The organism is Seonamhaeicola marinus (genome assembly GCF_008085455.1).
Window position 1 is genome coordinate 40329 of record NZ_VSDQ01000163.1, and the last position, 115343, is coordinate 155671.

A 115343-nucleotide genomic window follows, 5' to 3' on the forward strand; every position below is an offset into this window, starting at 1 on the left:
GTACATCATAATATCTAATTGGAGTATCACCCTCTCCTATTTCTATGGTGTAAGCTCCTAATTCTAATACTTTAGGATGGTATACTTTACCTTTAATTCTTAAAGAAGAAACCACCTCTCTATTACTACTTTTTCTAATAGTAACAACTTGGTCTTTTTTAGATATTTCTAGAATAGGTAATTGATAGAATTTTTTGGGATTAAAATTATCAAATTGTGATATTGTTATTGGCCAATCTTTATACTGCCTGTGGTTTGGATTTGATATATCGATATTTCTTGGCCAACACTCAAAAGTTATTGTTCTTTGCGGCTTATTGTATTTAATAACACCAAAACCAGCTACCCTAGTAGATAACTTACCGCCCTCACTAATCTCTTCACTTGAAGGATTTGCAACAGCTTTTACAGTTATTTTATTCTGAAATCCGTCATGAAAATCTCCAGTATAATATGGTGCTCCTTTTTGTCTATTTTTACCAGGCTTTTTAGGATCCCACCAACGCATCCAATAATTAGCAATAGCTGGTGTAACAAAAGAATATCCTGCATCTCCCCAATCATCAATTCCATGTTTAACTACTGTACCCAAATGCTGATCTCCACCAACCATAGTTGAGAAACTCTTTCTAATAACTGATAAAGCCTTATTCCTTCCAGATTGTGGCCAACCGTTAGTATCAAAATCGGCTATTATCTCTTTATCATGTTTGCCTGTGTAGTTATTAACCATAGCAAATACCGTTTGAGAAAGTACAGATTTCATCTCTGCATTGTCCCAATCTGTTGTCCATTCTTCCAAAAATTGTAATTGACGGTCTCCTAGCAGTTTGGCATTGGGAATATCTAATTTCCTTGTATCTATATCTGGATTAAAAAGCGCATCTTTTGTTCCGTTTGGAAAAATTTCTGGGGCATATTTTGGTAAATCAAGTAAACCAGATTTAAACTTTCTATCTTCTAAAATTGCAAAGCTCATTCCTCCCCATTTTAAATCTGTATAATACACGCCAATACCCTGTTCTATGGGTGTAGCATCATACGGGTCGGGTAAATGACTTGTTTGAGCTCTTTCAACTTCTTTTACATATTCTGTAGGCATGTAATATCCTCCTGAAATACCGCTTCTGGTTTCAGTTTTTTTTCCGTTAGCTCCCCAGATGTTTCCTTGGCCAACATCATGATCATCAGTTATACAAATTGTCGGTATATTACGCATAACGTCTCCAAAGTCTCTACCAAACTTAAGCCAATACAAATAATGCTGACTATGATCGTAAACTTGATCTCCTGAAAAGAAAATTAAATCTGGGTTTAATTTTTTAATATTATTAACCAAATCAGTCTTGGGTATATCTCCTCCATGTTGAGGATAAATTGAATTACATGTAAGTGCTGCTAAAACAAATTCATCTTTATCTTTCGGGTTTTTACGAATAATTCCTTCGTAAAAAGCTTTGTTATTATGAACCACTCTATAATTAATATTTGCAGAATCATTCCATCCTTCAACTCTAAACAACGCAGTATAACCTGGATATCTAATTGGAGATTTAACCATTTGTACCCATTGTCCATTTTCTTCAATTTCTAAAACTGCTTCAAAAGGTTCAAAGTTTTTAATTGGATAAAATTGTGCTGTAAGTTTCAATGTATTTTTATGAACAGTATACATAGTAAAACAAATTCTATCAGCAGGATTTATATTTTTTGGTAAAGAGATTAACTCTTGGCCTTGAATATGCAGAATTACTAATAGAATTATTAACAGACTAATACTTTTTTTCATTGTTATAATATTATGATTAAGATAGATGGAATTTACTCAAAACAGGCTATTAGATGTTAAAAACTGGACACAATACAGCTTTTTATTTATGCTTACTAAAAACTATTACTTTTTGGTCCAAACTCTTATATAATCCACATACATGGTTGTGGGCATACCAGAAAGTTGTTTTTTGGCTTGCTCATTTTCTAAAGGATTTACAGCTCTATTTGCATTATTAGAAAACTGCACAAAAGGTCGCCTTAAACCTAAAGAGGCTGTTACATTCATTGGTCTATACCAATCTGTATTAGGCTTGCTCGCAATTTTAACGCCATCTACATACCAAATAATCTCCTTTTCGTTTACCTCACAGCCATAAACATGATAATGTCTACTTGGGTCATCAGCTAACCTGTATTTATTCATTTGAGATGCTATATGCTTTTTAGGACGAAACCAAACGCTTTTACCATCAACCTTTTTAACCAAATGCAAGTTGTGATCCGAATCTCTAATATCATCTTGATGGCCTTTAAACCAATCGAACTGCTGCAATTCTACAACATCAATCTCGCAATATACTGTTTTACCATCCTCTGCTTCTCTATCAAAATCACTATACAACCAAAATGAAGGACAAACGCCCCAGCCGTTTTTAGGCCCAGGTACATCAATTACAGCTCCTTTTATTCTAGCTTCTATATACCCTGTTGTAAACGTACCTTTTGACTTAAGAATGCCAGATTTAAAATACGTTGCCTTATCACTTCTATTGTTTGTATTATGCTTCATTGTTAATTGCGCTTTTCCATCAACAAGACTCACATTCTCCTCATTATTCCAAAGCCACCCAGTGGTATTTGGTAAGTTGCTCTTTTTAAACCACTTTTTCCAATTAACAGATTCGCCCTCAAACTCATCTGAAAGCGCCTTTACCAACTTCCAAGAATCTGTTGTTTTTGATGTTTTTAAGGGCGATTGCCCGTTAACTTGAAAACCAATAAACAGTAATAAAATGTATACTTTAATTTTTGTCATAAGTGAAACTCAATTATTCTATTTCTAACATTAACACGCCACTTTTCTTAATAACAAATGTTGTACCTAATTCTTCTCCAGTCATCATATTGGTAACCGATTGAATAGTGTCTTTTTTTAGTTTAAGGTTTAATTTAGCTTCATTTTTACCAATATTTAAAATATTTACAATGTAGCCTCCTTTGGCATTTTTGGTAACACGCCATGTACAACCTTTTTGCGATGTACCATTTGATTCGGTTAAAATAAGATCTGAACGACTTTCTTTAACTTCATTTAAAGATTTAGTTGCAATAGCTTTTAAACTTATTCCTTTCTCTAAAGTTATTAGGTTTCCTTTGCCTTTGGTTAATATTGCTTTTCTATTTGCGCCATATTCATTTTTTAATAAGCTTTCGGCATCTGTAATCACGGTTCCTCCTTCAATTAAATAGTTTTGAAGCGCACTAAACTCTTTATCGGTAACATAAGGTGTTTTGTAAACTAAAATAGCATCCCAAGATGCGTTATCTTGTTTTGTAATAATCTTCTCTGTTGCATAGCCTAGTGGGATACCTTCAAAGTATAGCGATTCATATAAATCAAACAACTCCGTCATATGCGTTTTCTTATTAATGGCACTAGTTTCAGAATAGAAAATGCGTAATGGCTTTCTCTCGTCTCTCAAAGCTATTATTGCTTCAGACAAACTATTCATATCTAAAAAAACCTGCGCAATTTCATTTGCCATTTGTGGCTGCATGTTAGCAGAACCTGCATAGGCACCTCCCAATCCTGGGTCCCAAAAATCTAAATCGCCTTCTAATCTGTCTTCTGGCGAACCATCAGGATCTCTTGCCCAAAACCAAGACGTACTTGCGTCCATTCCGTGAAGTGTAGCAAGCCAAAAAACGCTTCTTACATAATCTACTGGTGTATTTAAATCTTTCCATCTTGAAAGCGACAAGAAATGCGTTTCTGAATTAAAATGAATTTTATTTGGTGCTACAGACTCCATGAAATCGTATGAAAAAGCGACCTCTTCCCAAGAGTAAGCGTAATGCTCTTCCCATGGCTCTGGATTTTTCCTTCCGAAAGTTCTACTTGATTGCGCTTTGGCATCATCGCCTATTATAGATGTTAATTCCGTTAACGTTTCAAAATCTAACCCATGAGAACGGTAATTTTCGGCAAAGTAACGTGGTTGCATCTTAATACTTGTAGGTGCCTCTGGAGCGTTGGTTCTTAGCTCATTTTGTATGTGGGTGAACCAATCTAAACTTCTAAACATAGCAAATCTACACCAGTCATACCATATAGGTTTTCCTCTATATTTCGTATCAATCGGAATTGTAATTTCAACAGCGTTAAAATCTTTAAACGCACTTTCCCAATTTTTGTTTAAAGCTGAAATATTACCATGATACTTTTTAGACAACCATGTTCTAAACTTGTTTTTAGTATGGTCTGAAATACTATTCATTTCGCCATAACGCTGGGTCCAATATCCTTTCTCTGCAAACCAGTGGGGTTCATTTGCTAAAACAAACCCAAGTTGGGTAACTTTTTTGCCATTGGTTAATGCTCCTGCTTTCTTTGCTATTTTTCCCCAGTGTGCCCGAACATTAGGATTATCTATATCTAGTCCCATAAATAATGATCGTCCTTGAGCTACCGTGGAGTCTTTTTTATGCAACCACTCAGGAAGTCCAGAATTCCACAGATATAAAAATCCAATATTGGTATCTGGAATGTCTGTTAGAAGCTTAAGTCTGTCTTGATCAAAAGTTCCATCTTCATTAAGTAACCAAGGATTAATTGCTCTGTCTTGATGTTCCTCATAAAGGTTTTCGCCTCCGTGATACATGTTTCCTAAGTAGTCGTTGTACACAGCGGAATTTGTTAAAGGCTGCCCTACTGTTTTAGAAAAATAGTCATGTAGAAATATAGGTTTGCCGTTGTTTAACAAGGCTTTATCTGTTACTTCGATATTTCCCCAATCTATCTTAGGCGCTGGTCTGCGTTTAATTGAACCATCAAGAACGCTTTGCAATTGTTTTATTCCGTTATCTAGAATTTCGTTGACTTTAGTTCTTTCATAATCTGGCAATTCGGCGGCATGTTTGGCAGCGTCTTTTTTATAGTGTCCATCGTACCCAAAAGCTTTTTCAACTTGTGCCATATTAGCTTCGTCCCAGTTCGCAAACTTTATAAACTCTTTAGAAAACCACAAAAGTGTTTCCTCTCTTGAAACATCAATAGACTTTGATTTTGCGTCTTGCATTAATGATTCAAGGATTTCAATTTTAGCTAAAGCCTCCTTTTCTAATGGTGATGTTAGCGTTTGTTCACAACTTATTATGCTTGTCATCAGAAGCATACTAGCAAGCCCTTTTAATATCAACTTATTTTTAAACATAATACGTTTTCTTTTAATGAACACTATTTAATTTATTTCTCCTTAACCTCAAGTAATAAGACCTCTTCTGAAGCTAACTTAAAACTCGATTCTATAGGGTTACTTGTCATTAAATTAGTAACTGTAACCTCTGATCCAGATTTTAGAGTCAGTTCGATATCAGCTGTTGTATTACCTACATTGAGCAAATTAACCAGGTATACACCTTTGTCTTTCTTTACAACACGTGAAATTGTTGTTTTAAAATCTTTACCGTTATTTGATGCTATTATTACATCTGGCATTTGGTTGGCAACTTCTGCTAATGCGGCCTTTTTAACTTCGTTTATTTCAGCATCTTTTAGAGCAATTAACTTTCCTTTTCCGGCATGTAGTTTTTTAGCTCTCCTTTTGCCATATTCATTCATTGATAAGCTCTTAGGTGAATCTATAACAACAGTTCCCCCATTATTTAAATAATTTTGAAGCGTCTTAAACTCAGCATCGGTTACATAGTTTGTTTTATATACTACAACGGTACTCCATAAAGCATTATCCTGTTTATCGATTATGTTTTTGGTTGCAAACCCTAAAGAAAGCCCTTCAAAAAATAATGACTTATACAATTTAGTTGTTTGTGTCATGTATTTAGGCGTATTAATGGCTGACGTTTCTGAGTAAAACAAACGTAGCGGACGCTCTTGCTTACGTAACTCAATGATTTCTTCTGAAAACGAATTTAAATCATACATTACTTGAGTAACCTCATTGGCTATATGTGGTTGCATATTATTTGATCCGGCATAGGCACCTCCTAAACCAGGATCGAAAAAGTTTAACTCACCCTCTAAACGGTCTTCAGGAGAACCGTCTGGATCTCTAGCCCAGAACCATCCCGTATTGGCATCCATACCCATTAAGGTGGCTAACCAGTATACACTTCTAACATAACTTGTTCTTGAGTCTAAGTCTCGCCACATACCAGAGGATAGAAAATGTGATTCTGAATTCACATTAATTTTATCTGGCGCAACAGATTCTAAGAAGTCATGTAATATGGCCATTCCATCCCATTTATATGCATATTGAGCAGTCCAATCTGAATTAATATGAGGTCTTATACTAGCGCTTCCCAAAGCTTTGGCATCATGACCAATCATAGTAGTTAATTCTGTTAGCGCTTCAAAATCCATTCCATGAGAACGCGAATCTTCATAGAATGTACGTGGAAATAGTTTTATATGCGTATCCGCATCAGGGTTTACGGAATGCAACTCATCTTGCATAAATGTAAACCATTCTGTACTTCTATGCATGTTATATCGATTCCAATCGTACCATTTTGGTGTACCTCTTAAAGCCGTGTCTATCGGAATTTCTATTTCAACCGTATTAAAACTAGCAAATGAGGTTTTCCAATTAGCATTTAGCTTAGCAATACTACCATTATATTTATTATTTAACCAAGTTCTAAACTTATTTAAGGTATACGATGAAATACCGTTCATCTCTTTGTACCTATAGGTCCAGTGATCTTTTTCAGAAAACCAGTGTGGCTCATTAGCAAAGACATAACCAAGTTCTGTAACTTTTTTTCCTTTGGTTAGTTTTCCTGTATGTCTTATGATTTTCCCCCAAACATCTCTAGCTAATGGATTATCAATATCGAATCCAGTAAATAAAGAACGTCCTTTTCTTATTTCTGGTTCTTTCTTTTCTACCCATTCTGGAATTCCCATAGACCAGTAGTATAAAAAGCCAATATTCGTATCTGGGATTCCTGTTAGCTCTTTCATTAATTCTTCATCAAAAGTTCCATCTTCCTTCAATAAAAAAGAATTGATGGCACGATCGTGATCCACAGGATACAAGTTCTCGCCTCCGTGATATAGAGCTCCTAAATGATCGTTATAGATAGCTGTATTTGTTAAAGGTTGGCCAACCGTTTTTGAAAAATAATCGTAAGGAAAAGATGGTTTTCCATTGCTAACGAACATATTGTCTTCTGCCTTGGCGTTTTGCCAATCTACTTTATTTACTGGACGACGTTTAATCTCGCCGCTTAACTCTTTCTTTAATTCTGCAATACCGTTATCTAGAATTTGGATGACCTTCTTTCGTTCAAAATCTGGCAGCATTTCAGCTAAAGAATCCTTGTGAGGCTCATAATAACGCTCGTAACCAAATAATCTAGTAATGGCTTCTTTATTAGCTTCATCCCAATTGGCAAATTTTATAAACTCTTTAGAAAACCACACTACAGTTTCCTCTCTAGCCACATCAATAGATTTAGCCTTTGCTTCTTCCATTAAAGCTTCTAACTCACTAATTTTACTAAGTGCGTCTTTCTCTAGTGAAGATACCGGACTCTCTTCTTTACAACTTACAATACTTGCAAGTAACGTAAAGCTTAGTATACATTTTACAATTAGGTTTTTCATTTGTTTTTTGTTTGAATTATCTTATTTGGTTTATTGTTTTTTATTTGTTTTACCTACTTGATAGGTTTTGTTCAAGGCTTTAATCTTAAAGTTTAAAGTCTCACCATTTGTCCATGTTATTTTGGCATTTTTAATTTTAGTTGCTTCCCCTAAACCAACATGTAAATAGGTGTCTAATCCTTGCGAATACGATGACGATGTTGCTCCTACCACCCTCTTATAAACCTTTTCGTTTACATGAAGTTCTAATACAGCACCAATTGCTGCCGCCTTTCCGGAAGGTGAATGGCCTACGTTAACAATTACATAATTGTTTTTTGACTTAAGATTATTTGTAAACAAATGCCACCTTCCTCTTTCGTTGCCATAAATTATATCTAAATCGCCATCTTTATCATAATCGAAAGCCTCTGCTCCCATTCCTGTACTACCTCGTTCCGTTCTAATAACACCATGGTTTTTAACAAGTTCAAAGCCTTTTCCCTGCTTATTTAAATAAAGTAGTTGTTCAATTATTGATGCCGATTTTTCATAACGTACTACGAAAAGATCGGACCAACCATCATTATTAAAATCACCAACCGCTGTACTTGTTGTTTGTTCGTTTATTAGGATACCAGATTGCGCTGTTATATCAACATATTTTCCATTTCTATTTTCCAGTAATTTAGCTGGAAGGGTTCTTAATTTTATGGTTTTAGGCGCTTCTATTACATTATGAATTACTGCTGTAGTTGGGGCATTTGTAAAACCACCAATACGCCAATACCCATTACCCAGATATCCAATATATAGTCCTTTTTTTGAAGTATCTTCTGGCCAACCTTTTGCTTCTTCTTGGGTAAGTGTTAAATCGTGATGTCCATGCTGATCTAAAGTGCGTTTAAATAATGTCTTTTTAGCACCAATACATACATCAAAGTGTGGGTAAGCCATTTGAAGGTTTTCAATTTTTAAATCACCTTCAACTTTTATACTATCATGTTGAAATGGTTTTCTTCTTGCCAGAAAATAAAAGGTTTTATCCTCGGAATTGTAGTCTGCTTCAGAATCAAATGGGTGTTTTGCTCTAGTTAGAAACAAATCGAAATCACCATCATTATCAAAATCAATTTCAGAAATACTACTCACTAAATTTGTTTTGGAACTATTACCCAAAACTTCTTTAGTTACATCCGTAAAGTCAAAATCTTTATTTCCTTTTACTGCAATAACCTTACTTCCTCCGTAAAAGAGAAAATCTTTAATGTTATCATTATTAAAATCGGTAATCGTAGTTCGCATATTAAACCTATCTGCATATGGTAAAAAACGACCAAATACAAAGGCTTCATTACTTTTATCTCTTTGATACAAAAAATGAGCTCTTTCATATTTTCCTTTAGCGGGAAAGGCAGATAAAATTAAATCCAGTTTGCTATTATTGTTGGCATCAAAAAACTTAACTGCACGCCCTCTACTTGCCTCAAAATGTTTAAACTCGTAAGGTTTTGTAATGGTTCTGTCTAGATTTACGGTATATGCTCTTAGCTTTCTTGGGTTTTTACCATCTCCTCCTCCTGGTTGTACTAGTACTTCTAGTAGGCCATCGTTATTATAGTCTCCAACTGTCATACCATGCGTATCTCCGAAAACGAATGGTTTCCCTAATTCAAACTTCCCCTTATTATTCCAGTATAATTCTACTCTGCGAGAGTGCTCTATTAAAAGTAAATCTAACCACCCGTCCTGATCTAAATCCGCAATAACAGCATTATCAAATTTTCTTCTAGAACGCTCTTCGAACTGAACAACTTCGGGATTCTCCGAAAAAAATAAGGCTTTAGTATCCTGAGCTTTGCTTGATAAACATATCAATGCAAAACCTAAAAATGAAATTTTATAAAAACAGTTTTTTTTCATTTTCTAATTAATTACAACTTTGGCCGAAGCTGAAGCATTATCGGATTGAATCTCAAACACGTAAACACCCGAAACTAAATTCAGACTATCTACTTTAGTGATTCTACTTTCTTTTTTAAATGTTTTAACCAAAACACCAGTTATATCAAAGACTTTTACTATTCCATTTAAAGGTGAATTAATGTGCAAAGCATCATGCGTTGGATTAGGATAAATGGAAAAATCTATGGTATTTGCCTTAGAGGTGCTTAATGTGTTAGCAAAGTTGATGTCATCTACATAAAATAAAGCTTGCGCTCCAGACACATCTGCCGACTGTAGCATTAATCTAATTCTATCGCCATTTGTAAGGCTTGTGTTGGACGCAGCACTTCTACTAAATGTTTTTGAAACTTCTACCCATTGCCCTTTTTGAACTCCAGAGACGTCAATATCCAAAACCGTCCAAGGATTTTCTAAAATCATTCTGAGTTCACTAATACTTGTGCTAGGGTCTATCCAGATTTTAAAATTAACCTGATTACTTCCTGCAGGTAAACTTAAAGAACCGTAGGGCGAAAATGTGGTGTAATTTCCTGAAAAGGTTCCTGAATGCTGAAATCTTATACTAAAATCACCTGAAGCAGGTTTTTCATTTTTTATGCGCCATTGCGCTGCTGGTCCGTTCCACCATGGCTGACTTCTACCTTGAAAATATGCTGGTCCTTCAAAACCTAAATAATCAAAATCTGGAGCGGTAATGTTCTTTTGCCAAATTCTAACATAATCTATTTTAAATTCGGCTGGCGTTGCCAAATCTGCTTGAGAAGGTAGTCCATACCAAGAAAACACCTCATTATCAAACCACAATTCTTGTGGGGTATCATGTCTCCATTGGTCATTTGCTTCTAATTCTGCTCTAGTAGCATGTCTAACTAAAACACCATCTAAATAAGTTTTAATATAATCTTCGTCCCACTCAAATCCATAAACATGATAAGCTTCGGCAAGATTTACATTCATATCATCTTCAACTTTCCAATTCTGATGATTAGAAGGAATATCTGGATCCCAATTTATCATATTTGTTCTATACCTTCTCCTTAAATCCGCAGGTCTATTTGTAGGGTTACCAATTGGCAATTTGCCCATTATTTCAATCATGTCTATTTCAGAATGATAACCCGTAGTCCAAAACGCAGACATTACTGGGGCATCTGCAAGTTTTGCTCTAATCTCCATATAACCGTACTTAAAAAACGTCTCACTCATCACACAGGCATGTGTTATTGGTTTGCTATTATCATCACTAGCACTGCCTCCATAATAGGTACCTTGATGAATTTCATTAGCAAAATTGAATGTGGGCTCCCACTGGCTAGTTAAAACTAATTCTCCTCCTTCAACTTTCACATTATGAGGTGCATATTGTCCTGGAGCTCTTCCTTTCCATTTATTTCTATAGTCACCATTTTCACCTAAAATCCACCATTTAGTTTTATCTAGTTCAGAGCCGTTAAACTCGTCGCTAATAGTAGTATTTAATGTCCACCCATCCGCATTAGTTGGGTCGGACATTGGATTCTGGCCAATTGTTGCGTTGGTTAAAAATATGGTTAGGAGAAGTATTTGTAGTTTGTTGGTTTTCATTTTCTTTTTTTACTGCGGAAGATTGCCCTTCCATCCCTTATTAAATTGTTCTAACAATTGGTTTACTAATTCCGGATTATCATCGGCTATATTTTTAGTTTCTCCAGGATCTGTTTGGTGGTCATACAACTCATAAAATAATGGCTCACTGTCTTTTTTTGTATAATCTTTCCACACAATAAATCTGTAATTTTCTGTACGCATTGCGTAACCCATAAGATTATTTTCAAATAAATCTCTATCCCATTTATCACCCATTTGTTTTTGTATTTTACCTTCAACTTCTTCAATTAAAGGTCCAAAATAGGTCTCCCTCATACCTTGGGACAGGGGATTTGCCGCCCATTCGCGTAAGGCTGGTGTTGGAAATTGACTAAACGCGGCTTTTTTCCACGCTTGGTTAGGGTCTTCTAACAATGGTGCAAAACTATACCCTTCAAGGTGTGCAGGTTTCTCGATACCTGCCAATTCACATAATGTAGGATACATATCTACTAACTCCACCAAAGCATTAGATTTTGTACCTCGAGTTTCTTTTAACATATCTGGTGTCCAAATCATTAAAGGAACTCTGGTTGCAATTTCGTAGTTGGTTGCTTTACACCAAATACCCATATCTCCCAAATGAAAACCGTGATCGCTCCAAATAATTATGATGGTATTATCTCTTAAACCTGCTTCGTCTAAAGCATTAATCATTTTACCTATTTGGGCGTCTATGTAACTCACACATGCTAAATATGCATGTTTAAGTGTTCTGGCCATATCATCATTAATAGGTCCTTTTTTAGGGATACCGTACCTAGCTCTTAATTCAAAGGAAGGGTGTAATCCCATTGTTGCTCCATTTTCAGGTGCTTCGGTTAATGTGGCAAGTTTTATATCATCTGGGTTGTATAAATCCCAATACTTTGCTGGCGCCATCCAATTTAAATGGGGTTTTTTCATTCCCATTCCCAAAAAGAAAGGTTTGTTAGGGCTTTTCTCTAACATATCTTTCATGGTAGCAATTGCCAACTCTGCGTTGTATCCGTCTTCGTAAAAGGTATCCTCTACATCTGCCTTTTCATAAGCTGGACCTTTTCCTAAGCCATTTCTAGGCGCATTTTTGCCGTATTTAGCAATGACCTCTGCTGTTGCTTTTTTTGAAAATTCTTGATTTTCTTTTAACGCATAGCCTCCCGGAACCTTACTTTTCTTAATAGTCATTTTATCATAAGCCGGTTCTCTACTCCATGATTTACCTTTATCTGACCATGCTTGCTTGTGATAGATTTTACCTGTATGAACGGTTTCATAACCGTTATTTTTGAAGTGTTGTGCTAGGGTTATTATATCTGGATTTGCCTCTCTAAAATATGTGAAGTTTTCAATGACATTGATAGTTTCGGGTCTGGCTCCAGTCATTAAACTTGCTCTTGAAGGACTGCAAATAGGTTCCTGACAGTAGGCATTATTAAACAACAAACCATCTGCAGCAAACTTATCTAGATTTGGGGTAACTGCTATTTCCGAACCATAAGCACCAATTTCTGGTCTTAAATCATCGACAGCTAAAAATAAGATGTTCGGTTGTTTTGTTGGTTGCTCCTCTTTTGACTCTTCCTTGGTCTTACAACCTACAAGAATAGAAATCAAAAGCACTATTTTCAGGAATCTCATAACTATTGGAATTTATTAAATAAATATCCTTCAAATTACGAAAAATTACAGCCTAAAAACAGTGCTTTAGTTATCTATTACTTATAATATTTTAACCTTATTAAAACAAGAATCCCGCTTGGGCATCAATAAAATTTATGCCAAAAGCGGGATTCTAAAAAATATGGTTTTTTATTTAATCTGAAGTGTTACTTCTTGTGTTTCAAATCCTTGAGATTTTGCTCTAACTTTAACCGTTCCTGCTTTTCTAACAGATTGTAAAATCATTAAAGCTCTACCTTTTGCACTTGTTAAACTACTAGATTGAAAATCTTGAATATTACTTCTTGCGCCGTTATCTACACCAAGAATTTTAGCATCTCCTTCTACTTCAAATTCAAATTTTGCATTTTCCGTCTTTACGGGTAACCCGTCTTTATCTACTAACTGTACAATAAAATGGGACACATCATAACCGTCTGCTTTTAAAGTAGTTTTATCTGCGGTTAATGTAAACCCAACAGGTTCTGATGTTGTTTTTAACTCTGTAGTTATCTTAGCATCTCCAAAACCTGCTTTTGCTGTTAGCGTACCAGCTTCAAAAGGGATAGTCCAACGGAATAACCTATCTGGACTTTCAGACATACTTCTACTTCCTAAAGATTTACCATTTAAGAACAATTCTACTATTGAATAATTTGAACACACCTCAACAACAACTTGTTCTCCTTCTTCATAATTCCAGTGCATGTTAGAATCTCTCCATTTGTAGGCATTACTGTTTTCAGGTAATTGTTGCCCTGAGATACTCGTTTGCTTAAAGCCTGATTTTGCAATTGGTAACGTTCCTATAGAAATATGAGGTTCATCTACCCAAATACTTTTAAAATAGTTCCATCCTTGATATTCAAATCCGGCTAAATCTAGTAAATCTCCCCAACCACTTTTTTCCGGCCAATCTCCATCACGCTCACCCATATAGTCAATACCTGTCCACATGAAAATACTGAATACACCAGGGTTTTCTAAAACTTGTTTCCAGTCATCCCAAGTACCAGGGTTTTCGTTTATGGTAATATGTCTTTCTGGCCAGTGTTTATTTGCCCACTCAATATCTTTATTTCTATAACTAAATCCAGAAATATCTACTGCATCTGCATAACCACTAACCATACTGGTCTGAGGTACAACCATATTAGTTGTAATAACTCTAGTTGGATCTAGCTCTCTGGTCCATTTTGCTAATTTATGTGCTGTTTCTGCTAGTATATGCTCTCCCTTTTCGGCTGCATCGTAGTTTGCTTTTATCTCCTCTGGAGTTAAGATAGGACCGCTTCCCCAATAACCACCCGAAGCCTGAGGTTTTTTAGGATCTTTCCAAAATCCTGTGTCAAATCTATAATGAAGATATGTCCATTCAATTTCATTTCCAATACTCCATTGGAAAACAGATGGGTGATTTCTATCTCGGAGCATGGTTCTTGTTAAATCACTTTGCGCCCATTCTTGAAAATGATTTACATAACCTTGAGTGATATAGTCAAAGCTTCTGTCATGATAATTCTTTCTTTTATCTTTTGCGTAGTCCCACTCATCAAAAAACTCATCTTGAACTAAAATTCCCATTTCATCACATAAGTTCATGAATTCTTCGGAATACGGATTATGTGCTGTTCTGATAGCGTTAACGCCACAAGCTTTTAATTTTTCAAAACGTCTTCTCCAAACGCCTTCTGGAACGGCAGCTCCAACTAAACCAGCAGCATGGTGTATACACACACCTTTGATATCGGTTTTCTTTTCATTTAAATAAAATCCAGATTTGTTATCAAAACGAAGACTTCTAATTCCAAATGGTGTTGTGTATTCATCTACCACTTTTCCATTTTTAACAATGGTTGTAATTGCCTTGTACATATTAGGCGCATCTAAATCCCATAGTTTAGGATTTGCAACCGAAAAGTTCTGTTTAAAAACATCTTTATCGTGTGCTATTAAACTTAACTTATCTTCTTTAGAAGCTACTTCTTTACCTTCATTATCTATAATTTTTGTGGTTAAGGTGAATTCACTGGTTGCATCAACCGTATTATTAACTGTAGTTTCTAATTGAATATCTGCTTTCTCCTTGGTTGCCACAGGAGTATTAATAAAGGTTCCCCAGATAGGAATATGTAGTTTATTTAAAGTTACTAATGTGACATTTCTATAAATTCCACTTCCAGTATACCAACGTCCGTCTGCATATCTGGAATGGTCTACATGCACCGTTAGCACATTCTCTTTATCTTTATTTAAAAATGGTCCTAAATCAAAATAGGTTGGCGAATATCCGTATGGGTTTTCTCCTAGCTTTTTACCATTTAACCAAAAGGTAGCATTGTTGTAAACACCATCAAAAAGTACAAATACACTTTTGTTTTCAAAATCCTCTGGGGAATCAAAGTGCTTTTGGTAGACACCAACACCTCCTGGTAGATATCCTGTACATCCTTCTAAATCTTCACTGAAAGATTGCTCTACACTCCAGTCATGAGGTAATCTAATGTCTCTCCAATCGGAATCTGCTAAAGGTAAATTAGTTGGCAGAATTGTATCTTTCTGCAGTTTAAATTTCCAGTCGAAATTAAAGTCTGTCTCTCGGTTAACTGCCGATTTTGTTTTACTTGTAGTTGTTTTTTCTCCGCAAGAAAACAAACAAATAACAAGTAAGAGGGTGGTAAAAAAATGCTTGTTCATTCTAAAATTTAGTTTAGAATGCAATTTACTTAACTATTCACACTTTTAGTAATTAAACGCAAGTAAAAATCTACTGTCTAGTTTATATATAGTCCTACGAAAATCAACATTTAATTATTTCTTGCACATATTTGAACATCTGTTACACATCTTTTATGCAAAAACTACTTTTGCCATATAAGAGGCAACCACACACTCATTTCGGCTAAACCTCTATTGCTCCAGGCAAAATATGGTACAAGTTGAATCGTTTTAGTTTCCCAATTAGTATTATTTAATTCTCTGTACATGGCTTGGGACTTATCTTTCTTTAATTTAACTTCTGCATTAATTGTTGTTACTCCGCCTAAAAAATCAGGCTTATGTGTAACATTTAATTTAGATTCTAAAGGCAGGTAAACATCTGTAATTTTTGTGTTTTCTGGTAAATCTGGAGATTCAGCACAATATACTACTGGTCCTCTTTTTATAGCCACTTGATTTCTAACTTCTTCTATCTGTGGATGCCCTTCGTACAATTTAGCTTCCATAGGCATGTTTATTGTAATAACATCTCCTTTCTTCCAAATTCTATGAATTACTGCAAATGTGCCAGCTTTTATTACTATATCGGCATGTTCTCCATTGATTAAAATTGAAGTGCCTTTTGCCCATTCTGGTATTCTTAATAAAACATCAAATGCTTTTTTCTTAGCCTGATCTATTGTAATCTTTACTGAACCTTTCCATGGATACTGCGTTTGCTGATGTAGCTTAAGCCTTGAACCATCTAACATTTTAGTATCTAATTTATTTCCGCCGTAAAGGTTTACTACTACACCATTATCTGTTAAACTATAGGCCCATCCGGATAACTTTGATATGGTGCGTACTAAATTTGGTGGACAACAAAAACAAGGAATGTAAGGTACTCTATTAGGATAATCTGTAATTCCCATATCATGACCTAAACTTCGTCTTAAGGGATTAGTATAAAAATAATTTACACCTTTTAAATCTATGCCCGAAAGTCCACTATTAAACATTACGGTTTCTATAACATCGGCATATTTAGACTCTCCATGTACGCCCAGTAATCTATAATTAAACATAGCGTTGCAAAGGTTTGCACATGTCTCGTTGTAAGAATCTGCATTATGCATTTGATAATCTAGAGTAAACGCTTCGTGAACAAAATCTCTATTGGAAGAAGCTCCATCATGTACCTGACCACAGGCTCCTGTTATATACATTTTCTTATCGACTATGTTATTCCAGATTCTGTCTAAAGCATCAATTAAAGGTTTCTCTCCAGTTTCAGCATATATATCGGCTGCACCTGCCCACATGTATAGTCCAAGAACCGCATGTCCCACAGCTTCCGTCTCCTCTCTTAAAGGTGTTCTTTCTTGAACCATATCTCCAATCATTCTATGACGCACTGTTTCATCTGGCACTACTTTAGATTGCCCTCTCATGTTTACAAAAATCTCGGCTAATTCTAAATAACGTTTGTCTTTTGTAGTTCTGTATAGCTCTACTAACCCCATGATTTGCACCTGATTAAAACCAAATCTTTTTAAATGTTCTGGTTGAGGTTCAAATGTTTCATATAGATTATTAGCGTGTTTTATTGCAATATCTAAAAAGCTCTTTCTACCTGTTACTCTGTAATAAATACATGCTGCTATATATAGATGTCCACTATTATACATTTCATGATACCTTCTATTTGAAAAAGGCTCAATCCCTCTAATGCTAATTTGAGTTTGAAGAAATCCATTAGGTTGTTGTGCTTTGGCTATTATTTGAATATACGCTTCTAATCTTTTTAAGAGTTCTTCATCCTTATTAATAGCGTAAACATAAGTAGCAGCTTCAATCCATTTATAAAAATCGCCATCATGCCAATGCATTCCTTTATGCTTCCCTTCTTTAAGGCCGGCTGCTATTTTAAAGTTATTAAGGGCATGCCCAACATCTCCTGTAAGCACCTGTTCCATATATGGCACCATAGACTCTTGAGCTATTTTAAATTTATCTGCCCAAAAACCTTCCGTCCATTGACAATCACCAATGTTAATACTTTTAAATTTTACATGGTTACTTTCTGAAGTATTTACAATTCCTTTTTCTTGAGAAAAAGAAACATTTACTAAAATTATACTGATAATGAATAAGATCTTAAGCTTCATTTTAAAAAGATATTTCTAAGTGATTTAAAAACTAACAGCACTAACTAACAACAAATTATAAAATCTCGCGTAGCTTGGAATAATAAAAATGTTTACCTCAGTTTATCAGCAAAACAACATACTGGTTTTTACCTAAAACCTAAACGCATTTACCTAATCCAACTATTTCCTTCCAACTGAGATTTTAGTATTCACAGTCTTAATGGTCTTTTTTAATACTTCTCCATTAGACCAAGTGATTGTTAATTTATTTGGACTAGAGCATTGAGAAATTCCAAAATGTACCAGGTTGTTATGCCCTTGAGAATATTGAGAATTGGTTGTTCCAATTCTATAGGTTTGCCTTGTTGAACATGAAGACAATTCTACTTTTGCTCCTAGTGGTGACATATTAGCCTTCGGAGATTTGCCAACTTCTATATTAATGAATTTGTTTTCTGTAGCTTCTTTTAACTGATTTTTAAACAAATGCCATTTACCACGTTCATTACCTATTACCACATCAATATTACCATCCTCATTGTAATCCATAACCTCAACAGCCATTCCTATTGCTCCTAGTTCTTTAGAAACCACACCATGGTTTTTCATCTCTTCGAAACCAGATTTCCCTCTATTTAAATACAGAATAGATTCGTTATCAAATACTAGTTTACCTCTTCTAATTACCAAAATATCATCTAATCCGTCATTATTAAAATCTGCCACCGCATTTGCCATAGTATGCTCTTTGTTTACTAAACCTAGCTTTTTAGTGACTTCTTTAAATTTTCCGTTGGTATTTTCTAAAAGAATATCATTAAATCCTTCTGGATGCTTAAAAGGCGCATAGTTCTTAACACCATGTACAACACCAGTTGAAGGCGCCCATAAGAAACCAGCAATTCTCCATTTTCTATTACCAACGTATCCAATATACCAACCTCTTTTTCCTTTATAATCTGGATTATCTGGAAAGCCTAAGGCATCACTATTTACAAGACGAATGTTTTTTCCGGAGTGTGTTTCTCCTTCAAATTCGTAATCGTAACCGGTTTCTCCAATAAAATAGGTGTCGTTATTTGGCCATTGAGATTGGAAATTCTCCATGTTTAACACATCTCCCACTTCTATATCTTCAAATTGAAATTGGCCTCTAGTGGTAAAGAACCCCCAGTCTTTAGTTTTGGGGTTGTAAAAATTTTGACCTTTTTTAAAATCTGTTCCGCGAGTAATGAATAGATCCAAATCCCCATCATTATCAAAATCTATTTCGCTTATACTTGTTGTTTCTACAATATCAAAAGGGAATACACTGTTTGTTACTTCTGTATACGTTAAATCTCCATTTCCTTTAAACGCCTTTGTTTTTCCCTGTCCGTACAAGACTATATCCAAAACTGCATCGTCGTTAAAATCTGTAATAAGTGTTTTTTGTCCGTTTGCTTTTACAGATGGCAATGTAGAATGTAATACAAGCTCTCCATTACCATTGTTTTCGTAAACATAACTTTCACTTGCTCCTTTTTTAGAACTATCTGGAAATGCGAAATTAAGTAGGTCTAAATCCCCATCATTATCAGCATCAATAAACTTAACTGTTCTTCCTCGCATTAAAGCTAATGGCTCTTTAAAATCTCCAAGAGGAATAAATTCTCTACCAACAACTCGGAACATTTTAGAGTTTCTAGCGTTACTACCAGATCCTCCTCCACGAGACATAATTACTTCTAAATTACCATCGTTATCTATATCTGCTATTGATACCCCATGTAAATCTCCCATTATGATATCATATGGTTTAGCAAACTTACCTTTATTGTTCCATTGTACTTGTATACCTAAACCGTGATCATTGATTAGTAAATCTTGATACCCATCTTGGTCTAAATCTGCAACTACAGGAGCATCCCATTTTCTTAGATTCTTTTCTAAACGTGGAAACTCTTTAAAAACCTCTACAAAGGCATTTACAGTTTTATTCTGTGCTTTTACGTCTTGAATTACAGTACTAAAGATTACTAGAACGTAAATGTAAAGGCAGATGCTATTGTTAACTTTCATGAAATTTTAAATTATACTTTTTGAAGATTTACAAAGTAAAATTCTATGCCTAATAGTTTACTTGTATATATTACCAAGAACCTATTTAATTTTATCTAAAATATACAAACAAAAAAACTGAGAACCTAAGTTCTCAGTTTTCGACTAAACTAAACTAAACAATATGATTTATGATTTTCACATGAATCTAATGCTTATTCTTAATACCCATCATTTTGAATAAGGGCAGCTGTTCTATCAATTTCGGATTGAGGAATTGGTAAATAATACATTCTTGGAAACCAAGGTCTTGTTACTACTGTATATTCCTCATGTGTTTGAGATCCATCAGCTTGGGTAGTCCATCTAAGACCTCTAATGTCCATACCTAAATGATCTTCAACCATCCAACGTCTTTCATCAAAGAAACTATGACCTTCAAAAGCTAACTCTACACGTCTTTCTCTCTTGATAGCCTCTTTCAACTCATCACCACTAGCAGTAATTGCAGGTAGCAATGCTCTTGTAGCTACTTTGTTTAAGTATGTTCTAGCTTCAGCATCATTTCCTAATTCAGCTTGCGCTTCTGCATAATTTAAATACACCTCTGCCAACCTGTATAAGATTAATGGTCTACCTGGTGTTGGATCTTGTAAATTACTTAAACCTTCATTCTGGAATTTACGAATGTTATAACCTGTAAAAGATGAATGTCTTACATTACCTAAACCTTCAGGAGAATCGTCTCCATGTGGGTAAACATCAGGATTTAAAGACAATGCATAATTTATAGGGTTACCTCTAAACTCAGCTCCTTGGAAGTTAATATTGGCATAATATCTCATTTCTCTACCATCATTTGGATTTGCAGCATCATAAGTTCCTCCGCTTGTAGTAGTTCCATCTGCCATATTATACTGTAGCACATAGTTATGCGTTGGTGAAGAAAGTCCCCAACCATCATCTCCGTTTGGAGATTGCGTTTTATCCCATAAAGAGTTAGCATCTGTACCAAAAGCTAAAATTGTTGCTCCAAAAGGTCTTGCAAATAGAATATCATCGTTAATTGATAAGAATAAATCTTGATATGCTCTTGCATCTGGTGTAGCTGTTAAATCACGTCCACCTACCATATCAATTATTTCTTTAGCTGCATCTGATGCATCTTGCCATTTAGAAGTCTTGCTATATGTATATAACTCTCTATTTGTGGCTTGCGGTGCTAAGGTTGCATCGTGTAAATCACTTGCGGCATACAACAATGTACGAGCTTTAACTGCCAAGGCAGAATATTTTGTTGCTCTACCAAACTCATCTCCAGATCTTGTATCTGGTAATACAGCTGCAGCAGCATCTAATTCACTTACAATAAAGTCTACACATTCTTCATAAGTATTTCGTGGAATATTGAAATCATCATCTAAAGTATGCGCTGTTGTAATTAAAGGCACTCCTCCAAAATACTTAATTAACTTACTGTATAAATTAGCCCTTAAGAATCTCATTTCTGCCATTAATTCATTTATGGCTTCTGGGTCTTGCTCCATTGCTGGGCTACCTTCAACTTGCTCAAAGAATAAATTTGCTTGTCTTATATAGGTGTAATACTTAGACCATTGGTTTCTAAAAAACCCAGGATTACCAGCAGTCCATCCAGCTCTTACACGCATTAAATCACGATTTTGAAAATTGAATTTTGCTTCAAAGGAAGCAGTTTCAATATTGAATCTTCTAGTCCACCAGATACTATTATCCAATCCCCAGTTTTCAGTACTATTATATGTTGAAAATAATAGTAGTTCTACTTGTTCAGGTGTACTTAAAACTAAATCTTCAGCAAAAGCACCTGTAACTTCAATATCTAAATCTTCGTCACAACTATTAACAGTACAGAATAGCAAGGCTGTTAACAGGTATACAAATTTTAAATTCTTTATATTTTTCATGTTTTTCATATTTTTTTAAAAGCTGAAATTAAGACCTACCGTATACGTTTTAAGTGGCGTATATGTTGCATTTCTAAAACTGTTATATCCAGTTGCTTCAGGATCTAATCCTAAGTCATAAATATCAGAGAACATTGTTAAAAGGTTAAATCCTCTTACAAATAGTTTTAAATCTCCTAAACCTATTTTATCTTTTGATAATGTGTAACCTATTTCCACTTCTTTCAATCTTAAGAAAGAGGCATCTTGGTACCATAAATCTGCACCTTGGAATCCACTGTTAGTAGCTGTTGCAGGCCCTTCACTGATTGGTGCATTTTGAGCATCACCTGGAGCAAAAGCTCTTGGGAAAGCAGCATTAGTATTGTTCGGTGTCCATCTGTTATTAAATACAAACTCAGGAACCGCACCAGGAGTTTCCGCAAAATATACAAGAGTTTCAGCTTCAGCCTGTCCTTGTAATAAGAAGTTAAAACTTAACGCTTTGTAATTGAATCCACCGTAAATACCATATTGTATTTGTGGAATGTTAGAAGATGCTACACGAACTCTATCTTCTGCGTTAATTGCACCATCTCCATTGCTATCTACATAATTGATATCACCTGGTTGTGGGTTTCCTAATTTTACATCTGTTGCATCAATTTGTGCTTGATCTCTGAATACTCCGTTTGTTCTATACATAATGTAAGAATCTATTGGAAGTCCTTGTTGTCTCATTAATGGAGATATGTTATCTCCTTCTGGTAATGAAATCACTTCATTCTTAGCTTGCGAGAAGTTTGCTCCTAAGTTATAACTAAAGTTATCGTTAAGTTGGTCTGCCCAAGATAATTCGAATTCCCATCCATAATTTTTAGTTGCTCCAATATTTTCTGGTGGAATTTGAGAATTTTGAAGCCCAACAAATGCAGGAATATTTCCAGATCTATTAACTAGTATACCAGATCTATCTTGGAAGAAGTAGTTGATATCTCCATTTAATCTACCATCAAATAAAGAGAAGTTTAAACCAACATTCTTCATTTCTGCAGTTTCCCAAGTAACATCTGTATTAGCAATTCTACTTAGTGTATATGTGTTATAGAAGTTTCCTCCATCACCAAACACATAATAATTAGGGAAAGCAGTATTTAAGTTAGTACTACCATAGTTGTATAATGATAAGAATTGGTTAGCACCAATACGGTCATTACCCATTTCTGACCATGATCCTCTTAATTTTAAGGAAGTTATCCAATCTACATTTTCTAAGAAAGCTTCTTTACCGAGCTCCCATGATAGTGCCACACTAGGGAATGTACCAAACCTTTTTCCTGGTCCGAAGTTACTTGAACCATCATGACGAATTGTAAAATCTATGAAATATTTCTTTTTGAAGTCATAAGAGAATGAACCAAAGTAATCTTGTCTAGCAAACTCAGAACTTTGCCCACTTGATAATTGTCTGTCATCATTATTTCCTTGGAATAACTCTCCTGTTGCTGGATTAGGGAATCCACCAGTTTTTTCAGCAAAAAATTGTCTTGTATTAGAATTTAATCTTTCGTGTCCAACAAAAGCACTTACACTGTGATCACCAAATGAATTAGAGTAGTGTAAACGAATATTATAGATTTGCTCATCAAATTTCCAGAAAGACTCACGTAATATTCTGTTTGTACCTCTTTGATTAGAACCTATTCTTGGCTCATACTCATCTCCTACTAATTCATAATAGGTCCATGGTGAATACCAGTTCTTAGTATCTGTATTCAATCTTCTTACCCCTGCAAAACCTTTTACACTTAAACCATCAACTAGTTTATTTAGGTTATAATCTATTGAAAATCTTCCTTGAAGGTTGTTGCTAATAGTTTTAACAAAACCAGATTCATTACTAGAAGTTAAAATTGGGTTACCTTCATCGGAACCTCTTGCAGGTAATCCATTAGGATATCTTCCTACTTCAATTGGCACTGTATTGAATATTAGTTTGTAAATATTGTTATCATCTACACCAGGTTGTCTTGTATTTCCAAATCTTCCAGAAATGTCTACACCTAATTTGAAATCATCTGTTAAATTGATATCAATATTAGAACGAATTTGGTGCTGTTTGAACTTTAGGGCACCAGATCTGTACATACCTTTTTGGTCTTGAAAATCGCCACTTACGAAATACTTCACTTTATCAGTACCACCTGAAATTGACAAGGATGTTCTTGATTCTGGTGAAGAGTCTGCAAAGGTTAAATCTGCCCAGTCCGTACTTGGGAAATTAATTGGATCATCACCTGAAGCATAAGCTGCAATATCCGCTTCAGAATACGGTAGAGCATTACCTTCATATCCAGCTATTTCATTTTGATATGTAGCCCATTGTGCAGAAGACATTAACTTAGGCTGCCTTGTAAAACTAGATACATTATATGATGTAGAGAAATTAATTTTTGGCTTACCAGATTTACCTCTCTTTGTAGTAATTAAGATTACACCATTTGCCGCACGAGAACCGTAAATAGCAGCTGCCCCATCTTTTAATACAGTTAATGATGCGATATCTTGAGGTGCTAACTGAGAGAACGACGCTTGTGGTATACCATCAATTAAAATTAATGGTGCGTTGTTTCCTAAAGTAGATTTACCTCTAATTAAAATAGTAGTAGCATCGTCATCTGTATTACCTGGCTGACCATTTCCAGCACCTGGGTAACCACCTCTATCACTAATAATTAAACCGGATGCTCTACCTGCTAAAGATTTAGCAATATCTTTACTAGAAGACTGCTCAATTGCTTCACTCTGAATGGTACTTACCGAGCCAGTAAGTTCCCCACGTTTTTTAGTAGAATATCCTACTACTACAACTTCATCTAGCCCTGCTACATCTTCTTCTAATATAACATCTACTTTAGCATTTCCTCCTACTGCAACCTCTTTAGTTTTATATCCTAAGAAAGAAAACACTAAAGTTGCATTTGAGTCTACAGATAATGAGTAATTTCCATCAAAATCTGTTTGTGTTCCTTGTGATGTTCCTTTAACTACAATATTAACTCCAGGTAATGGTCCTGAGGCATCTGAGACTGTTCCTGATACTGTAATCTCTTGAACAGGCTTGTTTGTTTTAATTGTGTTATCGGTATCATTTTCTATTGTGCTTGCGTTTATTGGTAGTATAGATACAGCAAATACAAATAGTGAGAGTTTGAGTTTTATGTCAAACTTTGAAAAATAAGACATATGATGTCTCAAATAGGACATATGCAGTCCTATTGGAAAGTAACTTTTCATATTTTTACGTTGAATTTGTGGTTAAATGTTTATTTAATCATTTAAACTTACCGGAGGATGCGCCAACATTTTCCGGTTTTTTTATGTTTAAATACGCTTAGTTGTTTGTTTTTCGAGAAGTTTTATGTCATACAATAAAAGAGTTTAGTTAGTTATAATTTAGTTTGTTGTTGTTATTAAATGCTTTATTCTAATATAGCATAGGAGAGTGTAAAGCAATATGTTACAAAATAACTTAATAAAACGTTGTAGTAAATAATAAAATTTACCCAGAACCTTTCATATTTTATCTAATGAAAATGGGTTCTGGGTAAGAAATATGTACTTTGAACTAACTCCAAATAACCGGTAAAAACACAGTCATTTCAGCTTGTCCTCTATTACTCCAAGAAAAGTATGGTACTAATTGTGTTTTATGCGAAGTTAGAACTGGTTTGGTAATGACTTGATACATTTCGTCATTTTTATCTTCCCTTAATTGTAACTCCGTATTAATTACAGTAACCCCACCTAAGAAATCTGGTTTGTGTTCTGCAACTAATTCAGCATCTCCTTTAATATAAACATCTAAAATAGATACATCTTTTGGTAAATCTGGTGTTTCAACACAATATACTATTGGCCCTCTTTTAACAGCTACTTGATTTCTTGTTTCTTCAATTCTGTTATGTCCCTCAATTAATTTAATTTCCATTGGCATATCCAGTACTATGGTGTCTCCTACTTTCCATTCTCTATTGATGACAGCAAAAGTTCCTGGAATTATTTCAATATTTACATCTTCTCCATTCACTTTTAGTGTACTACCCGTTGCCCATTTAGGAATTCTGACTTTAATATCAAAAGCTTCAGCTTTACATTCATCTACAGTGATTTTTACAATACCTTTCCAAGGGTAATCTGTGTCTTGTGTTAGCTTTATTGTTGAACCGTCTAATAAATTAGTATCGAGCGTATTTCCTCCAAACAATACTACAGCTACCCCATTTTCTGATAATGTATATGCCCAACCTGAACTTTTACAAATAGTCCTAACCAAGTTTGGTGGACAACAAAAACACTCTAAGTACGGTTGTCTTACAGGGCTTTCTGTTACATCGGCATGTGCCTCATAATCTCTAGATCCATTTACCATTCTTAATGGATTAGAATAAAAATATTCTTTACCATCAATACTAATTCCAGATAATCCACTATTAAATAACACTAGTTCAATGATATCGGCATAACGTGATTCTTCTTTTAAGGCCATCATTCTATTGCTAAACATGGCATTACAAAGATTAGCGCATGTTTCATTATAGGCCGTCATATTAGGCATCATATAAGCATCAATAAACCCTTCTTCTATCATATCTAAGCTCGTAGATGCGCCATAATGTGCTTGTCCTACTGCTCCGGTAACATACATCTTTTTACCTGTAACATTTTCCCATAACCTATCCAGGGCTTCAATTAACTCTTTTTCTCCAGTTTCGGCATATACATCGGCAGCTCCTGCATAGTAATATAATGCCAACACTGCATGTCCTACTGCTTCCTTAGCTTCTCTTAACGCTGTACGTTCTTGTACCATATCACCGATAGGATATCCTTCTGTTGTTGAATCGTGTTCAATCTCATATGTTCCTCTTCGGTTAATGAATTTTTCAGCTAATTTTAAATACTTTTCATCTCTTACTGTCCTATATAGCTCAACTAAGCCCATAATTTGTGTTTGGTTGAATCCAAAACGTTGGTAATGCTTAGTATCTGGCATAAAGTAAACACACAACAAATCCGCTTGTTTGATAGCGATATCTAAAAAGTTACGTTGACCTGTTAAACGGTGGTGCACACTCGCGGCAATAAATAAATGTCCGTAGTTATACATCTCGTGATACTTCCTATTAGAAAAACGTTCTGCACCTTCTGTAATTTGAATATGCGTATGAATGTATCCATCTTCTTCTTGAGCTTTTCCAATCCATTCAATGTATTCATCTAATTTCTTTAAAAGCTTCTCATCTTTGGTTAAAGCATAGATATACATACAGGCTTCCATATATTTAAAGAAGTCCCCATCGTGCCAGTAAAATCCTTTATGCTCTCCTTCTTTTTCTCCAGCCGCAATTTTAAAGTTGTTTAATCCGTGTCCTACATCTCCACATAAAACATCTCCCATATACGGTACCATTATTTGAGCAGCTGCATCTTCTTTATCTGCCCAAAACCCGTCTTTCCATCTACAGTCACCAAAATCGATGCTCTTTAATTTTACGTAAGGACTATTTACAGTATTAGTAATAGCTTTTGTATGCTTTGTATTACTCATTTTTATTATGAATTTAGATGTATTTTAAATGTATTAATCGTATTTTTTCATGTATTCTTTGACTAGCTCTGGGTTTCTAAACCAGTCCATTCTGTCAATATCATACTTCTCAAATTTTTGTTGTAACATCCATAATGGACGTTCTAAAGTAAGCTCCCATTCGAATAGCTTTTTGAACATCGTTCTTAAACGTTCTGGCTCTTGAGCTGCTAAGTCTTTTTGTTCTGTTAAATCTTTGGATAAATCGTATAATTCGGCAGGTCTATCTGCAAATCGAATTAGCTTCCAATCGTTGTGCCTATATACTGCACGCGCCTCTTTTTTCCAGTAAAGATCTTCATGGGGTCTAGCTGTGTTTTCGCCATTAACAAAAGGAATTAAATTAACACCATCAATATTTTTTAAGTCTTTAGTATCCCCTCCCGCAGCTGCATAAAATGTAGGCAGTAAATCGAAGGTACTTACAGGGTAGTTATACACTGTTCCTGATTTAAACTTTTTTGGCCATTTAATTAAATATGGTACTCTAAAACCACCTTCTAAATGATTGGACTTTGTGCCACTTAAAGGTAAATTAATAGACGCATTTTTATCTGTAGGGCCTCCATTATCATTAGAGAATACAACAATAGTATTGTCATCTAGTCCAAGTTCTTTTAATTTATCCATAACTTTACCACATGCTCTATCTAGTGCTAAGGTCATAGCAGCTACTTCTTTTCGTTTTCCATTTAAGTTTGGAAACTTATCTAAATCTTCTTGAGTGGCATGCATGGGCGTATGAACTGCATTAAACGCTAGGTAAATAAAAAATGGCTGATTTTTATGTCGTTCTATAAACGATACGGCCTCATCTGCAAAAGCATCTGTGGCATATGTTTTTGGCTCTTCATAATTACCAAAGTTGCGTTCCATTTTATTATCATGATGTACACCTTTTAAATCTTTAATGGGGAAATAGCTTCTTCCTCCTCCTCTAAAACCATAAAATTCATCGAAGCCTCTATTTAAGGGATGAAAACGGTCTGCATTACCTAAATGCCATTTACCATACATTGCATTAGTGTAGCCTAACTTTTTAAGATAATCGGCCATGGTAATTTCATCTACAGGTAATCCCATATCATCTCCTAAATACTTAGAGTTTTCACTCATGTACCCAGGCACATTAATTTCCTGATAACCAAATCGCTGTTGGTATTTTCCAGTCATTAATCCCGCTCTTGAAGGACCACAAGTAGCGTCTGTAACATAGCCTTGTGTAAAGCGTACACCTTGATCTGAAAGTTTATCCAGATTCGGTGTTTTCATGATTTTACTTCCATGAAATCCGAAATCTCCATAACCGGCATCATCAGAAAATAAGAAAATAATATTAGGTTTTTCTTGCGCCTTAACATTTGATTTGCAAGACACTAACAGCAATAAAACTAAAAGATATTTAAGTGTTTTCATAAAAATTATAAAAGCTAATACAGTTTAAAAAACAATACTTCTATTTAAAGTTTAAAGGTAAATGCTTTTGAAATCTAAAAATTAACGGGAACTATCCTTTTCTAAAACATTTTTATCCTTATTTAATGCGTTTTACATCAACAAAGTGTGGACCGGTAGATAATCGTTCTACTTTTACATATGCATGTAAATTGCCTACAGTCTCCGGAAATTCTACATTTTTAAATACAATCTGTTTCTGTCCCTTTTTAATTGGTAGTTTTAAATGAAGCTTATTGTATTTTAAATGTGCATAACCATCTGAATAAACCTCTGGTAAGTCTAAAGATACATTATAAATCCCTTTTAAAGTTTTAACCCTCCAATATCCTAGTTGATTGTCTTCTACAACTCTAGGACCACCGTAATCAAAACGAGAGATAACACGGGGACCGCCCCAATCAAATCTTGATAAATTAACATTTGGCTGTTCTTTTGTTCCTAAGAATATTCGCTGAATGCCTTTAGCATCTCTTTCTTCTGTTACTTCATCAAACCAATTTTCATAGCGTTCTAACATGGCGTCCACAACTTCGGGATGCTTTTTAGCAATGTTAATTCTTTCGCTAGGGTCATTTTCAACATCGTATAACTCTAAGTTCTTTAAAACATTTTTTAAAACAAAATCTGTTGGTTGATGCACTATTCCATGAGGAAAATCATGCGGACTAACCAATTTGTATTTATCTGTTCTTACAGCAAAATGCATGTATTTAAATGGTGTTGGTCCATAATGCATCTGTACATAAAAGTCTCTATTAATTAAAGCTTCTGAATTTCCATTTAACCAAAGTGGTAATAGGGACTTCCCATCTACTTTTAAATCTTTAGGTAATTTTGATTTTGTAGCTTCTACGATAGTTGGAAATATATCAATGACAGCCCCCATGTTAGATAACCTATTTGATGGTTTAATTTTATTGGGCCATCTCACGTAAAAGGGTACTCTAATACCTGCATCATAAACACTGGTTTTGGTGCCTCTTAAATTGGCAACCCAGCGCCCGGGATACGAATCATTTTTAGTTCTTCTGTGTCTTGGTCCATTATCTGATAAGAAAATGACAATGGTATTTTCTTCAATTCCTAATTCTTTAAGTTTACCTAGTACTCTTCCAACATTATAATCTATACTAGAAAGCATTCCATAAGTAAGTGCATTGTCTTCATGCAATCCCATTTTCCTATAAGGTTCGGCCAACCTATCTGGCACTTGTAAAGGAAAATGAGGTAGGTTGGTAGCTAAATAAGCGAAAAACGGTTTCTCTTTGTTCTTTTCAATAAAGTTTAAAGTTGCTTCTGTAAAGATGTCATCGCAATAACCATTATATGTTTTGGGCGTACCGTTATGTTCTAAAACAGGATCAAAATGAGTATTGCCTTTGGGACCTGCAGCTTGACCAATACCGCCTCCTTTATGAACTAAGGTTTCTTGAAATCCTTGATCTATTGGTCTCATAGGCATATTATCTCCCAAATGCCATTTTCCGAAAATCCCTGTTTTATATCCATTTTCTGCAAGTATTTCTGCAATAGTTACCTCGGATGTATTCATAAAATGATCTACCTGAGTTACAGCCGTTACTCCAGCTCTATACGGATATCTTCCGGTTAACAAAGCCGCTCTTGAAGCGGAGCAGTTAGGATATGAAAAGAAATGAGACATTTCTATGCCTTGTTCTCCCAGAGTTTCTATTTGCGGTGTTTTAATGTAAGGGTTACCATGAGCACCAATATCTCCGTAGCCTTGATCATCCGTCATCATAATAATGATATTAGGCTTTTCTTGTGCAGATATACTCTGAAATTTAGTAACAAACAGCGCAACTAATACAATTAAATGAAGTTGTGTTTTCATGTTAAGAATTTTAATTTATTGTGATTACCAATTGGTAAAAGACCCATCTTTTCTTATTAAGCGCGGAGTTTCAACAGGTTTAAATCCTTCCTTCAATGCTAATTCTTCATTAAACTCTATGCCCAATCCGGGTTGGTCTGAAACTTTGTATCTATTCCCCTCTAACTTTGGTTGTTTTGTATAATAGTTAGCATCATCTAAACCGGGGTTTTCAACAGGTGTATTCATTTCTTCTAACCACGTAAAATTTGGAGAGGCAGCGGCTAAGTGTATTGTGGCAGCAGTACAAATTGGTCCTATTGGATTGTGAGGAAGTAAATCTATATAATGTGACTCGGCCATATTTGCCACTTTTACAGCTTCTGTAATACCCCCTACGTTGCACACATCAATTCTAGCAAATTGGGTGATATTTTTTTCTATGTATGGTAAAAATTGCCATTTACTTGCAAATTCTTCTCCTATTGCAAAGGGTACATTTACCATTTTTCTAAGCTCTTGATATACTTCTGGAGATTCATCTCTTATAGGTTCTTCAATAAAATCTAAAGTTCCTTCGGGCATCCTTTGCAAAAAGGAGACTGTTTCTGGAACTGATAATCTGTGATGATAATCTATACCAATGGTTGGTTTAAACCCAACTTCCTTTCTTAATTCAGTAATCCAATCTGCTATTATGGCTATAGATTCTCTAGGTTCAAAGGTAGAATTGTATTTTCCTTCTTCGTATTCAGCTGGGGCTAACCTTAGCATTTGCCAACCTTCTTTTATTAAGATCTTGGCGCGTTCAATTAATTCTTCTTTAGAGCTAAAACGGAGGGAAGCAAAACACTCTACATAATCTCGTTGCTTTCCTCCAAGTAATTCATATACTGGTACTTCCAGAGCTTTTCCTTTAATATCATAAAGTGCAATATCTATGGCTGATATGGCAGCAGTTAAAACTCTACCTCCTTCAAAATATTGTCCTCTATATAAATCTTGCCAAATAGCACCAATTTGCATTGGATTTCTTCCTACTATCAAGGGTCTAAAATGATCTATAGCACCAATAACTGCATACTCTCTTCCTGTAATACCAGAAGCTCCCCAACCATAAATTCCCTTGTTGGTTTCAATCTTTATATTAAGCTGGCTTCTTCCTGCTATGTTTACTGGAAATACTTTTACGTCTGTGATTTTCATGTTCCAATAGTTTCTATTTGGTTCTGTTCATCTTCAAGCTCTATTCGTTGTACTTTACCAACTACTAATAGGATGGACAAAAACCCTATTAAAGCCAATAAACCTATAAAAAGTAACGCCTTACTGAAATCCCCATCTTCAACCAAAACACCAATGGCAAATGGCACTACAATTGCAGAAAGTCCGCCAATTAAGTTAAATACACCTCCTACTAAACCAATGATTCGCTTTGGTGCTATTAAAGACACAAAAACCCAATTAATTGATGCTAATCCATTTCCAAAAAAGGCCACTGTTAGAAACAATATAATTAGAAACGTACTATCTGTGTAATTGGCTACTATAATAATAGTAGACAACAATAACCCTAATAATACTGGTGCTTTTCTTGAAAACTCTGCCGAATATCCTTTTTTAGTTAAATAGTCTGAAGAAAAACCAGCTAAAAGCACACCACAAAAGGCAGCCAAAAACGGAATAGATGCTAAGAAACCCGAATTAATAAAATCTAAACCCCTATAATCTACCAAATACGTTGGAAACCATGTTAAAAAGAAAATAGTCATAGAACCTAAACAAAATTGACCTAAATAGACGCCCCACAACTTTTTGTGTTTAAAGGCTTCGAAGAAATCATTCCAATTAAACGATTCTTTTTTAGTTGTTTTGCCAGAGTTATTTATTAGCCCTCCTCCTTCTTTAATTAGTTTAATTTCTTCTTTACTTACTGTTTTATGCTGATCTGGGTCACGATAAAATGCGTACCAAACTACAGCCCAAATGATTCCAATTATTCCAGATATAATTAATAGACCTCGCCACCCAACTTTATCTTGAATTAAAGTTAGTACCGGAAATAAAAATGCTAAACCTATAAACTGACCTGATGTATAAATGGCTATAGCCGATGCTCTTTCGCTTTCTGGAAACCATTTGGTAACTATGGCGTTATTTGCTGGATAAGAGGGCGCCTCAAAAATCCCGATACTTGCTCTTAATCCCAATAATAACTTAAACGAGTTTACAAAACCTTGAAACAAGGTAGCAACAGACCATAAAAACAATAGTAATGCGTATAAGAATCTTAGTCTAACTTTATCTACAATAACACCGCCTGGTATTTGTAGTGAAGCATAAAAAATTCCAAAGATTGAAAAGATTGACCCCATTTGTACAGAAGACAATTCTAACGATTCACTAATCGCTGAGGCCGCTACTGAAATATTGGTTCTGTCTAAATAATTAATGACTACTGTACCAAAAATTAGTGCTAAAATGTTATACCGTTTTCGTGTCATTAAATTCAATTTTTAATCTATTCAACACATAGTTCTTGTTAGATTATGACCATAGATTTTCCATCTAAAGCTGTATTCACTGTAGCCCTAGTGCTATTATTAAACTGGATATAATTACTTTATCTACCTACTTCTTTTGTAGTTTGGTTTGTATTTCCTCAATACTTAAGCCTTTAGTTTCTACTAAAAACTTGGTTAAGATTAACATTCCAATAAACACCGTTATTGCATAAAAAAGCAACGTGTTACTAATACCAAAGCTTGCAAGTTGAGAAGGGAAGAAAGCCTGAATTAACCAACTCGTGGTGCTCGTAATAAATGTGAAAAATGGAATAGCAATTCCCCTAATTGCATTTGGAAAAATTTCTGAGAATAGCACCCACATAACTGGCCCAACAGAAAAATGGAACGCCGCAATAAAGCTTAGAATACCGATTAGAATCAAAATGGCATTAATCTTTGCTGATTTTTGGATTAACAATCCTGAATACTGACGGCCCTCTTCTTCTCCAATAGCATCAAATAAAGCCTTCTTTAATTCTATATCACTGCCATACTCAACCCCTATCATACCGTTAATTCTTTCAGGATTTTTAAATTCTGTCATTTCTGCTACGGCTTCTTTAGTAAGTGTGTATGTTGCAGTTTTAAATCCAAAATAAGCAATACCTAAACTTAAAACTACCCAGAGCATTCCTCCCAAAATCATAGGTCTACGACCAAACTTATCCACACATACTAAGCCTAAGATGGTAAAAACTAAACCTGTTAAACCTGTCCAGATGGCTTGCATAAAGGCGGCATCTTTACCTAAACCTATTTGTTCAAAAACGGTAGGCGCATAAAACAAAATGGCGTTTATACCCGATGTTTGTTGCGCAATTGCTAAGGTAAAAGCAATGATAAAAACTACTCTGAATTCTTTACTAAAAATACTTTTGAATTGTGACCAAACGGAACGATCATCTGTTTGTTCAAGGCTATTTTCCATTTCTGAAATATGGCCATCAATTTCATTAGTCGGCATTAGTTTAGCCAAAGTATTTTTAGCTTCTTCAACCTTACCTTTAAAGAACAACCAAGAAGGGCTTTTAGGAACAATAAACAATAGGGCCAGCCATATAAGTGCTGGGATAATTTCAGACCCTAACATCCATCTCCATGTATTTTCGGTAAGCCCCAAATCTGCTGCCCATTCTACTCCCGTTGTGGCCCATTGTAATATTAAGTAGTTTATAAAATATGCCCCAGACAAACCAACTACAATGTTAATCTGAATCATAGTTACCAGTTTGCCTCTTAACTTTGGTGGTGCTATTTCTCCAATATACATTGATGCCAAAGAAATTGAAGTAAAGGCTAACCCGCCTAAGAATCTAAATGCTAAAAGTGTCCAATAATCTTGAGCTAACGTAGATCCTACTGCAGAAACCACATACAGTGCAGCCACAATTTGAAGTGTAACTTTTCTACCTAATTTATCACAAGAGTATCCTGCAAAAAGCAATGCTAAAATTACACCTAAAGCTGGTGCTCCAACTACCATTCCCAATTCAATATCATTTAATCCAAATTCTTGAGAAATAAAATCTACCGTCCCCGAGATTAACGCGGCGTCTAGCCCGAAAACGAAGCCACCCATGGCCACAATAGTTGAATATAAAAAAGCCTTCTTTTTGTATGAACTCATAATAAATTAGTTTATATAGTTTAGTTAGTTTTAAGTTGAAATATTAATCCTTAAGTTTTGAAGTAATATCTTTAAATGTATTCATTACAAGTCCAACATCTACTGAATAAGAAATGTATTGAACCCCTATATCTCTCCACATTTTAGCCTTCTCAGGAGATTCTGTAAAAGTACCTACTGCTTTTCCATGTTCTTTGGCAATTTCAACCGCCTCTTTCATAGCATTTACTACTTTCGGGTTGTTTACATCTCCAGGTACACCACAAGATTGAGATAAATCATAGGGTCCTAAGAAAATAACATCAATACCATCTACTTTAACAATTTCAGGAAGGTTTTCAATCCCTTCCATTCCTTCAATATGTATGATAGAAATGACAGAATCATTTGCCTTTCCAAAATGATCTTGAGGACCAATATTAGTATACTCAGCAGCTCTTACATACCTGCACATACCGCGTTCTCCTTTTGGAAAAAACTTAATAGCTTTTACCACCTTGTCGGCGTCTGCTTTTGTACATACCTGTGGCACCTGTATACATCTTACGCCTATATCTAATACTCTTAGGATAAGTGTTTCTGAATTTTCCGTAACTCTTACTACAGGAGTAATACCATTAGCTTCTGCTGCCCTTACCATATTTTGGGCAGACTCTACACTAAATGGGCCGTGTTCCATATCAATAATTACGAAATCGAACCCACTATGAGCGGCTATTTCTACAATTGCTGGTTCTTGTAATTTACAAAAAGGGCCAAATACTGTTTGACCCTCTTTAAGTTTATTTTGCAATAAATTTTGTTTCATGTTTTAGATTGCTGTTGTAACTCGTTTTTTAACTAAATAATCTTCTAAAGCTAAATGCGAACAATCATGACCAATACCACTGTTTTTATATCCACCATGTGGTAAATAAATAGCGTACTTAACACCGTTAATTTGTACTTCTCCAAACTCTAGTTCTTCAGTGAATTTCTCAATTCTCTTATGATCGTTCGTAAAAATATATGATGCCAAACCAAACTCAGTATCATTAGCCAATTCTAAAACTTCTTCGTCTGTTTCAAAAGGCATAATACCTGCAACGGGTCCAAAAGTTTCTTGAGTAAATAGTTTCATATCTGTTGTTATACCAGAAACTACAGTTGGCTCAATCCAGTTACCACCTTCAGGGAATCCTTCAGGAATTTTTCCTCCGTATTCTAAGGTTGCCCCTTTACTTACGGCATCATCAACAAGATCAAACATTCTATCTCTATCTTTTTTGCTCACCACAGGCCCCATGAAAACTTCAGGATTTTCCTTAATACCAAACCCTAATTTAATTTCAGAAGCTTTTTTCACATAAGCTTCCACAAATTTATCATAGATATTTTTATGTACAAATATTCTATTAGCTGCGACACAAACTTGACCTGAATTTCCGAATCTTAAAGCTATTGCAAGTTCTAAAGCATTGTCAAAATCGGCATCCTCAAATACAATAAACGGTGCATTACCGCCTAATTCCATTCCAAACTTTTTTATAGACGTTGTACTATCTGCAATAACTTTTAGACCTGTTGGTGTAGATCCAATCATTGTTAACACAGCAGGTATATGACTAGTGGTCATTGTTGTTGCTACCTCACTACTAGGTCCTGATAAAATATTTACAACACCAGCTGGGAAATTAATAGAATGCATTATCTCTCCAATCATATAAGCTGATAATGGAGATAAAGCTGAAGGCTTAATGATTAAAGAACATCCTGCTGCTAAAGCCGGCCCTATTTTGTACCCTACATTTAACAATGGAAAATTCCAAGCTAAATACGCCACAGCAACACCTGCGGGTTTAGATATCATTTTATGAGCGTGCGTGTTATCATGGTCTGGTATCTGCTCTTCTCTTAAGTTTTGCATAGCATTGGGATACCACTCCAAAGCTTCTGTTAGCCTATCGATATCTTCTTGCGACCCTGCATATGTTTTACCCATTTCATGTACCATAGCTGTTCTTAAATCATGCTCCTTTTCTAGAATGGCATCTTTAAGTTTTAACATCCAATTAGTACGTTCTGCTAAAGACAGTCTAGACCAATATTTAAAGCCTTTCTGGGCAGTCTCAAGTGCTTTTAAAGCATCTTCCTTTCCAGCTCTTGCAACTTGAGCAATAACCTCTCCTGTAGCAGGACAAACAACATCATCTTTCTCTCCACTAGCGGAATCAATTAATTCTCCGCCTATATATAATTTTTTATACCCGAAATTCTGAGTTTTCATTCTTCCTTAATTAGATAATAATTTTTTTTGTTTTCTTTTCTGAATAACTCTCTAGCACATCTACATCTACATCAATACCTAAACCTGGTCTATTAGGAACTTCAATATATCCATCTTTCATTTCTATTGATGGAAATGTTAGTTTTTCCCTCAATCCATTTTCTGTTTGATCATACTCCATTAAGAAATCTGGTTGATACATTCTACCAGGAACAGATTCTATGTTTGAAATAAAATGAAGTGCCACATGAATACCTATAGAAGTCCCCCAAGTATGAGGAATAATATCTACACCATTGGCACTGGCCAAAGCTGAAATTCGTTTGGCTTCAGTTAAACCACCGCTTGCACAAATATCTGGTTGTATTATATCTACAGATTTATGATCTATAAGTTGCTTAAATCCAAATCTTAAATACTCGCATTCTCCTCCCGAAATTGGAATGGTAGTTTTTTGCCTTAATTCACTGTACTGTTCATAAAACTCTGGCGAAATTGGCTCTTCAAACCAACCAATATCATACTTTTCTATTTTCCTTGCCAATTCAGTAGCCTCGCGTAATGTGTAGGCATGATTAGAATCTACCATTAGTTTAATATCCGGACCAATAACCTCTCTCATCTTCTTCACATTTTCAACATCAGCCTTAATACCTAAGCCCACTTTCATTTTCATGGCTTTGAACCCTTGTGAGATGTATAATCTAGCTTCTTCTTCAAAATCTTTTGAAGGGTTATTATGATCTGTAAAATATAAACCTGTAGCATAAGGCTGCACTCTATTTCTATGCGCACCCCCTAGAAGTGTAGAGACAGGTAGTCCTAAAATTTTACCTTTTAAATCCCAAATTGCAATATCTATAGCACTCATTGAAGCCACAAGAATACCTCTTCTAGCAAAATCGAGCGTTTTTCTATACATTTTATTCCAAATCACCTCATTTTCTAATGGGTTCTCTCCAACTACAAAGGGTTCTAAAAGCTTAATACCAGCTTCTAAAACTGGTGCTGGCCCGTAACCTTCACCCCATCCATAAGTACCATCGGCAGCAGTTACTTTTACAACACATATACAACGTTCTGAATATTCCCACTGAGAGAAGAAAAAACTCTTTGAAAGTTTATCCTTTAAAATAAAAGTTTCAATTTTTTCAATTACCATCTTATATAATCATTTACGTTAAAGGCTTTTAGGAATTAAAATTGCCTTTTTAAGTTCGACACTAAATTAATTCTTAATAGAGCTCTAATAATTTCTTAATTTACCCTTGAAATAACCTATATTACCTTATTTACAACTGATGTAATTTCATTCTGTTCAAGATAAAGAAAAAATCACCAGCATAGTTTTTCTAATCTATTTTTTTATAGAACTAACCCTACTGTATAGTTTTAGTCTAGTTTAAAAGTTTCTTTAAATCTTGGCATTTTATCGTTCCTCCAGTGCTCTCCTTCTTTCTCAATATGGAACCATAAGGGTTCCACATGTGTCTTACTCCACTCCTGTCCTTCGGCTATTAAATTCTTTAAAACTTCTGGATGCTTAGTACTTAAATCTTGCTTTTCGCTTAAGTCCTTTTCAATATTAAAAAGTTTCCATTTTTTCTGATATACTTTCAATGCCTTCCATTCATTTTTTCTAACTGCAACATCACTAAAACCTTTTCTATGCCTCATTATAAATAATGCTTCATCCTTTCTTGGGTTTTTATTGTTTAAGAAATCTTTCCAAATATTTTTTCCATCAAGTAACTTACCTTCTGGAATTGCAGCATTACCAAGAGCTGCAAGTGTAGGATACATATCTAAAGCTGAAACTGGGTGACTGAACGTTTTTCCACTAGGAACAACATTTGGCCAATGGAAAAACATAGGTACTCTAAAGCCACCTTCATGCGCACTTCCTTTTCCATCTGTTAATGGAAAGTTATTTGCTCCCGCTTTTACTTTACCGCCATTATCGCTAAAGAAAATAATTAGGGTATTATCATATTGTCCGGTTTCTTTTAGCTTCTCCACTATCTTACCAACACCTCTATCTACGGCATAAACCATTGCCGCATAAGTTTTTCGCTTCTTATCTTCAATATGCTTAAAGCGTTCTAAATCTTCCTCCTTTGCTTCTAACGGCGTATGAGGCGCATTATAAGACAGGTATGTAAAAAATGGCTTTTCTTTTTTAGAAGCCTCATCTATGAACCTTATTGTTTCTCTAGATAAAGCATCTGTAATGTACTCGGTTTCATCTACCTCCTTACCATTATGTTCTAAAGGACGTAAATAATCCCATATAAATTTCCGTCCACTATCCTTCTGTCTTTTATAAGCTGCTTTAAACTGCTCCGGAAAATAATTATGCCCGCCACCAAGAAATCCGTAGAAATCATCAAAACCTCTTGTATTCGGATGGAATTCCGTTTGATATCCTAAATGCCATTTACCCATAACACCAGTATAATAGCCAGCTTGTTGAAGCACTTTACTTATATAAGTTTCATTAACATCAATACCTTTACTTTCATCCCCTTCTGTTGGTAGATTAAACTGCGACCCTATTTTATGCGCATACCTACCAGTTAACAAACTAGCTCTACTAGGTCCGCAAAAAGGATGCGCTACATAAGCTTCATTAAAAATTGTTCCTTTTGAAGCTAAGGCATCTAAATTAGGGGTCGTAATGTCCTTTGACCCGTTAAAACCAACATCTGCATAGCCTAAATCATCACATAAGATTAAAAGGATATTAGGTTGTTTTTTATCTAGAACTATCTCTTTTTTCTCAGCAGATTGGCCTTTACAACTGGTAATAGTGAGTAACACTACCACTGCCAAAAGTTTCTTTATTACAAATACATTTTTCATTTAATACTTTAATGCTTTTGGTTAAAAAAACGATTTGATAAAACAAATCGCATTTCAAAATATATTGGATGTATCCTATTTTACGTTTTTTAATTCGTTTCTCATTCTAACCAAGAAAGGTTGAACGTTATCCGTACCAGTAATTGCTTTTAAGTTTGTATTAAACTTTTGGTTGTGCGCATTGATTTGAGATTTCTTTTCCTCTTGCGTAATAGCTCCACTTTTTGCTTTCTTTACTATTTCCATGTACTCTAAAAAGTACGTAGTTCTAACTTTTGAAAGTTTAGTGGTTTGTTTTTTATCTAGTTTAAACTCCTTTGCAGCCGCTTCTACAAAATAATCAATCTTTTTTTGTTGCCATTTGTTTTGTCCAAAAGACATTGATACTACACATAAGAATGCTGCTAATGCTATGATTTTTTTCATGATTAAATTTTTAATTATTACTCGATGATTTTACTTTTTTTGCCAAACGCGAAGGTATTCTACCTGAAAATCTACAACTCCATCTTCCTTTGCTCCTTCTGGGCTATGGGTTTCTAATTCGGCCTTACTTTTAGGAATATCGTGCCAAGGAAAAATCTCCATATCTAACCAAATACTTATTGGTCTTGTTGCTACATAACCATTATAATCTTCTGGCAGATTAAGATTTTTTCTATTTTCTTTAGCCCAAGCGGTAACCTCTTCTGCCGTTACCTGAGAAAACAACTTTCCGTCTATATAGTACTTAACCCCTTTTTCATCCCATTCTACACCCCATATATGCCAGTCATCAGCTATTCTAAAACCAACATCCTTCTTTTCTGTATAGGCCGGTTTACCTGTCATAGGTTTGTTCCAATCTCTAATAGACCACCATAATTGATTATCCAAATGCTTCTTCTTAGGGTTTATTGTTCCGCCATAAGTTTCAAAGAAATCAAACTCTAATCGTTCACCCATGGACCAGAATCCGCTTGTTACAGGAGCATCTGCGGCTTTACTTTTAATTTCTATGTAGCCATATTTAAAATATTTTCTACCTATAAAACATGGAGTTGTTATGTTTTCATAGGGTAAAGCTTCTCCAAAAACAGGTTTTCTTATTTCATCACTAAATGGAAAATCTGGTTCCCATCGTGCTTCTAAAATCAATTTTCCATTTTCTAAGCGATAGTTTCTACCCGAAAACTGAGAAGGCGCTCTTCCTTTCCAAACCTTTTTATTTGGTTTATCTGGGTGTTTGTAAAATGGTTTTCCATTTTTAAACTTCCCAACGATATACCAACGATTTTCATCAATTGTTTCTGCATCAAATTCATCACTTACCTCTTTATTTAAAACCCATCCACCATTATTGTCTTGATCGGAAAAAGGCAATACTTTTTGATGCTGATGTTCAACTTTAGTAACATCTTGACTTTTACAGTTAAACGTTACAAATATTATTACTACTAATGCTATTACTTTATTTAACATCTTGATTTAAATATTAATTGATTCTTAGCTTTTTTGCCATACTCTTAAGTATTCTATTTCAAAGTCTACCTTCCCATCTTCCTTCTCTCCAATTGGACTACTAAGTTCCAAGTCTGCTTTGCTATCTGGCACACCATGCCAAGGAAAGGTTTCTTGATCGAACCACAGGGCTATTGGTTTTGTTACAACAAAATTTTCCTTAGCCCCATTTCCTCCGTTACTATTTGCAACATCGTCATAAGCATTTATAGTTGCTTTAGAAACAAACCTAAAAAGTTCGCCATCTATGAATATTTTGAGACCGTTAGCATCCCACTCAAAACCGTATACATGAAAGTCACTTGCTACTCTAAAACCTAAATCATGGTGTTCGGTGTAGGTTGTTCTTCCCTGTCCATCTGATGACCAATCATGAATAGACCACCATAATTCTTGATCTCTCCATAATTTATTTGACTGCCTGTGATCTCCAAACATCTCAAAAAAGTCGAATTCGGTGTTATTTCCTGTTGCCCAAAAGGAACTCGTAATTTCGGCATCTGCTGCTTTACACTTAACCTCCATATAGCCATATAAAAACTCCTTTTTTGTAATTACCGCTGCAGTTGTAATATTTTTAAACTCCTCTCCTGTTCTTGGGTGCGTAGCTGGAGAAAAATTGTAATCTGGATCCCATCTTGTTTCTAACTTTAATTTACCATCTTCTAGTCTTACATTTTCAGTTGAAAATTGAGAAGGAGGTCTTCCTACAAAGTTTGATTTATACTCTCCATTTCTTCCCTGAATTAGCCATTTTGTTTCATCTAGAGCTTCTCCTTCAAACTCATCACTTATGTCGGTATTTAAAGTCCATTGACCAATATTAGTAGGGTCAGACATTGGTAGGAGTTCACCTATTTCTTCTTCAACCATTTCTGGCTGTTCATTTTCTTCACTGTTGTCATCCTCCGAAGGTGAATCACTTGAGGAACAAGCAGAAAATATTACGATTAAAATCAGGGCTAAAAATTGTACTATTCTTTTTCTATTCTTTTTCATTTAAAACCTATTTTACTAGATTACAAAACAATAGAAAATTGTTAGTGCCTTAATTACAAAACTTACCCTTTATATATATTATTTTACCAATATAAACCAAGCCCGCATTAAAGTAAGGTTAAAAACCAATAAGTCTAAGTAAAAATACACCTACTAACCCCGAAAGTCCCATTACTAAGGATTGCATAGTGAATGTTTTATACAATGTTTTAGGAGGTACATTATGCAACCTGTTAAGTAGCCAGAAAAAACTAGAGTTGGCATGAAAAACACAGAATGCCCCACAACCAATTAAGGCGGCAACCATTTCTGGTGATACAGGTAGACTATCAACCATTGAGGCAAGCATGGAAGCACTACCAACCAAGGATACCGTAATAGAACCTGTTGAGATAGTTAATAACGACGCTACCAAAAAGGGTAATAAAATCCCTAAAAATGGGAAGTTAGAAAATACATTAACGATGTCATTTTGAATACCGGTTTCCTTAATTACAAAACCCAGTGCGCCACCAGCTCCTGTAATCATAATAACTAAAGCCGACTTTACAATAGCCTGTTCCACTAAAGTATTGAGCTTGCTAGACCTTGGCTTTTTTAACTGAAAAAGTCCAATTAAAGCACCTAATAAAACGGCTATTAGCGGAATAGTAATAAAATTGAAAATTGAAGTAAATACGTTTTGTGATTCAAGCTTAACAAATGAGCCTATACCTATCAGAAAGATTGGTACAACTATAGGTAAAACATCTAAAAAAACATTCCCAGATTTATGCGCTTTACCCAATTCATCCTCTTCCGAAACGAGCGTTGAACTTAATTCTTTATCATAGGAAAGCCATGCATTTTTACAAAAGTAAATTACCCATAAAACACCACCAACCATTGCAAATATGCCTACCACTATATTAACGAGCAGCATTTTTCCCAAATCTAGACTTAACAATTCTGCTACTGCTAAAGGACCAGGAGTTGGAGGAATTAGTGTATGCGAAACTGCTAAACCTGCTGCTAACGCTAATCCTATATACAAAACTGGCTTTTTACTTTTAACCGATAAAGATTCTGTTACAGGTTGCAAAAGAATATAGGCTACATCTACAAAAACAGGTATTGATACAATATATCCTGTAATTCCCATTGCCCATGGTAACTTCTTTTTTCCAATTAATTTTACTATGGCATTGGCAATTCGAAAAGCACCTCCTGTATCTTGTAAAACCTCACCTATAAAAGCCCCAATAATAATTATAATTGCGATACCTCTTAAAGTACCACTAAAGCCTTGTAAAACAACATCTACTGCTTCTTTACCTCCAAGGCCAAAAGACGTAGCCAATGCCAAAGCAGTTAAAATAAGTGCTACAAACGGGTGCAATTTCCATTTTGAAATAGCAACAATTAAAAGAAGAAGAAAAACTATTAAAATTGATAGATTAACTAACATACCTAAATACTACCTATTAACTACAGTTTATACCTGTACGATTTAGGTGTTTCTCCCATAATTTGTTTGAATTGTTTATTAAAATTTGGAATAGATTTATACCCTACAAGAAAACAAATTTCAGAAATAGGATAATTCTCCTGCACAAGCATTCTTGCCGCATTTCTAATTCTAATTTCATTCAAAAATTCTGTAAAGGATTTATTGGTCATTTTCTTAAAGAATCTGCAAAATGAATTGGTAGTCATGCAGGCTATATTAGCTATATCTCCAAGAGAAATGGAGTTCATATAATTATCTGAAATGTACTTAATAACAGTATCTAATCTATCTGGGTTTTCTGTTGAAAACTGCCTCATATCGGTAGAAGATAATGCTTGTTTTTCTTCTACATGAGACAATCTATATAAAAAATCTAGCATTCTAATAGATTGTTCTCCTTTAGACAACTGTGTTAATTCAATTATTTCATCATGCAGTGCTCTACTAATATTCTTGTCGAACAAAACCCCAAATTTAGACTCTTCTAAAAGTTTAGCTACACTGGCAAATTCAGGATTATCAAAAGTACCTTCTCCCATGAAATTCTTTGAAAACTTCATTACAATGGTTTTTACCTTAAGATCTCCTCCTTCTTCATAGTAAGCGGGATCATTTCTATACAAATGAGGCAAATACGGTCCAATTAAAACCAACTCACCAGGAGAGAAATGAGATACATTATCACCTACAAATCTAATACCGCTACTTTTAGAAATATATAGCAGTTCATACTCAGAATGGTAATGCCATGCAGAATCCAAACATGGCACTTCTTTCTCTGCAATATTGATACGTTTATTTACAAAATTCTCGGTATTTTTTAAAACTAGTTTCATATGTGAAATTTTTAAATTAAACAATCAATATTACCCCTAAAACCACAATAATCTCCTTTTTCATGGTAAAATTGAATAAGCTTAATCATTATTTACTCTTCCAAGATAATAAATAACATTTTAGCTTTTAAATATTTTAACAATTAATAAAGTAACTGAAAGTCAAAAAGATAAATTAGAATAGGTGGAAGGTAATTTTGGATAAAAAAAAAGTCTAAATGCGAGGTAAATTGCTTGAATAACAAACAAATAAAACATAAAAAATTATGAAAAAACTTTACTTTAACTTATTGTTAGCCATATTATTTGGAGCTACAGGGGTTATTTCTGCACAAAATGTATCAGATGTAACCATAACGCCTACTGGAGGAGGAACAGGTGGATCTGGTGAAGGTGCGCTAGGAACAGATTTCTCATCAGTTCCAATTACGGTAGAACAAGGGGAAACTCTTAATGTGACTTTTACACTTACTCATGGATCGAACAATGTTGAAAGACATTTTGGTGTTATAAAAAGTGCTGGTGGTGCTAACCCTAATCAATCTAATGCAGTGAACGTAACTTATGCTCATCCTGGGGAAACATCTCCTCATACAAATACAATAAGTGTTGTTGTGTATCCTACTGCTACATTAGGAACTAATGTTTTAAGATTGAATGGAAAGAACTGGACAAATCCTACCACAAGTGGCTGGGGAACTGCCATAGATATAGACATTACAGTTGTTGCTGCAGGAAGTTTATCTACTAATGATAAAAATGCTTTTGAATTTAGAGCTTATCCTAACCCTGTTAAAGACATTTTACATATAAATACGTTAGAACCAATAAGTAAAGTTGAAATATTTGATTTATTAGGAAAATCGGTTTTTACACAATACAATGTTACAGATAATATTAATGTAGCTTCTTTAAACAAATCAATGTATTTAGTTAAACTAACTTCAGATAATGGAGTTTCAACCAAAAAATTCTTAAAAGAATAAACTGGTTAATTGTTTTTGGATTGTTAAAACACCTCTTAAAGAGGTGTTTTTTTTTTATGTATAATTCTTTAAAGTAAAGTATTTTAAGGGATACTATATAAAAGGAACTAGCGACAAATGGATACAATAACTCAAAAAAACAGTGTTTACCAACGCTTCTAAGAGGTAAAACGATATTTCATCATAGAGTGAGTAATTAGCTTTTAAATGGCTTAAATCGGCTTATTTGATTCTCATAAACTATAGAGACAAGACGTTTAAATTCAAAAATACATTGGTTGAAATAACAGAAAAAAATAAGGACGAAACCTAGGTTTCGTCCTTAACTAACTAAATAATCGACTTACTAAAACCGCTAATAAGGATTAATTGTAAACATCTTCTTCTTTTAAAACAATATCATGTATGGTAGTACCATCAATTGTTAAAGTTCCAGCTCCAGATGCTTTATCTGCAGAAATAACTAAAGCTTGGGTAGAACCATCTTCTAATGTTTTTGTTACAGACACTTCAAAATTTGTATCTGTAGAAGCATCTGTATATCCTGATGATTGGAAGCTTTTTACATTTACTTCTGTAATATACTCTACTATTAATGCTTTTTCTTTATAAACGTTAATCTTGTGTGGTCCGTTACTAATATTAGTTAAGCTATAAACTGGTGTTAAAACAGCATTAAACTCATCAAAATTACTTTCTTCATCACATGCGAAAAGAGTAAAAACCAATATTAATACGCCTATATATTTTTGTATATTTTTCATATTACCTCTTATTTAATTTGATATATGTTTAAGGTCTTTCCTCAATCTCAATAAATTGTAAGTTATCTATATACATAACTTGCGCTCCGGTTACACCAGCATTTTCAGCTACATGAGGCCTAAACGTAAACCTTAAGTTTTGGGCAGGTGTAATCTCTTGGGTTGTTACGGTATTAGAAACTGTTATCCACTCCCCTCTAGGTTCATTTTCAATATTCCATAATTGTCTACTAAATGCTGGTTTATTGAATTCTGTTCTAAATGTTTTTAAGGTAGTACCTGGTTCTATATACAAATCATAGGTAATCCTGTATGTACCTGCAGGTATAGGAGCAATACGAGCTAAACCAAAACTCCATAAATTAACATTTGGTAATGGGTTTGAAGCAGGTGTACTCCACTTCATACTTGCAGTGCCATCTGAAGCTCTTTCTGTTGTTCTTTCAAAAGCAAAAGCGCCTCCACCTAATATATTGTTATTACCAGTAAAATAGTTTAAAGCGAAAGCTCTATTGGCTGCACCACTTGGTTCTTCGAAACTTGCATGCCCTTTTTCTGGTATAACATTACCTCCAAAATGCATTTGCACAGTTTCTGGACCAAAAGCTTCAAGAGGTCTTTCATCTGCAGACTCAATACTTCCATTTCCATTGTATGAAACCGTAACTACATCACTATTATAAATAGGTTGTGAAAGAATTAATTCCATGAAAATAGCATTGTCTTCACTAACACGTGCTGATGCTACTGGAATATCTTGATTAAATCCAGAAACCGCATTGGTTACATTAACGGTAAAGTTATCTTCTTCACCACTAAAAGGCACTAATTCTCCATTAACTCTAAATCTAATAACTTCATTTTCATCTTCTGTTAAGGCTCCATCAAATTGAAAAGGTTGACTAGACTGTACAACTCTAACTTTTAAAGGAATTACTTTTTCTGCAGTAAATCTAGGTAGTTCATTAATTCGTAATGATCTTAATGAGCCAGCATCAAACGTACCTAACTTAAAGAATTTAATCTCTCTTTCTTCTCCTCCAATTTGATTTGGAACACCATCTGGAATAATCCAAGTTGTGGTATTTGGTCTTCCTATAGTTGTATTATCTCTATAAGTTAAACCTGTTGCCGCTTCTATTTCAACAACAGGCCAACTATCTGAATCTTCAATAGATGTTTCTTGTTCTCCTGTTACATTTAATATTTCTACACCATCTTTTAAGATTGAAAAGGCTGGTAATATTTTAGCATAAACATCAAAAGTAAATGTGGTATCAATTACCCATAAATCTCCTTCTTGATGTGCCTCTAGGTTTCCTGCACTAGATCTATAAGTTACTTTTTCTTCAAATTTATTAAGAAGTCTTACCCTATTTATACCGCTGTTTTTAAACAACACAAATGCCTTTGGGTCTGTTATAGATAAACCAGCGTCTTCCATTATATAATCATCAAAAATGGAATCTTGCGATTTAAATCCTGTTCTTAAAAACTTGTTTCCTTCTTCAATTATCCATTCATGACTTACTGTTCCTTGAGATAAATCTAAAAAAGGCACATTGGTATCAACATTAATACTAAATGGATCATTTACAAATGGCTGCGTACCTATTAACCAAGACACATCCGATAATTCATCAGGTGCCGTAAACTCAGCATATTCTTTTTCTTCGCAGCCTAAAAGAACAAGGAATGCAATGCAAAGAATAGTATATATTTTTATATTTTTCATAGTCTTTTTAATTTACGTTTGGATTTGCATTAGCTTCTGCAAAAGGAATTGGGTAATACCTCTGTGTGCTTTCGTTGTAATTTAATGCCGAAGTATCATACTCATAATCAACAACTATATGAGCGCCTGCTGGTTGTGTGCCTTCTAACGATGGGAAGTTAAACCTAGTTCTACTGTTTCCTTCATCATTTACATAAGTAAAATTAACGCCATAATAAACTTCTGAAGCTAGTTCTTGCAATCTGTCTTTAAAGCCATAACCTTCTGACTTTTCCCATCTCACGAAATCTAACCAACGTATAGCATGCCCTTCAATAGACATTTCTAATGGTTTTTCATCGTACATTAAACGTGTCATTAAAGCATCTGCATCGTAAGTAACATCGTCATAAGTTCTGTTCGTATCTCCGCCTTGTGCACCAAGAAGCACTAATCCCCACCTTCTGCGTACCTCATTAATCAATTCTAGAGCTCCACTAACATCTCCTGTTTTTATCTTACACTCGGCTTGCATTAAAATAACTTCAGATAATCTATTTACAACCACATTCTTTTCTGATAATGTTGCTGATCCTGTTGGTAGTTGCCCTTCTGTGGCTACAATATCATGATTCGTATATTTTTTCCACCAAGCAAACCCCCACGCAGTTCCATGAAACCTGTTATAGGCACTAGTTTGTACCTCATAATAAGTTGTTTGCGTATCGTCTACAAGTGCGATCATTGAAGATGCTCTTAAAGGCACATTTCTTAAGGTTAGACCTGTATCAGGATCATTATAATAATTCCTATTATCTAAAGGATCCATTGGTTCTGTTTTATACTTATAAGCTATCCACGCAGGTCCTACTGCACCTCTTGTGTTAGACGTTTGTTGATTTAGCCAGTTTGTTCCTGTTTCACCAATCCATCTGCTTTCATTGGTTAAATCTGCATCAATAAAACTAAAGTTGATTTCAAAAATAGATTCCGAATTAAACTCACCTGCAGTGGTAAACATTTTGTCTAAATCATATTCTAATTCATAACCATGGTTATTGATTACATCATCAAAATATGGCATTGCTCTATTGTACTCTAGTTCCTGCAAATAACTATGTCCTAAAATAGTTGCAGCAGCTCCAGAGGTTACTCTGGTAATATCCCCACTAGGATATTCTCCTTTCTTATAAAGATTAGCATAAGCATATTCTAAATCTTCTCTTACAAATGCAATAACCTCTTCTTCAGGCGAAAGTCCTTTTGCATAATCTTCATTAGTAACGGGAACAAAGTCTCTGATTATAATACTACCCTCATTATAGGTTGTATATAAATAATAATGGAATAACCCTCTAAAAAATCTTGCCTGAGCCATTTGCGAGGTCCATTCTTCTTCATTGATTGCTGTTTCTTGGATATTGATTAAAGCTTCAATAACTTGATTTGCTCTAAATATTCCTTGATAACATGTTTGCCACTTGTCTATGATTTCATTTGTTCCCCCGTTATAGGTATGCAAATAGAAATCTTCTGTATTTTGAGGAACTGGGCGTCCATATCCCGGATATCCCATATCCGATCTTAAAGTTTCGGCTATTACGTTTAATACTGCCGGGTGATACAATGTTTGATACACCGCATTTAACCCAGATTGTGTCTCTGATAAGTTTCTCCAAAAACGATCTACTCCAATAATATTTGGATTTTGCTCTTGTAGAAACTCGTTATCTGAACATGAGCTAATTGCACTCAATGTTAAGACTAACACTATTGATTTAATTAATATATGTTTCATAACAAATAAAGTTCTTTCTAAAAGTTTAAGTTCATTCCAAATAAGTACTGAATAGAAATTGGTCCGGTATCCTTATCTAGACCTCTTGATACTACTCCTCCTCCAATTTCAGGGTTGTAACCTGAGTACTTGGTAAACGTCAATGGATTCTGTGTTCTCACATAAAACCTTAAGTATTTTAAGCCCCATTTTTCTACAGTTTTCTTAGGAATTGCGTATCCTAAAGACACTTGTCTAAGTCTTAAATAAGAACCATCTTCTAACCATAAATCACTATAACCTAAATAATTTGGATGTCTACGTACATCATTTCTATATGCAGGTATTGGAGAATCTGTATTGGCTTCAGACCATTGATATAAAAGATCTTTATGTCTTCCAAAACCATAGGCCCAAGCATCAAAACCATTCATAATTTCTTGCCCTAAAGCGGCATACCAGTTCATTGAGAAATCCCAACTTTTATAATTTAAATTTAGAGTGTACCCTAGTTCGTATTTTGGTAATCCACTACCGCTGTAAACACGATCGTTATCATCTAAAATTCCGTCATTATTTTGATCAATAAATCTCGTATCACCCATTCTAGCATTGTTATCTATTAACTGGTATTCAGCTAGCTTTTCTTCGGTATCTATAATACCATCGGTTCTCCAAAGGAAAAATGCCCCAGCTTCGTGACCAGTTGCTAATGCTGTAACTCTAGATTGTTGTGGTGCTCTACCTACTAAACCAAAATCATTAGTTAATTGAAAGTTTGAGTTACCGTTAATTTTGGTTATTTCATTATCATTCGTTGAGAATGTACCATTCATGTTAAACCTTACCTTTCCTAACTTACCTCTATATGCTGCTGTAAGCTCAAGCCCTTTATTAACCATGTTACCAACATTAAGTGTAACTGTAGCGTTATTTCCTCCTCCAGCAGATAATGGTAAAAACACTGGGAATAACATATCTTGCTTATCTGCATAGTAGTACTCCGCAGTAAGCGTAAGTTTATTTTTTAAGAAACCTAAATCAATACCTACATTAGAAGTTGTTGTAGATTCCCATTTTAAAGTTTTATTAGCAAAGTCTAATTGTGTTGCCCCAAGACTTACAAAATCGCCTGTTCCTGAATTCCCTATATAGTTAATATTCTGTTCTATACCTGGAATAAATGAATATGGCCTAACACGGTCATTACCAATAGTACCGTGAGATAGTCTTACTTTAAAATTATTTACGATTCTTTTGTATTTACTCCAAAATGGTTCATCTGAAGCATTCCAAGCAAATGATACACCTGGAAAGGTACCCCATTGTTTCTTAGGAGATACTAAATAGGATACTAATGAAGAACCATCTCTACGAACACTTGCACTTAATAAGTAACGCCCTTTATATCCATAAAGCACACGACCTATAGTACCAATTCTTGTAGTGGTATAATCGAATCCAGAAGTAACACTTTGATCTCCTGTTGCTAAATTTAAAACTCTTGCATCTGGATTTGTTGCCTCTAGACGTCTGGCTCTAAATGCCTCATTTTGATAACGTTCTCTATCTGCAAAAAATGCAAAAGTAAATTTATGATCTTCAGCTAATGTTGTCTGATAAGTTAATCCTGCATTAATATTTAAAGACCTGTTATAATTTGTTCTATTGTCTATATAACTGTTAATAGGTTGCGATTGTAAAATACCCTGTGTATTAAAAATCTCTTGATAAGGTCTATAGTCTTTTCTGTAAGAGTTATAAGTTGTAATACCTACATTACTTGTAAATTTCAATTTCTTAGTAATATCATAATCTATACGGAAAGATCCATTTACTCTAACGCTTTTCTGGTTTTGCTCTGTTCTTAAGCTTTCCAAAACCCAACCTAAACGGTTAACATCATCACCACCTTGTTCTAGCTCATCAAAACTATCTAAATCTAGACCGTTTTGTGTTGGCCTATATACGATGGCTTGTGAAAGTAAATTGCCCTGTGGAATATCTCTATTATCTTGAATAAAAGCTAAACTAGATTGCAGTCTAACCTTGTTCTTTTGATAAACAGTATTAAAACGTGTATTGAAACGTTGATACGCTGAATTTACTTGAATACCTTCTTGGTCAAAAAAGCCAAGAGCAACATTATATGTAATATCGGCAGTACCCCCAGAAATATTTAAATTATGCGTTTGCGTTGGAACATCTTGCCTAAATAAAATGTCATTTAAATTAGTTTCGTTCTGGAAAGAAATAGGATTTTGTAAAATTTGTAATCTTACTTCATCGTCTAAGGCTCCTCCTGTATTTCTTTGGGTTACAACATCAAAATAAGTTTGTTCTACAGAATTCATTAATGGCACTGCAGCTTGTCTCCTTTGAATGGCGTAATTGCCATTATATCTAACCTGTAAGGTTCCTGGTTTACCTTGTTTTGTTGTAATTATAATTACACCTGTTGCTCCTCTTGCCCCGTAAATTGCTGTAGAAGCCGCATCTTTTAAGATATCTATAGTTTCGATATCTGTTGGTGGAATTCTAGGATCGCCTTCCTGAACAATTCCATCAACCACGTATAGCGGTGTATTGTTATCTAAAGATGTAATACCTCTAATAAGAATTTCAGAATCTCCACCGGGAGTTGAAGAAGCTACAACATTAACACCTGCAGCCTGACCTTGTAATGCGGATCCTAAATCTGCACTTACAATCTTTTCCAGAGCTTCAGCTTTCACTTGTGTTACAGCTCCTGTTAATTCTTTTTTCTTAACAGCACCATAACCAATTACGACTACTTCTTCGAGTTCATCTAATTCGGCTTTTAGAACAACATTTAACTCTGCTCCAATAACTTTGATTGACTGAGAAGTCATCCCTAAATAACTAAAAGTAAGTGTATCACCAATACTTGCTTCGATGGAATAAACTCCATCAAAATCTGTAACTGCTCCAGTTGTTTTCCCGTTTTTAACAAGAACAACTGACGCTCCAGGAATTGGCATACCATCTTCACCTGAAACAACCCCCTTTACGTTTAAATTTCCTGTTTGAGCTAGCAAAATGCTAGTAAAAAACAAAAACATAAAGAACGTGGATTTGCCCAGTAATTTTCTAATAAATAATACGCTTTTCACATTCATTTTTTTAAGTTTAATTAGCTTGTTTTAATTAAATTAACCTGTTAAGAGTTTCCTTATTCCTAACAGTTTTTAACTAGTTTAGTTAATCGAAAAAATCTAGTTTATCAGCGTAAAATTATATATTGAAGAAGGACATTAAATAACTATATTTACCCTTAACATACACTATATTACCTAGGTATTACAAGGTTTTTTCAAGAAAATTCAAAACAGATTTAAAAGAAAAAAGCTTATGACAAAATCATAAGCTTTTTTCCAAATCATATTATCAACTATATTATTTTTTTAAAATTCTTTTTACGCTTAAATTATCATCAGCTAGAACCTTTAAAATATATGTTCCTTGAGTTAAATCTGCTGTATTTAGCTCTAATCTATCTGTGTTATTAAAACTATATGACTTAATACTTCGCCCCGTTATTGACAACAACTCTAATTCTATTTTTTCAACTGAATTTTTAAAAGTTAAATGGATGGTATTTGAAGTTGGATTAGGATAGATTCTAAATTCTGAAGACAAAACATCTGTATTGCTTAAAGTTCCTGACGATCCAATTTGACCTGCAACCGAACCTGAAGTTTCACTATAAGGCCACAAATTATAATTTGTAGTTTCTGAAGTTATCCAATTTGCGGAATTATTAATACTTGTTCTTAATTGCTCGGAAGTTCCATTTAGTGCCCCAGTATAAACGCCGTTGTCCTGATCTGTACCTACAGCGTTTGCATTTACACCGTTTGTTAATGCAGTAGGTAGTGCACAAAAGGTATTTCCTCCGCCTGTTCCCCATCCACCGTTGGTATTTAAACCTGTAATCCACACACTAGAGTTAGGATCTGTTGGTAATGCAAAAGGATCTATTTGGAAAATTAAGATTCCATCACCACCTGTTGCCATATCAAAATCACCATCACTAGGTTCGGCATCTTTTCCGGTATGGTCATGAGATGTAGTTCCAGCAACAACTTCAGCATTACCTACTATTCTTTTAACAAGACCATCAGAATCTAGTTTAAAAATATCTCCTGTATTATAAGCATCTCCAGACGTCCATGTCCAAATATCATCTACGCTATAATCTCCTGTCCAACCATCTTGAGTTCCTTTCCACGATCTATTAGAAATAGAAAGTTTAGTTGTTGCACTTATATCCTTTAGTAACATAAACGCTATAGCACCATTATTTGTCCCTTCAGCTTTAAAACCTACAATTGCTATATCTCCAGCGGTTAATACGGTAGGTGCAATAGCATCATAAATAAAAATACTTACTGGATTGGTATCTATCGTTCCATAAGTTGTTGTCTGTAATGTAATGGTTAAAGTCTCACTAGTTTCATCTAAACCATCACTTGAAGCAGCAATATCAATAGTGGCATTATTTTCACCGTTTAATATTGTAACACTTCCTGAAAGTGTTGTAAAGTCAACACCATTAGTTGCTTCTCCGCTAACAGCATAAGTAATAGTTATATCCTCAGGAGCTAGAACACCTTCGGGCAAACTTACAGTGAACACCCCGTTTGTTTCACCTTCAACAGCATCTTCAACACCTTCAATACTAATTTGACTTATTTCACTTTCTAATAATAATTGTGAACTTTCAAATAATGCATTGTAAGCGGGTAACGTGCCATCATTCCATAAAAAGCTATGAGGGTGCCCACTACCATCTCCGTCATTATCGTACCACAATGGTTTTACATCTTTAAAATTAACTACCGTAGCAATACCATCATCTAACATGTCTTGAATAATCTGTTCTGCATTAGGTTCTGTAGACCTAACATCGGTAGTTTCACCAGGATCAGCAATTATATCATATAATTTCCATGCCCCACTTGCGGTCTTAACAATTTTCCATTTACCATTAGAAAGTCCTCCATTATGAAATCCATTTTGAGGTCTCATTATAATTACGGATTCATCTGGTCTGGCGTCAGTACCAGCAATCAAATCGTCCATAAAATCTACACCATCTAAAGTCTTATCCACAGGTATAGTTCCTCCAGCTAAATTTACCAGTGTAGGATATAGATCTAAAGAACTTAATTGATGGTCATAAATTGAGCTCGAAGAAATTTGTGCTGGCCAATGCACGAACATTGGTACTTTATGTCCTCCTTCTTTAACACTACCTTTTAAAGCATCAAGAGGCCAGTTAACAGCACCTTTACTAAAAGTGTACCCGCCGTTATCGCTTAAAAATATAATTACGGTATTATTAAACTCAGTCATATCTTTTTGCAATTCTGCAACTACTCTTCCTATATTCTTATCCATGTTAGCTACCATGGTTGCATAAGTTACGCGTGCATCAGTTAACTCATCAATTTGCGCTTGTTGTTCAGCAACTGGTAGTTTGGTAACTGGATTAGAGTTTTTTATGTAATCACTATTATTAACTAGAGATTCAAAATTAGGATTATCAACTTTAAACTGAGCTATTTCTGCTGCTGGTGCTTGTAAGGGTGTATGAGGCGCATTATAGGACAAATACAAAAAGAAAGGATCGGAGGATGGTGCATTCGCAGCAATATAGCTTATAGCTTCATCTGTTAGCACATCTGTTAAATAATCTTCCTCACCAGTATCACTAAATTCGTTTTCTGCCACATAACCTCTATTTCTCCAAAGCGGATCTTGATACTCATTCGTTACTGGATTACTTCCTCCAAGTCTATTATAATAAGCATCTTCATAGATACTTTCAAAATAGTTTTTACCTCCTCCTAACATACCGAAGAAATAATCAAAGCCCCTATCTAAAGGTTGATAAGATCCATTTTCATGACCTAAATGCCATTTACCTATGGCCGCAGTGTTATAATCTTCATCTTGAAGTATGTTAGTAAAATAGGTTTCTTCTGTTGGAACTCCTAACGTGGTAGTATTATCGTTAGGTAAATTATACTGCGCTCCAATGCGGTGAGGCATAATACCCGTTAATAACCCAACTCTACTAGGACCACAAAACGGATGCGCAACATGTGCATTCCTACAAATAACACCATTATTTGCCAAAGCATCAATATTTGGAGTAGGTATTATTCCTCTTTCAGCAGGAAAAGGATGTGTGCTATTATAAGCATCTCTATTGAATCCAACGTCGCCATATCCCAAATCATCTGCAAGGATTACAATTACATTGGGTCTTGAACCTGCCGTTTGAGAATTCACACTTAATCCAGATAAAACAAAAGTTATTAATACAACTATATTTAAATAATTTTTCCTCATTACCCTCTTTTTATTGAGAGGATAAAATTAAGGTTAAGACCTAGGGTGTATTAAATTCATTTTATCAAAACCTTATCCTATTTTACCTTATTATTATGATACCTCTAAAGGTCAATTTAAGTGTTGGGCTTTTTCCTTGCAATTCATAAAAACCTGTTCAACTTTAATCCAATTCTTCTTAACAAAAAGCTAAAACATCAAATTAAAACATTGATAATCAACAACTTAAAATAAACAGATAAATAACACAAATTTAACATATAAAACTTTTGTGCTACTCAATAGGACATTTGTTTCCCTTGAAACTGGCTTTTTTACACAAATTTGTCTATCAAAACATTTAAAACTAACAAAATATGAAAATCAAATTACTTGAAAGATCGCTATTCAAAGGATGGCAGTTCAAGGTTTTTCTTATTGCACTTATCTGTTCTATAAGTTTTAATTCGGCTTATGCCCAAACAAAAACACTAAAAGGACAAGTAACAGGCGCTGGGGAACCATTGGCAGGAGCCACTGTAATAGTTGTTGGAACTTCAACAGGGGCAATTACAGACTTTGACGGAAACTACGAGATTAAAGCCGCTCCCGGTAACAAACTACAATTTAGCTATTTAGGCTTTGTAGATAAAGTTATCACCTTAGGTAATCAGACAAGTCTTAATGTATCGTTACAAGAAGACCTTTCTACTTTAGATGAGGTAGTTGTTGTAGGTTACGGTACTCAGAAAAAGAAAGAGTTAACTGGTGCGGTTGCACAAGTTAAGGCTGAAGACATCATGAATCAAGCTACATCTGATGTTGGATCTGCTTTACAAGGACAGATTGCAGGGGTTTCTGTAACGTCTAGTTCTGGTGAACCAGGATCTGAAGCCAATGTACAAATTCGTGGTTTAACTTCTATTTTTGGAGCCAATTCACCATTATATGTAGTGGATGGTATTCCTTTTGAAGGAGATCCAAGATTAAGTATGGAAGAAATTGAAACTATTGATGTACTTAAAGATGCAGCTTCTACAGCTATTTATGGTACAAGGGGTGCTGCCGGTGTAATCTTAATTACCACTAAAAGAGGTAAGGTAGGCCAAATGAAAGTAGGTATTAATAGTTATTATGGTATACAAAACATTACTTCTGGAACACCTATAATGGAAGCAGAAGATAGATGGTATACACAATTCTTACTTTCTTGGGCTCAACAGCAACGTGTATATGGTAATACATGGACAGTTATTGAACGTGCCGGACATCAATTGGCAAACAATAATAGTTTAGAGGATGTTGTTCAAAATGATAATGCACCTATTCAAAACCACAGTTTACGTGTATCCGGAGGTAAAGACGGCTTAACTTACAACATTACTGCTAACTTCTTTAGTCAAGAAGGTCCTATCATTAAATCTGGATTAGAAAGATTCAATGTAAGATCTAATACATCATACTCTAAAGGTAAATGGGATATTAGAACTGGTATTTCATTTAGAACTGGTGAGCAAGAGCGTTCTCCTTGGGGATTAACAAAAGAGATTATTAGATTTGATGCTTTCCAAGCTGCAATTGACCCTGATGCTGATTCTACTGCTGAAGGTGGTGAAGGCTCAAGTGCTGCTAACCTATCCTATTTAGGTTATAGATTACAACAAACCGATAAAGAAGAACAAGACTACTTTGACGGTGCATTAACTTTAACGTACAATTTCACTAAGGATTTAAAATTCCAGACAAGAGCTTCTATAAGTAGATACAATACTACTAGAAGAAGAATAAACCCTAAATATACGGCTTACGATTGGGAAGGAAACGAGGTTCCTACACAACAAAGAGCTCAGATATATAACGAAAGTACAGTATCTAAAAAGACTACTATCGAAAATATTCTTACCTTTAACAAAAGCTTTGGAAATCACAACCTTAAGTTTACTGGAGTATACTCAGCAGAGAAATATAACTACTCTCAATTTTGGGCTAGAAAATTTGATTTATTTAGTTCGGAGCTAGATGTTCTTAACAATGCACTTGAAGATCCTCAAGCAGGTTCCGGTACTAACCGTTGGACTCAAGATAGAGAAAACACGTTAATTGGTATGTTAGGAAGGTTACAATATAACTACAAAGGAAAGTATTTATTAAGTGGAAGTGTTCGTCGTGATGGGTCTTCTAGATTTAGAAAAGACCCTTGGGGTATTTTCCCTTCATTCTCTGCTGGATGGAATGTTTCTGATGAAGATTTCTGGCTACCTTTAAAAAACACTGTGTCTTCGTTTAAAATTAGAGCAAGTCATGGTACAACTGGTAACCAAGGTATCTCGGATTATAGCTACCAGCCAACTATTATAATTGAAAATGACTATCTTTTTGGAAATAGTGATGATTCATTATTAAACGGAGCAATTCAAGAAGGTTTTGCTAACGAGGATGTTAAATGGGAAACGTCTGTTTCTACCAACTTCGGTTATGACATTTCGTTCTTAAACAACAAATTAACATTTAGTTCTGATGTTTATAGAACAAACAAAAAAGACATGTTATTCTCTGTATTACTTCCTCCAACAGTAGGTGGTGGTACTGGTCAGAATGCCGAGGTAGTATTAAACGTTGGTGATATGGTAAACCAAGGGGTAGAATTAGCTGCAAATTACCGTCATAAAGGTAAATGGTCTTGGAATGCTGGTATAACATATACCAAAAATGAAAATACTATTACAAAAATGGCAGACACCAATAAGTTGATTTACTTTGATGATAGTACAATCTCTGGTACAGACAACGATAGAGATGCAGTTTCTGTGTTAAAAGAAGGTTTAGAAGCAGGTGCTTTCATGTTAATTAAGACTGATGGTATTATTAAAAATGATGAAGAGTTAGCCGCTTATTTAGCTGAATATCCTGGTAGTGGTGCACAACTTGGTGATCTAAGATTAATAGATGCACTTACAGTTGATACTGATGGCGATGGTGTTGCAGATGCTGGTGATGGTATTATTGATATTAACGATAGACAATACATGGGAAGTGGAACACCAGAATTTGAAATGGGATTCAACTTTAACACATGGTATAAAGGTGTAGATTTCTCTATGCAATGGTTCGGTGCTTTTGGAGGAGAAATCATGAATGGTAACAAAGCATATGCTTACCAAGAAGGTAATCATCAAGACTTAGTACACCAATGGTCTCCTCAAAATCCTGATTCAAACATTCCAGTATTTAGAGGTTCTTCTACTCACAACAACGTAAGAGGTAGAAATGATTACTGGTTAGAAGATGGAACGTTTGTAAGATTACGTAATATCACTTTGGGATATAGTATACCGAAAAGAAAATTAGAAAAAATAGGCCTATCTAAATTGCGTCTATACGTTACTGGACAAAATCTTATTACTATTACTGGTTATGATGGATTTGACCCAGAAGTTGGTAACAATGGTTTAAGTACTAGAGGTATTGATAAAGGTACTTACCCTATTAGTAGACAAGTACGAGCTGGTTTACAACTAGAATTCTAAAAAAAATATGATTATGAAAAAATTATTTAAAATTAACATTGTCCTAATCATAGCATTTTGTTTAGCTATGACAGGATGTAAAGACGATTTTCTTGAGCAAGATAATCCGAATAACATTTCGCCGGCAACGTTCTGGAACAATATACAAGATCTAAGATATGGTATAACGGCTGTTTATGACGCATTTTCTAACGGAAACAGTTATAGATTAGTTGATGAACTTGCAAGATCTGATTACGCTTGGTCAAATGGATGGCAAAGACCAAACAATACTAACATCTATTACCAACAAACATTTAATGAAGCTAGTACAGCGCCAATTCAAAAATGGTCTAATTTATATACAACTATATTTAGAGCAAATCAAGTAATTGCTGCAGCAGAAAGATTAGCTGGAACGCATGGTAATGAAGATACAGAATTAGAAAACACGCAGATTTTAGCGCAAGCTAGATGGCATAGAGCTTTTGCATATTTTAATTTACATAACCATTTTAATAGTGGTTCAGTAGTGATTTGGGATGAAGTACCAACCTCTGCAACCGGTTATTATAAAACAGTAAGTTCTTCGCAAGAAGTGTTAGATTTTTACAGAGCAGATTTAATGTATGCTGAAGCTAATTTACCTGTTACATGGGTAGATGGTAACGATGAAAGAGACCTAGGGAGAGTAACTTCTGGTTCAGCCGTTGCGCTTTTAGGGCAGTCATATTTATACCAAGGAGACTTTGCAACGGCTTCAGATTATTTTAAACGTGTAATTGACAACTATGGATACTCGTTAACACCGCATCCAATGAGTAATATGACAACGTATGACGAGTTAAATGAAGAGTCTATTATTGAGATAATTTACACTTTAGCTTTAATTGATGGAAAATCTTCAGCGTCTACAGCTAACATTAATCAACTACTTGCTGGATCTGGCGGATGGTTTGGCGGTGTAGCGGCAAACTGGTTAATACAAGAGTACAGAAATGATCCTTTAGATTTTTCTGACGAAAGAAACAGAGTTACTTTGTCTGATGGAAGTGAAGGTTTTAGAAAATATAGTTTAAGAACATCATATTCTGTGGCAATAGCTGACGATGATGATACTCCTTATTATGGAGCATCTAAAACAGGGCTTGGAGCTCCTTTTAATGTAAAAATGACATGCTTTTGGAGAAAGCATACTAATTGGGATTTAGCTGAATCAGAAAGAGAAGTAGAAGGAACTGATGGAACAACAATTTCTGGAGTTAATGAAAGATTATTACGTTTAGCTGAGATTTATTTAAACTATGCTGAATGTCAAATTGAATTAGGTAACATTGATGAAGCCTTACTTTACATTAACAAAGTAAGAAGAAGAGCAGGAGTTCAATTATTAGGTCCTATTGGTTCTGGAGAATTCCCATTTAATGATCACGATAACATTACTTACAACGCAAGTAATTTAATGGATCATCTTAGATATAAAGAATATCCTTTAGAATTGTCTTGTGAAGGGCCTGGAGGAGATAGAAATATTGATTTAAGAAGATGGGGTGTTAAAAAACAACGTTTTATTGAATTGTCTCAAAGAGAATATGTAGGTACTTCTTTCCAAATGGAAAATGAAGAAGGTAATTTAATATGGAAATGGGGAGCATTATGTGATGAAGTTGCTATTGGAGATGGAGACCCAGATTGGGCTGAATTCCAGGAAGCTGCAGATCTATATAATGAATCACAGCATGCTTATTGGCCAATACCAAATACAGAGGTAATTGCCAATCCTGATTTATATAATTTTTAATCTAAAAAAATTGAACATGAAAAAAATATATTTAATTGCAGTTGTTCTTATCACGGCCTTCTGGGGGTGTCAGGACGACGATTACGACAAACCAAACAGTTTTTCAGACGTTGGGTTTTATCACAGCTTGGGTCAAGGTGCATTAGAAATTAACGTTTTTGACAAAATTACTTTTGCAAACTTATCACAGAACTATTCTTTCCATGAGTGGACAATTGACGAAGGCAACTTCTTTATAGAAGGACCATTTACATTTAGAGATTCTTCTGAAATTTATGAACAACGTATCATTAATCCAGGTGATACTACTTCACAGGAAAAAACGATCACAGTTTATTTCAAGCAATCTGGACAACAAAAAGTTAGATTGTTTAATATTTTTGATGAGTATGTTGAGTTTAGAGGTTTTAGCTGGGATAGAGGTGGAGAATATATCCAAGCTGCAGAAAACGTTGCTGGTAAATGGGTAATAGACACTACATTAACAGTTAAAGTTTATGACACCATTGTTCCTGAAATTGAAGTTAGACAAGCTGGAGCTTTATTAGACCTAACTACAACAGATACTATTTATGTTGAAGCTGGTGATGATTTAGAATTTACAGACAAGACTACAATAGGAGAACCAACAAACAGATTCTGGTTTATAAGAACTCCTCCAGTTGATGGTGTTGAGCCAGAAACTGTTGCTTCTAGTAACCAAGAAGTTGCTAATATTGTATTTAAAAAGTTAGGTGTTTACCAAGGTGGAGTTACCGTATCTAGAACAGGACAAAACATTCCTGGTGATAGTGATAGACTTATCATACAAAGACCTTTTAAGGTTATTCCTTCTTCAAAACCATTTGTTTTAACAGGAAATATTGCTGAACAAGAAGATGAGACTATTAGAGTACCTTTTAATGGTGAATTTACACCTTTCTTTAATAAGGAAGCTTTCTTTGAAGTTAAAGTAAACGATGTTGTATTCCCAATATCATCAGTTGCAGTTAATGCAGATGACGCAACATTCCTTGATATTGTGCTAGAAGATCCTATCTACAGACCAGACGTTATTACGGTAAGTTTATTAGATGGTAGTGGTATAGAATCAACAGATACGCGTACACCTGTGTCGTTTACTGACGAACCAGTTGTAATGCATGATGTAAATTTATTACCAGCAGCTCTTGCTAATGTAGAAGATGGTGCCTTCCAGGGCGATGACAGTTGGAGAGCATGGTGGAGTAATGATGGAACTGTTGAAAGTAGTCAAGAACAAGCAGCCAATGGAACTACAAGTATTAAAACCATAATTGCTCCTGGACAAGGACGTGTTGAAGTTGGATGCGATTTCTCACAACCAATTATTCTTGATCCTGATGCTAATTATATTTTTAAATATAAAAGATTTATTGATGCTTCATCTACATTAAATGGTGCAACTTCAGGTTTCTGGTTCATTCAAAATTGGGCGCAACAAGGTTGGTCTAACTTTAATGGTGAGACACTTGGACAATGGAATGAAAAAACAATAATTATAAAGCAATCTCAACCAATTTCTCAAATTTACTTTAGAGCAATTTGGGATAATGGAGATAAGAATTCGACTGCTACTATTTACTACGATGATTTCTATCTAGTAAAAGAAGAAATAAGACCTTAAATTATAAGGCATTATCAACAATTAAAAGCCTATTTGAGTTTTCAAATAGGCTTTTTTGTCTTATATTATTGTCCGAAAAACTAAACTTAACTAAAGACATGAAACAACTAAAATTTCTTTTTTACGTTGTTGTCCTTTCTATTGGTTTTATTGCTCAATCGCAAACTTTCAAAAGGTTTGAGCATATAGCCAATCTCTCTAATTTGGGAGACAATAACGGCATAGCTGTGGCAGATTATGATGGTGATTATGATTTGGATTTATTCGTGGTAGCTAAGGCACAAGACGTAAACGGAACGCAAGAAGGACAAAGCAAACTATTTAGAAACAATAATGATGGTACTTTTACAGATGTTACAGCTGCCTCTGGCTTAACAGGTTTATTCCCTAATACCGAACCTAGTTCTGATAATGGCTATCAAGATGGTTTTAAATATGGTGTTTCTTGGGGAGATTATAACAATGATGGCTATCCTGACATCTTTTTTACACATGCATATAAAGTACAACTCTTTCAAAACAACGGCGATGGCACTTTTACAGAAACCACAACACAAGCCGGGATAGAAAAACGTAATGAGTGTAATAATGCCGGTGCTACTTGGTTCGATTTTAATAATGATGGTTTTGTAGACCTATATATCTCTGTTTGGGGGCAATGTAACGGTAACATCTTTTATGTTAATAATGGAGACGGCACTTTTTCGGATCGCTCAGAATTTTATGGTGTAAATAATTTAGACCAATCTTACATGAGTATTCCTTATGATTTTAATGATGACGGCTGGATGGACTTCTTTGTATCTAACGACTTTTATGTTCCTAATAATTTATATATCAATAATTTTGGAAGCATCTTTGAAGACAAAGCAGCAGATTATGGTATAACCCAGCTTGCCAATTTCATGGGTTTAAGTATTGGTGACTATAATAATGATGGCCATTTCGATTTGTTTGTTACAGACATTAACACCAACCTTTTGTTTACTAATAACGGAGACAATTCGTTTACTGAGCAAGCCGATGACAAAGGAGTCCGAAGTACTGGTTGGAGTTGGGACTGTCCGTTTGCAGACTTCGATTTAGATGGAGATGAAGACTTGTTTGTAGTTAATGGTTTTAAACAATCGTTCCCTGAAGGAGAGGCTAATATATATTTTGAAAACACAGGTGCCCCAGACTATAACTTCACTGAAAAAACAGGAGATGTTGGTCTAGGCGCCTTAACAATGAGTGTGGGAGCAACACCATTTGATTTTGACAATGATGGAGATCTGGATCTATTTGTTTCAAATAGTGATCAAGCTTCGTTTTTTTATCAAAACACCACAATAAATGCCAATTCAACCCAAAATCCGCATTGGTTTAAAGTTATTTTAGAAGGTACAACCTCAAATAGAAATGCCATTGGAGCAAGTGTCTCTATAACTACAGATAATGGGAATTTACATAGGTATTTTACAGGGGTTGGTTTTCTTTCACAAAGCATACAACCACTTCATTTTGGTTTATCTAATGCTACGACCATTTCAGAAATAACTATTAAATGGCCATCGGGCATAACAGAAACTTATAACGACCTTCCAATTGATTCTACAATACTGGCAAGAGAAGGTGATGGTTACCAAGTCTTAGATATGTCTCAATCCGAAAAGGTACGAGGATGTACAGATCCGGCATCATGTAATTACAACCCTGAAGCGGTTGAAGATGATGGTTCCTGTACCTACATGCAAGCATCTCAAATAAATGGAGCAGATACTTCGGGTTATTTTAGCACGGAAACCTACACGTATAATAAAGCTATAACTTCTTCCTTAGTATGGGATATCTCAGGAGGTGAAATTGTAAGCGGACAAAATACCGAATCAATCACCGTATTGTGGCACCTAGAAGATACTGGTGAAATTTCGGTTATTGAAACTGGAGAAAACTGCGGAACTGAAAAAATTACTTTAGAAGTTAATCTCACCATTGCTGAAATATCTGCTAACCGATCTGTGGCTAGAATATGGAATGAAGCCCTGCTGCATGCCATAAGAAATGATTATGCTCGGCCTACGGTACATGCCAGAAACCTATTTCATACCAGCATTGCTTTGTATGATGCTTGGGCAGTTTTTGATGACGATGCCAAACCCTATATTTTAGGAAATGAAGTTCATGGTACAAATACAACTTTTAATGGTTTTGCTACTAATGAATCCATGGAACAAGCAAGGACTAAAGCAATGAGTTATGCTGCTTACAGAGTTCTTTCTCATAGATTCAGTACTTCTCCTGGTGCTCAAGAAACTCAAGAAAAATTCGACATTATTATGCGTGATCTAGGTTATGAAACCAATTATACAAATACAGATTACAGCTCAGGTAATGCTGCCGCTCTTGGTAATTACATAGGTCAATCTATAATTAACTATGGGTTTTCAGATGGTTCAAACGAGTTGAACAGATATGAAAACGAATTTTATACCGTATCTAATACACCTCTGGTTCCCGCATTACCTGGAAATGAAGACCTATTAGACCCTAACAAATGGCAGCAACTTACCCTTTATCAGTTTATTGATCAAAGTGGAAACTTAATTGCTGGAAACACACCAGATTTCCTGAGCCCTGAATGGGGTGCAGTTTCTCCGTTTTCTTTAAAAGATGAAGACAAAAGCATTTTTTCTCGAGAAGGCAATCAGTATCAAGTATATCACGACCCTTCTGCTCCACCCTATTTAAATTTAAATACAGAGGATTCAGGAAGTGAATCCTACAAATGGGGATTTGCACTTGTTTCCATTTGGGGAGCACATTTAGATCCTGCCGACGGTGTACTTTGGGATATTTCACCAAAATCCATAGGGAATTTAGATATTAATGACTTTCCACAATCATTTTCAGATTATCCAAGCTTTTATAATGAGTTTGAAGGTGGCGATCCAGGTAATGGTCATTCTCTAAATCCACATACAAATGCTCCGTATAACGAACAACTAGTTCCAAGAGGAGATTATGCAAGAGTTTTGGCTGAGTTTTGGGCTGATGGTCCAGACTCCGAAACACCACCAGGGCATTGGTTTACTTTATTAAACTATGTAAGTGACCATCCTAGTTTAGTTAAAAAGTTAAATGGTGAAGGCGAAACACTTTCACCTCTTGAATGGGATGTAAAGACCTATTTCTTAATGGGTGGAACCATGCATGATGCGGCTATTTCTGCTTGGGGTGTAAAAGGCTGGTATGATTATATTAGGCCAATTTCCGCCATTCGCTATATGGCAGAACTTGGACAAAGTACCGATAATACACTGCCTAATTATAACGTTGCAGGTATCCCTTTAAAAGATGGCTATATTGAAATGGTTGAAGAAGGTGATCCTCTAGCAGGAGATATGAATGAACATGTAGGTAAAATAAAAGTATTTACATGGCGTGGTCACGATTATATTGGCAACCCAAGCCATGATATGGCTGGTGTTGGATGGATTTTAGCCGAAAATTGGTGGCCGTACCAACGTCCTAGTTTTGTTACCCCTCCTTTTGCGGGTTACGTATCTGGACACTCAACATACTCTAGAGCGGCAGCAGAATTAATGACCTTAATGACGGGAGATGCATTCTTTCCAGGAGGGATGGGTGAGTTTATTGCAAAAAAGAATGAATTCTTAGTATTTGAAGAAGGCCCTAGTGTAGATGTAAAACTACAATGGGCTACGTATAGAGATGCTTCAGATCAATGCAGCTTATCAAGAATTTGGGGTGGAATTCATCCGCCTGCAGATGATATTCCAGGAAGATTAATAGGTGAAACGGTGGGTAAAGATGCTTATGCATTTGGTGTTGAATATTTTAGTGGTAAACAAACTAATACGCCAACTACTGCAAGTTATAAAGTATTCCCAAATCCTCTAAATGAAGATTTTGTTGTTACAATCACCAATACCACAGCTAATGACGAGTTTCAAGTAGTTGATTTAAAAGGAAGTTTATTTACTATACTTTCAAAACAATTTAATGAAACTACAGGAGCCACTCAGATAAGATTACCAAATAGTCTTGCTTCAGGTGTGTATGTTCTTAAAATAAATGGGAATTCACAACTTATTTTAAACCCTTAAAAAACGTAAATCAAGAACTATAAAATTGTTAAAAAAGAAAAAAGCAAGCTAAATAGCTTGCTTTTTTTTGTGACCGCGGCAGGATTCAAACCTGCAACCTCTTGAGCCGTAATCAAGTGCGCTATTCAGTTGCGCCACGCGGCCTTTTTAGTGGGTGCAAATATACTATTTATTAAAACTTTACCAAACAATTTATTTCAATTTTATAAATCCGTATTTTTGAAATATGGCAAATCAAATTGTTCAACAAAAATTCGGTCACACATTAGATAATACGCTAATAGCAGAAATTCTAAATGTTGGTATGGTTAAATCCTTCCTAAAGGACGATATTATTATAGATATTAACCAACCCATTCAATACATCCCCTTACTTTTAAGTGGTAATATAAAAATTATGCGAGAAGATGATGAGGGTAACGATTTGCTTATATATTTTCTTGAAGCAGGAGAAACTTGTACTATGTCTTTAACCTGTTGTATGGGAGCTTCTAAAAGCAAAATTAGAGCCGTTGCAGAACAAGACTCTACATTAATGATGGTACCTGTTCAAAAAATGCAAGAATGGTTCCATAGCAATGAAAGCTGGCGAAATTTTATTCTTGAAAGCTACCAAACTAGGTTCGATGAAATGCTTGAAGCCATAGATAGTATTGCATTTCTAAAAATGGATGAACGTTTATTAAAGTATTTAATCAACAAAACCATTATGAACGATACCAGTACTATAGCTATAAAACACCAAGAAATAGCTGAAGATTTGCATACATCGAGAGTGGTTATTTCTAGACTTTTAAAACAACTTGAAAAAGAGGGCAAAATAATTCTGGGTAGAAATAAAATAGATGTATTAAAAACTTAAGTAACCTAGGTTACATCTTTCTTCTTTCGTACGTCTTAGTTTTGCTCATAAATTAAGAATTATGGAAACTATATTAAACCCATGGCCTTGGTATGTTTCGGGACCTTTAATAGCTCTTATCATGGCCTTATTACTATATTTTGGTAAAACGTTTGGCATGTCTTCAAATTTAAGAACCATGTGTTCTGCTTTTGGAGCAGATAAATTTTCGGATTTTTTCAAATTCGACTGGAAAGCTCAAAAATGGAATTTAACAGTAGTGTTAGGAGCCATTGTTGGTGGGTTTATTGCTGTTAACTTTTTATCAAACGAAACCCCAACAGATCTAAATTCTAAAACAATTAACGAACTCCAGGCTATGGGGTTTGAAACTCCTGGTGCTACATTGGTACCATCAGAACTGTATAATCTTGAAGCTCTAAGTTCTGTTCCAGGACTTCTAATTCTAATTATTGGAGGTTTATTAGTTGGGTTTGGTACCCGCTACGCTGGTGGTTGTACTTCTGGTCATGCAATTACAGGTTTAAGTAGTTTACAAAGGCCTTCATTAATTGCTGTTATTGGCTTTTTTATTGGTGGTCTCGTTATGACAAATTTTATTCTCCCTTTAATCTTTTAAATTATGAAATTTCTAAAGTTTTTATGTGTTGGTATACTTTTCGGAATCATACTTGTGAAATCCGAAGCTGTTTCATGGTTTAGAATTTATGAAATGTTTAGATTTCAATCCTTTCATATGTATGGTATTATAGGTACCGCAATTGCCTCTGGTGTTTTGTTTTTACAAATAGCAAAGAAAGGGTGGATTAAGAACATAAAGGGTGACATTATCCAAGTTCCCAAAAAAGACAGAGGCATAACTAGGTACATAATTGGTGGTATTATTTTTGGTTTAGGTTGGGCATTAATTGGAGCTTGCCCTGGCCCTATGTATATTCTTTTAGGAACAGGTGTATATAGTATGCTCATTGTTATAGCCGCAGCTTTATTGGGTACATTTATTTACGGTGTTTTAAAAAATAAGTTACCTCATTAACAATGGATAACATCCAAATTTTAGGTTACCTAGGAGCACTAATTGTTGGCCTGGTACTTGGACTCATTGGTGGTGGTGGTTCTATTCTAACAGTTCCCTTATTAGTATATCTTTTAGGTTTTAATCCAATTATTGCAACTGCATATTCCCTTTTTGTTGTAGGCTCTACTTCTTTAGTAGGCACAATTCAGAAGTACAAAAAAGGATTGGTAGACGTTAAAACAGGATTGGCATTTTCATTTCCATCGTTTGTAGCAGTTTATTTATCAAGACGTTATTTGGTCCCTAACATTCCCAATACAATTTTTTCTTTTGGAGATTACATTCTAACCAAAGAAATGGGCATAATGATATTCTTTTCAATCATTATGTTAATCTCTTCAATATCAATGATAAAGAATAAAAAAGAGATAAATGTATCTAAGGAAAATCAAGCTTATTATAAAACCTTTATACAGGGACTAATCATTGGAACAATTACTGGTTTAATTGGTGCCGGTGGTGGTTTTCTTTATGTTCCAGCATTGGTGCTTTGGGCTAATATACCAATGAAAAGAGCTGTAGGAACATCTTTAATCATAGTTACTATTAATTCATTAATTGGTTTCATTGGAGATGTACAAACTTTAGAAATTGATTGGGCATTTCTAATAGCATTTACGATAACTTCCATAATAGGTATATTAATAGGTGTATATCTCTCAAAATTCATAAGCAGTAAAAAGTTAAAAAAGAGCTTTGGTGTATTTACATTAATTATGGCTATATACATAGTTTACAGGGAAACCAACCTTAAATAGTTATGTGACTAATGTCACAAACTACCTTTAGGTACTTTGGTAAATTTGAACAACTAAAAAGAAATTAAACAGATGAAAATAGAACAAATATATACAGGATGCTTAGCTCAAGGAGCTTATTATATAGAATCTAAAGGAGAAGTTGCCATTATTGATCCTTTACGTGAAACACAACAATATGTAGATAAAGCTACTAATGAAAAAGCTACTATAAAATATATATTTGAAACACATTTTCATGCTGATTTTGTTTCTGGCCATGTTGATTTAGCAAAAAAAACTGGAGCCACCATTGTTTTCGGACCTAGTGCTGAAACGGAATATGATGCTTACGTGGCGAAAGACAACGAGGAATTTAAGCTGGGAGATGTTATTATTAAAGTACTTCACACACCTGGACATACACTAGAGTCGGCTACTTTTCTTTTAATTGATGAAAATGGAAAAGATCATGCTATTTTTTCTGGTGACACTTTATTTTTAGGTGATGTTGGGAGACCTGATTTGGCCGTTAAATCTGATTTAACTGAAGAAGATTTAGCAAGTATGTTGTATGATTCTTTAAGAAATAAAATAATGCCTCTAGCAGATGATGTTATTGTATATCCAGCACATGGCGCTGGTTCTGCCTGTGGTAAAAATTTAAGTAAAGCAACTGTTGGAGTTTTAGGAGAGCAAAAACAAACAAATTATGCTCTGAGAGCAGATATGACCAAAGATGAGTTTGTTAAAGAGGTGCTTGATGGAATTTTACCGCCACCACAGTATTTTGCAAAAAATGCTCTAATGAATAAATCTGGTTATACCGATTTTGATTCAGTTCTAAAAAAAGGTGATGTGGCGCTTGAAGCTAATGAATTTGAAAACATTGCCAATCATGAAGGTGCGTTGGTTCTAGATGTAAGAACAGAACAAGAATTTGTTAGGGCACATATTCCTAATTCTATTTTTATAGGCATTCACGGTGGCTTTGCTCCTTGGGTAGGCGCCTTAATTACAGATTTACAGCAACCAATTCTTTTAGTTACTCCAGAAGGCAAAGAACAAGAAACTGTTACTAGGTTATCTAGAGTTGGTTATGATAACACTTTAGGCTATTTAAAAGGAGGTATTGAAGCTTGGAAGGAAGCTGGAAAAGATATTGAAACCATTAGCTCTATTTCTGCCCAAGAATTAGCCAATAGAAATAAAAGTAGCAAAATTGAAATTCTGGATGTCCGAAAAGATGGCGAATATAAATCTGAACATTTAGAAGGCGATAATGTACATCATTTTGCTTTAGATTATATAAACGATAATATGAATTCTATAAATGCTAAACAAACTTACTATGTGCATTGTGCTGGCGGATACAGATCGGTAATAGCTACTTCCATTTTAAAAGCGAGAGGATTTGATGTGATTGATATTGCTGGTGGCTATGAGGCTCTTAAGAAGACCGATTTGCCAAAGACAGATTTTGTCTGTCCCTCAACATTATAATTAATTAAAGTTTATTGATATGAAAAGAAACATGGGAAACACAGATAAAGCTGTTAGAGTATTAATAGCTATAGCGGTGGCATTACTTTATTACTTTAATATAATTGAAGGCACTTTGGCTTATGTACTAATGGCTGTTGCGATTATATTCTTAGTAACAAGCTTGATTAATTTTTGTCCGCTTTATAAAATCTTTGGTATTAACTCTTGTAAACTAAAAAAATGAACGCAAGATTAGAAATACAGAATTTAAAATGTGGTGGTTGCGCAAATACAATCACCACCAAATTATCTGAATTAGCATTTGTTAGTGATGTAATGGTGGACAATGACGATAACTCAGTATCATTTTCTTATGAAAAGGAAGCAACACTGAATGCAGTAAAACTTCTACTGGTTAAACTTGGATATCCGGAAGTTGGTGATAAAAATGCACTAACTACAAAAGCTAAATCTTTTGTAAGCTGTGCTATTGGAAGAATGAATTCCTAGGTTTAGGTCATCTGGGGTGTTTCCTTTCTATTATAGGTCATATCAAATCTTGGATCTGACACATAAGGCATGCGTTCTTGTTTTATAACTTCAACACTTAAAAAATTAAACTCCTCAACTACCTTACCAGTAATTCGGTAAATGCCTTTTCCTCTAAAAGGGTAACGTTTTGCTACTGGTGGAAAATGTACCGTATCTAACCACTGCCCTTCCTGATCTAAAAATGTACCAAAATGCATACGATCCCCTTTATGCGTTCTGGTGTTTTTAGCGGTTATTAAATACCCGTAAATAGTAATTATCTTGTTTTTGTAATATTTTAGATCTCTCGTTATAAGCTTATTTGTGGGTGATTTTTCTAATAACAAAAACACGTTATGCAATGTAAAGTTTAAGAGTTCTAACTCATCAAAAGCTGTTTCTAAATTAGTAATTGTAAATTCAGGCAAAGTAAACTCCTTAGTTCCTAATGTAAATAATTGTGGTTGTAACTCATCAACAACTATATGATTACACTTATAGTATGCCTCCCATAATAATGTCCGTTTATCTTTTTTTAAACTTCTAAAGGCATCAACCCTAATTAAAATATCTAACTGCTCAATAGACATAGGAACCCGTTCCATAAAATTATTTAAAGAGGTAAACTTCCCATATACCCTTGCTTGTAATAGGGCTAACATATTACGTTTTTCAAACCCTTGTAAATGCTGAAATCCCAAATAAATATCAACACCTCTAATAATGGTTTCAATATTACTTTTATTTACACATGGTGCATGTAAAACACCTCCTAATTTTTTGGCTTCGTGTAAATATAATTCGGTTCTATAAAAACCGCCACCGTTATTTACTGTGGCAACCATATATTCTAAAGGGTGATAACATTTTAAAAACAAACTCTGATAAGATTCTACCGCATAAGATGCAGAATGCCCTTTAGCAAAAGCATATCCTGCAAAACTTTCAATTTGTCGCCATACCTCAAAAATCACGGCATCCTCTTCTCCCCGTTTTCTACAGTTAGAAATAAACTTTTCTTTAACAGCTAAGAACTCCTCTCTAGAACGGTATTTACCACTCATACCACGTCTTAAAACATCTGCTTCTCCTAAATCTAAACCTGCATAATGATGTGCCACCTTAATTACATCTTCTTGATATACCATAACACCATAAGTATCTGGCATAATATCCCATAAAACAGGGTGTGCCAACTTTCTACGCTCAGGATTTTTATGGCGTAAAATATACTCTCGCATCATTCCACTTTTAGCTACTCCTGGTCTAATAATAGAACTAGCTGCCACCAAAGTAAGATAATCGTTAACACCTATTTTTTTTAGTAACATACGCATTGCTGGGGATTCTACGTAAAAGCACCCAATACATTCAGCTTGTTCTATCATAGCATTAATGCGTTCATCTACAAAAAAAGGTTTTGCATTATGTATATTAGGCAAGGTTACTTCGGGTTTATTTTCTTTAATTATAGCAATAGCATCTTTAATTTTCCCTAAACCACGTTGTCCCAAAATATCAAACTTATACAGCCCAACATCTTCAGCTATATGCATATCGAACTGTACTGTTGGAAACCCTTTGGGTGGCATATTCGTAGCAGAAAAATAATGAATAGGTTTTTCAGAAATTAGTATTCCTGCGGCATGAATACTTATATAATTTGGGCGTCCATCTAAATACTTTGCATAGCGTAATACTAATCTAGACAATTCATCTAATTGATTATAGTTAAATTTTCCCGAACTTAATTTGTCAATTTCATACTTGGGCAACCCGAATACTTTACCTAATTCGCGCACAGCGCCACTGTGTTTAAATGTAACATAAGCGCCTAAAAGAGCTGCTTGTCCATTAGCTCCAAATGTTTCAAAAATAAAATGGGTAATATCTTCTCTATCCCATGTTGAAAAATCTATATCAAAATCTGGTGGCGTAGTTCTATAGAGATTCATAAAACGCTCAAAATAGAGATCTAACTCTATAGGATCTACATCGGTAATTTCTAATAAATATGCTACAATACTGTTTGCTCCACTGCCTCTTCCTACGTAATAATAGCCTTTTGATTTTGCATACTGGATAATTTTCCAATTAATTAAAAAGAAACTTACGTAGTCTTGCTTTTTTATGAGGTTTAACTCTTTATCTAGTCGTCTTTTTATAGTTTCTGAAACATCATCGTAACGCTTAGGCAAGCCTTTATTACAAAGCGATTTTAAAGCTTCAAAATCTTGCTCTTTACTATCATAAAGCTTAGATAGGTTTTGATTTTTTCTTGTACTAGAAAAATCAAACTGAATAGTACAACATTCTAATACCTTCTGGGTGTTTTTTAAAATATGTGGCACTTCTGCAAGCTCTAATTCTACCTCCGAAAGGGCTATCATTTTATCACTTAAATTTCCTTGCTGCTCTTTGGGTAATTTACTTAAAAGTACATTAGTATCAATAGCTCTTAATAGCCTATGGATATTGAAGTCTTTTTGGTGTCTAAAACTTACCGTATGCAAGAACACCAACTTGTCTTTAAGAGTATTTAACTTTGAAAACTTTAGTTGATTGATGTCATCTAATCCCACTCCAATATATTCACTTTCTAAAAATGTAGTTTTATTTAGTGCTTTTAGTCTTTTAAAAGGATAAATGGTAATGGTATACTGAAATTGTGGTGCTTCATCAGGAAAAGGTAATTCAGCGTGTAAATGTCTTGATAAAAAATTATTGAGTTCTAAAAACCCTTCATTATTAATAGCCAAACACACGTAGCACTGTTTATTGTTGTTTCTAAAATCTATACCAACAATAGGTTTTATATCATATTCTGGGGCGCGCCTAATAAAATTTAAACAACCTGAAGTATTATTAATATCTGTAAGCGGTAGTATGTTACAACCATTGTCTTTTGCCAATGCTAAAAGTTCTTGTTCTGCCATGGTACCATAGCGTAAACTATAATATGAATGGTTGTTTAAAAACATAAATCACTGTGTTCGATGTGCTAAAACTATTGGAGGTTCTCCATTAAACGGATTGGTAAAATTACCAACAGATCTTGCGCCTTCTCCAAGTGCCGATGCTCTAACCACACTTCTTGAACCATACCTAAGACGAATTTTATCCATAGCACTATACAGGCTCACTGTACGTTTTTCATCATCAAATAAATTAATTTGATAGGTACCTGAAGTAATACCACTAAACCTAACACCTACCAACCTTATAAGCACACGCCTATCATACAGCTTATTAAATAGCTCTTGTACTGTTGGAATTAAATGATGATCTGCAGATGTATAAGGTATTTTTATTTGTTTTGAATAGGTTTGAAAATCTGAATATCTAATCTTTACAGTAACTACAGATGCCAACTTACCTCCTCTTCGTAACTGAAATGCCAAATCTTCTGCCATGGCCGCCAGTGTAGTTTTTATTTTGGTAACATCTATAGTATCACGCCCATAGGTACGTTCACTAGAAATAGATTTTCTTTCATGATATTCTACAATAGGTGTATTATCTATACCATTAGATCGTTGCCAAATTACCCTACCGTTTTTACCAAAAACAGAAGTCATCATTTCTACAGGCATCTGCTGTACCGTATGTACAGTTTTAATTCCCATATTGCAAAATGCTCTAAAGGTTTTTTCGCCTACCATAGGTATTTTTTTAATAGAAAGTGGCGCTAAAAACTGTTTTTCAGTACCTGTTTCAATTTTTAATTGATTATTAGGTTTTGCTTCATTAGTTGCTACTTTAGATACTGTTTTGTTTTCTGAAAGCCCAAAAGATATGGGTAGCCCCGATTCTCTAATAACTCTTTGCCGTAGTTCTGTAGCGTACTTATAACAACCAAAAAACTTATCCATTCCAGAGAGATCTGCATAAAATTCATCTACACTTGCCTTTTCCAATACAGGTACATCGCTTTGTAAAATCTCAGTAACTAATTTGGAATATTTAGTATAGGTACCCGCGTTACCTTTAATAAAAATAGCATGCGGACATAGTTGTCTTGCCATTTTTGCAGGCATACCAGAATGTACGCCATATGCTCTAGTTTCATAACTTGCCGCACTTACCACTCCTCTATCTCCTGTACCTCCAACAATAACAGGTTTGTTATTAAGCTTACTATCTAAAAGACGTTCACAAGACACAAAAAAAGTATCTAAATCTAGATGTAAAATAGTTCGTTTCATTAAAACAACAAATTATTGTTTGTTCTACAAAAATATAGAACAAAATTAAATATTCTATATTTGTATGTGTTAAAGTTATGAACAAAACAGAAGTTTCTAATAATGAATGACTTACATGAAAATCAGGTAATGCTTTTAAAATTGCTTAATGAGCAAATTGATAATCCGTTAACCATAAGACAAATACAGGAGGCTCTTAATTTTTCATCTTCTAGTGTTGTAGCACATCACATTCAAAAATTAGAACAAAAAGGCTATTTAAAACGTAACCCTAACAACCCAAGAGATTATCAGGTGTTCCTTAATCCTGAAAAGCCAATTATTAATTTAAGTTTATATGGAACCGCACAGTGTGGTAAAAACGGTACAATACTAGATGGCAACCCTATAGATAAGATTCCTATTGCTTCTAGGTTATTAAAATTTCCTGCTAATGAAGGTTTTATTGTTACTGCCAAAGGCAACTCTATGGAACCATTTATTAAAGAAGGGGATTTAGTAATTGCACAAAAGAAAACAACTGCCGAAAATGGGGATAAAATTGTATGTGTTTATGGCGAAAAAGTGCTAATAAAAAGGTTTTTTAAACAAAACGACACTATAACGCTTACATCTTTAAATAGTGAACAACACCCACCAATAATTGTAGAAGATTATTTTAAAATTGAAGGTGTGGTAAAAAATGTACTTAAATACAGCTAATTAAACTATTTCTGCACTTAAACCAGCTTCTAATAACATAGAGCAACGCGGCTTTAAGTCGTCATACGCTCCTGTTTTTACAGTGCATTTTCCTTTGTAATGTACAATAATTGAACATTGTTCCGCTTGTTCAGCAGTATGATCGCAGGCATGAATAAGTGTTTCTATAACATGATCAAAGGTGTTTACATCATCATTATACAACACAATTTCATTTAAATTAGCTTCTTGTTCTAAGACATCTAATTCTTCTTGTAGTTTTTCGTGTGTACTCATAGCAAGTCAAATTTATAAAAAAATATTTTTATAGAAACTGTATACAAGACACAGATCTAATTTCTTTATTAGAATACACGTTATTTAACATTCCGGTAACAGTATCTACCTTAAATGTTTCAATACTGAATGAATCTTGATTGGCTACTAACAACCACCTACCACATGGCGAGAGGTTAAAATCTCTAGGGGTTTTACCAGAAGTTTCTTGATAATTTATAATATTTAAAGCCCCCGTTTCTTCCTTAAATTCAAAAATTGTAACGGTTTCGCACCCACGGTTAGAACAGTATAAAAATCTCCCGTCTTTAGACAATTTTATAGCAGAACTAGATGGGGTGTCTTTGTAATTACTTGGTAAAGAATTCACATTATCAATTACTTCAAACTTATCATCCTTCAATTTTAAGGTAGAAACATCGCCCGTTAATTCATTCATTAAAAATCCATACATACCCTTTGGATGAATAACTAAATGCCTTGGTCCGCCCCCTAAGGGTGTGTTAATTCTGTAAGCTTCTTTAAGTTTACTCCCTTCTTCAATATCATAAACAACTACTTTATCTAAGCCTAAATCTGGCACAAAAATCTGGTGATTATGTTCATAAACCATATGCATATGCGCTGCCTCCTGCCTATCTTTATTCACACTACTTCCCTTATGCTGTAAAATTTGTGAATGCGGATTTACGGAGCCATTATCATTTAATTGATACACATGAACATTCCCTGTCCAATAACAGGCTACCAGTAATGTTTTATCATCATTTATTAGGTTGATATGACAAGGCAAGCCTCCTAAAATAGGTTGTTTATTTATAAGTGTTAAACTTTTATCTTCATTTATTTTGTATGCCAATACATGCGGATTCTTCTCTGGCATCACCTCCTGAAAACTATATAAATACTGTTGGTCTTTTGAAATTACCAAATAAGCCGTATTCACATTTTCTTCCATATGCAAAAGCGTTAATTCACCAGTATCTTCATTTAAATTAAATGTTGAAATACCTTTGCCAAACCCCTCTAATCCTGGAAGTACTTCTGTGGTGTAAGAACCTGTATAAATAATCATATGTTATTGATATTTTAACGACACCCAATTATTCCGCTCCAGCGTTTCTTGAAGTTTAAGTCCGTATTTAGAAACCTCAGCATCAATAGTTGGGATGTCATTATTGTAAAATCCACTTAAAAATAGCACACCTCCTTCATTTAAGCAAGTTGTATAGGTTTGCATATCCTGAAGCAAAATATTTCTATTAATATTAGCAATAACTATATCATAGGCCTTTCCTTTTAACAAAGAAGCATCGCCTTCATATACCGAAATATTTGAACACTTATTGCGTTCTACATTCTCTAAACTGTTTAAATAACACCAATTATCAATATCTATAGCATCAATAGGTTTTGCTCCTTTCATTTCCGTTAGAATAGCCAAAACTCCAGTACCACATCCCATATCTAAGACTGATTTATTTGCTACATCAGATTTTAGGATATGCTGAATCATCATATGCGTAGTTTCATGATGCCCAGTACCAAAACTCATTTTAGGCTCAATTACGATATCAAATTCGGTATTAAACTTTTCATGAAAAGGAGCTCTAACTGCACAAATATCATCCACAACAATAGGATTAAAATTCTTTTCCCATTCAGCATTCCAATTGGTTTGTTCTATTTCAGAAAATGTATAAGTGACTTCAAATTCCTCAGAATTTAAGGCGTAAACATCATTTAAAATAGCATCATGCCATTCGTCTTTTTGAATGTAGGCCGTAAACCCTGTTTCATTTTCTACAAAACTCTCAAAACCTGCATATCCTAATTCAGCAATTAAGATTTCTACTGCTGGTTGTAAAGGTGAAACATTAAACTCGTAACCTATATATATGATATTAGACATGGTCTGTTTTTTTAGACCACAAAGATATGATTAAAGAATCAACATTTTATTAGGCTTTAGATAAGTCTTTTTTGGGCGTTACCACACTTATACCTACAAGGTTTTGAAAACCTTGCAGGATCGCTTAGGTCGGGCTTTCCGTTGCAAGTCCTCGTTCGTGCCTCACTGTGGGCTTTTCACTGCAATCCCTAACGCAAACGTCATTGCGAACGTAGTGAAGCAATCTATTTATAATCAATAAATTACTATGTAATATCTACTCAAATTGATGGAAAAAATATATTATACCATACATCTATTAAAGTACTTCTCGATACAATTCCTCATTCTTCGGAACCACTCGAAGTGACGCTATGGAATTTATTTATCTCACGTTAGTTCGAGTGATTTTTTAAGAAAAAAATCGTATCGAGAACTTTTTAATGGCTTTCTCTCTTCTTAACCTTTCCTCAATAATTAGGACCTAATTTTTTTAATCCCAAAACTAAAAAGAAGCAAAAAACCTACATGAATGTAATCTTTTTTTTATTTTTAAAACAGAAAATAAAATACGTTTAACAATTAATCTGTTTAAAATGAAAAAAGCTATTAAAACATTAGCCTTACTTTTTAGCGCTATAGCATTTATTTCTTTATCATCTTGTACTACTGAAAGTCTGGATGAAGATCAAGAATTTAAAAATATTAACTCAGAAATGCCTCCTGGGGCAACATTTGAGCAATTAGTTCATGCTTTCATGGATTAAAATATAGACCTATCAGGTTTTTAAAAACCTGACGGGTCTCAATATATTTACAATAATTCTTTCTCTATTGCTATTTTAATAATCCCTACACTATTTTTAGCACCTAGTTTACTCATTATATTCATGCGGTGGGTTTCTACTGTTTTAGGACTTATGAATAATTTTTCTGAAATTTCCTGAGTCGTCAATTCCTCTGAAATAGCAACCAAAACATCATGCTCCCGTCTGGTTAAATTAGGTTTTAAGCCATTATCTGAAGTTGTATTAGTCTGACTTAATAGTTTCTTGTGAATGTCTGTTTGTAAAAATAAATCTCCTGAAAGGACAGTCGTTATAGCTGTTAATAACTCTAACTTATCTGTATTTTTAAGTAAATAGCCATGAACCCCATTTTTTAGCATGCGTTTTACAAACGATAGATCTTCAAAATTGGTTAACCCTATAATTTTTAAATCGGGATGCTTTTTTAGTAATTGTTTACTTAGATCTATGCCATTAATATCTGGCAAATTTATGTCTAGTAACAACACATCTGGTTTATCTTTTGGAACACCTTCTATGGTTTCATTAGCATTTTTATAAGTTCCTACAAAAGTAACTTCCGGTGTATTTTCCAGCATTGACACTATGCCTTGTAACACCATTTCATGATCGTCTGTTATCGCTATTTTAGTTACCATTTACCTTATCTTTATCAATATCTATAGTATAGGATGTTCCCTGATTATTTGAAATAAAATCGGTCGTAGCATTTAAATAATCTACTCTAGACTGTACATTACTTAAACCAATACCATCACTTTTAACGTTGTTTTTATCAAAACCTTTACCATCATCTTCTACAGTGATTTGTATGGCATTATCTCTAGAACTTATTTGCACATCTATTTGAGATGCCTCTGCGTGCCTAATAGCGTTAGTTACTAACTCTTGAATGATTCTAAAGGCGTTTACCTCAGCTTTTTTTGGAATTTCAATAGTCTCTCCTAAATGTTGAAATGTAATTTCTAGATTTTGAGTTACCTCATTTAAATTACTACAGTATACCTGGGTTGCTTCTAATAAATTGAAATTTTCTAATGACGGTGGAATTAAATTATGAGAAATAGCTCTTACTTGTTTACAAGAATCATCAATCATTGTAATAGCTTCTTTTATCACATTATTATTCATTTCTAATAAGGTGGATAATTTATACTTAATAGCAGCTAAATCTCCGTTTACACCATCATGCAATTCCCTAGCAACCCTATGACGTTCTTTTTCTTCCCCTTCAATTAAGGATTCTAATGTTTTTATTTGAAACTCTCGTCTAAGTGTTAACAACTCTTGATTTTTGCGCTTTTGTCTTTGCTTAAATAAGACCACCAATAAAATAGTAGCTATTGTTAAAAACACAATTGCCCCTAGCATATAGTTATTTTGGGCTTTCTCTTTCTGAATTTCAGTCTCTTTTTCTTTGATTTCCAACTGCTTTGTGGCAATTTCTTTATCTTTTTTTGCAGTTTGGTATTTCGCTTCAGCGTTAGCAAGAGATTTTTTATTCTTTTCGGAACTTAAAGAATCCATTATTTTAACATGCTTTTGTAAATACTCGTTTGATTTCTTATAGTTACCTAACTTACTTTCAGCACGAGACCAACTCATATAAGAAAATGGGCTCATTATACGTTCGGCATTGGCAGGATCTTGTTCTTGGGCTTTTTTAAAATTAAGTATCGCTTTTTTGGGGTTATTAAATAACTCATAATGTTTTCCTAGATATGTATGTGCAAGCATTATATCTTGGGGCACCCCTCTTTTCTTAGCATATTCCAAAGAGGTAAAAAAAGCTGCTTCTGCTTCACCTATTTTTTTTAATTTATCGAGGTATCTACCTTTTTGCAAGAACGTATTAAAGCATAACAAATTTGATCCTATCTCTTTGCAAATTTTTTCAGATTCCATCAAATAGGTATTTGCTTTCTCAAGTTCGTTATTCTTTAAAGCAAAAATTGTTAAATTATTCAGTATATGTGCTTTTAATCCTTTTTGCCCACTAGCTTCTGCATTACTCATAGCGCGTTTTAAATAATCTATAGCTAGCGTATCTATACCTGCATGTCTATATACATTTGAAAAATTATATTGGGTAATGGCAATCTTAGACTTATCTCCTATACTTTCCTTTATTTTAAGGGCTCTTGTAAAATAAGAGATCTGTTCGTCTAACTCATCTGTTCCACTTAGTAAATTGGCATAAGCTGATAAAATTTGCGCAAATTTTTGCTTGTTAGCAACACTATCAACTAATTGTATTGCCTTTTTGTAAGACTCCTTTGCTTTATTTATTTCACCAATATCACGATGGTATAAACCCATGAAATAATAACCTCCATCTAATAAAAAATCATTATTTTTCTTTGATAAATCTATGGCTATCAAAGTGTACTTTTTTAGACTATCTAGACTGCGGTTTCCAAATCTTCCTGCTAAATTTAAACAGTTTTTAATTTTTATTGTGTCATGTATTTTAGCATTAGTAAGAGACAACTTTAAACTGTCTATTTGCTTACTTTGAGAAAACCCACAATAAAATGTAAAGCTGATTATTATAAGAAGTAGTTTTTCTTTCGTGCGAAACATATTATAATTCAATTAAATATTGTTTTCTTCCTCAAAAGCATGCTTTTAAGTATTTAAATGTAATAAAAATATTTACCACTATTGTTTGACTAACTTACCCGATTTTAACGTAGAATTTCCATCCTTAATTACATATAGGTAAAGTCCACTATTCAATTCACTTAAGTTTAGCTCAATTTTATTTAGGTCTAGATTATTTAATTGTTTTACCTTATTACCTAATAAATCGTATAATTCAAAAATTCCATTTTTTTGAAGCCTATCTAATTTTAAAGTGAGTATATCCCTAACTGGGTTTGGATAAATTTTTACTTCGTTTGATGATACTTTATCATCTTCAATATTTAAAGTTACACTACATTTTCCATTAGCTCCTGCATTATAAATACTTTGAATTTCCGTTTCGGTTAAAGCCCGATTATAGACACCTACTTCATCTATCTCTCCAGAGAAAAAGTTAGTATAATCGTTTGGAGCCCCGTTAGGGTTGTGATATTGACCTCCAATGGTTAAAGGTAAACCTACAGTACTTGCCGGACCATTAGTAAATGTTTCCCAACCAAAATGAAAACCATCTGCATAAATAGAATGCTGATTACCTTGTCGAACATAGACATAATGGTGCCATTGAAAGTCTTCGAAACTCGGACCAGTTAAAACAATATTTGCTCCTGTATTATCTTCAAAAATGCATTGGAAAGTAGCATTTTCAAAACGCATAGAAAATACTGTAGGCACATCTTCTGGCACATAACCTCCTCCTTTGGCAATTACCTGTTGGCTTACTGTTGCGAATCCTGTTTGTTTTGCCCAAAGTTCTACCGTAACATCACCAGTGATATCTAGATCTGCGCTATGTGGTACCACAACCACATCATCTATTCCATCAAATGAAAAAGCTTTATTTACCACTCCAGATGAATAAGATACATTGCCTAATTCAGTACCATCATTATGCCCTACTGAGTCATTAGGATTATCTTCTGCTGCCCACCAGCTTATTAAGTTATTTGGAGGTGTTATACAGTTTGGGTTTTGAGATGTTTGACTGTTTAACTGATGTTTACCAATAAAGCCCTCGGAAACATTAAGGTTATTTACGTTATATTCATTAACTGAAACTTCGCCTATTGTTGCAACAATAGATACATCTCCCGATTGAAAGATTCCGCCACCATTATCTAAACTAGATAATTTTATATTGGCTTGAGAAAATGACACCTGAAAAACAGCAACTATTAAAATGAAAATTATATGTTTCATTATTCTATTTTTTATAAACCACAAAATTGAAATTTATATCTGTTAATGCTTCAGAAGTGTTATATGTTCTTATTTCAAAATACTCCTGAAATTTTGAAGTTCTAACAAACCCTATCTCTTGATGTAAAGTACCTAAGACCAAATAATCGGTATGACTAGATGGAGGATTATTAAAACTGATTCTATACTGACCAGTTCCTAATCTTACAACAGTAAACCCTCCGGAAGATGCATTTGCTTTATTTCCATTACTTCCTACAATTAAACCATAGATATATGCTTTCATGTCTGCATCTCCAGAATCTGTTGCTTGCACTTCAGAAACATTTAGCTCACCGTTTAACGTGGTGTTTCCATTTTTTAGCATTACGAGCGCATCTCTTTTATGACTATTACTGGTTCCATTGCCAATAACGAATAAACGATCTGTGTCTACAAACGTATCTGAGGAACCTGAAACTTCCGTATTATTTATCCCTATAGATGTTTCAAGAAATGAACCGGCTGTTGAATAACCAATAGCTACAGATCTTTTGCCTTTGGCTTCGGCATTATCGCCTATAGCTATAGCGCTATCATTTATTGCTCTAGAACCGCGACCAATTGCTATTGAGTTAGCTCCAGAAGCCAATCCATTTGCTAAAGCAGTAGATTCCCACCCTGTGGCACTTGAATGCGAACCCAAAGCCACTGATGCATATCCACTTGCCCTTGTATTTAAACCAGTCGCAAATGAATAAATCCCTACATTAGTATCATCCCAAACATCAGTAAAATATGTACTGCCATTAACATGTCCTGCTCTAAATGCTCCTTTGGTTTTATTAAAAAACATTCTGGAAACCTCACTTCCGTCTAACTGGTTGGCACCAAAAACGAAATTATCATTGTTTAGATCCCCATTAGAATTACTGGTAACATTATTTAAGGTTGAAAACGCTTTATCACCAGATGTTTTAGCATGAATAGCATAAGGTACTTGATTAAAAGCAGTGGTTCCCAAATCTACAAGACCATTGCCAATATTTACACCAACGTTAAGAAATTGTTCTGCGGTCCAGTTTATAGTTTCGAAACTGCCTAAAGTTGGAATACCTTCTCCTATGTTTGTCACTACAATTCCATTTTCATTAGTAGTCTTTATATGTGTTTCTTTGTATACATCGGTTGTTCCGTTTTCCTTTATAGTGAAATATAAAACTATTGATGTGTTAGCCACTATTTGACCATCATCTTCAATTATTGCTTTATAGTTGATTCCTTGTTGACTAAAAGCAACAGTATAAACAAACATGAAGAATACATATAACTTTTTCATAATCAATCTGTTTTAATGAGGTTAAATTAGTTTCCGAATTGATATGAAATACCTATTTGAAGGTTGTTAATTTTCAAATAATTATCACTATCACCACTTTCTAATAAATTGGTTTGTCCCCAATCATATCGTGCACCTAACTCTATATCTTCGGATAAACTATAGGATACCCCAAAATCTATTGCAAAATTGGTTGATTTCATTCCATCACCAGTGTCTAAAAGAAACCCCAAACTTGGACCTGCTTGGGCTTTAAACTTTTCAGAGATATTATAAGAAACTAAAACGGGAACCTGAATTTGATTAAAGTTCTTAACCGCAACAAATCGGGCTTCAGGTATAACTTCTAATTTATCGGATAAATTGATTCCTGTTAAAGCCAAACCTAAATAGAAACCAGTCTCACTAGAAGCGTTATTCAAATTTATTGATGCTAAGGATGAACTATTTAAACTGGCAGCTGTTTTTAAGCTCGAAAATTTAGTTGTAATATCTGTATCGGTAATTGGGGTGTCATCAATTGGATTATCAGTATTGGAAGAAGTAATAGAATAGTTTATATCCATAAAATTAACACCTCCTGTTACTTTTAATTTTTGTGCATTAATAGATGAAGTAATAAGACACATTAATAGTGTTAGCTTGATTATTGTTTTCATAGTTGTATTTGTTTGTAGTTTATTTTTTTGCCGTTTCATCGTCATCACCACCTGGGCTAATTTGCAAAAACTCTATAGTTCTAGATACTCTCGCCTCATTATCGTTAAAGTCTGTAAAAACGAACGTAATCGTATAAATACCTGGAATATCTGCCGAAAAAGATGTATAGATCTGTGGACTAATAATACCACTAGAAAAATCTATCTCCAGACTAGCATCATGTATTCCTCCTTGTGGGTCTTTAATAATTAACTCTCCTAATTTTACAGCATTGTTATCTGTTGCAGTAGCATTTACGACTACCGTACTTGGGGATGCGTTACTGCTAGTTGTATAAAAATGAGTATTGTTATTTGGTGAGATAACCTCTATTTGTGGAGGCTCCTCATCACCTTCTAATGGCTGCGGTTTACAACCAATTGTTAATGTACCTACAATTGTAAATACTAAAAGAAATTTTAAAGTTTTCATTGGACTAAAATTGTTGATTAATAACTGATTGCAAGTTACTTTTAGACCTTTGAAAATAGTTAAGGGCATTCCCCCAAATTGCAGAATTAGGGGAATACCCTTAGGTATTTTTTCCACAAAAAAAAGCGTTCAAGCTCTAGGTCTTGAACGCTTTTTATAATTTAAGTTTTTATATAAGATACTGAAATGAGTTCAGTATCACAGAAGCAATATCTATATTTAGAATGCATTTACAATTGCGAAGAAATCTTCAGCTTTTAATGAAGCACCTCCAATTAAACCACCATCCACATCTGGTTTTGAGAAAATTTCTTGAGCATTTGCTGGCTTTACACTTCCTCCGTAAAGGATAGATACAGAATCAGCAACTTCAGCACCATACTTATCAGCTAAAGTTTTTCTAATAAATGCGTGCATATCTTGTGCTTGCTCAGGAGATGCCGTTTCTCCGGTACCTATAGCCCACACTGGCTCATAAGCTAAAACTATATTCTTAAATGCCTCAGCTCCCAAATGAAATAAAGCATTTTTAATTTGACTTTCTACAACAGCTTCTTCGTTTCCTGATTTTCTATCTGCTAATTCTTCACCAAAACAGAAAATAACAGACATTTCATTTTCTAAAGCAGCATCTACTTTTTTAGCTAAAAGCTCATCTGTTTCATTAAAATACTCTCTACGCTCACTGTGTCCTAAAATAACAGTTTTTACGCCTACGCTTTTTAACATACTTGCACTTACTTCTCCTGTATAAGCTCCATTTGTAGCAAAATGCATGTTCTGAGCAATAACTTCAATACCCGAGTTTTTCAACACATTATACGCTTGGTATAAGTTAGGGTATGTTGGTGCCACCATTACCTCTGCATTTGAGGTTTTTGACTGCTCAATTAAATCTCCTAATAACGCTTCAGTTTGCGATAAATCGTTATTCATTTTCCAGTTACCTGCAACGATATTTTTTCTCATGAAATGATGTCTTTTAAGTTATAAACGTTGCTAAAGTAGTTAATTTTTAACAGCTTCAATAAGATTTTTGTCATCAGCTTCAATAACATTAAATACAACGATTTCGCTAGCTTCATTTATAACCATATATCTAGGAATCCAGCTAATATTTACAAAGTTTGCAAAGTCGCAATCCTTAGCATTTGGCATATAATAATGATCTCCTACAACATTGTACTTTTTTATTCCCTTTTTCCAAGCCTCTTGTCCTCTATCTAAAGACAAAAACACGTAGGCTACATCTTTATAATTGTCTTGTAATGCCTTTACTTTTGGCATACCCTTAATGCAGTCTCCACACCATGAAGCCCAAATGTCTAACACAATGGTTTTCCCTTTATGTTTTTCTAAAATAGATTTAAACGTAACCGTATCTCCTTCTAAAGTTTCGAAACTATCGTTTAAAGCAGCCTCACTAAATGTCTTTGGGTCTTGTGAATTACAACTTAGAAAGGTTATTACGGCTAATAGAATTATATATGTTTTTTTCATTGATTTATTTTTTTTAATAAGATTTCCGTTTTCTAGGAAGTGTAAAACTATTTCAACTTTACCTTTGGATCTAACCAAGCATAAATTAAGTCGACAAATATATTAATCATTACAAATAACGTAGCTATAACCAATACAGCCCCCATGATTACAGGTAAATCTAATGTATTTAAAGCATTCACAATTTCCTTTCCTAATCCGTTCCAACCAAAGATATATTCAACGAATACCGCGCCTGCTAACATGGAGGCAAACCATCCAGAAATAGCAGTAACTACAGGGTTCATTGCATTTTTCACTGCATGCTTTTTAATAATTTGAAACTCGCTTAAGCCTTTAGCCCTTGCAGTTCTTATATAATCTTGATTAAAAACTTCTAACAGTGAATTTCGCATTAATTGAATGACTACTGCCAAAGGACGAATACCAAGAACTATAGCGGGTAAAATTAAATTTTTCCACTTTACATGAATGGCTTCACCAAAATCATCTAACTCGTAAAGGCTTCCAGTCATTTCTAAATTCGTGTATTCATGTAACACGAAGCCAAATAACCAAGCAAATAAAATAGCACTAAAAAAAGATGGCACACTCATTCCTAAGGTGCTTACTACTTGAATTAGTTTGTCCAACCATTGGTCTTTACAAAGCGCTGAAACGATTCCTAAAACAACTCCCAGTAAAATGGCAATTAATATTGCTGATACCGCAAGTACAAAAGTATTCGGTAAAGTTTCGCCTAAAACCTCGGTAACACGTTTACCTTGTTTAGTAAAAGATTCTCTTAGGTAGGGAAACTTAATAACAGTTGTGGTATTTCCTATTGTAAACAATTCTGAGGCTGTATATTTTCCAGATTCTAGAGCGGTATAATCTCCATTTTTATTAGAATGAAAGGAAAGTGGGGATAAGTCGTTTAAATAATAGAAATATTGCGTTGAAAGGGGTTTATCAAAACCATATTTCTGCTTTACTAATTTAAGTTGTTCTGTATCTTCATTTTGCCCTAACATCATTTGAGCAGGGTCTCCAGGAAGTACATTGAATAAAAAGAATATCACCGTTACTACACCAAATAATGTGAGTAATGCGTAAGTGATTTTATTTAGTAAATAAGATATCAGTTGTTATTCGTTAGTTATTTGAAATTATTGAATCCTTTTTCAATTCAACTTTTATAATATTATAATAAGATGTATTGTTTTCTCTGTTATATTCTTCAACAGGTTCCTTGTCTTTATAAATGTAAAGATTTTCAATTTGATCTTCACTTAAACCTTTAAACTCTTCTTTTGTTGATAATTTACCATCGATAAAAATTGCAACATTATCCAAGCTTGACTTTTCTTCAATCGCCTTTTCAACCACGGGCAACTCGAAATCCTCAAGATCATACCAATGTACTTTCTGCATTACAGTACCCTTATCTACCTCTAGTATTCCAGGATTAGAACGAACTACTGTTTTCAGTGCTTTTTCATCGCATAAATACCATTCTAATTCAAGCTCGTAGGCTTCATTAATACGTTGTTTAGCATCGCTTCCAGAAGCTGTTAAACCGATAACTTCATATCCATTTTTAGTTGCAGATTTAACAAATGCACTTAATTTTTTTGCGCCGTCTGCTTCAATTTTATTTAAGTTATATGATACAATCATGATAACATTCTCACGACTTAGAAAATAAGCTGTTTTATCTTCTTCATTTTCAATAGAAAAATCATAAATAGGTGGCTCGTATCCTTTTTCTATCTCTTTTGTTTCTACACTTACAAAATCGCCTTCAACAGTTGGGTAATCTCCCATTGTTTTATAGATTTTTTCTTCACCATTTTCATTAAACTTCCACGAATATTCAATGACCGGTTTTGGTGCATCATCTGGAATACTCATACCCTCTGCTATGTTTTTACCAATCGCGTAACCTCTGAAATCCCATGTTGGTAAATGCATTATTACATGATAACCGAACCATAAACTTCCAATAAAGCCTAATAAAGCCAAAACTGTGGTTGGTAATTTCCCAAATATTGGATTAACATATTTCATTCCAAAGAAAAGAATCAGAATGAATACCAACAGAACAACGTCTTTCATAAAGCTTTGAAATGGTGTCATTTTAAGAAAATCACCAAAGCAGCCGCAATCTTTAACCTTATCAAAATACCAGGCATAAAATGTTAAAAATGTAAAAAAGACGATAAGGGCCAATAAACTCCAAATTGTAAATTTTGGTTTGTACCCAATTAGTAAAAACACACCCAACACTACCTCAAGAACCACAACCAAAATGGCTATCATTAAAGCATAAGGTTCAAAAACAGGTAAGTTTAATACTTCTGGACTAAAATATTCCTCCAGTTTATAAGACATTCCTAACGGATCATTAAGTTTAATGAGTCCTGAAAAAATAAATAATCCGCCTACTAATATTCGTGATATATTTACTATAGATTTCATGCTTATTCGTTTAAATGAATTAAGGCAAAAACTGAATAATTAATCATGTCTTGGTAATTGGCATCAATTCCCTCACTTACCAATGTTTTTCCTGCATTATCCTCTATCTGCTTCACACGTAAAAGCTTTTGTAAAATTAAATCGGTTAAGCTACTTACACGCATATCTCGCCAAGCCTCGCCATAATCATGGTTTTTATCTTCCATTAACTTTTTTGTAATAGACACATGTTTTTCATAAAGTTTAACAGCTTCTTCCGTGTCTAAATCTGGTTGCTCTACCACACCTTTTTCTATTTGGATTAAGGCCATTATACAATAGTTAATAATACCTATAAACTCGGTTTCTTGACCTTCATCAACCTTTCTAACATCATTTTCCTGAAGCCCTCTAATACGTTGTGCTTTTATAAAAATCTGATCTGTTAAAGATGGTAATCTTAGTATCCTCCAAGCACTTCCGTAATCGGTCATTTTCTTTTTAAATAAACTTTTACAGGTATCAATTATAGCATTGTATTGTTTTGAGGTATCTTGCATGAAATTAAAATGTATTTTGCGTAAATTTCGCATAAAAAAGTTTAACCATCAAGGTTTAGGGTTTAAAGTTATAAACCATGTACAAACACCTTACAAATCGGTATAAATGACCATTAATTGCAAAGGAAAACTTATTGATTTATCATCGCCAAAAATTATGGGAATTTTAAATGTTACCCCAGATTCTTTTTTTGATGGTGGCAAATACAATGATCCCTCTAATATTTTAAATCAAGTTGAAAAAATGCTAACTGAAGGTGCCACTTTTATTGATATTGGTGCCTATAGCTCCAGACCTGGAGCAGATTTTGTTAGTGAAAATGAAGAACTTAAGCGCATTGTTCCTATTGTTGCACTTATTTTAGAGCACTTTCCTGAAACTTTGATTTCTGTTGACACTTTTAGAGCCAAAGTTGCCAAACAATGTATTGAAAAAGGTGCGGCTTTAATTAATGATATTTCTGCCGGAAAATTGGATGATACTATGCTCCAAACTGTAGCGAATCTAAAAGTACCTTATATCATGATGCATATGCGTGGCACGCCACAAACCATGCAAAAGCAAACGGAATATGACGATTTAGTAAAAGACTTAATTTTCTATTTTTCTGAACGTATTTCGGCGGCTTACGCCTTTGGTGTTACAGATATTGTTATAGATCCTGGATTCGGATTTGCGAAAACTCTGGAACAAAATTATGAGCTCTTAGCCAAATTAGAGCTTTTAAAGATGATTGAAAAGCCAATGCTAATTGGTGTTTCCAGAAAATCTATGATTTATAAGTTGTTAGAAACTACGCCTGACAGAGCTTTAAATGCAACTACTTCATTAAATACAGTAGCTTTACAAAAAGGTGCTTCCATTTTAAGAGTACATGATGTTAAAGAAGCTATGGAATGTATCAAGCTGTTTAAAATGTTAAGCCATTAATTTGTTATGAAAAAAATAACCTTATTACTTTTAATCTTCCTCGTTCTTTCTTGTAATAAGAAAGTAATAGAATTACCTGAAATTAATCACTCCGATATTGCCGAAATACAGGATGTATCGGCCGCTTATTTGTTTTATAACGAAACCCAACCGGATAGTGTGGAATTAAACCGAAAGAACCTAATCAGTACTACCAATTGGTTGGTTAATGTTGATAAACGACTGACTTTAAAACAAGCCATTCCGCATATTAAATTTTTACAAGAAAAAAAGGCTAATGGTGCCCATAAGAATGAAAATGCTAAGAACTATTTCACTTGTCATGATACAAGCCGAAATAATTTAGGTTTTTTAGAGTTTACGAATTTAGAATACACTGAAGGTGGAATTTTTTCCAATTATGAAAATTACTCAAAAGTATCAGATTTAAGGTCATTAAAAAATCAGATCTCAATAAATTTCAACTCTTCAAATATTGCCCGAATTCTAAACATGGAATCAGACTCTGCTTCTCAAAAAATAGTTAAAAGTGAATTAATCAATCGTTTAAAACAAATTGATTCATCTAAAAACAGAATCTACTTGGTTTTCAATTCAAGTTTGCTTTTTCAAGACTATATTTCTTTCAAAGAATTAATTTCAAAAGCAGATATTAAAAACGCTAAAATCTCTAATAAAGAATCTATATATAATTAACTCTATTTTCTTAAATTTACCAAAACCATTCGCCATTGGACATCTTTAAAGACATTTTAAATCTTCGTTTTATAGATTACCTAGATGTCATTCTTGTGGCATTCTTATTATATTATTTATACAAGCTTGTAAAAGGTACAGTTGCCATTAATATATTTCTTGGTATCATTATTATTTATGGTGCTTACAAGTTAACCGGTTTTTTAGACATGCAGCTTCTAAATGGCTTACTTAAAGGCTTTATAGAAGTGGGAATCATTGCCTTAATTGTAGTTTTTCAGCCCGAAATAAGAAAGTTCTTGCTCATGGTGGGCTCTACCAATTTTGGAAATAGGTTTAAATTCCTTCAACGTGTTAAATTCTTAAAGACAGAGGCTGCTAACAGCACAGATGTAGAAGCTATAATTTCGGCTTGTAATAAAATGTCAATGTCCAAAACGGGAGCATTAATAGTTTTTGAGCGTAATAACAACTTAGATTTCTTAACCTCTTCTGGTGATGAAATGAATATTCAGGTTACGCAACCTATTATTGAAAGTATATTTTTTAAGAATAGTCCGTTACATGATGGCGCCATTATTGTTAGCGATAATGTTGTAAAAGCTACACGAGTAATTCTCCCTGTTAACAACGAAAAAAACATTCCGCAACGTTTTGGGTTAAGACATAGAGCTGCCATTGGGGTTACTGAAAAAACAGATGCTTTAGCACTTGCTGTTAGTGAAGAAACAGGCCATATTTCTTATTTTAAGAATGGTGAATTTGTAGCTTTTTCAGATACCAATCAACTTACTGGAATGATTAAAAAGGACTTGGTATAATGACTTGTAAAAACTGTGGCCATGAACTTTTATTAGAAAGTGATTACTGTAATAAATGTGGTGCTAAGGTTATTAGAAAAAGACTTACCATTAAAAACCTCCTTCAACATCTTGGAGAAACGTTTTTTAATTATGACAATAAACTTTTCACAACCATAGCTCACTTACTTAGAAAACCAGAAGCTGTAATTGATTCCTATGTAAGTGGAGTAAGGAAGCGCTACATTAATCCCATAAGTTTTTTCGGTATTTCTCTTACGCTTACTGGGTTTGTTATATTTATAATTAGAAAGTTCTATAAGGAGTCTCTTGATGCCAGTGCAATTTTTGGTAACTCAGAAATGTACTCTGATGCCACCTCACAACAAATCTTGGCTGATTCTAGTAATTTTTCTTTAGATTACTCCTCCTTAATTTATTCGGCCATGATACCTGCTTTTGCTCTGATATCATGGGTTATATTTTTGAATAAACGCTATAATTATACTGAGCATTTAGTATTGTATATGTATAGCATGTCTTTATATTCAATATGTTCTGGGGTAATAGGCTTGATAGTTCTATTGTTAAATTCTAGCTTATACCTTACTTTCGGTACTATAATGTACCCTATTGCATTATTTTACCATTGTTTTTTACTAAAGCGTCTTTTCAACTTAAGTACAAAGGCGTTAATACTAAAAACGATACTCTTTTTATTTATGTTCGCCATTTTGTTTGTTGTTGCCTCACTTATTTTTGGAGCTATATATTTTCTAATCATGTATTTAAATGGAGATTTACAACAAATGATAGAAAGTAAAAAATCTGTGAGTCTTGCTCTTAGTTTATAGAAAAAAATTAATCTTATTTAGTATTTTTATAAAAGAGTTGATAAAAAATGAATTGTAAAAATTGCGGAAGTAGTTTAAGAACCGATTATAGTTTTTGTCCAGATTGTGGTGCTAAAGTTATTAGAAAAAGAATTACAGCTAAAAGCTTAATTTATGATGTCTTTGAGCGTTATTTTAATCTGGACAATACTTTTCTTAAAACACTATGGCACATGATTATTAAACCGCAAGACGTTTGTGGTGGTTATATTTCTGGTTTAAGAAAAAAGTACTTAAATCCAGTTAGCATGTTAGCCATTTCACTTACGGCTTCTGGTTTTGTAATTTTTTTAATGAAAAAAGTAGCTTGGGATAGCATAGACTTTTCTAGTATAAGTTATGCAAAAACTAGTGCAAATGGGGGCACAGAAAAAATTATGTCTGCTACAATGGAATACAGTTCCTTACTTTATTTATTATACATACCCATAATAGCATTTGGCAGTTATGTAGTCTTTAACAAGAAGCGTTACAACTATCCAGAACACATTGTATCAGCAATCTATTCGCTTACTAGTTTTAGCATTATAACAACTATATATTCAGTTGTTTTACTACTATTTTACCCTCAGGGATATATGAATGGTGCTCTATTTTTTGTAGTTGCAATGATTCTATTTTGTATCTATGCCGCTTATAAAAACTCTAGGTACAAATTATCTTCGTTATTGTGGCGTATTCCCACTTTTCTTTTAATATTCTTTTTTGGATACATGGGAATCTCCATTCTAACCATTATAATGCTGTTTTTAAGTGGAGATATTTCTATTGCAGATTTTGCACCAAAACCTAATTAGGCCACCTCTTCTTCTAAAAACTGAACTTCATAAAGATTTTTATAATAACCATCTTCTTTTTTAAGGAGTTCTTCGTGCGTACCTTGCTCTACAATGTTACCAGCATCCATTACTATAATTTTATCTGCCTTTTTTACTGTAGCCAAACGGTGCGCTATAACTATAGACGTTCTACCTTTGGTTATTTTATCGGTAGCATTTTGAATTAACTGTTCTGAATACGAATCTACAGAAGATGTTGCTTCATCTAACACCAAAATACTTGGATTAGTTACATAGGCTCTTAAAAAAGAAATTAATTGTCTTTGTCCCGATGACAACATTACACCACGCTCTTTAACATTATAGTGATAGCCGTTTGGTAAGCTTAAAATAAAATCATGAATACCAATTTCTTTTGCAGCTAAATGCACTTGTTCTTCTGTTATATCAGGATTATTTAAAGTGATATTATTTAAAATCGTGTCGGCGAACAAGAACACATCTTGTAACACAACAGCTATTTGTTTTCTCAAAGACGCCAAAGTTACCTCTCTAATATCGGTATCATCAACCAAAATTGCACCATCTTTAATTTCGTAAAACCTATTCAATAAATTAATAATAGTAGATTTACCTGCTCCAGTAGCACCAACAATTGCTATAGTTTCTCCAGCATTTACATTAAAAGAAATACCTTTTAAAACGTCTTCGTCTTCAACATAATTAAAGTATACCTCATTAAATGCAATGTTACCCTTAAACTGGTTTGCAACAGTAGTACCGTTATCATCTATTTGCGAAGTTGTATCTAAAACTTTAAAAACACGTGTTGCAGCTACCATACCCATTTGTAGGGTGTTAAACTTATCTGCTATCTGCCTTAGCGGTCTAAACAACATAGGTATATACATAATAAACTCAACCAAAGTACCTTGAGATACGGTGCCCACAATTACGTTTAATCCTCCGTACCAAGCTACTAAACCAATTGTAATAGAAGACGCTAAATCAGCTATTGGAAAGAAAATAGAGTTATACCAAACCGTTTTTAACCATCCTTTTTTATGACGTTCATTTATCTCCTTAAACTTTTTGTATTCAATTGTCTCTCGAGAGAACAATTGTAAAATCTTCATTCCAGTAATACGTTCCTGAACAAAAGAGTTTAAATTAGATACTTCTGTTCTTACTTCCTCAAAAGCACTTTTCATATACTTTTGAAAAACTCTTGTGGCATATAACAAAATAGGAAGCATTACTAAAACTATTAGGCTTAACTTCCAATTAGAGAACATCATAAAACCAAAAACAACAGCCATGGTAAGTACATCTCTAAATATCATAAATAATCCTTGGCCAAATATATCTGCAATACGCTCCATGTCTGTAACAGACCTAGTAATTAAGACACCTACCGAGGAATTATCATAATACTTCATTTTAAACCTTAAAAGATGATTAAAAAGCTTAATACGAATATCTTTTACCAAACTCTGTCCTAACCATGAAGCATAATAAATAAAAGTAAGTTGAAATAAAGTCTGCCCAATTAAAACAGCAAACATTAATACAACATAATACAAAAATGTTTCAGGTGCATTAGCCGAAACCCCAGTATCTATAGCCACTTTAGTTAAACGCGGAGTAATTGCACTAAATAATGCTAAAAGAATAACCAAAATACATAACCCCGTAAACACAAATTTGTAGGGCCTTATATACTGAAATAGTCTTTTAAACAGTACAAAATCAAATATATTTTCCTTTTTCTTAGTCATATAGTTTAATACTATCTGGATATTCTACTTTTGTTAAATACAATGCATGAGCAGGTACTGAATATCCCGCTTCACTTCTATTTTTAGAAGCAATTATTTGATGTAAATCTTCAACATCAATCTTACCCAAACCTATGTTAATCATTGTGCCAACTATTGCTCTCACCATATTTCTTAAAAACCGATCTGCTTTAACAACAAAATGAAGTTCATCATCCTTAAAGAACCAGCTAGCCGCCATGATATAACAATTATACGTTTTTACATCGGTATTTGTTTTAGAAAAGCATTGAAAATCTCTATAATCGAATAAAATTTTTGAAGCCTCTTTCATTAAATCAACATCTAAATCTTGTTTCATATAAAGTGCATTATTATAGGAAAACACACTTTTTTTCAAAGAAACCCTATATAAATACGTTCTGCTTAACGCATCAAAACGCGCATGGGCTTCGGGTTGTACCTTAAATATCTTATGGATTGCAATATCTTTAGGCAAAAAAGAATTTAACTTATAGGTTAGTTGTTGTTCTGCAAACTTAATCCCAGTATCAAAATGAGCAAACATTTGAGAAGCATGAACACCAGTATCTGTTCTTCCTGCTCCAACTATGCTAATAGTTTCTTTTAATATTGTAGATAATGCTTTTTCTAAGACTTCTTGTACCGAAATGTCTTTAGGTTGAATTTGCCAACCATGGTAAGCACTTCCGTTATAAGACAATTCTATAAAATACCTCAAACTGTTTTTATACATTTGTTGAAACAGCAAAGATAGAGAGTTTTCACTTTCTACCTAAAACCAAAATCTTAATTAAATATTAAAACACACATAGTGTGATTTAACAAATGAAAAAAATACTCCTCCTATCAGACACCCACAGTTATATTGATAAGAACATAATTAAATATGTAAAACAAGCTGATGAAGTTTGGCATGCCGGAGATATCGGTAGTTTAGAAGTAACTGATGCTATTAAGGCATTAAAACCATTAAAAGGGGTTTATGGCAATATAGATGATGCAAAGGTAAGAGTAGAATTTCCAGAACATAACCGTTTTATGTGTGAGGAAGTTGATGTTTGGATCACACACATTGGAGGTTATCCGCCAAAATATAATATTCGTGTTTCTGAAGACATAAAGCGCAATCCACCTCGATTGTTTATCTGCGGACATTCCCATATTTTAAAAGTAATGCCTGATAAAAAGTTGAATCTTATTCATATGAATCCAGGAGCGGCAGGTAAACATGGCTTTCATAAAACACGTACAATGTTACGGTTTACCATAGACGGTAAAAAAATTGACAACCTTGAGGTCATAGAATTTAACAAACGTTAGTTGCGTTGGCTGAGTACCTGATTGCGTAAGGCTTAGTTCAACTAATTATTTTAAATACACTTTTGCTTTTCAAAATAAAATTTCATTAAAAAAGCCCAAGATCTTCACCTTGGGCTTACGCACTAATACTACTAAGATATTAGGTTTTTATCGCAATCGATCAACAGATTTTACAAGGTCTTCATCCTTTTTAATGGCTTTATTAGCTAAAGCTAAAAATACGATAGAAATGATAGGAAGAATAACCCCAACACCCTTCTTAGAAGCATCAATATGCTCTCCAGGTGCGATTAGTAATTGATACACAAAAAATCCTAGTAAAATAAAGTTTAATATTATATTAAGACGTCCCAACATAAATTGAGACTTCCTGTTTTTAAATCTAAATATTGCTACCAAAGAGAAAAATGCAGATGTAATAAACCCTGCAAATACATAATTTAAATCTTTAGCAAATACCAAAGTTCCTTCTGTTGTAGCCCATAAGTTGAATACAAAAATTAAGGCTCCAGAAACAATTGCTGCTAGTAAAAGATAAACGGTTTGAATTCTCTGTAACATGTAAAATTCTTAATCTTGGTCAGCAAAAATAATAGTTTCTTTAAAAAATAAGTGTAAAAAATTAAAATAAAGTTGTATAATTGCAGTATTAATTCTCAACAACCGCTGTTACAAGCGGTTAATTCTCCAGAAAAATTATTATTTCTTAGAATTACTCAAATTTTACATCCAAAAAAATATATTACAATTATAAACGTCAATGTTTGAAATTTCCCAATTAAAGGCAAAAAAACTCTCTGAACTTCAAGAGATAGCAAAAGAACTAAGTATTCCTAAGTATCGTTCTTTAAAAAAACTAGATTTAGTATATCAAATTCTAGATCATCAAGCTGCCAACCCAAGCTCTGTAGCAGAGACTAAACCTGCAAAAGAAGACAGTAAACCAAAACCGAAAAGACAGAGGCAACGTATACAAAAAAATACAAGCTCGGAGAAAACTCCTAAAGTAGAAGAAAAAGCTCCTGAAAAGACTGCTGAGAAACCTGTAAGCGAAAAAGAAGAGACTGCACCTGCTCAAAAGCAAGAGCCAAAAGAAAAGAAGCACGAAAACAATAACCAACAAAGACAAAATAACCAGCAGAAGCAGAACAATCAACAAAAACACCACCAACATAAAAACCAAAACAAAAACCAGCACAATAAAAACCAAAAAAACGGAAATCAAGGAAACAACGGAAATAAAGACAATAGAAACCGTTACAGAGAGCCTGATTTTGAGTTCGATGCTATTATAGAAAGTGAAGGGGTTTTGGATATTATGCAAGACGGGTATGGTTTTTTAAGATCATCAGATTATAACTATTTATCATCTCCAGATGATATCTATGTATCACAATCACAAATTCGCTTATTTGGATTGAAGAAAGGTGATACTGTTTTAGGTAACGTAAGACCTCCAAAAGAAGGAGAAAAATATTTCCCTTTAATTAAGGTTAACAAAATAAACGGACAAAAGCCAGAAGTGGTAAGAGATCGTGTTTCTTTTGAACATTTAACTCCGTTATTTCCTAAGGAAAAATTCAATATTGCAGAGAAACAGAGCACTATTTCTACTAGAATTATGGATTTATTTGCACCTATTGGTAAGGGGCAACGTGGTATGATTGTATCGCAACCAAAAACTGGTAAAACAATGTTGCTAAAAGATGTGGCAAATGCTATTGCTGCTAATCATCCTGAAGTTTACCAAATGATTCTTTTAATTGATGAACGTCCTGAAGAGGTAACCGATATGCAACGTAACGTTCGTGGTGAGGTTATTGCCTCAACTTTTGATAAAGAAGCGCATGAGCACGTAAAAATTGCTGATATTGTTTTAGAAAAAGCAAAACGCCTAGTTGAATGTGGTCACGATGTAGTCATCTTATTAGATTCTATTACACGTTTAGCAAGAGCCTACAATACCGTGCAACCTGCATCTGGAAAAATTTTAAGTGGTGGTGTAGACGCTAACGCTTTACATAGACCAAAACGTTTCTTTGGTGCTGCTAGAAATATTGAAAACGGGGGGTCTTTAACGATTATAGCTACCGCTCTTACAGAAACTGGTTCTAAAATGGACGAGGTTATCTTTGAAGAGTTTAAAGGTACTGGTAATATGGAACTACAATTAGACAGAAAAATTTCTAACCGTAGAATTTTCCCTGCTATAGATCTTACATCTTCAAGTACGCGTAGAGACGATCTTTTATTAGATGATAATACGATACAACGCATGTGGGTAATGCGTAAGTACCTCGCAGATATGAACCCTGTTGAAGCTATGGAATTTATTAATGATCGCTTTAAACAAACAAGGAACAATGAAGAGTTTTTAATATCCATGAATGGATAGCTTTCTACTAACTAGACTAACTAAGTAAAAAGTCCCAACACTAGTGTTGGGACTTTTTCATTTTTATCGGGTTATGCAAAGGTTATACAAAGCATATGCAAAACACTTAAAAGGTATGCAAAAGCGCAAAAACAGTATTAATTGAATTATAGTGACCTCTTTAATTCTCTTATTAAGTTTATATTTGGCAACTATTAAAAACAGTACAATGCAGGCAAACCTACTTAAACATTTATTCCTATTTTTTTTAATTTATCCACTAATAACTTTCTCTCAATCTCAAGAAAAAATAGAAAGAGAAAGTATTAAATTGTTTGTAGAATGTAATTGCGACAAAAACTATATACGCCAAGAAATAAAACATGTAGATCATGTACGTGATCAAGGTTTAGCAAATGTCATGTTGTTTATTTATGATTTACCTAACGGAAGTGGTGGTAGAACTTATAAATTAGAATTTACTGGTAACTCTTCTTTTGAAGGTATTACCAATACATTATCTTTTGATTCCAACGCAAATATGACCCCAGATGATGTTAGAAAAAGACTAACATGGAGAATAGGTCGTGGATTATTAAAATATGTTATAGAGTCTGATTTAGCCGAAAGAGTAACCTATAAAATTAAAGGAAAACCAAAACAATTAGAAGAAAAGGACATTAAAGACCCTTGGCATCATTGGATTTTTGAGGTATACGGCCAAGGTAAGTTTGACAAAGAATCCAGTAGAAAAAAGTTTGAATATAAAGTAGGGTTTGAGAGTGATCATGTTACAGAAAAATGGCGAATAAGAGGAGACGCTCAACTAAGTCAAACTACCAGTAAATTTATTAGAAACGATCAAGAATTCACTAGTGAAAGAGAACGCTACTGGGGTGCGGCCAGCATAGTACGTAGTTTATCTGATCACTGGTCTACAGGTATTTTTGGTAATTTAAGACACGACACCTATACCAATATAGATTTTGCTTGGGGCTTTACGCCAGCTATAGAATACAATATATTTCCATATAGCGAAGTCTTAAAAAGAGAAATAGTATTTGCTTATAAAATAGGATTCTTTAACAATGATTACATTGAAACTACCATCTTTGGAGAAGATAACGAAGCTATTTTTAATCACTCTATAGATATGCAAGTACGCTACAGACAACCATGGGGTAATGTATACTCTAGAATTAGAGCTTCCAGCTTCCTAAGGGACTTTTCTAAAAACCGCCTTCAAATAAACGGTAGTACATCCATTAGAGTAATTAAAGGCTTTTCTGTTAGATTTTCAGGTAATTTAGCTTTTATAAGAGACCAAATTAACCTACCAGCAGGAGATGCCTCTATAGAAGATGTACTTTTACAACAAAAACAAATTGCAACAGATTTTGATATGGGGTTATCTGTAGGTGTATCTTATACCTTTGGATCTGCTTTTAATAATATTATCAATACCAGATTGTAGTACTAATACATAAAAGGTTTAAGCTATTTTTTATCAAAACGATAAATATACATCCAACCTTTTGGTCCAGCATTCCATTTTAGTTTATGCCCCATTCCCCAAGACACTCCACTGTGCGGATTCGTATCAGATGTTTTTGTTCTATATAGACCGGCCGCTTCTGGAAAACCTGTTACTTTCCCCTTAATTTCAAAGTTTAATCCGTCTTTAGAATATTGAATAGAAAGAGGCTCAGGCCCGTCCTGATGTTGAAGTATAGCAACGCCATCTGCATACGGCCAAACCATAACTTCATGTCCTGTATTTGTAATTGGGTTAAATTCTGATTTAACATAAGGCCCTATTGGTGAATCTGAAATAGCTACACCCCATTTAACCTGTTTTCTTAAACCACAAACTGGATTACACCATTTTATACACCCCTCATTATCCATACAACCGCATTCACCTTTGTAATACAAATAAAACTTGTTGTTGTATGTAATAATACAAGGATCATGAGCCGATTTATTATCAAAAAACACATTTTTAGTATAGGTTGGTGTAAGCACCGGTTGCGCTAACTTTGTCCAAGGTCCATTAGGATTATCAGCATATGCCATTCCCACAGTATTTCTACCTCTAATACCTTCTAAATCTGCAGCAGCTTGATAAACTAAATAATACTTACCATTACTAACCAAAACCTCTGTTGTAAATACAGAACGTGCGTCATAACTACCTGCTTCTCCTCTACCAACAGCTAATCCCTTTTCCTCCCATGTAATGCCGTCTTTAGACACAGCGTAATACAAATCATTGAAATCCCAAGGCGCAGTTTTAGTATCATCAAAAGTAAGGCTATAAGAATACCACACATAGTATAAATCACCTACTTTAATAACCGCACTAGGATCTCTGCGTGTGTATTTACTATCTGGAGCTAAGTCTCCTTTAAGTGTTGTAATTTCAAAATCTATATTCCAATCAGAATTATTTGGAATGTTAACAGAGCTACACCCATTTTTCACATAACCTTCTTCTCTTAAAGTAGCTAAACTCTTTTTAAGTTCTCTTAAAGTAGTATTGATATTGGAAGATGGTTTAATTTTATTTAATTGTTCATAGGCATACCCTTCTTTAAAAAAAACTAATGTCTTAAAATCCTTGTTTGAGATTGTGTAACTCCAAATCCCCTTAGTATTAGTTTTAATTGTCTCATCATCCTCAACGACATAAACTTCTACATCAGGAATAGGTGATCCATTTTTATCTTTAACTTGCCCAGAAAATACTTGAGCATTAACTTGAATTACAAAAAATACTGCGAATAGCGTGCCTAGAAATTGCTTGTACATTAGCTTATAGTTTTTAAAGTTTAAAAATAAAAACTAATCTCTTAGGTTGACAAGTATTGGCTATAAATTAAGTCCATAAAGTTTATACTTAAACTATACGAGCTATAAACACTTTGGTGTTTAGAAAATTAGAAGCAAAAAAAAAGCCTTTCTTTTCAGAAAGGCTTTTCAAATTCTTTTAAGCTTATCTTATAAAGCAGCAACATGTTTAGCTAAACCAGATTTAAGGTTTGCAGCTTTGTTAGCATGAATAACGTTTTTCTTAGCTAATTTATCTAACATAGAAACAACTTGAGGAAATAAAGCCTCAGCTTCTTTCTTATCAGTAAGCTCACGTAATTTTTTAATAGCATTACGTGTAGTTTTGTGTTGGTATTTGTTCAACACTCTCTTAGCTTCATTACTTCTTATTCTCTTTAATGCTGACTTATGATTTGCCATTTTGTTTTTTCTTTTGTAAAAAATTGTAGCCCGTAGGGGAATCGAACCCCTCTTACCAGGATGAAAACCTGGCGTCCTAGCCGATAGACGAACGGGCCATTTAGGTTACTTCATTGTTTTAATGAACTGTGCAATTCGTGATTGCGGATGCAAAGATACTACTAATTTTGAATGCCACAACACTTATTCAATTTTTTTTAAAAAAAATTTAAATTAATAAGCCTTTGCAAACAAAACCCTACCTTTAGAAGGCTCTCCTGAGTAAACACAAACCCCTTCTTCCTCTTTCATTTCCAAAGGAATACATCTAATTGTTGCTTTGGTAAGCTCCTTTATTTTTTCTTCAGTTTCATTTGTTCCATCCCAATGTGCCGAGATAAATCCACCTTTATTTTCTAAAACGTCTTTGAATTCATCAAAGTTTTCTACCTCCGTAATATGACTATTTCTAAAATCTAAAGCTTTATTAAATAGACTTTCTTGAATTTCTTCAAGCAAATCTTCAACCACCACTGTAATTCTATCTAAAATAACAGTTTCTTTAGTAAAGGTATCTCTACGTGCTACTTCAACGGTTTCATTTTCTAAATCTTTAGGACCAATAGCAATTCTTAATGGTACACCTTGTAATTCATGCTGCGCAAACTTTGCACCTGGTCTTAAGGTATCTCTTTTATCAAACTTTACAGAAATATTTCTATCTCTTAAGTCTCCCATTATATCCTCAGCCACCTTACTAATAGCTTCAAACTGTTCTTCGTTCTTATATATAGGTACAATAACAACTTGGTACGGAGCAAGATTTGGTGGCAATACGAGCCCACTATCATCACTATGTGTCATTATTAATGCGCCCATCAATCTAGTAGAAACACCCCAAGATGTTGCCCATACATAATCTTGTTTACCCTCTTTGTTTGCAAACTTAACATCAAAAGCTTTAGCAAAATTCTGCCCTAAGAAATGTGAAGTACCTGCTTGCAAAGCTTTTCCATCTTGCATTAAGGCCTCTATACAATAGGTTTCGTCTGCACCAGCAAAACGTTCACTCTCCGTTTTCACGCCTTGAACTACAGGAATAGCCATAAAATTCTCAACAAAATTGGCATATACATTATTCATTTGTTGTGTCTCCTCAATGGCTTCTTGTTTAGTTGCGTGCGCCGTATGTCCTTCTTGCCATAAAAACTCGGCAGTACGCAAAAATAAACGTGTACGCATTTCCCAACGTACAACATTAGCCCATTGGTTTACTAAAATTGGTAAATCTCTGTAAGACTGTATCCAGTTTCTGTAGGTGTTCCAAATGATAGCCTCACTAGTTGGTCTTACCACCAACTCTTCTTCCAATCTTGCTTCTGGATCTACTCTTAACTTACCAGGTTTATCTGGATCATTTTGCAATCTATAATGTGTTACAACTGCACATTCTTTTGCAAAACCTTCAGCATTTTTCTCTTCAGCTTCAAACAAACTTTTAGGTACAAAAAGTGGAAAATACGCATTTTGATGCCCCGTTTCTTTAAACATTCTATCTAATTCAGCCTGCATTTTTTCCCAAATTGCATAACCATATGGCTTAATAACCATACACCCTCTAACTGCCGAATTCTCCGCTAGGTCTGCCTTGACAACCAATTCATTATACCATTTGGAATAATCTTCTGCTCTACTGGTAAGTTTTTTACTCATATCAATTTTTTGGCACAAATATTGTGTCTATGTTAAATAAAAAAATAGTTCAGCAAAACTAACTATTTTTGTTATGTTCAACAATAAAATTCTAGAGATATGCGCTTTTATAACTACTCTAAAAGAAAAGTGTCATTCATTGCCTTAGTAGGTTTAATGTTTGGCCTTGTCTCATGTGGCTCTTACCAATACGTTGGCGGTGATGATGATGGCATTTATGGAACTACTCAAGTACAAGTAACAAATACACCTACACAAACTACGGTTAATGTACCAAACAACTCTAATAGTGATTACTACAAAAACTATTTTAGAAATAAATCGCAACAATACGATTACCTTGTTCAAAACGATTCTATTTTTACAGATATAGATTCTTATCAATCTCAAAATTATGCCGTAAACGATACCATTTATAATGACTATCAAGGTCACGCTGGTTGGGGACAAAACCCTAACAATGTGACTATTAATTATATCGATAATGGCTGGAATAACTGGGGTTGGAATGCAGGCTTTGGCTGGGGCTGGGGCTGGAACAACTGGGGTTGGAATAGATGGAACCGATGGAACAGATGGGGCTGGAACGATTGGGGCTGGGGAGGCTGGAATACATGGGGATATTACGATCCATTCTGGTGCCCACCATACTACGGAGGATGGGCTTACAACTCTTGGGGTTGGGGATCTCCATACAACAACCGTGGTTTATACGGAAACAGATACTATAATAATAGAGGCATTGCCTATAATACTGGAAGAAGAGGAAGTTATGCAAGTTCAAGAAACTTAAGTAGTAGGAACTACACCTCTAGAAGAGCTTCTAGTACAACTGGTAGGGTAACAAATTCTAAATATAATACAGCGCGTCGAAGTAGTGTTACCAGCACCTCTAGTAGAGCTACGACATACAATAGAAGATCATCAAGCGCTTCTAACAATGCAGGTAGAACATCATCGAGAATTAGCAACATAAATAGATACTCTTCAAATAATTACAGTAGCCCAAGACGATATAGCTCAAGTAATTCTAGAGGATATACTAATTCGCAAGGTAGAACTTCAACTGTAAATAGAACTCCAACTACAAATTCTAGAGCAAGATCTTCTTCTCCAACGGTTAGAAGAAGTAATAGTGGTGTCTACAGACAGCCAACGAGAAATTATAGTAGTGGTAATTCTTCAAGAAGTTCATTTCCAACTAGAAATTATGGCTCTTCGTCTTCACCTAGTAGAAGCTCTTCTTATGGTTCTTCTAGCAGAAGTTCCAGATCTTCTAGTGGTTATAGCGGTAGTAGAAGCTCAGGCGGAAGCAGAAGTTCTGGTGGTGGTTCTAGATCATCTGGCGGCGGAAGAAGAAACTAATCTTATTAAAAAAACAAAAATCTACATATGAAAAAGTTACATTTACTATTCGTAGGCTTGCTAACTATGTCCTCAATTTACGCTCAGGATTTAACTGATGCGCTTAGATATTCTCAAAGCGAAATTCAAGGAACAGCGCGTTTTAGAGCCTTAAGCGGTGCCTTTGGGGCACTTGGAGGAGATATGAGTGCGGTAAGTTTAAACCCAGCAAGTTCTGCTGTTTTTAGTAGAAGTCACGCTTCTATTTCAGGCTTTAATCTAGATACAAAAAACAACTCAAGTTACTTTGGAGGAAATGAAGAATTGAGTAATAGTAACTTTGATTTAAACCAAGCTGGTGCTGCTTTTGTATTTGCCAGCAATTCTAATTCTCCATGGAGAAAGTTTTCATTAGCTGTTGCCTATGAAAGAACAAATAATTATGAAGACCAATGGTTTTCTGTTGGAACCAATACTCTAAATGATCCCGATTTCAGCAACTCTATAGCTAGTTATTTTTATGATTATGCCGATGGCAGAAGACTTGATGAAATTTCAGCATTACCAGATGAATCCTTAGCCGATGCTTACCTTGATATTGGAAATGCCTATGGTTATGGTCATCAACAGGCATTTTTAGGTTTCGAATCTTTTATTTTAGAACCAGATGATATTGATAATGATGCCAACACTACATATACTTCAAATATCTCACCTGGAAACTTTTTACATGATTACACCTATACAGCAACAGGTTACAATGGAAAAGTATCATTTAATGTAGCAACTCAATACGAAGATAATTTATACATTGGAGTAAATCTAAATTCGCATTTTATTGACTATAACAGATCTACAGTTTTGTTTGAGGAAAACAATAATACTGGTTCTACTGTTAACTACGTTAGGTTTGATAACTCACTTAACACAAGAGGAAACGGATTCTCTTTTCAAGTTGGAGGTATAATGAAGTTAACTAAAGAGTTTAGAGTTGGAGTAACTTATGACTCTCCTACTTGGTATACTATTGAAGAAGAAACCACCCAATACCTTGAAACAGATGGTGATAATGGTTTTATAGCCATAGACCCATTAATTATAAATGTATTTCCCGAATATAAACTGCAAACGCCAGCTAAGTTAACTGGTAGTTTAGCTTATGTTTTTGGAAATCAAGGTTTGATTAGTTTCGACTATTCAAGAAAGGATTACGGTAATACAAGGTTTAAACCAGAGTCTGATACTTTTTATCAGGATTTAAATGCAAGAATAAGTGAAACTTTCACCGAAGCTTCTACATATAGAGTTGGAGGTGAATACAAACATGAACAATTTAGTTTTAGAGGTGGATATCGCTTTGAAGAAAGCCCATATGCTGACGGCGTAACTGTTGGAGACTTAACGGGATTTTCTTTAGGCTTAGGTTATAACTTTGGTAACACTAAGTTAGATGTAACCTATGACCAATCTGAAAGATCATTTAATAATTCATTATACAACCTTGACTTTGGTAATGCACCACAAGCAACAGTGGATAGAACAAATTCAAATATAACAGTATCATTAAGTTTTAACTTATAGCCACTTAATTACTTTTATTTTTTGAAAGCTTGGATTTTGGTTAGAATCCAAGCTTTTACTTTTTATGTAATGAACTCTTAAAAAAGTAGACCAAGTACTAGGATTTATGTTTATGGTGGTATAAATAATTACTATGCCCTTTAAACCATAGTATTCCTAATAAGTACTAATTTTAAATTATAATTTATTAAAAAAGTTAACTACAATTGCTTAACCTGTAATTAATTGTTAATAGTAATATCATAATAAGTGAAATGCGTATCTTTGCAGACTAAAGTTAAATTTTGCTTATTTTTTGGGAAAACCAAAGACTATTAGTAGAAAACTAATTTTTGATTTTGGGCTAATGCTCGAGATACTTTTAAACCTCGTTTATCGAGTAAAATAATGTTTTAGAAAATGAAATTTGACAAAGACTTAGAAGATTTTGATTACATAGGAGATAATCACATTGGTACTTCAGAAGATACACCAATGCGTAGTGATGCATTTAAGTTAACAAATGAAGAAAAGATAGACATCATTAAAGATGATGTTAGGCATATAATGGAAACACTTGGATTAGACCTTACTGATGATAGTTTAAGAGGTACTCCAAACCGTGTAGCCAAAATGTTTGTTAAAGAAATTTTTGGAGGTTTAGACCCAAACAATAAACCTAAAGCTTCTACCTTTGATAACAAATATAAATACGGTGAAATGTTAGTTGAAAAAAACATTACACTATACTCTACTTGTGAGCACCATTTGTTACCAATAGTTGGTAGAGCGCATGTTGCTTATATTTCTAACGGTACAGTTGTTGGTTTATCTAAAATGAATAGAATTGTAGATTATTATGCCAAACGTCCGCAAGTACAAGAACGTCTTACAATTCAAATTGTTAGAGAATTGCAAGAAGTTTTAGGTACTAAAGATGTAGCTTGCATTATTGATGCAAAACACTTATGTGTTAACTCTAGAGGTATTAAAGATATAGAAAGTAGTACTGTTACTTCAGAATTTGGTGGCAAATTTAAAGACATGGCTACCAGAAGAGAGTTTTTAGATTACATTAAATTAGAAACTACTTTTTAGTACACCAACCTATTTAGTATTTCATATAAAAACACCTACCTCGGGAAACGTTAATTTTTTCAAAAAGATTCTATATTTCTTTCTGAAGAATATAAGAAATGTATTAGTTTTGAAGCTCGATCAAATAGGCAAAATATTTACCTATGAGATTAAGTCTCATAAACTCTTAAAACATAAACGCTACCAAAAATGCAGCTTTATAAAGACCAAGAATTAAAAATTTACAACTCACTTACTGGAGAAAAAGAAGTTTTTAAACCTATTAACGAAGGACATGTAGGCATGTACGTTTGTGGACCAACGGTATATAGTAACGTACATTTAGGTAATGTAAGAACTTTTATGTCGTTTGATGTAATTTTTAGATACTTAAGACACTTAGGATATAAAGTGCGTTATGTTAGAAATATTACCGATGCTGGGCACTTAGAAAATGATGCCGATGTTGGAGAAGATAAAATCACAAAAAAAGCCCGTTTAGAACAAATTGAACCAATGGAAGTGGTACAACGTTATACAGTAGACTTTCATAATGTTTTAAGCACTTTAAACTTTTTACCACCTAGTATAGAGCCTACGGCTACCGGACACATTATTGAACAAATAGAATTAGTAAAAGCAATTATTGATAATGGATTTGCTTATGAGGTAAATGGGTCGGTTTATTTTGATGTTCATAAATTCAATGAAACAAGTCAGTACGGTAAACTTAGTAAAAGAGTCTTAGAAGATTTAATTCATAATACGCGTACCTTAGATGGTCAAAGCGATAAAAAGAACCCGCAGGATTTTGCTCTTTGGAAAAAAGCCGAACCGCAGCATATTATGCGTTGGCCCTCGCCTTGGGGTGACGGATTTCCAGGATGGCACTTAGAATGTACTGCAATGAGTACAAAATATTTAGGTGAAACTTTTGATATTCATGGCGGTGGTATGGATTTAAAATTTCCTCATCACGAATGTGAAATTGCTCAAAATGAGGCGGCCTTAGGTAAATCTCCTGTTAATTATTGGATGCATGCTAACATGCTAGAAATGAATGGACAGCGCATGGCTAAATCTACGGGTAATACTATTAATCCTCATGAACTGCTTTCTGGAGATAATGATAAAATGAGCAAAGCTTATTCGCCTAATGTGGTTCGTTTTTTTATGGCCCAATCGTCTTACAGAAGTGTTTTAGATTTAACTGATGCAGGTCTGTTAGCTAGTGAAAAAGGTTATAATAGACTAATGGAGTCCTTAGGGCTAATTTCTAATTTGAAAGCTTCAAACGCGTCTTCAATACATATAAATGAATGGCTTAAAAAATGTTATGAGGCCATGAATGATGATTTTAATACTCCTATTTTAATTGCTAATTTATTTGAAGGTGGTAAGTACATTAATCAAGTTAAAGAAGGTAGTGAAACCTTAACAGCTGAAGATATTACCCTGCTTGAAAAAAGCTTAAATACGTTTTTATTTGATGTTTTAGGACTTCGTAAAGATGAAAAAACTCAAGCTGGCGGTGGAGACAAGTTAGCTGGAGCTGTTGATGTTTTAATTAAGCTAAGACAGGAAGCAAGAGCTAACAAAGATTTTGCTTTATCTGATCAAATTAGAGACGAATTAGCAGAAGTCGGGATAATTTTAAAAGATGGAAAGGACGGCACAACGTTTTCTATTAACTAAGTGTAAACGGCAATAGTTGTTTCCCATTGTCATATTTCTAAAAGGCTAAAATATGAAGAAGCTGCTTATTGCTCCGTTTTTATTTTTGATTAAAATTTATCAAACATTCATATCTCCTTTAACCCCAGCAACGTGCAGATATAATCCAACCTGTTCGCACTACAGCAAAGAAGCTTTAAAGAAACATGGACTATTTAAAGGAGGATGGTTAGCAATTAAACGTATTTTATCCTGTCATCCTTGGGGAGGATCTGGCCACGATCCTGTGCCTTAAATTAAGCTTTTGTTTTTTCCTTTAATAATTTACAATTAACTTCACATTAATTTTTGTTATTAAAACCGGTATATTCTTATCAGAAGTATCATGGAAAATGTCATTCCGAAAGTAACATACAAGCAACACCAAAGTCTTCATATTGAAGTAATGAATTTTCAGGAACTTTCTGAAAAGCTTGAAAATACTAAAGATCATAATCCATATAATTTACATAGAATTGAATTTTTTCTAATTCTAATATTAAATGAAGGAAGCTATACACATTTTGTGGACTTTGCTCCTTTTGAACTTAAATCCGGAAGCGCTCTTTTTGTGGCGAAAAATCAAGTCCATTTTTTTTCTAGAAAAATTAAAGATGTAAACGGCTACTGCATTGTTTTTAATACAACCTTTAGAGAAAAATTTCATTTTTCATTTGACAGTATTAAACTTAATAGGTTATTTAATTACCATATAGAAACTCCAATAATTCATCAAGAAAACCTTTTAAAGGATTCGTTTATTGCCGTAGCCCAACAATTGTACAATGAATACAAATCGCCTAACACATTTGTGAAAACGGAAATGTTACGCGCTTTACTACAAGTTTTATTCTTAAAGGCCGAAAGAGCTAAAGAATCACAATCTACAACTGGTATTAAGCCTTATTGGTTAGATACCTTTAACTCTTTTAAAAACCAACTAGAAGATCACTATAGAGAATCCAGAAGCTCAAGATATTACTCCTCTAAAATTAACATATCCTACAAGTTTTTGAATGATGTGGTAAAAAAGATATCGGGTAAAACAGCAAAAGCCTTTATTGACGATTTTGTTATTATGGAGATTAAACGATTATTGGTTTCAACGGCATTATCAATAAAAGAAATTAGTTATCAAACGGGTTTCGAAGAACCCTCTAATATGGTCAAGTTCTTTAAAAAACATACCAAAATAACTCCGCTTAAGCTTAGACAACAACTTTAACTCTTAGTTACACTTTTACCATTTTTACTTTCATTTTGATAACGTGATTTTTACATCCGCGTAATAATTTTGTGGTATTACTTAAACATAAGAAATCATAAAATGAAAGCCAAACTATTAACCTTGGTAATAGTAGGAATACTATTTACCGGATGCAAAAATGAAAAAACAATGGAACCTATTGTTTTAGAGGTAACTTCCTTTAAACTTAAAACAACTGCAAACATTAAAACGTTTCAAGATTTAGATGGAACAATTGAAAACAGTTTTACCAGCAAACAACCCGGATTTATTAAACGTCAAAGTGCCGTAAATGAAAATGGCGAATATGTGATCTTAGTATACTGGAATACTTTAGCAGATGCAGATGCCTCAATGCAAAAGTTTATGAACGATAACTCGGTTGCAAACTATGCGTCAATGATAGACGCTTCAACAATGAGCATGTCTCGTTACACCATCAAAGACACCCCGAAGGCAGAAAACAGTCAGTTTGTAGAAATAATGTCTTTTAACACTAAAAGTGATACTAATATGGATTCCTTTAATGAAGTGAACAAACATGTTGAAACAGACTTTACTTCTAAAAAGGAAGGTTTTATGCAACGTATTACGGGAGCCAATGAACAAGGTAATCAGATTGTTGTTGTTTACTGGGACACTAAAGAAAACTCAGATGCTGTTATACAATCATTTATGGACGCCCCAATTTCAAAAGAATTTATAGGAATGATGAATCCTCAAACCATAAAAATGTTTCGCTTACAAACTCTTAATTCATTAAATAACACTGCTATGGAATTATCTAATAAAGACAAAGTTGTTGCCTTATTAAACAGTTTTAATACAGGTGACCAAACACCAATCTCATATATTAATCCAGAAAAATACATTCAACATAACTTAAGTGTTGCCGATGGATTACAAGGATTTGGAGAAATTATGCATCATGCGCCTCCTCAAGGTTTTAAAGCCAATGTAATAAGAGCTTTTGAAGACGGCGATTATGTGTTCACCCATACAGAGTATGACTTTTTTGGGCCAAAAGCAGGGTTTGATGTATTTCGTTTTGAAGATGGACAAATTGTTGAACATTGGGATAATCTTTTAGAAGTACAAAAGCCTAATCCAAGTGGACACACACAATTTGATGGTACTACAGCACTTTCTGACACCGATAAAACAGAAAGCAACAAAACTAAAGTAAGAGAGTTCATAGAAAAGGTGTTATTAAACCATGAAATGGATAAACTAACCACCTATATAAACCCTACAAATTATGTACAACATAACCCTGCAGTTGCAGATGGTTTAGATGGTTTTGGAGCTGCTATGAAGTATTTTGCAGAAAATGGTTTAGTCATGGAGTATCATAAACTTCATAAAGTTTTAGGACAAGGAAATTTTGTCTTAACGCTAAGTGAAGGCAAATTTGGAAAAGGAGAACACACAGCATTCTATGATTTATTTAGATTGGAAAACGGACAAATAGTAGAACACTGGGATATTATTTCTCCTATACCTCCAAAATCTACGTGGAAAAATGAAAACGGAAAGTTCTAGTTAAAAACGAAACTAGATTAATAGCCAAAAGGAATACCAACTAGGGTGGTATTCCTTTTAAATCCAATTATTTCTAAAAAAAGAACATGGTAAAAGAAGAAAACATTGAAATTGTAATAGATCAGCTTTATAAAGATTCTAGATTAGATGGTTTAAAAATGCTGAAAGTTGCACCTAAATTTATATTTAGCCCTATGTTACCTGAAGATTTTAAAGATGTATATCTATCAATTTCCAGAAAGCAAGGTGAAGATTTAAGAAAGTTAATACTAAAAAAAAACATAAAAGATGTTGTTGAATTTGGAACCTCATTTGGTATTTCCACACTTTTTTTAGCGCAAGGAGTTATTGAAACAAAAGGGCATATAATAACTACAGAATTAATAGAAACTAAAGCAATAAAAGCTTTACAAAATTTCGAAAAAGCCGGTGTTTCTCATATAATAGACCTAAGAATTGGAGATGCTCTGGAAACCTTAAAAAATCATCAATCATCTATAGATTTATTATTGCTAGACGGTTGGAAAGATTTATACCTTCCACTTTTTAAAATGCTGGAACCAAATTTTCATAAAGACACTGTTATTTATGTAGATAATGCTAACATGTCCGATGCTCAAGAATTTCTAAAAGTTCTAAAGAATGATACGAATTACATATTGCAACCTATGTATGATAGAAAAGTAGTACTAGTAACATTATCCCAAGATAAGGTATAGCTTTAATTTTTATAGTATAAACACTCCCCTAAACAAAAATTAGACAATTAGCTTTTATAAAAAAGCTCTGGAAGTATTTTAGTACTTAACAATTAAATTTGATTAAATTTTTCTATTAATTAAGTAATTTCTAAGGTATAATTCTGCCAAAAGAATATCGTTTAGTTGACAACAATACTCAAATTTCTTTAGTTTTGCCGTACTAAACTATCCTTATGAAAAAACTACTTTTTATTGGCTTAATCGCCCTCTTTTTTTCTTGTAAAGAAGATAAGCAAACTCCCGAAAAAGAAATAACTGATACCATTGAAAACAGGAGACCTAACATTATCATTTTTTATGTTGATGATTTGGGTTATGGAGATGTCTCTTCTTACGGAGCAACTGGTGTAAAAACACCTAATATAGATAAATTAGCTCTAAATGGTATTAGATTTACAGATGCTCATAGTGCAACAGCAACATGCACACCTTCTAGATACGCAATGCTTACGGGTAATTACGCTTTTAGAAGAAAAGCCGCTGTTTTAAAAGGCGATGCGCCTTTAATTATAAGTCCAGAACAACCTACCTTACCAAAATTATTGAAAAAAGTTGGCTATAAAACGGCTGTTGTTGGTAAATGGCACCTTGGCTTAGGAGATGGTAATGTTGATTGGAATACAACCGTAAAACCGGGACCTGCAGAAATAGGATTTGATTATAGCTTCTTACTACCTTCAACAGGAGACAGAGTACCATCGGTGTATATGGAAAATGGCAATATTTTAAACTTATCTGAAGACGACCCTATTGAAGTTAGCTATACTGAAAAGGTTGGAAAC

At 34.1% G+C, this 115343-nt stretch carries 85 protein-coding genes and 2 tRNA genes (1 of these 87 only partly in view); 31 read left to right on the forward strand and 56 right to left on the reverse strand.

Going from position 1 to position 115343, the window contains the following annotated elements:
* The 27 genes from FUA24_RS01405 to FUA24_RS01535 all read right to left on the reverse strand — a co-directional run.
* A partial coding sequence (locus FUA24_RS01405; protein WP_148539984.1) for a metallophosphoesterase family protein occupies nt 1-1789 on the reverse strand: 1789 nt, incomplete at its 3' end.
* A gap of 105 nt (nt 1790-1894) precedes the next feature.
* Complete coding sequence (locus FUA24_RS01410) at nt 1895-2809, reverse strand: family 16 glycosylhydrolase (RefSeq protein WP_148539723.1); 915 nt, start codon at nt 2807-2809, stop codon at nt 1895-1897.
* Nucleotides 2810-2822: 13 nt separating this feature from the next.
* On the reverse strand, nt 2823-5159 hold the full coding sequence (locus FUA24_RS01415; RefSeq protein ID WP_222861297.1) for an alpha-amylase family protein: 2337 nt from the start codon (nt 5157-5159) through the stop codon (nt 2823-2825).
* An 80-nt stretch (nt 5160-5239) separates the two neighbouring features.
* The gene (locus FUA24_RS01420) at nt 5240-7627 is read right to left on the reverse strand and encodes an alpha-amylase family protein (RefSeq protein ID WP_187388126.1); all 2388 of its coding nucleotides are present in this window, start codon (nt 7625-7627) and stop codon (nt 5240-5242) included.
* Nucleotides 7628-7657: 30 nt separating this feature from the next.
* A complete protein-coding gene (locus FUA24_RS01425; protein WP_148539725.1) occupies nt 7658-9529 on the reverse strand; it encodes a CRTAC1 family protein in 1872 nt (623 codons plus the stop codon).
* A 3-nt stretch (nt 9530-9532) separates the two neighbouring features.
* Nucleotides 9533-11158, reverse strand: coding sequence for a T9SS type A sorting domain-containing protein (locus FUA24_RS01430; RefSeq protein WP_148539726.1), 1626 nt, complete (start codon nt 11156-11158; stop codon nt 9533-9535).
* A gap of 9 nt (nt 11159-11167) precedes the next feature.
* Nucleotides 11168-12820: a sulfatase gene (locus FUA24_RS01435; protein ID WP_148539727.1), complete on the reverse strand. Its 1653-nt coding sequence runs from the start codon at nt 12818-12820 to the stop codon at nt 11168-11170.
* 171 nt (nt 12821-12991) lie between these two features.
* Nucleotides 12992-15538 (reverse strand): glycoside hydrolase family 2 TIM barrel-domain containing protein, encoded by a 2547-nt coding sequence (locus tag FUA24_RS01440; protein ID WP_148539728.1) that lies wholly within the window; start codon nt 15536-15538, stop codon nt 12992-12994.
* Nucleotides 15539-15702: 164 nt separating this feature from the next.
* Complete coding sequence (locus tag FUA24_RS01445) at nt 15703-17712, reverse strand: glycoside hydrolase family 127 protein (protein ID WP_148539729.1); 2010 nt, start codon at nt 17710-17712, stop codon at nt 15703-15705.
* Nucleotides 17713-17874: 162 nt separating this feature from the next.
* Nucleotides 17875-19755: a CRTAC1 family protein gene (locus tag FUA24_RS01450; protein WP_148539730.1), complete on the reverse strand. Its 1881-nt coding sequence runs from the start codon at nt 19753-19755 to the stop codon at nt 17875-17877.
* A 200-nt stretch (nt 19756-19955) separates the two neighbouring features.
* Nucleotides 19956-21680: a RagB/SusD family nutrient uptake outer membrane protein gene (locus FUA24_RS01455; protein WP_148539731.1), complete on the reverse strand. Its 1725-nt coding sequence runs from the start codon at nt 21678-21680 to the stop codon at nt 19956-19958.
* 15 nt (nt 21681-21695) lie between these two features.
* Entirely contained in the window at nt 21696-24956 is a 3261-nt protein-coding gene (locus FUA24_RS01460; protein ID WP_246146921.1) for a SusC/RagA family TonB-linked outer membrane protein, read from the reverse strand.
* 331 nt (nt 24957-25287) lie between these two features.
* The gene (locus FUA24_RS01465) at nt 25288-27270 is read right to left on the reverse strand and encodes a glycoside hydrolase family 127 protein (protein ID WP_148539732.1); all 1983 of its coding nucleotides are present in this window, start codon (nt 27268-27270) and stop codon (nt 25288-25290) included.
* A gap of 33 nt (nt 27271-27303) precedes the next feature.
* Nucleotides 27304-28725: a sulfatase-like hydrolase/transferase gene (locus FUA24_RS01470; RefSeq protein ID WP_148539733.1), complete on the reverse strand. Its 1422-nt coding sequence runs from the start codon at nt 28723-28725 to the stop codon at nt 27304-27306.
* A 118-nt stretch (nt 28726-28843) separates the two neighbouring features.
* Nucleotides 28844-30622 carry an arylsulfatase gene (locus tag FUA24_RS01475; protein ID WP_246146922.1) on the reverse strand — a complete coding sequence of 593 codons (1779 nt, stop codon included), beginning with the start codon at nt 30620-30622 and terminating at the stop codon, nt 28844-28846.
* 24 nt (nt 30623-30646) lie between these two features.
* Nucleotides 30647-31807, reverse strand: coding sequence for a mandelate racemase/muconate lactonizing enzyme family protein (locus tag FUA24_RS01480; RefSeq protein ID WP_148539735.1), 1161 nt, complete (start codon nt 31805-31807; stop codon nt 30647-30649).
* On the reverse strand, nt 31804-33105 hold the full coding sequence (locus tag FUA24_RS01485) for an MFS transporter (RefSeq protein WP_148539736.1): 1302 nt from the start codon (nt 33103-33105) through the stop codon (nt 31804-31806). Before FUA24_RS01485 ends, FUA24_RS01480 begins: the two co-directional genes overlap by 4 nt.
* A gap of 127 nt (nt 33106-33232) precedes the next feature.
* The gene (locus FUA24_RS01490; protein ID WP_148539737.1) at nt 33233-34795 is read right to left on the reverse strand and encodes a sugar porter family MFS transporter; all 1563 of its coding nucleotides are present in this window, start codon (nt 34793-34795) and stop codon (nt 33233-33235) included.
* A gap of 43 nt (nt 34796-34838) precedes the next feature.
* The gene (locus tag FUA24_RS01495) at nt 34839-35603 is read right to left on the reverse strand and encodes an HpcH/HpaI aldolase family protein (RefSeq protein ID WP_148539738.1); all 765 of its coding nucleotides are present in this window, start codon (nt 35601-35603) and stop codon (nt 34839-34841) included.
* Nucleotides 35604-35606: 3 nt separating this feature from the next.
* On the reverse strand, nt 35607-37061 hold the full coding sequence (locus tag FUA24_RS01500) for an NAD-dependent succinate-semialdehyde dehydrogenase (protein WP_148539739.1): 1455 nt from the start codon (nt 37059-37061) through the stop codon (nt 35607-35609).
* A 10-nt stretch (nt 37062-37071) separates the two neighbouring features.
* Entirely contained in the window at nt 37072-38223 is a 1152-nt protein-coding gene (locus FUA24_RS01505; RefSeq protein ID WP_148539740.1) for a mandelate racemase/muconate lactonizing enzyme family protein, read from the reverse strand.
* Nucleotides 38224-38453: 230 nt separating this feature from the next.
* Entirely contained in the window at nt 38454-39923 is a 1470-nt protein-coding gene (locus tag FUA24_RS01510) for a sulfatase-like hydrolase/transferase (protein ID WP_148539741.1), read from the reverse strand.
* A gap of 75 nt (nt 39924-39998) precedes the next feature.
* Nucleotides 39999-40349, reverse strand: coding sequence for a hypothetical protein (locus tag FUA24_RS01515; RefSeq protein ID WP_148539742.1), 351 nt, complete (start codon nt 40347-40349; stop codon nt 39999-40001).
* A 30-nt stretch (nt 40350-40379) separates the two neighbouring features.
* Nucleotides 40380-41384: a family 16 glycosylhydrolase gene (locus tag FUA24_RS01520; protein WP_148539743.1), complete on the reverse strand. Its 1005-nt coding sequence runs from the start codon at nt 41382-41384 to the stop codon at nt 40380-40382.
* 24 nt (nt 41385-41408) lie between these two features.
* Nucleotides 41409-42422: a family 16 glycosylhydrolase gene (locus tag FUA24_RS01525; RefSeq protein ID WP_246146923.1), complete on the reverse strand. Its 1014-nt coding sequence runs from the start codon at nt 42420-42422 to the stop codon at nt 41409-41411.
* A 118-nt stretch (nt 42423-42540) separates the two neighbouring features.
* Entirely contained in the window at nt 42541-43869 is a 1329-nt protein-coding gene (locus FUA24_RS01530) for a GntP family permease (RefSeq protein ID WP_148539744.1), read from the reverse strand.
* Between the two features lie 20 nt (nt 43870-43889).
* Nucleotides 43890-44747, reverse strand: a complete 858-nt coding sequence (locus FUA24_RS01535; RefSeq protein WP_148539745.1) for an AraC family transcriptional regulator — start codon at nt 44745-44747, stop codon at nt 43890-43892.
* A gap of 266 nt (nt 44748-45013) precedes the next feature.
* On the opposite strand from FUA24_RS01535, the gene FUA24_RS01540 reads away from it, so the two are divergent.
* Entirely contained in the window at nt 45014-45733 is a 720-nt protein-coding gene (locus tag FUA24_RS01540) for a T9SS type A sorting domain-containing protein (protein ID WP_148539746.1), read from the forward strand.
* Between the two features lie 365 nt (nt 45734-46098).
* Here FUA24_RS01540 and FUA24_RS01545 read toward each other — a convergent pair whose 3' ends face one another.
* The 5 genes from FUA24_RS01545 to FUA24_RS01565 all read right to left on the reverse strand — a co-directional run bounded on the left by FUA24_RS01545 (nt 46099) and on the right by FUA24_RS01565 (nt 56369).
* A complete protein-coding gene (locus FUA24_RS01545) occupies nt 46099-46497 on the reverse strand; it encodes a hypothetical protein (RefSeq protein WP_148539747.1) in 399 nt (132 codons plus the stop codon).
* Nucleotides 46498-46525: 28 nt separating this feature from the next.
* Nucleotides 46526-48232, reverse strand: coding sequence for a hypothetical protein (locus FUA24_RS01550; RefSeq protein ID WP_148539748.1), 1707 nt, complete (start codon nt 48230-48232; stop codon nt 46526-46528).
* 7 nt (nt 48233-48239) lie between these two features.
* On the reverse strand, nt 48240-50009 hold the full coding sequence (locus FUA24_RS01555) for a RagB/SusD family nutrient uptake outer membrane protein (RefSeq protein WP_148539749.1): 1770 nt from the start codon (nt 50007-50009) through the stop codon (nt 48240-48242).
* Between the two features lie 17 nt (nt 50010-50026).
* Nucleotides 50027-53128, reverse strand: a complete 3102-nt coding sequence (locus FUA24_RS01560) for a SusC/RagA family TonB-linked outer membrane protein (protein WP_148539750.1) — start codon at nt 53126-53128, stop codon at nt 50027-50029.
* A gap of 277 nt (nt 53129-53405) precedes the next feature.
* Complete coding sequence (locus FUA24_RS01565) at nt 53406-56369, reverse strand: sulfatase-like hydrolase/transferase (RefSeq protein ID WP_148539751.1); 2964 nt, start codon at nt 56367-56369, stop codon at nt 53406-53408.
* Between the two features lie 356 nt (nt 56370-56725).
* Here FUA24_RS01565 and FUA24_RS01570 point away from each other — a divergent pair, with 356 nt between their 5' ends.
* The 4 genes from FUA24_RS01570 (at nt 56726) to FUA24_RS01585 (ending at nt 67409) form a co-directional block, all read left to right on the forward strand.
* Nucleotides 56726-59875: a SusC/RagA family TonB-linked outer membrane protein gene (locus FUA24_RS01570; protein ID WP_148539752.1), complete on the forward strand. Its 3150-nt coding sequence runs from the start codon at nt 56726-56728 to the stop codon at nt 59873-59875.
* A gap of 13 nt (nt 59876-59888) precedes the next feature.
* Complete coding sequence (locus FUA24_RS01575; RefSeq protein WP_187388127.1) at nt 59889-61655, forward strand: RagB/SusD family nutrient uptake outer membrane protein; 1767 nt, start codon at nt 59889-59891, stop codon at nt 61653-61655.
* Nucleotides 61656-61671: 16 nt separating this feature from the next.
* Nucleotides 61672-63300 (forward strand): hypothetical protein, encoded by a 1629-nt coding sequence (locus FUA24_RS01580; RefSeq protein ID WP_148539754.1) that lies wholly within the window; start codon nt 61672-61674, stop codon nt 63298-63300.
* A 98-nt stretch (nt 63301-63398) separates the two neighbouring features.
* Nucleotides 63399-67409, forward strand: a complete 4011-nt coding sequence (locus FUA24_RS01585) for an FG-GAP-like repeat-containing protein (protein ID WP_148539755.1) — start codon at nt 63399-63401, stop codon at nt 67407-67409.
* 70 nt (nt 67410-67479) lie between these two features.
* Here the strand turns inward: FUA24_RS01585 and FUA24_RS01590 are convergent.
* Nucleotides 67480-67553, reverse strand: a tRNA-Arg gene (locus FUA24_RS01590).
* Between the two features lie 82 nt (nt 67554-67635).
* Here FUA24_RS01590 and FUA24_RS01595 point away from each other — a divergent pair.
* The 7 genes from FUA24_RS01595 to FUA24_RS01625 all read left to right on the forward strand — a co-directional run bounded on the left by FUA24_RS01595 (nt 67636) and on the right by FUA24_RS01625 (nt 72081).
* A complete protein-coding gene (locus FUA24_RS01595) occupies nt 67636-68271 on the forward strand; it encodes a Crp/Fnr family transcriptional regulator (protein ID WP_148539756.1) in 636 nt (211 codons plus the stop codon).
* A gap of 61 nt (nt 68272-68332) precedes the next feature.
* Nucleotides 68333-68890 carry a YeeE/YedE family protein gene (locus FUA24_RS01600; protein ID WP_148539757.1) on the forward strand — a complete coding sequence of 186 codons (558 nt, stop codon included), beginning with the start codon at nt 68333-68335 and terminating at the stop codon, nt 68888-68890.
* A 3-nt stretch (nt 68891-68893) separates the two neighbouring features.
* Nucleotides 68894-69307 carry a DUF6691 family protein gene (locus FUA24_RS01605; protein WP_148539758.1) on the forward strand — a complete coding sequence of 138 codons (414 nt, stop codon included), beginning with the start codon at nt 68894-68896 and terminating at the stop codon, nt 69305-69307.
* Between the two features lie 2 nt (nt 69308-69309).
* Complete coding sequence (locus tag FUA24_RS01610) at nt 69310-70107, forward strand: sulfite exporter TauE/SafE family protein (protein WP_148539759.1); 798 nt, start codon at nt 69310-69312, stop codon at nt 70105-70107.
* Between the two features lie 72 nt (nt 70108-70179).
* Nucleotides 70180-71589, forward strand: coding sequence for an MBL fold metallo-hydrolase (locus FUA24_RS01615; RefSeq protein ID WP_148539760.1), 1410 nt, complete (start codon nt 70180-70182; stop codon nt 71587-71589).
* 19 nt (nt 71590-71608) lie between these two features.
* The gene (locus FUA24_RS01620; protein WP_148539761.1) at nt 71609-71815 is read left to right on the forward strand and encodes a YgaP family membrane protein; all 207 of its coding nucleotides are present in this window, start codon (nt 71609-71611) and stop codon (nt 71813-71815) included.
* Nucleotides 71812-72081, forward strand: coding sequence for a heavy-metal-associated domain-containing protein (locus tag FUA24_RS01625; RefSeq protein WP_148539762.1), 270 nt, complete (start codon nt 71812-71814; stop codon nt 72079-72081). The genes FUA24_RS01620 and FUA24_RS01625 overlap by 4 nt, the downstream gene beginning before the upstream one ends.
* Nucleotides 72082-72083: 2 nt before the next feature.
* On the opposite strand, the gene FUA24_RS01630 is transcribed toward FUA24_RS01625, so the two are convergent.
* Nucleotides 72084-75083, reverse strand: coding sequence for a DNA polymerase III subunit alpha (locus FUA24_RS01630; protein WP_148539763.1), 3000 nt, complete (start codon nt 75081-75083; stop codon nt 72084-72086).
* 3 nt (nt 75084-75086) lie between these two features.
* Complete coding sequence (gene dinB / locus FUA24_RS01635) at nt 75087-76307, reverse strand: DNA polymerase IV (RefSeq protein WP_148539764.1); 1221 nt, start codon at nt 76305-76307, stop codon at nt 75087-75089.
* Nucleotides 76308-76409: 102 nt separating this feature from the next.
* Here dinB and FUA24_RS01640 point away from each other — a divergent pair, with 102 nt between their 5' ends.
* Nucleotides 76410-77009: a LexA family protein gene (locus FUA24_RS01640; RefSeq protein ID WP_148539765.1), complete on the forward strand. Its 600-nt coding sequence runs from the start codon at nt 76410-76412 to the stop codon at nt 77007-77009.
* Here FUA24_RS01640 and FUA24_RS01645 read toward each other — a convergent pair whose 3' ends face one another.
* From FUA24_RS01645 to prmA, 3 genes are read right to left on the reverse strand one after another with little or no spacing between them, the layout of a single operon-like run.
* Nucleotides 77010-77285: an ATP-dependent Clp protease adaptor ClpS gene (locus FUA24_RS01645; protein WP_148539766.1), complete on the reverse strand. Its 276-nt coding sequence runs from the start codon at nt 77283-77285 to the stop codon at nt 77010-77012.
* A 28-nt stretch (nt 77286-77313) separates the two neighbouring features.
* A complete protein-coding gene (locus tag FUA24_RS01650; RefSeq protein ID WP_148539767.1) occupies nt 77314-78360 on the reverse strand; it encodes a lactonase family protein in 1047 nt (348 codons plus the stop codon).
* A 3-nt stretch (nt 78361-78363) separates the two neighbouring features.
* Nucleotides 78364-79197 (reverse strand): 50S ribosomal protein L11 methyltransferase, encoded by an 834-nt coding sequence (gene prmA / locus FUA24_RS01655; RefSeq protein WP_148539768.1) that lies wholly within the window; start codon nt 79195-79197, stop codon nt 78364-78366.
* A gap of 575 nt (nt 79198-79772) precedes the next feature.
* On the opposite strand from prmA, the gene FUA24_RS24925 reads away from it, so the two are divergent.
* Complete coding sequence (locus FUA24_RS24925; protein WP_187388128.1) at nt 79773-79943, forward strand: hypothetical protein; 171 nt, start codon at nt 79773-79775, stop codon at nt 79941-79943.
* A 47-nt stretch (nt 79944-79990) separates the two neighbouring features.
* Here the strand turns inward: FUA24_RS24925 and FUA24_RS01660 are convergent, their stop codons facing one another.
* The 11 genes from FUA24_RS01660 to FUA24_RS01710 all read right to left on the reverse strand — a co-directional run bounded on the left by FUA24_RS01660 (nt 79991) and on the right by FUA24_RS01710 (nt 90779).
* Nucleotides 79991-80623: a response regulator gene (locus tag FUA24_RS01660; RefSeq protein ID WP_148539769.1), complete on the reverse strand. Its 633-nt coding sequence runs from the start codon at nt 80621-80623 to the stop codon at nt 79991-79993.
* Complete coding sequence (locus FUA24_RS01665; RefSeq protein WP_187388129.1) at nt 80613-82367, reverse strand: tetratricopeptide repeat-containing sensor histidine kinase; 1755 nt, start codon at nt 82365-82367, stop codon at nt 80613-80615. The genes FUA24_RS01660 and FUA24_RS01665 overlap by 11 nt, the downstream gene beginning before the upstream one ends.
* Nucleotides 82368-82646: 279 nt before the next feature.
* Nucleotides 82647-83831, reverse strand: coding sequence for a LamG-like jellyroll fold domain-containing protein (locus FUA24_RS01670; protein ID WP_148539771.1), 1185 nt, complete (start codon nt 83829-83831; stop codon nt 82647-82649).
* 4 nt (nt 83832-83835) lie between these two features.
* Nucleotides 83836-85149: a hypothetical protein gene (locus FUA24_RS01675; RefSeq protein ID WP_148539772.1), complete on the reverse strand. Its 1314-nt coding sequence runs from the start codon at nt 85147-85149 to the stop codon at nt 83836-83838.
* A 26-nt stretch (nt 85150-85175) separates the two neighbouring features.
* Entirely contained in the window at nt 85176-85808 is a 633-nt protein-coding gene (locus FUA24_RS01680) for an outer membrane beta-barrel protein (protein WP_187388130.1), read from the reverse strand.
* Between the two features lie 19 nt (nt 85809-85827).
* Nucleotides 85828-86280, reverse strand: a complete 453-nt coding sequence (locus tag FUA24_RS01685) for a hypothetical protein (protein ID WP_148539774.1) — start codon at nt 86278-86280, stop codon at nt 85828-85830.
* A 219-nt stretch (nt 86281-86499) separates the two neighbouring features.
* Complete coding sequence (gene tpiA, locus FUA24_RS01690) at nt 86500-87249, reverse strand: triose-phosphate isomerase (RefSeq protein ID WP_148539775.1); 750 nt, start codon at nt 87247-87249, stop codon at nt 86500-86502.
* 39 nt (nt 87250-87288) lie between these two features.
* Entirely contained in the window at nt 87289-87780 is a 492-nt protein-coding gene (locus tag FUA24_RS01695) for a TlpA family protein disulfide reductase (RefSeq protein ID WP_148539776.1), read from the reverse strand.
* Between the two features lie 47 nt (nt 87781-87827).
* Entirely contained in the window at nt 87828-88904 is a 1077-nt protein-coding gene (locus FUA24_RS01700; RefSeq protein WP_148539777.1) for an ABC transporter permease, read from the reverse strand.
* 10 nt (nt 88905-88914) lie between these two features.
* On the reverse strand, nt 88915-90240 hold the full coding sequence (locus FUA24_RS01705) for a BT_3928 family protein (RefSeq protein ID WP_148539778.1): 1326 nt from the start codon (nt 90238-90240) through the stop codon (nt 88915-88917).
* 2 nt (nt 90241-90242) lie between these two features.
* Nucleotides 90243-90779 carry a DUF1599 domain-containing protein gene (locus FUA24_RS01710; protein ID WP_148539779.1) on the reverse strand — a complete coding sequence of 179 codons (537 nt, stop codon included), beginning with the start codon at nt 90777-90779 and terminating at the stop codon, nt 90243-90245.
* A 106-nt stretch (nt 90780-90885) separates the two neighbouring features.
* Between FUA24_RS01710 and folP the strand changes: the two genes are divergently transcribed.
* Genes folP through FUA24_RS01735 form a run of 5 tightly spaced genes read left to right on the forward strand, consistent with a single transcriptional unit; the run spans nt 90886 to nt 94896 of the window.
* A complete protein-coding gene (folP, locus tag FUA24_RS01715) occupies nt 90886-91710 on the forward strand; it encodes a dihydropteroate synthase (RefSeq protein ID WP_148539780.1) in 825 nt (274 codons plus the stop codon).
* A 6-nt stretch (nt 91711-91716) separates the two neighbouring features.
* The gene (locus FUA24_RS01720) at nt 91717-92406 is read left to right on the forward strand and encodes a hypothetical protein (protein WP_148539781.1); all 690 of its coding nucleotides are present in this window, start codon (nt 91717-91719) and stop codon (nt 92404-92406) included.
* Between the two features lie 35 nt (nt 92407-92441).
* Nucleotides 92442-93227, forward strand: a complete 786-nt coding sequence (locus FUA24_RS01725) for a diadenylate cyclase (RefSeq protein ID WP_148539782.1) — start codon at nt 92442-92444, stop codon at nt 93225-93227.
* On the forward strand, nt 93227-94060 hold the full coding sequence (locus FUA24_RS01730; RefSeq protein WP_148539783.1) for a DUF3667 domain-containing protein: 834 nt from the start codon (nt 93227-93229) through the stop codon (nt 94058-94060). Before FUA24_RS01725 ends, FUA24_RS01730 begins: the two co-directional genes overlap by 1 nt.
* Before the next feature lie 47 nt (nt 94061-94107).
* Nucleotides 94108-94896: a DUF3667 domain-containing protein gene (locus FUA24_RS01735; RefSeq protein ID WP_148539784.1), complete on the forward strand. Its 789-nt coding sequence runs from the start codon at nt 94108-94110 to the stop codon at nt 94894-94896.
* Here FUA24_RS01735 and FUA24_RS01740 read toward each other — a convergent pair.
* Nucleotides 94893-96656, reverse strand: a complete 1764-nt coding sequence (locus tag FUA24_RS01740) for an ABC transporter ATP-binding protein (RefSeq protein WP_148539785.1) — start codon at nt 96654-96656, stop codon at nt 94893-94895. The two genes, FUA24_RS01735 and FUA24_RS01740, sit on opposite strands and share 4 nt — an antisense overlap.
* Entirely contained in the window at nt 96649-97398 is a 750-nt protein-coding gene (gene truA / locus FUA24_RS01745) for a tRNA pseudouridine(38-40) synthase TruA (RefSeq protein ID WP_187388131.1), read from the reverse strand. Before truA ends, FUA24_RS01740 begins: the two co-directional genes overlap by 8 nt.
* A gap of 107 nt (nt 97399-97505) precedes the next feature.
* Between truA and FUA24_RS01750 the strand changes: the two genes are divergently transcribed.
* Nucleotides 97506-98000: a metallophosphoesterase family protein gene (locus tag FUA24_RS01750; protein WP_148539787.1), complete on the forward strand. Its 495-nt coding sequence runs from the start codon at nt 97506-97508 to the stop codon at nt 97998-98000.
* Nucleotides 98001-98147: 147 nt separating this feature from the next.
* Here the strand turns inward: FUA24_RS01750 and FUA24_RS01755 are convergent, their stop codons facing one another.
* Nucleotides 98148-98561 carry a DUF4293 domain-containing protein gene (locus FUA24_RS01755; RefSeq protein WP_148539788.1) on the reverse strand — a complete coding sequence of 138 codons (414 nt, stop codon included), beginning with the start codon at nt 98559-98561 and terminating at the stop codon, nt 98148-98150.
* Nucleotides 98562-98760: 199 nt separating this feature from the next.
* On the opposite strand from FUA24_RS01755, the gene rho reads away from it, so the two are divergent.
* Together rho and FUA24_RS01765 are read left to right on the forward strand one after the other, a co-directional pair.
* The gene (rho, locus tag FUA24_RS01760; RefSeq protein ID WP_148539789.1) at nt 98761-100395 is read left to right on the forward strand and encodes a transcription termination factor Rho; all 1635 of its coding nucleotides are present in this window, start codon (nt 98761-98763) and stop codon (nt 100393-100395) included.
* A 208-nt stretch (nt 100396-100603) separates the two neighbouring features.
* Nucleotides 100604-101848: a hypothetical protein gene (locus tag FUA24_RS01765; RefSeq protein ID WP_148539790.1), complete on the forward strand. Its 1245-nt coding sequence runs from the start codon at nt 100604-100606 to the stop codon at nt 101846-101848.
* Nucleotides 101849-101871: 23 nt separating this feature from the next.
* On the opposite strand, the gene FUA24_RS01770 is transcribed toward FUA24_RS01765, so the two are convergent.
* From FUA24_RS01770 to proS, 4 genes are all read right to left on the reverse strand, one after another.
* Nucleotides 101872-103185, reverse strand: a complete 1314-nt coding sequence (locus FUA24_RS01770; protein WP_148539791.1) for a family 43 glycosylhydrolase — start codon at nt 103183-103185, stop codon at nt 101872-101874.
* A gap of 189 nt (nt 103186-103374) precedes the next feature.
* Entirely contained in the window at nt 103375-103626 is a 252-nt protein-coding gene (gene rpsT, locus FUA24_RS01775; protein WP_148539792.1) for a 30S ribosomal protein S20, read from the reverse strand.
* 26 nt (nt 103627-103652) lie between these two features.
* Nucleotides 103653-103724, reverse strand: a tRNA-Glu gene (locus tag FUA24_RS01780).
* Nucleotides 103725-103839: 115 nt separating this feature from the next.
* Entirely contained in the window at nt 103840-105318 is a 1479-nt protein-coding gene (gene proS, locus FUA24_RS01785; RefSeq protein ID WP_148539793.1) for a proline--tRNA ligase, read from the reverse strand.
* Nucleotides 105319-105417: 99 nt separating this feature from the next.
* Here proS and FUA24_RS01790 point away from each other — a divergent pair, with 99 nt between their 5' ends.
* The 9 genes from FUA24_RS01790 to FUA24_RS01830 all read left to right on the forward strand — a co-directional run.
* A complete protein-coding gene (locus tag FUA24_RS01790) occupies nt 105418-106683 on the forward strand; it encodes a hypothetical protein (protein WP_148539794.1) in 1266 nt (421 codons plus the stop codon).
* Between the two features lie 27 nt (nt 106684-106710).
* A complete protein-coding gene (locus FUA24_RS01795) occupies nt 106711-108243 on the forward strand; it encodes an OmpP1/FadL family transporter (RefSeq protein WP_187388132.1) in 1533 nt (510 codons plus the stop codon).
* Between the two features lie 399 nt (nt 108244-108642).
* Nucleotides 108643-109320: a GTP cyclohydrolase I FolE gene (gene folE / locus FUA24_RS01800; RefSeq protein WP_148539795.1), complete on the forward strand. Its 678-nt coding sequence runs from the start codon at nt 108643-108645 to the stop codon at nt 109318-109320.
* Between the two features lie 189 nt (nt 109321-109509).
* Nucleotides 109510-110994, forward strand: a complete 1485-nt coding sequence (gene cysS / locus FUA24_RS01805) for a cysteine--tRNA ligase (protein WP_148539796.1) — start codon at nt 109510-109512, stop codon at nt 110992-110994.
* Between the two features lie 52 nt (nt 110995-111046).
* Complete coding sequence (gene yidD, locus FUA24_RS01810; protein WP_148539797.1) at nt 111047-111268, forward strand: membrane protein insertion efficiency factor YidD; 222 nt, start codon at nt 111047-111049, stop codon at nt 111266-111268.
* A gap of 90 nt (nt 111269-111358) precedes the next feature.
* Complete coding sequence (locus FUA24_RS01815) at nt 111359-112237, forward strand: helix-turn-helix domain-containing protein (RefSeq protein ID WP_148539798.1); 879 nt, start codon at nt 111359-111361, stop codon at nt 112235-112237.
* A 102-nt stretch (nt 112238-112339) separates the two neighbouring features.
* Nucleotides 112340-113800: a nuclear transport factor 2 family protein gene (locus FUA24_RS25545; RefSeq protein WP_246146924.1), complete on the forward strand. Its 1461-nt coding sequence runs from the start codon at nt 112340-112342 to the stop codon at nt 113798-113800.
* 86 nt (nt 113801-113886) lie between these two features.
* Complete coding sequence (locus tag FUA24_RS01825) at nt 113887-114519, forward strand: O-methyltransferase (protein WP_148539799.1); 633 nt, start codon at nt 113887-113889, stop codon at nt 114517-114519.
* Nucleotides 114520-114734: 215 nt separating this feature from the next.
* Nucleotides 114735-115343, forward strand: partial view of a sulfatase family protein gene (locus tag FUA24_RS01830; protein ID WP_148539800.1) — the 5' end (the start) only. It continues 927 nt past the right edge of the window; only the first 609 of its 1536 coding nucleotides appear in the window; its start codon is at nt 114735-114737; its stop codon lies off the right edge, out of view.

What these genes read in the sequence shown, in the direction of transcription:
- FUA24_RS01515 (WP_148539742.1), bottom strand. Translation starts at nt 40,349, where the DNA reads ATGAAAAAAATCATAGCATTAGCAGCATTCTTATGTGTAGTATCAATG.
- FUA24_RS01545 (WP_148539747.1), bottom strand. Translation starts at nt 46,497, where the DNA reads ATGAAAAATATACAAAAATATATAGGCGTATTAATATTGGTTTTTACT.
- FUA24_RS01415 (WP_222861297.1), bottom strand. Translation starts at nt 5,159, where the DNA reads ATGACAAGCATAATAAGTTGTGAACAAACGCTAACATCACCATTAGAA.
- yidD (WP_148539797.1), top strand. Translation starts at nt 111,047, where the DNA reads ATGAAGAAGCTGCTTATTGCTCCGTTTTTATTTTTGATTAAAATTTAT.
- FUA24_RS01485 (WP_148539736.1), bottom strand. Translation starts at nt 33,105, where the DNA reads ATGACACGAAAACGGTATAACATTTTAGCACTAATTTTTGGTACAGTA.
- FUA24_RS25545 (WP_246146924.1), top strand. Translation starts at nt 112,340, where the DNA reads ATGAAAGCCAAACTATTAACCTTGGTAATAGTAGGAATACTATTTACC.
- FUA24_RS01795 (WP_187388132.1), top strand. Translation starts at nt 106,711, where the DNA reads ATGAAAAAGTTACATTTACTATTCGTAGGCTTGCTAACTATGTCCTCA.
- FUA24_RS01510 (WP_148539741.1), bottom strand. Translation starts at nt 39,923, where the DNA reads ATGAAAAATGTATTTGTAATAAAGAAACTTTTGGCAGTGGTAGTGTTA.
- FUA24_RS01600 (WP_148539757.1), top strand. Translation starts at nt 68,333, where the DNA reads ATGGAAACTATATTAAACCCATGGCCTTGGTATGTTTCGGGACCTTTA.
- FUA24_RS01555 (WP_148539749.1), bottom strand. Translation starts at nt 50,009, where the DNA reads ATGAAACATATATTAATTAAATCAATAGTGTTAGTCTTAACATTGAGT.
- FUA24_RS01490 (WP_148539737.1), bottom strand. Translation starts at nt 34,795, where the DNA reads ATGAGTTCATACAAAAAGAAGGCTTTTTTATATTCAACTATTGTGGCC.
- FUA24_RS01695 (WP_148539776.1), bottom strand. Translation starts at nt 87,780, where the DNA reads ATGAAAAAAACATATATAATTCTATTAGCCGTAATAACCTTTCTAAGT.
- FUA24_RS01410 (WP_148539723.1), bottom strand. Translation starts at nt 2,809, where the DNA reads ATGACAAAAATTAAAGTATACATTTTATTACTGTTTATTGGTTTTCAA.
- FUA24_RS01615 (WP_148539760.1), top strand. Translation starts at nt 70,180, where the DNA reads ATGAAAATAGAACAAATATATACAGGATGCTTAGCTCAAGGAGCTTAT.
- FUA24_RS01455 (WP_148539731.1), bottom strand. Translation starts at nt 21,680, where the DNA reads ATGAAAAATATAAAGAATTTAAAATTTGTATACCTGTTAACAGCCTTG.
- folE (WP_148539795.1), top strand. Translation starts at nt 108,643, where the DNA reads ATGAAATTTGACAAAGACTTAGAAGATTTTGATTACATAGGAGATAAT.
- FUA24_RS01660 (WP_148539769.1), bottom strand. Translation starts at nt 80,623, where the DNA reads ATGGTAACTAAAATAGCGATAACAGACGATCATGAAATGGTGTTACAA.
- FUA24_RS01430 (WP_148539726.1), bottom strand. Translation starts at nt 11,158, where the DNA reads ATGAAAACCAACAAACTACAAATACTTCTCCTAACCATATTTTTAACC.
- FUA24_RS01435 (WP_148539727.1), bottom strand. Translation starts at nt 12,820, where the DNA reads ATGAGATTCCTGAAAATAGTGCTTTTGATTTCTATTCTTGTAGGTTGT.
- FUA24_RS01495 (WP_148539738.1), bottom strand. Translation starts at nt 35,603, where the DNA reads ATGAAACAAAATTTATTGCAAAATAAACTTAAAGAGGGTCAAACAGTA.
- FUA24_RS01580 (WP_148539754.1), top strand. Translation starts at nt 61,672, where the DNA reads ATGAAAAAAATATATTTAATTGCAGTTGTTCTTATCACGGCCTTCTGG.
- tpiA (WP_148539775.1), bottom strand. Translation starts at nt 87,249, where the DNA reads ATGAGAAAAAATATCGTTGCAGGTAACTGGAAAATGAATAACGATTTA.
- FUA24_RS01735 (WP_148539784.1), top strand. Translation starts at nt 94,108, where the DNA reads ATGAATTGTAAAAATTGCGGAAGTAGTTTAAGAACCGATTATAGTTTT.
- rpsT (WP_148539792.1), bottom strand. Translation starts at nt 103,626, where the DNA reads ATGGCAAATCATAAGTCAGCATTAAAGAGAATAAGAAGTAATGAAGCT.
- FUA24_RS01540 (WP_148539746.1), top strand. Translation starts at nt 45,014, where the DNA reads ATGAAAAAACTTTACTTTAACTTATTGTTAGCCATATTATTTGGAGCT.
- FUA24_RS01535 (WP_148539745.1), bottom strand. Translation starts at nt 44,747, where the DNA reads ATGAAACTAGTTTTAAAAAATACCGAGAATTTTGTAAATAAACGTATC.
- FUA24_RS01625 (WP_148539762.1), top strand. Translation starts at nt 71,812, where the DNA reads ATGAACGCAAGATTAGAAATACAGAATTTAAAATGTGGTGGTTGCGCA.
- FUA24_RS01705 (WP_148539778.1), bottom strand. Translation starts at nt 90,240, where the DNA reads ATGAAATCTATAGTAAATATATCACGAATATTAGTAGGCGGATTATTT.
- FUA24_RS01550 (WP_148539748.1), bottom strand. Translation starts at nt 48,232, where the DNA reads ATGAAAAATATAAAAATATATACTATTCTTTGCATTGCATTCCTTGTT.
- FUA24_RS01815 (WP_148539798.1), top strand. Translation starts at nt 111,359, where the DNA reads ATGGAAAATGTCATTCCGAAAGTAACATACAAGCAACACCAAAGTCTT.
- FUA24_RS01465 (WP_148539732.1), bottom strand. Translation starts at nt 27,270, where the DNA reads ATGAGTAATACAAAGCATACAAAAGCTATTACTAATACTGTAAATAGT.
- FUA24_RS01825 (WP_148539799.1), top strand. Translation starts at nt 113,887, where the DNA reads ATGGTAAAAGAAGAAAACATTGAAATTGTAATAGATCAGCTTTATAAA.
- FUA24_RS01480 (WP_148539735.1), bottom strand. Translation starts at nt 31,807, where the DNA reads ATGAAAATCACAGACGTAAAAGTATTTCCAGTAAACATAGCAGGAAGA.
- FUA24_RS01445 (WP_148539729.1), bottom strand. Translation starts at nt 17,712, where the DNA reads ATGAAGCTTAAGATCTTATTCATTATCAGTATAATTTTAGTAAATGTT.
- FUA24_RS01645 (WP_148539766.1), bottom strand. Translation starts at nt 77,285, where the DNA reads ATGAGTACACACGAAAAACTACAAGAAGAATTAGATGTCTTAGAACAA.
- FUA24_RS24925 (WP_187388128.1), top strand. Translation starts at nt 79,773, where the DNA reads ATGAAAAAAGCTATTAAAACATTAGCCTTACTTTTTAGCGCTATAGCA.
- prmA (WP_148539768.1), bottom strand. Translation starts at nt 79,197, where the DNA reads ATGTCTAATATCATATATATAGGTTACGAGTTTAATGTTTCACCTTTA.
- FUA24_RS01425 (WP_148539725.1), bottom strand. Translation starts at nt 9,529, where the DNA reads ATGAAAAAAAACTGTTTTTATAAAATTTCATTTTTAGGTTTTGCATTG.
- FUA24_RS01520 (WP_148539743.1), bottom strand. Translation starts at nt 41,384, where the DNA reads ATGTTAAATAAAGTAATAGCATTAGTAGTAATAATATTTGTAACGTTT.
- FUA24_RS01650 (WP_148539767.1), bottom strand. Translation starts at nt 78,360, where the DNA reads ATGATTATTTATACAGGTTCTTACACCACAGAAGTACTTCCAGGATTA.
- FUA24_RS01680 (WP_187388130.1), bottom strand. Translation starts at nt 85,808, where the DNA reads ATGAAAACAATAATCAAGCTAACACTATTAATGTGTCTTATTACTTCA.
- FUA24_RS01730 (WP_148539783.1), top strand. Translation starts at nt 93,227, where the DNA reads ATGACTTGTAAAAACTGTGGCCATGAACTTTTATTAGAAAGTGATTAC.
- rho (WP_148539789.1), top strand. Translation starts at nt 98,761, where the DNA reads ATGTTTGAAATTTCCCAATTAAAGGCAAAAAAACTCTCTGAACTTCAA.
- FUA24_RS01790 (WP_148539794.1), top strand. Translation starts at nt 105,418, where the DNA reads ATGCGCTTTTATAACTACTCTAAAAGAAAAGTGTCATTCATTGCCTTA.
- FUA24_RS01420 (WP_187388126.1), bottom strand. Translation starts at nt 7,627, where the DNA reads ATGAAAAACCTAATTGTAAAATGTATACTAAGCTTTACGTTACTTGCA.
- FUA24_RS01470 (WP_148539733.1), bottom strand. Translation starts at nt 28,725, where the DNA reads ATGAAAACACTTAAATATCTTTTAGTTTTATTGCTGTTAGTGTCTTGC.
- FUA24_RS01670 (WP_148539771.1), bottom strand. Translation starts at nt 83,831, where the DNA reads ATGAAACATATAATTTTCATTTTAATAGTTGCTGTTTTTCAGGTGTCA.
- FUA24_RS01525 (WP_246146923.1), bottom strand. Translation starts at nt 42,422, where the DNA reads ATGAAAAAGAATAGAAAAAGAATAGTACAATTTTTAGCCCTGATTTTA.
- FUA24_RS01440 (WP_148539728.1), bottom strand. Translation starts at nt 15,538, where the DNA reads ATGAACAAGCATTTTTTTACCACCCTCTTACTTGTTATTTGTTTGTTT.
- FUA24_RS01565 (WP_148539751.1), bottom strand. Translation starts at nt 56,369, where the DNA reads ATGAGGAAAAATTATTTAAATATAGTTGTATTAATAACTTTTGTTTTA.
- FUA24_RS01765 (WP_148539790.1), top strand. Translation starts at nt 100,604, where the DNA reads ATGCAGGCAAACCTACTTAAACATTTATTCCTATTTTTTTTAATTTAT.
- FUA24_RS01770 (WP_148539791.1), bottom strand. Translation starts at nt 103,185, where the DNA reads ATGTACAAGCAATTTCTAGGCACGCTATTCGCAGTATTTTTTGTAATT.
- FUA24_RS01500 (WP_148539739.1), bottom strand. Translation starts at nt 37,061, where the DNA reads ATGAAAACTCAGAATTTCGGGTATAAAAAATTATATATAGGCGGAGAA.
- dinB (WP_148539764.1), bottom strand. Translation starts at nt 76,307, where the DNA reads ATGAAACGAACTATTTTACATCTAGATTTAGATACTTTTTTTGTGTCT.
- FUA24_RS01575 (WP_187388127.1), top strand. Translation starts at nt 59,889, where the DNA reads ATGAAAAAATTATTTAAAATTAACATTGTCCTAATCATAGCATTTTGT.
- folP (WP_148539780.1), top strand. Translation starts at nt 90,886, where the DNA reads ATGACCATTAATTGCAAAGGAAAACTTATTGATTTATCATCGCCAAAA.
- proS (WP_148539793.1), bottom strand. Translation starts at nt 105,318, where the DNA reads ATGAGTAAAAAACTTACCAGTAGAGCAGAAGATTATTCCAAATGGTAT.
- FUA24_RS01740 (WP_148539785.1), bottom strand. Translation starts at nt 96,656, where the DNA reads ATGACTAAGAAAAAGGAAAATATATTTGATTTTGTACTGTTTAAAAGA.
- FUA24_RS01560 (WP_148539750.1), bottom strand. Translation starts at nt 53,128, where the DNA reads ATGAATGTGAAAAGCGTATTATTTATTAGAAAATTACTGGGCAAATCC.
- FUA24_RS01605 (WP_148539758.1), top strand. Translation starts at nt 68,894, where the DNA reads ATGAAATTTCTAAAGTTTTTATGTGTTGGTATACTTTTCGGAATCATA.
- FUA24_RS01475 (WP_246146922.1), bottom strand. Translation starts at nt 30,622, where the DNA reads ATGAAAACACAACTTCATTTAATTGTATTAGTTGCGCTGTTTGTTACT.
- FUA24_RS01630 (WP_148539763.1), bottom strand. Translation starts at nt 75,083, where the DNA reads ATGTTTTTAAACAACCATTCATATTATAGTTTACGCTATGGTACCATG.
- FUA24_RS01530 (WP_148539744.1), bottom strand. Translation starts at nt 43,869, where the DNA reads ATGTTAGTTAATCTATCAATTTTAATAGTTTTTCTTCTTCTTTTAATT.
- FUA24_RS01450 (WP_148539730.1), bottom strand. Translation starts at nt 19,755, where the DNA reads ATGAAAGTTAACAATAGCATCTGCCTTTACATTTACGTTCTAGTAATC.
- FUA24_RS01750 (WP_148539787.1), top strand. Translation starts at nt 97,506, where the DNA reads ATGAAAAAAATACTCCTCCTATCAGACACCCACAGTTATATTGATAAG.
- FUA24_RS01620 (WP_148539761.1), top strand. Translation starts at nt 71,609, where the DNA reads ATGAAAAGAAACATGGGAAACACAGATAAAGCTGTTAGAGTATTAATA.
- FUA24_RS01585 (WP_148539755.1), top strand. Translation starts at nt 63,399, where the DNA reads ATGAAACAACTAAAATTTCTTTTTTACGTTGTTGTCCTTTCTATTGGT.
- FUA24_RS01710 (WP_148539779.1), bottom strand. Translation starts at nt 90,779, where the DNA reads ATGCAAGATACCTCAAAACAATACAATGCTATAATTGATACCTGTAAA.
- FUA24_RS01570 (WP_148539752.1), top strand. Translation starts at nt 56,726, where the DNA reads ATGAAAATCAAATTACTTGAAAGATCGCTATTCAAAGGATGGCAGTTC.
- FUA24_RS01675 (WP_148539772.1), bottom strand. Translation starts at nt 85,149, where the DNA reads ATGAAAAAGTTATATGTATTCTTCATGTTTGTTTATACTGTTGCTTTT.
- FUA24_RS01460 (WP_246146921.1), bottom strand. Translation starts at nt 24,956, where the DNA reads ATGAAAAGTTACTTTCCAATAGGACTGCATATGTCCTATTTGAGACAT.
- FUA24_RS01755 (WP_148539788.1), bottom strand. Translation starts at nt 98,561, where the DNA reads ATGTTACAGAGAATTCAAACCGTTTATCTTTTACTAGCAGCAATTGTT.
- FUA24_RS01720 (WP_148539781.1), top strand. Translation starts at nt 91,717, where the DNA reads ATGAAAAAAATAACCTTATTACTTTTAATCTTCCTCGTTCTTTCTTGT.
- FUA24_RS01685 (WP_148539774.1), bottom strand. Translation starts at nt 86,280, where the DNA reads ATGAAAACTTTAAAATTTCTTTTAGTATTTACAATTGTAGGTACATTA.
- cysS (WP_148539796.1), top strand. Translation starts at nt 109,510, where the DNA reads ATGCAGCTTTATAAAGACCAAGAATTAAAAATTTACAACTCACTTACT.
- FUA24_RS01505 (WP_148539740.1), bottom strand. Translation starts at nt 38,223, where the DNA reads ATGGTAATTGAAAAAATTGAAACTTTTATTTTAAAGGATAAACTTTCA.
- FUA24_RS01610 (WP_148539759.1), top strand. Translation starts at nt 69,310, where the DNA reads ATGGATAACATCCAAATTTTAGGTTACCTAGGAGCACTAATTGTTGGC.
- FUA24_RS01640 (WP_148539765.1), top strand. Translation starts at nt 76,410, where the DNA reads ATGAATGACTTACATGAAAATCAGGTAATGCTTTTAAAATTGCTTAAT.
- FUA24_RS01595 (WP_148539756.1), top strand. Translation starts at nt 67,636, where the DNA reads ATGGCAAATCAAATTGTTCAACAAAAATTCGGTCACACATTAGATAAT.